Origin of the sequence: Abiotrophia defectiva ATCC 49176 (genome assembly GCF_037041345.1) — a bacterium.
GTDB lineage: Bacteria > Bacillota > Bacilli > Lactobacillales > Aerococcaceae > Abiotrophia.
In genome coordinates this window covers 1,533,261-1,648,603 of record NZ_CP146287.1, presented here as the reverse complement: position 1 = coordinate 1,648,603, position 115,343 = coordinate 1,533,261, and the positions used below count along the sequence as shown (strand labels likewise).

Below are 115,343 nucleotides of genomic sequence, written 5' to 3'. Positions count from 1 at the left end.
GTCCCCAAGTAGCGCCAGATGGCCAGTCGGCCCAGCTGGAATGGTCTTGGTCCCTTAATCAGCCAGGGGGGAGCTGGTCCTATCGCTTGGAAGATGCGGAGGGTCAGCTAGTCTTGGAGGAGACCAATCTACCACTGAATTCTAGCCAGCAGACCTTGACTTTGTCCCTTGAAGAGCCCCATCTCTGGTCGGCTGAAAAACCATACCTATACACGCTCTACTGGTCGGTGGCAGGCGAGACCTATAAACAAGCCATTGGTCTGCGAGAGTTATCTGTGGACAAAGACGGCCTCTACTGTAACCATCAGGCTATCCGACTCATAGGGGTCAACCACCACGATTCCTGGCCGGATACGGGAGCGACTGTGACCTTGGAACGCCAAGTTCAGGACTTGATGCTCATCAAGCACCATAACTTCAATGCCATTCGGACGGCTCATTATCCAAAGTCACCAGAATTCTATGAGCTATGCGATCGCTTGGGCTTTTATGTGGTCAGTGAGGCCGATATAGAGTGTCATGGCGTGGTGGATCTGTATGGCCGTGGCTATAGTCGCAACTTTAACCAGATAGCGGAGGATCCTGAGTGGCAAGAAGCTCTAGTAACCCGTATGGCAGCCAATGTCTTGCCACTGCGGAACTTTTCTTCCATTATCATGTGGTCGGCGGGCAATGAATCAGGTTTTGGCATCAATTTCGAAGTCCTGCTAGCTCAAGCCAAGTCTTGGGATCCGACGCGGATTCTGCATTATGAAGGGTATTATTTCCGCGACCCAGCTAAGGCGCACAATAAGCAGCATGTGGAAGTCTACAGCCGGATGTATCCCTCTATTGAAGAAATCGAGACTCTCTACTTTAGCGAGGGGGGCCAATATGCACCACTTGATCGGCCGCTCATGCTTTGCGAGTATGCCCATGCCATGGGCAATGGACCGGGCGGTCTGGAAGATTATTATGACTGCATGCAGCGTCATCCTCAATTGATTGGCCTCTTTGTCTGGGAATGGTGCGACCATGCCATCGCGGTCCCACTAGCGGGGCAGGCAGAACCTGTCTACCGTTACGGGGGCGACTTTGGCGACTATCCGCACTTCGGCAATTTCTGTATGGATGGCTTGGTCTATCCGGATCGGACCTTGCATACGGGTCTCTTAGAGCACAAACAGGTCTTCCGGCCAGTCCGCTTAATAGACTTTGATTTAAAAGCCCATCGAGCTTGTTTCCGTAATGACTATGCCTTTTTGAATTTGGCAGAGGCCCTCTACTTGCGAGTAGAAGCCTATAATCGGGAGGGCTTGCTCTTAACTAGTCAAGACTGTGCAACTTGGCAGGCTGAGCCAGGCCAAACTACTTGGGTCGACTTAGCTTGCTGTGGGGACCTAGCTAGTGTGGCCAGTGTCCGCTTTGTCTATTTGGGCCTGGAAAATGAAGGGGAATATGGCTTCGATCAGGTAAGCTTGGCAGCCTATGAAGTCCCTAGCCTGAGCCAAGCGCCACAAGTTGTTAGTGGCCAGGAAGACCTGGCCAGTTATCAGTTGACCTGGGGCGACCTAGTCTTGACCTTTGATAAGGGCAGTCTGGCGCCAAGTCAAATTAGTTATGCCGGTCAGGAACTGCTCAGGCAAGCTGCCTTCTGGCAAATTTGGCGGGCTCCGACAGATAATGATCGTCATGTTCGTAAGGAATGGGAAGCGGCCAATTATCATTACAGTCAGCTTTGGATTCGAGACAGTCACCTAGAAGTTCAAGCTGATGGTGTTAGCCTACATTTCTCAGGGGCTATGACGGCGCTGGCGCGGCAGAATCCATTGAGCCTGACAGGGGCTTGGAAACTGGCTAAGGATGGCCAGTTAAGTTTGGAAGTCCAAGCTAACTTAGATAGCCAAATGCCTTTCTTGCCACGATTTGGCCTTTGCCTGCCATTGGTAGATGCCCAGACGGTTCATTATCTGGGACAGGGACCTTTTGAAAATTATGCCGACAAGCAGGCTGCTAGCTACCGGGCCCAATTCAGTTTGGATGCCGGGGATTTCTATGAGCCTTACATTAAGCCGCAAGAAAATGGCAACCGTAGCCAGGTGTCATGGCTAGAAGTTGTCCAGGCGCCGGTTCTTTGGCAGGTTCAAGATCAGACGCCAGCTAGTTCGGGGCTTAACTTCAGTCTATCGCCTTATAGTGCGCAGACCTTGAGCCAGACTAGCAACCGCGATCAATTGCCGGAGCCATCAGGTTATTATCTCAACCTAGATTTAGCTCAAAGTGGTCTAGGAACCAATTCTTGTGGTCCTGCCTTACCAGATGTCTATCGCATCACAGGACCTAGCTTGTCCTGTCGCTGGACCATGGCCTGGCGGCCCCTAGACAACTAAGCCTCAAACAAGAAATCCAGGGCTATTAGCCCTGGATTTTATAAAAATAAGGCTAAGTTGAAAACTTAGCCTTTTATGTTTATTCAAAGTCTTTGACCATCGCCTTGTAGAAATCATGGTTGTAAATAAGGAAGAGATCGTACTGTGGTTTGTCAGGCTTTTTCTCATCCTGACCGATGCGGTGGCCACTTAGGATAAGGCCGAAATCCTTAGTCTCGACAAAGACCTTATCGACAGGCGAGGGTTCCCGATTAAGCAATCGCTCCATTTGGGCTTCAGGTTTGACCCCTAGGCCTGCCATGCGTTGTCGGATGCTATCGGCGTCTAGCTTAGCCATAGCGAAGGCTAGCACCTTGTTATCGGGAGTTGATAGGAGCACTGCCTCAGGACCGAAGCGGTGGATGGTGTACTTGAAGTCGGTATTAGCTAGTTGAGTTTCCTTACTATCCGTTACTTCCCATTTGAAGAGTTTAGCGAGATTGTCAAGAGTCTTCTTAGCATCCTTGAGGTCTAAGGCTTCCTTAAGTTTAGGAGTCAACTCGTTGCTAGCAGCTTCTAGGCTTTCGTAAGAAGTTTGACTTGAGTCAGACTGGCTAGACTCAGATGACGATTGGGCCAGTACGGGGCTAGTCGTTAAGACCAGACCGGCTGCTAATAGGCTAAGTTTCTTGAATAGAGACATATACTTCCTCCTTGACTTACTTGTCTGAGATGGCATCTTCAAAACGAAGACTTGGTTTGACTTGCATCAGATAGCGGAAGAGTTCAATGAGATTGTCGTATTTTTGCTGACTGACAGTCCCCATATCTAAAGAATGCATTTCCTGCTCACCTTCTCTCATGTAGAGGAAGAAGAGGTGGTTGGATGAGACATGTGGGCCGTCTTTCATGCGTTCAATCTTTACACCGATTAGGCTTAACTCTTCGATTTGGTAGTCAATGAAGCCGTTTTTGATATAGAAGAGGGTATCGCGGTAGACATAGAATTGGTTGAGTGGGTCCACAAAGCTAGCTTGCTCCGTCAGCAAGGAGAGGTTGTCACGCAATTCCGGGTAGCGTTGGTAGGTCGCTTCGTAGCGTGCCTTGGTTTCCCGTCTGATTTTGAAAGCCAGGAAAATGAAGCTGATGCCCATAGGGATAAAGAGTAGGCCAAAGATACTAGATATGATAATGCCGACCTGATCCTGTTTATTGATTGCACTCGGGATATTGAGAACAGCCCAAAGACCCATGAGGATGAAGAAAATCCCGAATGGTAAGGCTGTGAACATCGCATGATTATTATTCTGTTTCATTGAAAAACCTCCTAAGATAGTCTTTGCCTTATTATAGCATAAGGTTAGGTTTCTTGTCTTTGATTGCCAATCCAAAAAAGAGGCTGAGACACTTGTCTCAGCCTTTAGCCTTTGGCTCTGAAGCAGAGCTAGTAGAAGTCTTGTAGAAAGGCACAATTTGGTCCTGCCCCGGGTACTTAATCCAGACGGGGGCTTCGTATACGATGGCACCTGCAGGCACATCTTGCTTGATGACGACATTACAGCCGATTTTGGCTCCTTGGCCGATGGTGACATTACCCAGAATCTTGGTGCCCGCTCCAATCAGGACATGGTCTTCAACCGTGGGGTGGCGCTTGACAGGGTCTAACTTGGTTCCGCCGAGGGTCACGCCCTGATAGAGGGTGACATCCTTGCCAACTATGGCCGTCTCGCCAATGACAATGCCCATGCCGTGGTCCATAAAGAGGCCAGGACCAATTTGGGCACCGGGATGAATTTCAATGCCGGTCACGCGACGGGCGCGTTTAGCTAGGAGTCTAGCTAGGAGTGGATGGCCCTTGACATAGAGGGCGTGGGCAATGTAGTGGTAGTTAAGAGCCTTAATATGTGGATAGGTCCAGAAGACCATCCAAGGCGACTTGGCAGCAGGGTCAAGGGCCATGACGCGTTGAATATTATAGGAAAGTCGTTGCCAGAAAGACATTAAACTTGAACGTAGTTCCCACCTTCAAAGTCCAAGACGGAGAGATATTTCTCTACGCCATCAGGTAAGATGGTCACAATTTTTTTGTCAGGATATTGGGCAGCTAGTTTCTTAGCCCCGGCCAAGGCTGCACCAGACGAAATACCGACCCCAATACCAGTCGTCCGGATAAAGTCTTTGGCTTCAGCGAAGGCTTCGTCATTGCTGATAGTTAGGACTTGGTTGGCTAATTCAGGTTTGAAGTTACCTGGCAGGAAGCCAGTCCCAATCCCTTGAATCTTATGGGCACCGGCCCGGCCTTGGCTGATAACAGGTGAATCTTCTGGTTCTAAGGCCACTGCTAGGACACCTGGTTTGTGTTCATTTAAGTATTCTACAACCCCTGTGAAGGTACCACCAGTCCCAATCCCTGCGACAAAAATATCTAGGTCTGGCACTTGTTCTAGGATTTCCTTACCTGTAGTTTGGTGGTGGTAAGCTGGGTTAGCTGGGTTATCAAATTGGCTCAAAATAATAGCGTTTGGATAACGGCTCTTAATTTCTTCTGCCTTAGCGATGGCCGCCTTCATGCCGCCTTCTTTTGGAGTCAAGACGAGTTGCGCCCCGTAGGCTTTGATAAGTTGGCGACGCTCCACGCTAAAGCTTTCAGGCATGATGACAACTGCCTTGAGACCCAAGACAGAGGCCAGAAGGGCGACTGCAATCCCAGTGTTACCAGAACTTGGCTCAACAAAGATAGTTTCAGGCGTTACTGCACCTGCTGCTTGAGCTGCTTGAATCATACCCAGAACGGCACGATCTTTGACGCTGCCACCCAAGTTGTACTTCTCGAGTTTGACATAGATATTGCTATTGTCTAATTGATAGACAGGGGTATTACCGATAAATTCTAATGAGGTTTGGGACATATAGTTCAACTCCTTCATATTTGGCTATCATCAGCCGACTTATTGTTGATTAGTATAACACAGTTTGGTATGTCTGGCGCGGGTTTAAAGCTATTTTGGCTATCTTAATTTCATATAACCAGCTATAGTTTTTGACTTGAAAGGTGAGTTTAGTCTCAGGATTTGTTATAATAGGAGTTGAGATTTTGAAGATGGAGGTTGGGCATGTGACGGCGCTAGACACGTTGATTAAAGGCTTAAATTCAAAACAAAGAGAGGCGGTTCTGACCACGGAAGGGCCTGTCCTCATCGCAGCCGGAGCAGGGAGTGGTAAGACGCGGGTTTTAACTCATCGCATCGCCTACCTGATTCAGGAGCGGCAAGTCAATCCCTGGAATATCCTGGCCATTACCTTCACCAATAAAGCAGCAGCCGAGATGAGAGAACGGGTCCAAGGTCTAGTGGGGGAAGAGGCTTCTTCTATTTGGGTGGCTACCTTCCACGCCATGTGTGCTCGTATTCTGCGTCGGGAAATCGAGACGCTGGGCTATGCCAAGAACTTTACCATTATTGACCAGGGCGAGCAGCAGACCCTGATGAAGCAGGTCTTGCGGGACTTGAACTTGGACAGTGACCAGTATAACTACAAGGATCTACTCTGGGTCATTGATGCGGCTAAGAACCAAGGCTATTTGCCGGATGATTTTCTGGCTTCTGATAGTGGCTATATTCATGAAATTCATGCCAATATCTACCGCAATTATCAGAAGCGGCTCAAGGCAGCCAATGCCCTGGATTTTAACGACCTGATTTTGCTGACCGTGCGACTACTCGAGCAGAATCCGACCGTTCGCCAGTTCTATCAGCAGAAATTCCAATATATCCATGTAGATGAGTACCAAGATACCAACCATAGTCAATATCGCCTGGTTCAGCTCCTGGCGGGTTTGCTTAAGAATATTTGCGTGGTAGGGGATGCCGACCAATCTATCTATGGTTGGCGGGGAGCCAACATGGCTAATATCCTTAACTTCGAGCAGGACTACCCTCAAGCTAAGGTAATCTTGCTAGAACAGAATTACCGTTCCACTCAAACTATTCTTAAGGCCGCTAACAGTGTGATTGAAAATAACCTCCAGCGTAAGGATAAGCAGCTCTGGAGTGACGGCCAAGTAGGGGAAAAGATTCAAATCTACTCTGCCGATAGTGATTTGGAAGAAGCTGAATTTGTTACGCGAACCATCCGGCATTTGCGGGACCAAGAAGGAGCCAACTATAGCCAAGTAGCTGTGCTCTATCGGACTCAGGCCCAATCACGGGGGCTAGAAGAAGCTCTCTTGCGGTCCAATATGCCTTACAAGGTAGTGGGGGGGCTTAAGTTCTATGCTCGTAAGGAAATACAGGACACTCTGGCCTATCTGCGGCTCTTGGATAATCCACATGACAACCTCAGCCTTAACCGAATCATTAATGTGCCTAAGCGAGGAATTGGGGCAACAACGGTGACTAAGTTGGCTGAATTCGCGGATTCTCTCGGAGTCTCCTGGTTTGAGGCCATTGGGCGCCTGCATTTCTCCAATTTCTCAGCCAGTGTTCAGAAAAAGCTGCTGGACTTTGCTCACTTGATTGAGACCCTGCGCCAGCAAGTACCTTTCTTACCACTCCGGGACTTAACGGAAGAAGTTTGGGATAAGACGGGTTACCTTAAGTCGCTCAAGGAAGAAGGGACGGTCGAGGCGGCTAACCGTCTGGAGAACTTGGAAGAATTTGCCTCAGTCGTCACCCAGTTCGACCAAACGGAGCGGGAGGCGATTCTGGAACAAGATCCTGATTATTTGGCTCAGACTCAGGGCCAGGAAGAAGTGGCTTTGGCGCCACTGACCCAATTTTTAACTGATGTCTCCCTCATGACCGATGCAGACAATCAGGAAGAGGTCTTAGATCAGGTGACCCTCATGACCCTGCATGCAGCCAAGGGATTGGAATTTCCTTATGTCTTTATGGTGGGCATGGAAGAGGGGCTTTTCCCACTGCGTCGCGCTAGTGAGAATCCTGACGAGCTAGAAGAAGAGCGACGTCTGGCCTATGTAGGCATGACCCGGGCTGAACGCGCTCTCTATCTGACTGCTAGCAAGCGACGCCTGCAATATGGCCGAACCGTGACCAATCCACCTAGCCGATTCTTGGATGAAATCCAACCTGATTTGGTCGAGTGGCTAGGGTCAGGCCGTCAGTCAAGCGCCTATGGTCAAAGTAGCTGGCAGCAGACTTGGTCTGACAACTCTTCTTGGACGGGCTTGCATCATCAGCCAACCGCCAATGTCGCACCTAGTCGGACCATTCGCAAGCAAGAAACGGGTGACCGTTGCCTTAAGAATCAAGCAGCCCTTCGTCATAAGGGGCCAGTAGCTGGGGCTAGCACTTCCGCAAGTGGAGCAGGTCAGACTTGGCAGGTCGGGGATAAGGTCATCCACAAGACCTTCGGCCAGGGCACCATTGTTAAGGTGGCTAAGGCTGGCAAAGACCAACTACTGAGCGTGGCCTTCGCCTCGCAAGGCATCAAGGATTTGATGGCAGCCTATGCCCCATTGACTAAGGCAAGTGAATAGAATAAGCCAAGCTGAGACTTAAGTCTCAGCTTTTTTCATATGACTTAGGTGTTCGATAGTGGTCGCCATGGGAGGGCATATTGCACTTTTGTAAAAAGTTCGCATTTTCCGAGAAAAATTCGCTCAAATGCGCTATAATGTAGATTAGGGTAGTGGGCCCATGGCTCACTAGCTGACCTGGATATGAAGGAGAATGAAAATGCCAAGCCAAAACCTTCAGGCACGCCTTGAAGAAGTCAAGCACTTATTAAATGACTATGCCTACCATTACTATGTTCTAGACCAATCCCTGGTTAGTGACGCAAGCTATGATGCCCTCTATCGGGAACTGGAAGAAATTGAAGCGGCGCATCCAGAATGGATTACGCCAGATTCGCCTACCCAACGGGTCGGGGACCAGCTCCTAGAAGGCTTTAGTAAGGTTGCTCACGCAGAATCTATGTATAGTCTAGGCAATGCCTTCAGTCCAGAAGAAGTGACACAATTTATTGAGCGGGTGACCCAACAAGTCGAGGGCCCTGTCTCCTTCATGTGTGAATGTAAAATCGATGGCTTAGCCATTGCCCTTACCTACCAGGATGGCGTCTTTGTACGTGGCGCTACGCGGGGGGATGGGACAATTGGCGAAGACATCACCCAGAATCTTCGTACCATTCGCTCCTTGCCTCTACGTCTAAGACAAAATCTGTCAGTAGAAGTGCGCGGTGAATGTTACATGCCTAAGGCTGTCTTCCTTGCACTCAATGAGGAACGCGAAGCCCAAGGCCAAGAAATCTTTAAGAATCCCCGCAATGCGGCGGCTGGTGGCTTACGTCAGTTAGACCCGCGTGCGGTGGCTGACCGCCAACTCAACATCTTCCTCTACAGTGCAGTCTACACGGATCAATTTCATCCTGAGAGTCAGGCCGGTCTCTTTGCGGCTTTTGAGCAATTGGGGCTACGGACCAATCCGCTCAGACGTGAATGTCAGACGGCTGAAGAAGTGATTGACTATATCCAAATGATTGGCCAACAGCGCCATGACTTGCCTTATGAAATTGATGGCGTGGTCATCAAGGTTAACCGCATTGACCAGCAACAGGCCTTAGGCTTTACGGTCAAGGCACCACGCTGGGCCATTGCCTATAAATTCCCGGCTGAAGAAGCGATGACCACCCTACGTGAGGTGGAATGGACCGTGGGGCGGACGGGTGTCGTGACACCAACTGCCATTATGGATCCCGTGCCATTGGCAGGGACAACGGTTCAACGCGCTAGTCTCCACAATGTGGACTTGATTGAGAGCCTGGATGTGCGGATTGGAGACCAAGTCACGATTCATAAGGCGGGCGACATTATTCCTGAGATTACCTCAGTGCTTTTGGCTAAACGGCCCCAAGACAGTCAGCCCCTGACCATTCCGACCCATTGTCCGGAATGTCAGACACCCTTAGTACGTCAGGGTGAGGAAGTGGCTTTACGCTGTCCTAACCTAGTCTGTCCGGCCCAACGCCTAGCCCTCTTGAGCCATTTTGTCTCTCGGGGTGCTATGAACATTCAGGGCTTGGGACCACGTATTCTTAACCAGCTAGTCGCTAGTCAAGCAGTCACGGAATTGGATGACCTCTATCGTTTGACCTTAGAAGATCTCTTAGGTCTAGATAAAATCCAAGAAAAATCCGCCCAGAAATTACTGGCTGCCATTGAAGCTAGCAAGTCCAACTCCGCTGAGCGTTTGCTCTTTGGTTTGGGCATTCGACATGTGGGCGCCAAGGCAGCGCGCTTAGTCTTGCAAGTCTTTGGCGATTTGAATAGGTTAAGCCAGGCGACTGCCGAGGAAATTGGGGCCATTGAAGGAGTCGGGCCAATTATCAGCCAGTCTCTAGTGCAATATCTGGCCTTGGAATCTAGCCAAGCCATGCTTAAACGTCTAGCAGAGGCAGGCGTTAACCTGACCTATCAGGGCCCACAGCCTCTTGAAGTGGCGGAAGGTGCCTCAGCCAATGATTTCTGGTTAGGTAAAACCGTTGTCCTGACTGGGACCATGGAAAGCTATTCGCGTTCTGAAGCCAAGGAGCTCTTAGAAGCGCGGGGAGCTAAGGTGACCGGCAGTGTCTCCAAGAAGACCGATTATTTGGTGGCAGGTCAGGAAGCCGGCAGTAAATTAAGCAAGGCGGAATCCTTGGGTGTAACCATCCTTGACGAAGCCAGTTTCTTAGCAAATCTATAAAAAGTGGTGAAAATATGAAAAATAAATGGCAGAAGGGACTGACCCTCGCGGCAGTCAGTCTGACCCTGGCAGGGTGTCTTAACAACCTAGAAGCCGAAAATACCAAAAAGCCAGTGGTAGGACCTAACCAGGTGGTGGTGCAGACCACTCAGAACCAGCTGTCTAGTGAGAACTATCGGGCAGTTATCAGCAATGGTCGCTACCAATTAGGGGTAGCCAGCAGCTCTGACAGCAACCTTAGTTCCGCCGGTAATATCCGTGCCTTTGAAGAAGGTCTCCTGCGGATTGCCAAAGGCGTCTTTCCAACCAACCAATATTTCCTGCAAGAAGGAACCTTGATTAATCTGGAGACTATGACTCGTTGGACGGGCCGTGAATCAGATGATAATCCTGAAGGGCTTAACCCTCGTTTGCCGGACGATGCTGAGCAACAACGTAAGGCTGAAAGCACCATTTCGGCGCAAAGTAGTGAGTCAAGCCAGGAGGAATCGTCTAGTGCAGAATCTAGCTCCAATGACCAGGTGATTACGGACGCGGCTGCAACGCCAATTTACCTGGCCCAAATCATGGAAAAAGACATTATGGTCGAAACCAACGATGGCTACTCTCTATCTGGGATTGTCATCGGTTTGGCCATGAATAGTGAATACCAATATACCGACTCCAATAACGTGGTGCACCGTCAGGAAATCTCGATCGGGGAAATGCGGGAGCGGGGTAAAGCCTACGCCAACACCATCGTGGGTCGTTTGCGGGCAACCCCTGAATTGCGTTCTGTGCCAATTTCTGTGGCCATTTTCAGTCAAGCCCCTGCCAATAATGTGGTGGGTGGGACCTTCGTCTTAGATGGAATTTCCCGTGAGGGGAATGCCGTAACCGATTGGACCGAGCATAACGAAAGCCGGGCTCTCCTGCCATTTGTAGGGACCAACCAAGGTAGTAACGATCAATACCCAGGTTTTGAAGAATTCCGGACCAAGGTCAGCGACTTCTTCCCTAAACTTAATGGGATTACGGCTGAAGCCCTCAATATCAACGGCAGCCTAGCTTCTCTTAAGATTAATATCGTGACCCAGTTCTATGATTTAACGGAGATTACCGCTCTGACCCAGCATGTGACGGATGTCGCCCAGAATACCTTCCCTGAAGGACTGGATCTACAAGTGCGGATTGAGTCATCAGAAGGGACCGAAGCTGTTATTACCAAGCCGGCGGGTAGCAACCAGTATCAATCGCAAATTCTAAAATAAGGTCCGCTCGTGCCTCTATCAACCAGCAAATAAAGTCAGTATCAGAAAGGAAGAATCGCATGGTCCAACCAGCCGATATCAAACACGTCGCCAAATTGGCGAAACTCTCATTCGATGACAGCAAGATTGATGCCTTTACCGAGGAATTCAATGCTATTATCGACTTTGTTGAGCAACTCGAACAAGTGGATACCCAAGGGGTCGCACCGACGTACCATGGCAACCAACTCCTCAATGTCTTCCGTGAAGACAAGGCCCAAGCAGGCGTTGAGCGGGAGCAATTATTAGCTAATGTTAAAACTAGCAAGGATGGCTTCATTCAAGTACCAGCCATCATGGAAAGTGAGGAAGCCTAAGATGACCCAATATCCAACGACAATCTTAGCCATGAAAGCAGGCTTAGCAGCCGGTAAATTTACATCTCAAGACTTGGTGCGGGCGGCTTTCGAACGTATTGAAGCGACAGATGCACAAGTGGCAGCTTTCTTGGCCCTCAACAAAGACTTGGCCCTAGAAGCCGCAGCTCAAGCGGATGCACGTGGCTATGGGGCGGATGCGCCAATCCTTAACGGGATTCCGATCGGGGTTAAAGATAATATCGTAACCAAGGGCTTGGTAACCACTGCTGCCAGCCGCATGCTGGAAGACTTCGTGCCAACTTATGATGCGACGGTCGTAGAAAAACTCCACCAAGCCGGTGCCATCATTGTAGGAAAACTCAACATGGACGAGTTTGCCATGGGGGCTAGCTGTGAACGCTCGGCCTTCAAGACGACGCGTAACCCTTGGGACTTGAATCGCGTACCAGGTGGGTCATCTGGTGGTTCTGCGGCAGCCGTAGCAGCTCGCCAAGTGCCAGCCAGCTTAGGGACCGACACTGGGGGGAGTATCCGCCAACCGGCTGCCTTTACTGGTTTAGTGGGGATGAAGCCAACCTACGGTTCGGTTTCTCGTTATGGCCTTATCGCCTTTGGTTCTAGTTTAGACCAAATTGGGCCAATGACCTTAACGGTTGCTGATAACGCCTTGGTCTTAGAAGCCATTGCTGGCCACGATGCTAAGGATTCAACTTCCTTGCCTGAAATTGATACTAACTATAGTGCGAAGATTGGCCAACCGTTAGCTGGCCTGAAGATTGGTTTCCCAGTGGATTATCGCTCAGAAGCCATCAACCAAGAAATTCGCGAGCGCATGGACCAAGCCGCTGCCTACTTCGAAAGCCAAGGAGCAGAAATCGTGGAGATTTCCTTGCCACACTCTAAGTACGGGATCAATGTCTACTATATTATTGCCTCTTCAGAAGCCTCTTCTAACTTACAACGCTTTGACGGGATTCGCTATGGCTACCGTTCGCAAAGCGCGCAAACCCTGGAAGAAGTCTATGTGCAATCACGGACGGAAGGTTTCGGGCCAGAAGTACAACGCCGGATTATGTTAGGGACCTTCAGCTTGAGCTCAGGTTACTATGATGCCTACTTCAAGAAGGCAGCCCAAGTTCGGACCTTGATTATCCAAGACTTCGAGCAAGCCTTCCAAGCCTGTGATGTTATTATGGGGCCTGCGACCACCTCAACTGCCTTTGAAATCGGGGGCCGGATCCAAGACCCAATCGAAATGTATGTGGCTGACCTCTTAACCGTGCCAGCTAACTTGGCCGGGCTACCAGCCTTGTCAGTACCAGCAGGTTTAGACCAGGCCGGACTTCCTATCGGCTTGCAACTCATGGCTAAGCCATTGGATGAAGCGACCATCTATCAAGTGGCTGCAAATTTCGAAGCCGGACATGACTATGTCAACCAATCCCCACGGGCAGCCGTAGAATAGGAGACCGCTATGAATTTTGAAACGATTATCGGACTTGAAGTCCACGTGGAATTGAAGACTGATTCCAAGATGTTCAGCCCATCGCCTGCACATTTCGGGGCCGAACCTAACACCAACACCAACGAAATCGACTGGGGTTACCCTGGTGTCTTGCCAGTAGTTAACAAACGGGCCATTGAATTTGGTATGCGGGCAGCTTTAGCGCTCAACTGCCAAATCGCGCCTGAAATGAAGTTCGACCGTAAGAACTACTTCTACCCAGATAACCCTAAGGCCTACCAAATTTCTCAATTTGATACGCCAATCGGGTCAAATGGTTACATTGACATTGAAGTCGATGGCCAAACCAAGCGTATTCGCATCGAGCGTCTGCACTTGGAAGAAGATGCGGGTAAGAACACCCACGCTAGTGATGGCTATTCTTATGTCGACCTTAACCGTCAAGGGACTCCTCTGATTGAGATTGTCTCTGAAGCGGATATTCGCTCGCCGGAAGAAGCCTATGCATACCTGGAAGCTTTGCGTGAGAAAATCATGTATACGGAAGTTTCTGACGTTAAGATGGAAGAAGGGTCTATGCGTTGTGACGCCAACATTTCCCTCCGTCCTTATGGCCAGGAAGCCTTCGGGACCAAGACCGAGCTCAAGAACCTCAACTCCTTCAACTTCGTTAAGAAGGGCTTGGCTTACGAAGAGAAGCGTCAAGCTCAAGTGCTCTTAGCAGGTGGTAAGATTGGGCAAGAAACTCGTCGTTACGATGAAACGACTGGTAAGACCTTGCTCATGCGGGTTAAGGAAGGGTCTGCTGACTACCGCTACTTCCCTGAACCAGACCTACCATGGATTACCATTGCACCTGAATGGGTAGAAGCTGTAAAATCTACCATTCCTGAAATGCCAGATAGCCGTCGGGCACGCTATATCAAGGAATTCGGACTACCTGCCTATGACGCCATGGTCTTAACCTTGACCAAGGAAATGTCTGATTTCTTCCAGGCAACCGTAGCCGAAGGGGCAGATCCTAAACAAGCCTCTAACTGGCTCATGGGCGAAGTATCGGCTTACTTGAACAGTGCTAAGACCACCTTGTCTGGGACTCAATTGACGCCACACAACCTAGCGCAAATGATTCGCTTGATTGAATCAGGGACCATTTCTTCTAAGATTGCTAAGCAACTCTTCAAGATCCTGGTGACTGAGGGTGGCGAGGCGGATGTCATTGTGCAAGAGCGTGGCATGGCCCAAATTAGCGACCCAGCGCAAATTCAAGCTATCATTGACCAAGTCTTGGAGGCCAACCAAGCCTCTGTCGAAGACTATCGTAACGGGAAAGACCGTGCTGTTGGCTTCTTAGTTGGTCAAATTATGAAGGTATCTAAAGGGCAAGCCAACCCACAAGTCGTCAACCAATTGTTGATTAAGACTTTACAAACTTTCATCTAACCGTATAATAGAGAGTAACGATAATTTTAGATAGGGGATTTGCCAATGAAACGCTTTTTGAAATACAGCATGATTCTTCTGGGTTTATTAGCAGTAGCCTACATCGGGGGCTTGATCTTCTTCCTAGATCGCTTTACCTTCGGTAGCTACTTTGGAGATATTCCGCTCATGGGCTTAACTCAAGCCCAAGCCCAAGAGAAGATTGCTGAAGAACTTGGCAAGCGTCAAATTAACTTGCAAGAGAATGGGAAGACCACTGCCCAAGTAACTTTGGCTGAATTATCACCAAGTTATGACTTGGATAAGGCTGTGGGTCAACTCTTCAATCAGCAAGATCCAGTTATGTGGCCATTGAGTTTTGGTAGCCACCAAGATGTTAAGGTGGACTCCAACATGGTCCATGTAGATAAAACCAAAGCAGCTCAAGTCCTAGCAGCCAAAGGCATTGATAACAGCCAACGTCAGGCGGCGACAGATGCTAGCATCGAATATACAGAAGCAGATGGCTATCAAGTCAAGTCAGATGTGACAGGGACTCAGGTTGATACAGATAGCTTGGCCCAAGATATGTTGGTCGCTGCGACACAAGAAAAGACAAGTGTGGATGTCAGCCAAGCCTATGCTAAGGCAACTATCCAAGCAGATAGCGACACCATGAAGTCCGCGATTGGCTTAATCAAGCAGTATAGTGAGAACCCAATCGTTCTTCAGATTGCCGGCGATGATGTTCAAATTCCGACCAAGACCATTGAATCTTGGATGCACTTTGACGAGAATAACCAAGTCAGCTTCGATCGCGAGCTTATCAAGGCTTACGTTCAAGAATTGAATGAAAAATACTCTACTTATAATAAGACGCGTGAATTCAAGTCTACCTTGCGCGGGACAGTTGAAGTTCCACCAGGCATTATGGGTTGGGGTATTGAAGTGGACCAGGAAGTCGACAAGATTGAGCAAGAGCTGCTAGCACACCAACCAGTTAAGCGTGAACCTGTCGTTAACTCGACTGGTGGCGTGCCTAACGCCAAGGATGATATCGGCCCAACCTACGTGGAAGTCGATATCGCCAACCAAACCATGTTCCTCTATAAGGACCATAAGAAAATTTTAGAGGCACCTGTTGTCACAGGTCAACCAGCAGCTGAAACGGTTCCTGGGGCAGGGGCTATCATTGAAAAATTGGCTGGGACCCGACTCAAGGGTTACAACCAGTTCTATCGAGTAGACTACTCTGTACCGGTTAACTACTGGATGCGTTTCGACGATAAGGCCCAAGGGATTCATGACGCCCCATGGCAAAGCCAATTTGGTGGCGAAGTCTGGACCCATAGTGGTTCATTGGGCTGTGTTAACTCACCACTAGACGCAGCTGCAACCATCTACGAGAACGTAGAATACGGGACACCTGTTATCGTCTTTAATTAATAGCAAAAAACGAGACCGGTAGGTCTCGTTTTTTTAGGTCTTGAGGTAAAAACAAACTTCCCATTATATCATATATGATATAATGGGAAGTTTTCTTAGTTAGAAAAACCGGCTGAGAACTAGTCTCAGCCGGTATAAGTCTTAGTTAAAGATCCCAAAGATACTACGCATAAAGTTAGTAAATGGGTTGTTGCGGCGGTTAGGGAGATTCTCAACGTTTTCTTCCTTGCTGCCTGCTGCTTGAGCCTTGCTTGCAGCTTCTTCTGCAGCGGCTTTGGCTGCTTGAGCTTCCTTCTCTGCTTGAGTTGGCAGGAGGTTGGTAGCCAAGCCTTCTAATTGATAGAGTTCAGGGTGCTTGTTCAAGCCGTCCAAGAGAATCTTGGTTTCTTCATAAGAAGAGTAAGGTTCTTGAACCCCCATAACAACGGCAATCATCTTACGGCCATTTTCAGTCGTGGTAGTGACGAAGCATTTGCCAGCTTCATCCGTATAACCTGATTTCAGACCCGTCACGCCTGGACGGCCATATTGAGCCCCTTCAAGGAGCAAGTTGTTGTTGGCCATTTTAATTGGATGGTCGCTGTCTTTGGCCATGGTGTATTCACGGGCAGAAGACAGTTCTAGGATTTGTGGGTATTTTTCAGTGATGTATTGGGCCATCAGGGCAACATCAGCTGCAGACATTTTGTTCTGGCTGTCCTTGGTTGACCCTTCAATCCAGTAGCTTTCTGGTAGGTACTTGTTAGGCGCCCCAGAAGTGGTGTAGAACTCATAGTTCTCAATGCCCCATTCATCTAGTTGGCGACGAATGGCAGCAACAGCTTCTTGTTCAGAACCGTAGATGTGAGACATCAAAAGGGTAGTCGCATCGTTACCAGATGCTAACATAATCCCGTATAAGAGGTCTTGGACGGTGTATTCTGCATCGGTCACTAGGCCAGCATTAGATAATTCCGCATTGTCGGTGAAATCACGGACAATGGATTCAGGTGTCTTAATCTTATCATCTAGTTTAATTTTGCCTTCCTCGATGGCTTTGTAGGTCAAGTAAACTGACATAATTTTGGACATAGAAGCAATTGGATAAGGCTTATTCCCTTCACGTTCCATCAAGACCTTGTGGGTATCTTGGTCAATCACGACATAAGAACGGGTATCTTCGGTTAGGCTATTTAATTCTTCAGGGTAGCCACTCGGCATGGTGAAGCTAGATGCTTGGCTGGCTTGAGTTTGGCTAAAATCCTTAGTTAAGTCTGGGGTTTTCTTTAGCTCTTGGGCCATAATAGGGCTAGCTAAACCTAGTAGGGTAGTGCTCGCTAGAGTGACTAAAACGAGCTTAGTATGTAACTTGGTCATCGAGTCTAATCCTCCTGTTATTTGGACCTATAGTCATTGTATCAGAAAAAAGAAGCATATGCCAATAAATTTAGCCCATATTTCCTATTAGATAGGCAATTAGAAGAGTTCTTCCGGGGCTATACCGGCTTCCAAGGCAGTCAGATTGGCTGGATCCAGGTGAATGAGGGCCTGGATTTGGCCTTGCCCATCCAAACCTAGGACGGCTAAACCGTCTTGGCTCCCTTCAAAGTCAAGTTGGGCTTGCCAACCGGCCTGGCTCATGTAGGCCATAAGCGCTTGGGACCAGTATTGACGACGGGCCAAGTAGCGCTCGACTTCTTGTCGGGGAATCCAGTAATTGTCAATCAGCACAGTGGCTGCTAGGCGAAATCCCTTGATAAGATGAGGGTTAGGCATGGATATGGCTCCTTTTCGGGGTGTACCTTCATAGTATAGCTAATAATTGCGAATATTTTGTGAAGATAGCTAAAATACTAGTGGGGATTGTTATTTTTCGGCTCAGATGGTATAACAATAGAAGAAAAAGATAAGTGAAGGGAGGGGGCGCCATGTCCCTGCCATTACGAACTGCTAAATATACTCTGGCTGTCTTAGCGGCGGCGCTGACCGCTCAGGCGCTGGGGCTCTTGAATCCGATGACAGCGGGGGTCATTGCCCTTTTGAGCTTGTCGGATACGCGACGGACCACACTTAAGTTGGCTCAAGAGCGTCTAGTGTCCATGGTATTGGCCTTGGCTCTGGCTTGGTTGCTCTTTGCTGGTCTGGGCTTCAACATGCTTAGTCTAGCCCTCTTCCTGATCATCTATGTACCCCTCAGCTATCGGCTCCAGCTCATGTCGGGTCTAGTGGCTAGCACGGTCCTCGTCACCCAACTCTTAGCTTGGCAGTCGTTAGCTGCCTCTTATTGGCTCAATCAAGTGGGGCTCTTTGCCATTGGGGCAGGGCTGGCCCTAGCCTTTAATAGCTATATGCCTTCCAAAGAAGACCTGATTCTGGCCCACAGGGCGCGCATCGAAGAACAGTTACGCCAGTTGCTTTTGACTATTCATGATTCTTTGCGCCAGCCCCAAACCAGACGGGGCGCAGACTTAGCTGCCATAGAGACCCTTAATCAGGAACTAGAAGCAGCCCTGACCACGGTCTTGACTGAGCGAGATAACCGACTCTTCAGACAGACCAATTATGATGTCCACTATGTCGAAATGCGTCAGGCTCAGGCCCAACTTTTGGAGCAGATGATGACCACCTTACCTGACTGCTTCTTAGAGAGCGAAGAAAGCAAGGTCTTGGCCGGTATTTTTTATCTGACGGCTAGCCAGTTGGAAACGGCCAATCCAGGTACCTATCTTATGGCCGATATCCAGGCCTTGCTAGCTTATTATCGGGAGCGACCTTTGCCAGTCAGCCGGCAGGAATTCGAGAATCGGGCCCGACTCTTCCAACTCTTGAATGACCTGAGTCGCTTTATCGCTCTTAAGGTAGCCTTCTACCAGACCTATGCCCAAGATTGGCAGGCGGAACAGGATTAGGGCTTGAATTCTTCAAGCAAAAGTGGTATAACATATCTAGAATCTTAATCGAGAGTGAAGCCATGAGTGGCTAGTCGCGTTGACAAGAGAGGGATGGGTTGGTGCAACATCCTGGCGCTATAGTTGCTTACCTCTTCACTGATTCTTGGCCTAAGGGCACTAACTAGCCTGTTAAGTCAAGACGGTCGCTCCCGTTACCAGCACCAAGAGGCTTTTGCCAGTGGCAGAAGCAAATTTGGGTGGAACCACGTTATCAACGTCCCATTGACTCTGTGTCGCAATACCAGAGTCAATGGGATTTTTTATTTCCAATGATTAAGACTGTCGACCAAGCACTATTATCCAATGAGGAGGAACTATTATGTCTCAAATCGCCTTAACTTTCCCAGACGGCAGTGTCCGTCACTATGACAAGGGTGTCACTGTCGATCAAGTGGCCGCTAGCATCGGCTCTTCTTTAGCCAAAGCAACCTTAGCCGGTAAATTCCAAGGTCAATTAGTTGACCACGACCGGCCCTTGGAAGCTGACGGGACCATTGAAATCATCACCGACAAGAGCCCGGAAGCCTTAGAAATTATGCGCCACTCAACCGCACACTTGATGGCTCACGCCTTAACTCGCCTCTATCCTGGTATTCATTTTGGGGTGGGGCCTGCTATTGAATCAGGCTTCTACTACGATACTGACAAGGAAGTTCAATTAACTGAAGACGACCTACCTGCAGTTGAGAAGGAAATGAAGAAAATTATCAGCCAGAACTACCCGATTGTAAGACGGGAAGTATCTCGCGCTGAAGCCTTGGAACTCTTCAAGCACGACCCTTATAAGGTCGAATTGATCACAGACCTACCAGCAGATGAAGTCATCACTGTCTACCAACAAGAAGACTTTACTGACCTCTGCCGTGGGATTCATGTTCCATCAACAGGCAAGATTAAGGTCTTCAAGCTGCTAAGCTTGGCTGGGGCTTACTGGCGTGGGAACTCTGGCAACAAGATGATGCAACGGGTTTACGGGACGGCCTTCTTCAAGCAAGCTGACCTAGATGAATTCTTGCGTCTACGCCAAGAAGCGAAGGAACGTGACCACCGTAAATTAGGGAAAGAACTGGGTATCTTCATGGTGTCCAAGGAAGTAGGATCTGGTTTACCATTCTGGTTACCAAAAGGGGCAACCATCCGTCGTGTGATCGAACGTTATATCATGGACAAGGAAATCAGCTTGGGCTATGACCACGTTTATACCCCAATCATGGCTAAGGTAGACCTCTATCAAACATCTGGCCACTGGGCTCACTACAAGGACGACATGTTCCCACCAATGGACATGGGCGACGGCGAAATGCTAGTCTTGCGGCCAATGAACTGCCCACACCACATGATGATTTATAAGAATGACATCCATTCCTACCGCGAATTGCCAATCCGGATTGCGGAATTAGGCATGATGCACCGTTATGAGAAATCAGGGGCCCTATCTGGTCTGCAACGGGTTCGTGAAATGACCCTGAACGACGCTCATATCTTCGTGCGTCCTGACCAAATCAAGGAAGAATTTATTCGCGTGCTAGACTTGATTAAGGCGGTTTACCATGACTTTGGGATTACAGACTACCGCTTCCGTCTCAGCTACCGTGACCCAGAAAACAAAGAGAAATACTTTGACGACGATGCGATGTGGGAAAAGGCGCAAGCTATGCTTAAGGAAGCCATGGATGAGTTGGGCTTAGACTACTTCGAAGCCATCGGGGAAGCGGCCTTCTACGGTCCTAAATTGGACATCCAGTTCAAGACTGCCATTGGCTTGGAAGAAACCATGTCCACTATTCAGTTGGACTTCCTCTTGCCAGAACGCTTCGACCTGACTTATGTTGGGGAAGATGGTCAAGATAACCACCGTCCAGTGGTCATCCACCGTGGGGTTGTGTCGACCATGGAACGTTTTGTGGCTTACTTAATTGAAGAGTACAAGGGAGCCTTCCCAACTTGGTTGGCACCTGTTCAAGTGGCCCTCTTGCCAGTTAGCCTAGAGGCTCACAGTGACCGCGTTCAAGAAATCTATGAAGACTTGAAGGCCAAAGGTTTCCGTGTGGATATGGACTTGCGTAATGAGAAGTTGGGTTATAAGATTCGTTCCGCTCAAACAGCGAAGATTCCTTACCAAATTGTTATTGGGGACCAAGAAGTATCTGAAGGCACGGTTAACGTCCGCCACTACGGTTCTGCCAAGTCAGAAAGCTACATCTATGACGACTTTGTTCGCCTCTTAAGCGAGGACGTCGCTAACAAGAGCCGTCTTAACTAATAGGTATTGAATAAATAGAAAAGGGCTAGATCCTGCCTGTCGTCCTTGGGGGCGAGGCAGAATCTAGCCTTTTGGCTTTTATCACAGGAAAGCCAAACACAACTTGTGTCTGATAGAGCACGTAAATTTGCTGGCTCATACCCTATCTATCAATAGATAGATTGATAGATAGGGTGGCAGATGCAACTAGAAGAGACCATGCTAAAGACAGACTTTGCTTATGGCATGATTGGAAATTTCCGGCCAAATAGGGTAAAATAAGAAGGTAATAATTGACCCTGATCAACGAGGAGTAGCTTATATGGAAACTACTGAAAGCAAGCAGGCGACACGGCCAACGTTCCGCGATCTAATGTCGCAGCCTGCAGTCATTATGACTTATGTAAGTATCTTAATTCTTTTTCCTTTTTATATTAGTGTGCCAGCGGCGGTAATAGCCGTGGGCTTGATTTTCTGGAAGTACCGGCGACGTTTATGGAAGATTGCCCTAGGAACAGGCTGGTTCGGTGCGGGCGCGATTTTTAGCTTTATCATAGCCTTTGCCAACCGCAACCAGTACGGCATCTGGGCAGCCATTGGCTTTATCCTGGTTTGGACCTTCTTTCGGATTTATCGTAGTTTTGTAACACCAGACCTACTGATAAAAATGCTCAATATCATTGGCTTAGGTAGCATTGGAACTAGTCTCTATGCTATCTATCACTACCAAGTCTTTATTGCTAGTCATGGTCTTCCCCTGGACTATATTGTGCGGGATCCTAACCCCCAACACCGGGCCATGTCAACCCTCTTTAATGCCAACTATTATGGGCTCTTCTGTATTTTTGCCCTCTTGGTGGGGGCCTACCTCTTTGTCAAGGCAGGCACTAAGAAGGCCAAGGTCTGGTATGGTCTCAGCATGGTCTTGAATGTGGTCGGCATCTTACTGACCGCCTCTCGCATGGCCTTGCCGGCCCTAGTGGTGGGGTCTATCACCTTTGTCTTCTTCATTAACCGTCGCCTGGTCTTATGGCTAGGTGGGATTGGGTTAGCCGGAGCCTGCTTGGTCTTCTTCTTCCCAGAACTCCTGGCGCGCTTTACCTCGGCTTCCTTCTCTCATAGCTTAGAAGAGCGGGAAATGATTTGGCGGGCGGCCTGGGGCATCTTCACCGATTATCCTTTAACAGGGCGGGGACCTATGTCCTACTTCAGTTTCTTCTATCTCTATGGTGGTAAGGGACAACCTCACGCCCATCAGATTTTCCTAGAGTTCCTCTCTTCTTATGGTCTCTATGGGACGGCAATCTACTTGATTGGGACGGTTGGCTACTTCCGTGAACGGGTGGCCCTCTGGTTCAAACCAGAAGTTCAAGCTGAGATTGGGCTAGTGACCGCCATGATTGTCACCGTCTTGGTCCATGGCCTCAGTGACGTTGCGGTCATGTGGTTACAGACTGGCTATATCTTCCTCTTCATTGTGACTTGTCCAGTAGCAGTTTGGGAAGCCTTAGCTTCTTATCGGTCAGAAGACGGCTATCTAAAAATTAAATCATAAGTTTCAAAAAGCAAGTGCCTATCACTTGCTTTTTTGACTATTTTAGACTATTATAAAGGAGTGGTTAGCACTTGAGGTGTTTGAGTGCTAAGTTTCAGAATGAATGGAGGAAATCCCATGTTAAAACCATTAGGCAAACGACTGGTAATTGAAGTAGCCCCAGCAGAAGAAAAAAGCCTTGGAGGCTTGATCTTATCTAGCGCCGCCCAAGAAAAACAAGAGACCGGGACGGTCCTAGCAGTCAGCAAGGAAGTAGCAAGCGCTGGCGAAGTCGCAGTCGGCGACCGTGTTGTCTTTGAATCTTATGCAGGCGTGACCGTTAAGCAAGACGGCCAAGAATATTTAGTAATTGAATTAGACCATGTCTTGGCAGTTTTAGGCTAAGCACAAGGCAGAGAATAGAAAAGGAGTGACTCTTGATGGCAAAAGAATTGAAATTCTCAGAAGACGCTCGCGCAGCTCTCTTGCGCGGGGTAGATATTTTAGCAAACACAGTGAAAACAACCTTAGGGCCTAAGGGCCGTAATGTGGTCTTAGACAAGACCTTTGGCTCCCCTTTGATTACCAATGATGGGGTAACCATCGCACGTGAAATCGAATTAGAAGACCGCTTCGAAAACATGGGGGCGCAATTGGTGCTGGAAGTGGCTAGCAAGACCAATGATGTAGCGGGTGACGGAACCACGACGGCAACTGTCTTGACCCAAGCTATTGCCAACGAAGGCATGAAGAACGTGACGGCTGGGGCTAACCCAGTTGGCATCCGTCGCGGGATTGACAAGGCTACTAAGGCAGCAGTTGAAGCTTTGCAAGCCTTATCTCAACCAGTTTTATCCAAAGAAGCCATTGCCCAAGTAGCCGCTGTCTCTTCTGGCGACCCAGCCATTGGTGACTTGATTGCGGACGCGATGGAACGTGTTGGCAACGACGGTGTCATCACCATTGAAGAATCTAAGTCTATCGAGACGGAATTATCAGTAGTCGAAGGGATGCAATTTGATCGAGGTTATCTCTCTCAATACATGGTAACCGATAATGAGAAGATGGTTGCTGAATTGGAGAATCCTGTTATCTTCGTGACCGACCGCAAGATTACCAACATCCAAGATGTTTTACCACTCTTGGAAGGCATTATGCAATCTGGTCGTCCGCTCCTTATTATTGCGGAAGATGTAGACGGCGAAGCCTTGCCAACCTTAGTCCTTAACAAGTTGCGTGGGACCTTGAACGTGGTGGCCGTTAAGGCGCCTGGTTTTGGGGACCGTCGTAAGGCCATGTTGGAAGACATCGCAGTCTTGACCGGGGCAACCGTTGTCTCTGAAGAATTAGGCTTTGAACTGAAGGATGCGACCGTAGAACATCTAGGTCATGCCGGTAAAGTAACGGTAACTAAGGACTCTACCACTATCGTAGAAGGGGCTGGCAACAAGCAAGCCATCGCAGACCGTATTGCGGTCATTCGCGCCCAAGCAGAAGAAAGCACCTCAAGCTTCGACAAGGAAAAACTCCAAGAACGTTTAGCTAAATTGTCAGGTGGGGTAGCCGTTATTAAAGTAGGGGCAGCTACTGAAACTGAGCAAAAAGAACGCAAACTCCGCATCGAAGACGCCCTCAACGCGACTCGCGCGGCCGTAGAAGAAGGGATCGTGCCTGGTGGGGGTACTGCCTTGGTTAACGTTCAAGAAATCGTGGCAGCAGTTGAAGCTGAAGGCGACGAAGCAACTGGGGTTAAGATTGTAGCTCGTGCTTTGGAAGAACCAGTTCGTCAGATTGCAGCTAACGCTGGTAAGGAAGGCTCTGTCATTGTGGACACCCTCCGTCGCTCTGAAAAAGGTGTAGGTTATAACGCCGCAACTGATGTCTTTGAGAACATGATTGAAGCAGGGATTGTGGACCCAACCAAGGTAACCCGTTCTGCCCTTCAAAATGCAGCCTCTGTAGCAGCCTTGCTCTTAACGACAGAAGCCGTTGTAGCAGACATTCCAAAGGAAAGCCCTGATATGCCAGCCGGAATGGGCGGCATGCCAGGTATGATGTAATAAATTTGGCTGAGACCTTGGTCTCAGCCTTTTTGTTATATAAAAGGCTGAGGGTGTGCTAGACTGAGAGTAACAAGTGTGGAGGAGGGATTTTGATGACCCTAGTGCAGGCTTCATTTTTGGCAGGTCTTTTTGGGGCTCTGGCCTGGTTGGTGGGCGATATATTACTAGTAGGTTTTGCGCCGGTGACTGAAGAAGACTTGGTCCGCTACCAAGCAGGGGGTGTGACCAATTTACGCCTGGCTCTTTATATGAGATCAGGGACCGACCGTCGTTTACGCTGGGGTGTTTGGCTGGCCCAATTTTCTATTTGGCTACCGCTTCTAAGTCTCTATGGCCTCTGGCAAATGGCCCAACCAGTAAGGGGCTTGGCCTGGGCGGGACTGCTTTGTCTCCTGATCGGCTTCAGCCTGTCCCCTTTGGCTCATGGGGCTTTCTATGTGCTAGCCATTCTAGGCAAGGCTTATTGTCAGGATTACGCAGAAGCGGGAAAGGCCAATAAATTTTTGGTAGAGGCGCTTAATCAGGCCAATCACTTACTCAATGTGACCTGGCTGTCGGCCATTGTAATAACCTACTTGGGTTGGGCTCTGTATGGCCTGGCCATTGTGACTGGGCAGACCCAGTGGCCGACTTACTTTCTATTAGCCACCCCGCTGGTGACCACACCAATCTGGCTGGGCCTTAGCCATTATGTCATCCGCCGGTGGACGCCCCTCTTTAATGGTGCTGCCCTTAACTTAGCCTGGGTTAGTTTTTACGTCCTGGCTTTATGGCTAGTCACTTAAAATCATAGTATGCAAAAAGGACTGAGCTTAGGCTCAGTCCTTTTGTTTGCTTAGATAGGCAATAATCCGTTCAGCCAATTCAGCCCTTACACCAAGCTTGGCATAGTCCTCGATAGAGGCTTCTTTCATAGCCTTGAGGGACTTGAAGTGTTTGAGCAACTTGGTGCGGGTCACCTTACCTACACCCGGAATGGCGTCTAACTTAGAGGCGAATTGTTGCTTGCTCCGTACTTGACGGTGGTAGGAAATAGCGTAGCGGTGAACTTCTTCTTGGATTCTTTGGATATAGTGGAAGACAGGCGACTGGCGGTCTAGCTCTACCAACTCCTCGCTATAGCCATTCAGGAGGGAAGCGGTCCGGTGTTTGTCGTCTTTGACCATGCCAGCGACAGGAATAGAGAGGCCTAGTTCCTCTTCAATCACCTGGCGGGCTGCCCGGACCTGGACCTTGCCCCCATCCATCAAAATCAGATTAGGCAGGGGCTGTTCCTCACGCAGTAAGCGCGAATAACGACGGCGAATGACCTCTTGGGTGTGGGCAAATTCATTGGTTTGGTTAGATTCCTTGATTTTAAACTTACGGTAGCTCTTGCGGTCAGGCTTGCCTTCTTTGTAAACTACCATACCCGACACCAGGCCAGTCCCTGAAATGTTGGAGTGGTCGAAGGCTTCGATATGATAGGCCAGAGGGATACCCAAGGCTGCCGCCAGGTCTTCGCTGACACCACGAGTTTGTTGGGCTTGGATGTCCAAGAGGTTGAGGCGTTCATTGAGAGCCAGCTGGCTGTTCTTAGCGCAAAGGTCCAACATGGATTTTTTCTTACCTCGCTGTGGCGTGCTGATAGGGACTGAAATCACTTGCGATAACAAGTCCTTGTCAACATCCTCAGGGACCAAGATAGCCTTAGGAAGTAAGTGGTTTTCTTCCTGATAGAAGCGGGCGATAAAGGTCGTCAACTCCTCGTCGGGGTCCGTGTAAGCAGGGTAGATGGCAGCCTCACGTTTGAGGATGCTACCTTGTCTGAGCATGAAGACCTGGATGGAAATCCAGCCCCGTTGGAAGTCATAGGCGAAGACATCTGTGTTGTCGTAGTCCTGGCTCATGATAATCTGACGCTCGATAGTGGTCTCAATGTATTGGAGTTGGTCCCGGTAATCGGCGGCCTGTTCGAAGTCCAGACGCTCGGCGGCTGCCTGCATTTTGTCCTTGAGCTGAGTCATAATGGGTTGGATATCGCCGTTGAAAAATTGCTTAATCTTCTGAATCTGTTGCTGGTACATGTCCTTGGTGACTTCATGATCGCAAGGACCAATGCACTGACCTAGATGATAATAGAAGCAAGCCCGTTTCTCATTTTTACCACAACGACGAAGGGGATAGACCCGATGTAAGAGTTGCTGGGTTTGGGTGGCTGCCCCCACATTAGGGAAGGGGCCAAAGTAGAGACCGCCGTCCTTGGTCACATTGGATGTGATGATGAGTTGGGGATGGCGTTCCTTGGTGATTTTAAGGTAGGGATACATGGTCCCTTCCTTGAGCCGAATATTATAAGGCGGCTTATATTGCTGAATTAGATTGATTTCCAGCAAGAGTGCTTCCTTATTACTGTTGGTGATGATGGTCTCGAAGTGGTCGATTTCTGACACTAGTTTGGTAGTTTTGGTATCGTGAGCGCCACGGAAATAGGAGCGCACCCGGTTCTTAAGGTTCTTGGCCTTGCCGACATAGAGAATCTGATCGGCCGCATCTTTCATGAGATAGCAACCGGGTAAATCTGGCAAGAGCTTGAGCTTGGCTTCAATTCGTTCTTGAACCTTGGCCCGTTCTTGGGCGGTCTGGGACTGGGCATCCGTCATGGGGGTCCTCCTTCCTTTAATCTAGGGGCAGGGAGCCCCGTCTACTCTACACATTATACGCGTTTTTAGGACTTGGGACAAATGTCCTGTTCAAATCTTAAGAAAGGGTAAATCTCAGTCATCAAGATTGAAATCTCTGTCAGAATTGCCTAAGATGGTAGAAGAAGGAGACTGACCATGAAAAAAAGATCTACGACCCCTTTGAAGATAGCAGCGATTATTGTCGTCCTCTGCCTGGCCCTCTTTGCCAGACGGGATATGATTCAGGCTGTCTGGCAGGATAATAGCCTCAGCCGCCCGCAAGCCATGCTGACTATCGCCCAAAAATTATTGAATATTCCACAAAATAAGCCTCAGGATAATCAGTCCCATGTCATTCAATCTGGGGCCAACCAAGAACCCCATCAAGTAGCAGCCAATGTGGCGGCTAGTCCTATATATCAGAAGGCCGCCCGCACAGCCCAAGCCTTCAATCAGGGTTTGGATTTGAATGGCCTGAATCAGGCCTTTGTCAATCAAGTTAACCAACACCGGAGCCAACTCGGTTGGCCAGAGATTCAGGTCGGCCACCAACTTGCTACAGGGAGTCAAACTCGGGTTCGTCAATTATCTGATTACTATTACTTGAGTAGCCGGACCATAGATGGGCAAGATTTTCGGACGGCGCATCCAGCAATTGAGGATGCCAATTCCAGATTAGGGGAATCCACCTTTGAGCTCTACATTGCGGCGGATGACGTCCACCTAGATACTTGGCGCCAGCACCCTGACATTCTGGCCGACTATCTCTATAAGGCCTTTGCCAAAATGGAAGGCCAGGAGACAAGTGCCTATATTGCTAGTCAATATGTGACCCTCTACGCCCAGCCTAGTGACCAATTAATCGGCGATGTGGCCTACGTGCGTTTGGTGGCAGTTGTCACCTCCGATACACTTACTAGTCCTTAATTCAACTTGAAGGAGCCCCACCATGACCTCACCTTTTGCTTATCTATTGCCCAGTCTAGTTGGCCTGGGGCTAGCGACTTGGACCTATGGCCAGGTCTACCAGCGTCGACATGGCCTCAAGCCAAGTAATGATCGCGAGCAAGTCTTCGACGTCACCCGCTGGCAGGCTCAGGCTAGCACTCAGCATGCCTGGCTATCGCAAGCCCAGTTCGATCAAGAAATGACAGACTGGGTTCAGCCTTATCTGGCCCAACATGGTCAGTCAGATATGATTACCTTAGAAGACGGCCAGACTTTAGACTTTGATTTCTATCCTCATGCTGAGGCTCAGGCTACTCTCCTAATCATCCATGGTCTCAATGAGTTCAAGGAAAAATTTCGGGAGTTAACCTACTACTGGCACCAAGAAGGCTGTCAGGTCATTGCAGTGGACCTAAGAGGGCATGGCGCCAGTGGTCCTTATGGTCCCAAATCCAGCGTTCATAGCCAAAGTTTTGATCAATATGCTGAGGACCTAGCTAGCCTTTTGGACTATTTAGGCAAGCAAGGAAAAATCCAAGGCCCCTTAGTCCTATTCGGCCACTCCATGGGTGGAGCGGTCGCGACTCGTCTTTGCCAACTCTATCCCGGCTTAGCTCAAGGGCTCATCCTTTCCTCGCCTATGCTGGCAATCGATACGGGCAAGATTCCTTTTGCCTATGCCCATCTACTGAGTCGAGCCGTCACTTGTTTAGGTGGTGGCAAAGCTTATGCTCCGCGTCAGGGGGCCTTTGATCCTGAACGTCATAGCCAGTATCCCCGCCAGAATCGCTGGACCACTCAATATGAACGTGGCCAGTATTTCCATCATTGGCACCTAGCCAACCATCCGCTTCCTAGCTGGGGCGCTACTTGGTCTTGGTTAGCAACTAGTCTAGCTAGCTCGCGCAAAATTTTGTCTCGTCAAGGCCTTGGCCAGCTCACTTTGCCAGTCCTAGTCTGGCGGGCGGAGCTTGACGACCATGTTTTAGCTAGTGGCATTCATGGCTTGACGTCGAGTCTAGCTCAAGCCCAAGCCTACTGTGTGCCGGGGCGTAAGCATGAATTGTATTTGGAGGATGATGCTTTCATTCAAGCTTATGTCACCTGTATTCGTCATTTTGTTGCCAGTCTTGCGCCAGCAAGCGACCATTGATTTAATCCTTCGTTGAACTTTGAACTAAAGGGAGTTACTTATGACACGCGTATATATTACAGAAGTTAAGCGCTCGGCCATTGGTCGCTATCTTGGCGCCTTATCCAATCTCAGTCCGCTAGACTTGGGCAGCCAAGTTCTCCGGGCAGTGCTAGAATCAGACCAAGTGCCAGTGGAAGCCATTGAAGAAGTGATCGTTGGGAATGTCTTATCGGCTGGCCATGGTCAAAACTTGGCCCGTCAAATCGCGCTAGAGGCAGGACTAGCGATGACGACCCCAGCCTACACCGTCAATATGGTCTGTGGGAGTGGCTTGAAGGCAGTCTATGAAGGCTATACCAAGATTAAAGCCGGTGAGAACCAAGCCCTGATCGTTGGGGGCGTGGAAAGTATGAGCCAGGCCGCCTTCGTCTTAGATGGCAAATCTCGCAAGGGCATGGCTTATGGTGGCAGTCCTCTAGTAGATAGCCTCTATCGGGATGGCTTGTCTGATGCCTTTGGGGGCTATGCTATGGGTGTGACGGCTGAGAATTTAGCTCAGCAATATGACATTAGTCGCCAAGCTCAAGATGCTTATGCTTATCAGTCTCAAGTCAAGGCTCAATCGGCTCAACAAGCAGGCCTCTTTGACCAGGAAATTGTGGCTGTGGCAGAAGTCGACCGCAAGGGCAATCGTCAAGTGATAGATCGAGATGAGTATATTAACTATAAAACCAGCCCTGAGAAATTAGCTGGTTTGCGTCCTGCCTTCCAGAAAGAGGGGACGGTAACAGCCGGTAATGCGTCAGGTATTAACGATGGCGCAGCCTTTCTCTGCTTGGTGAGTCAAGAAATCGTAGACCGCTACCGCTTGACGCCACTGGCTGAAGTTCTAGGTTTTGGTCAGGCAGGGGTTGACCCTAGCCTTATGGGGATTGGTCCTGTAGGGGCTATTGAGCAGGTTTTAGAGCGTACTAGCGTGCCTTTTGAAGCAGTTGACCGCTTCGAACTCAATGAGGCTTTTGCGGTTCAAGCACTGGCTGTTTCACATGATTTAGTCGCCCATCACGGGGTGTCAGCTGGTTGGCTAGCCGAGCGCACCAATGTTCATGGTGGCGCCATTGCCTTAGGTCATCCTATTGGGGCTTCAGGAGTCCGAGTCTTAGCGACGCTCTGCCATGAGTTAGTTCGTTCTGAGAGTCAATATGGCCTTGCCTCCCTTTGTATTGGTGGGGGCATGGGGATTGCTGCCCTAGTTAAACGATATCAGGCATAGTTGCTTATAGAGAGGCTGGAAAGTGCTAGCCCCTAAAGATCCTAAAAATAAAAAGAGAGTCCCACGCGTGATTTTGTTTGCAAGTTGCCGTGGGCTTTTATATACTTAGGGAGAAGACAGAGGGAGGAATTACCTATGAAATGGAAGTTAGTAGCCGATTCAGGCGCAACTATCTCGCCGGGCCTGTTTGCAGGGACGGATGTCGCTTTTGAATTAGTACCTTTAATGATTAATATTGGCACTCAGGTATATGTGGATGATGCCAACTTAGATATGGCAACTTTTGTAAGGGATATGCAAGACAGCAAGGAGGCCTCTTCGACTGCTTGTCCGTCTCCTCAAGCTTATGCCAATGCCTTCGAAGGAGCCGAAAATGTCATCTGCTTTACCATCTCAAGTGGCTTATCAGGTTCTTATAATAGCGCCCAGCTTGGTCGCAATATGGCTTTGGAAGAAAACCCATTGGCTAATATCTATATCTTTGACTGCTTGTCTGCTGGGACAGAGAACGATCTCTTGATTGCTAAGGGTTTGGAGTTAGTAAAATCTGGTTTGGATTTTGACCAAGTGGTAGCTAGCCTGAAGGATTATCACCAGAAGACGGATGTGGTCTTCATCTTAGAATCAGTAGATAACTTGGTCAAAGCCGGCCGTGTCAACCGTCTAGTCGGTGGTATGATTGGCCTCTTGGGCATCCGTTTGATTGGGGTTCGTACAGCTGAAGGTAAGATTGAGATTGGGGCCAAGTCTAAGGGGAGCAAACGGGCTGTGAAAGCAACCGTAGAAGAAATGCTCAAGCACGGTTACCAAGGTGGTAAAGTGGCGATTTCTCATAGCGACAATCCAGAAGTGGTTGAAGCGGTGAGTGCTTTGCTGCGTGAACACTATCCTCAGGCTCAAATTGAGGTAGTGGATTTTAATGGGCTCTGCACATTCTATGCCCAGTACCACGGGCTCATTATTGGCTTCGAGAAAGCCTAAGAAGTGTAAAAATTTAAAAGAAAGCAGGGTGTCGGTATGTTTATTGGGAAGTTGCACCGCTCCAATGTGGTGTTATTAGCAGGTTTGTTTTTTGCAGCGACAGGGATCGGGTTCGCCTTTCATCGTGAACTACAGTACGCCCTTGTTTCCTTGATTATTGCCTCCATCATCGACTTGTTCGTCGGAGGCTTCATGAATCAATTCCAGTCTTCGGTGGCGGAGGCTGCCTTCGCCAAGGAGCTCAAGACCTTGAGTAGTTTCCTCATTTATGGCGTCCTCCCGGGCGTCTATCTGATGGCGGTAACCAATGCGGGCGCCTTTAGTCTCATTGTCTTCGCACTTTACATCTTGGCAGTCGGAATTCGCCTGGCCTACTTCAACCAAGCGGCCGAATTCCAAGATCCAGTGGACAAGCGCCACAGCGTCGGCTTGCCACTAGAACTAGGCGTCTTCGCGATTCAGGTCGTGTCCTTAGTAGGCTTCCTGCTCCCGCTGACTGTCTTCCAAATCTTCCTGATGTTGGTCTACGCGCTCCTAGCGGTAGCCTTCGTCTACAAGCTGAAGATTCCGCGCCTACCAAGCCAATGGTTATTCTACATGGTGGGCGTCCAAGTGGTCCTCTGCATCCTGTGGGTATTCCTGGGAAATTTCATTAAAGGCTAAACAACGAGAGGCTAGGGCGTGCGTCCTAGCTTTTTTCGGGGCGCAGATTGTATAATTAAGTGCAACACCGAAAAAGGAAGATCGCAAGAATAAGTGCGGCAACCCAAATCATTGCTTAAAATGACTCATGGGAGAAAGATATGAAATCAAAATGGAAGTTATTTATAATTGTATGTATAGTTACCGTTGTAGGACTTTTTGCATGGACGAAAGTGTCAGACAACTTATCAACTTATAGCGTATACTATGCAAGGTACATCGAAGGAAGATACTCGCCTTTGCAAGAAGCAATGCGAAACTTTAATCAAATCGAGCATCCTGAACTTGATAATTATAAGTACAAGAGAGATAATTTAAGCGGGGATTGGGAATTTACCACGGTGTATAATGGAGCCAAAATTCGTTATATCGTAATTGCGGACAGTAGACAACTCTATTATAATGATGAGGCCATCCACTACTCGCTAACTCCTTTGGGTCAAGTTGAGTATATACCTGTAGATACTCCCTTATTAACTAGTCTGAGACATGACATTTCAGATGAGGAGCAAATATTCGTAGATGAAGCACTTGCTACAATTTTTGAACCTATCATTCAAGCACAGCCTGCTCCAGATTGGAATCTTCAATGGCTCTATAATTTGCTGAATCAGAAAAGTAGCTGGAGCAATACATAGAAAGGTAAACTCTGTAGTAAGCAGCTACAATAAGCTGTTGGTTGCGCTATATATTAAGCGTCCTATTGGCAAGGTAACAAATTATATTAAACGATGGTTAATAAGGTAGGGATAAGGGTGAAGAGAAAAAGAATGTTGATTATCATCTTCTCGGTCTTACTGATGCTGGCACTCTTATTTGTTAAGGGGAGACTGGAATTGAATCTTAAGAAATATGCACCCTATTACGCACAAAACGTTGAAGGGCGGTTCTCACCAGAGTGGGAGGCTTTGAGGTTTATGTTATATAGGGACTCCCGTCAGATACCAGGGTATCACTTTAAGCAAGATACATTGACTAGTAACATAAGGTTTAGAGTTAATAGTCGTGGGAGTGATATTACATTTGCAATTTATGGTGACGAAGGCACAGAGATTAATCTTACTTATCATAATGTTATGTATGCCTTAAGTGCTGAGGGGAGAATAGAGTATATATTTAGCAAGCGTTGTGATTGCAGAGTAAGCCCTTCTGAAGAAGACCAAACACTCATCAATGAGATTATCGAAGAAATTGGGGCTCCTCTAGTAGACGCACAACCTGCTCCAGACTGGAATCTTCAATGGCTCTATAATCTGCTGAATCAGAAGGGGTGAGAATACCTTGAAAATAAAATAAGTCTTACTCCCCTTCAATGCTTTCTTTTTGGTGTTTTCAATTGGAAATTTCCTAATCTTAAGAGACACTATCGAGGCGCTAGAAATAGCCCTGAGCATCCCGTCGCCCATTATGTTAGCAAGTTTGGGTAGCCATTGGCCGCTTCGTATTTATCTTGGCAGTATGCTGATTTTGACGGTCCTAGGAATTATACTATCCCTATGGAGTCTTCGTGGCCAGAAGACCACACTGGAGAAGTGGGTGGTGGGAGGTACCTTGTTTGGATATATTGCCCTATTAGGACTCCCTTTGTCATGGAGCTACCTTCCAATCGTGGCGATGTTAATCGTGACAGTAGTCAGCCTCATGTGCAACCGTGCGACACCATGTTTTTGGGGCTAAGTTGCCTGACTAGATACCCAAAAACAGCCGTCCTCACCTACGTGTGGGAACGGCTGTTTTTGCCATATATGTTAGAAGCAGAAGGCCAAGCCATACAGGATGCTAATCAGCAAGTAACTAGTGCTGAGATAGTTGAGTTTATTTTGGTTTTGGTTATGTTGTCGAGTTTGGACCAAGAGAGGGGCTAAGGCCAAGACGCTCCCGGCGATAAAGAGGAGTTGGAGCATGAAATAAGATTTGGATGGGAAACTTAAGTAGGTCCCAGCAGCCACAGCTACTAGGCTCAAGATAAGCACTAGACTTGTTTTTAAGCCATGTGGCATGACGGAAGGGTGTCCCGTTAGTTGACTAACTAGACTATTGCCTTCAGCTTGAAAGGCCAGTTGTAAGGCTGCCAGAGGTAGGAGGCTGATGAGGAAGCCAGTCGTGATGGTCCCAGTTTGGCTGAAGTAGGCTAGGTTATTGACAATGAAGGCCTGGAAGAAGACATTCAGAACTAACTGGTAAAGGCTGTTGGTCAGATTATAAGGATAATGCTGAATATGGGTATAGGCGATATAGAGGAGGAGCAAGAGGTTAGCCCCCCAATGATGCTGCCACATAAAGCCCACGGTTGCTGCCCAGAGTAGAATCTCCATAGCGTACAGGATCACGGGCGAGCTGGCATTAGCCTTACGGGTATTGAAGCGAACGAAGAAGTAGTGGTCAATCAACTGACTGCTGACTAAAATCAAGTAGAGATAGCCCAGGGCTAACCAGTTGATTTCGGTAGTGTGGTACATCCCTACGATTAAACCATATATCCCAAAGCCTAGTGGCGCCAGGAAGATTCGAATGAGGGGATGTCTTAGAAAGTGTGCAAAGTGTTTCATAGCTAATCCTCTTTTTTCGACATTTTTTACTATCTATATCTACTATACTAATGTATAATAGAGTCAGTTACAACAATAAATTCCCGATGGGATTCATTTTCTTAATGAAGTTGCCTTGTAACCAATCAACATAATGGGGGAAATTACTATGGAAAGAAAGTTGTTTACATCTGAATCGGTGACGGAAGGACACCCAGATAAAGTTGCCGATCAAATTAGTGATGCCATCTTAGATGCCATCCTGACACAAGACCCACTAGCCCGGGTGGCCTGCGAGACCGCGGTCAATACCGGCTTGGTATTGGTCTTCGGGGAAGTCAGCACGACTGCCTATGTCGATATCCAACAAATTGTACGCGAAACTATTAAGGGCATTGGCTATAATTCAAGTGATTATGGCTTTGATGGCGATAATGTGGCGGTCTTAGTCGCGCTTGACGAGCAATCGCCTGATATCGCTCAGGGGGTAGATGCTGCCATTGAAACCCGGGACGAAGCAACCGATCAATTGATTGGGGCAGGTGACCAGGGGCTCATGTTTGGTTATGCCTGCGATGAGACGGAAGAATTCATGCCATTACCAATCGCACTTAGCCACCGCCTAGCTAAACGTCTGAGTGAGGTGCGCAAATCTGGTCAATTGGCTTACTTGAGACCAGATGGTAAGTCTCAAGTAACCGTTGAGTACGGGGAAGACGGTCAAGCCCTACGGGTGGATACAGTCGTCATTTCGACTCAACATGCGCCTGAAGCAACCTTAGAAACTGTGCGTCAAGACGTGATTGAACAAGTAGTGAAGCCTGTGATTCCGGCCCATTTATTAGATGATCAAACCCGCTTCTTAATCAATCCAACCGGTCGTTTTGTCATCGGTGGGCCTAAAGGAGACTCCGGTTTGACAGGTCGTAAGATTATTGTCGACACCTATGGGGGCTATGCCCGCCACGGTGGTGGTGCCTTCTCTGGTAAGGATGCGACTAAAGTGGACCGGTCAGCTAGTTACATGGCTCGCTACATTGCCAAGAATATCGTGGCAGCTGGCTTAGCTAAGCGTTGTGAGGTGCAATTGGCTTATGCGATTGGGGTCGCGCAACCCGTTTCTATTCGGATTGAAACTTTTGGAACAGGTGTCGTCTCTGAAAGTCGTCTCGTTCAGGCAGTACGTCAACTCTTTGACTTAACGCCAGATGGGATTATCCGCACCCTGGCTCTACGTCGCCCAATCTATAAGCAGACAGCAGCCTATGGTCACTTTGGTCGTCAAGACGTGGTCTTACCATGGGAGCAAGTCAATAAAGTGGATGAACTTAAAGCCGTGATTGCTGAATAAGACAAAATGAAAAGCTGAGACCTAAGTCTCAGCTTTTTTACTTACTTGATACGTTCGATGATGAGGAGTTGTGGTGGATTATTCCGTTGGTTGATGAAGCCATAGTGAAGGACTTGGAATTCTTCTTGGGGCCAGCTGGCTAAGGCTTGGAAGAGGGCATCCTTTTCCTTGGCACCTTCAGGGTGGCCACTGTAGATAACCAAAATAATTTGACCGCCAACACGAAGTTTGGTTCGCACCTGGTATAGAGAGGCCAGGGTTGAAGTCTCTTGAGTTGTGATTTGGTGGTCGCCACCGGGTAGATAGCCTAGGTTATAAATGGCACCACTGAATTGGGTGACCTCAGCTAAAAGCGTATGGATTTGGTCGTGAGAGGCTAGGAAAAGCTGGGCAGACTCCTTGTTGGGCAGCTTAGCTAGGCGTTCCTGGGTCCAAGCCAAGGCTTGATCTTGGATATCAAAGCCCATGACCTGGCCACAAAAGCCTGGTTGGCTTAGGATAAAGGCTGTGTCATGTCCTTTGCCTAGAGTTCCGTCGATATAGACTCCATCTGGAAAACGTTGGATTAAGGCGGCTAAGAGGGTGTGACTGTAGTGAAGAGCGCGTTGCATAGACAAACTCCTTTGTATTACGTGAAAGTTACACAATAGTTAAAAGTAAACGAAAAGGGGGCTAGGCCCCTTTTTTTAGCGAGAGGCTTTCTATATAATGGTATTGTATCATAAAATGGCAGAATGGGGGAATATACGTGAAATTAACGCGTCAAGCGGTGATTAATCGTCGTAAACAAGCACAGCGCCACGAATCAAATAAGAAAATTGCCAAAGTGGTTAATGCAGGCTTAGTCTTATTCGCTTCTGCATCTACTTTAAGCACGCTCACTGCACCAAAGGTGACCGTACAAGCTCAAACAGCTACCCAACAGAACTTCTTATCAACTATTGGAGGGTATGCACGCGATATCGCTAAGAATAATGACTTGTATGCCTCTGTAATGATTGCGCAAGCAATTTTAGAATCAGGTTGGGGCCAAAGTGGATTAGCATCAGCACCTAACTATAACTTATTCGGGATCAAGGGTGACTACAACGGTAATTCCGTTCGTATGGACACCTTAGAAGACGACGGTAGTGGTAACTACTATGCTGCTAAGGAACCTTTCCGTAAGTATAGCAACTATGGTGAATCCCTGAATGACTATGCTTCGCTTTTAACTGGGGACAACAATCCTAACAGTTGGCGCTATAAATTCTATTATGGGGCGCGCGTGAGTGCGACCAACTCTTATCAAGACGCAACACGACATTTAACAGGTCGCTATGCGACAGATACTCGTTATGCGTCTAAGCTTAACCAATTAATCCAAACCTATGGTTTGACTCAATATGATGCAGGTGGTTCTAGCACAGCTAGCCCAGCACGCCCGCAAGCCCCAGCAACTGGTGGCGGTTCTTATACAGTTCAAGCAGGCGATAGCTACTGGCGTATTGCTAACAAGTACGGCATTTCGATTGAAGAATTGCAACGCTTGAATGGTACGTCTAGCTACTTCCTCTATCCAGGTCAAAGTTTGGTAGTACCAGGTTCTGCTTCAACTACAAGTGGCTCTGCTTCTTCAACTTCAAGCTCAACTACAAGTACGCGCTCTGCAGCACCAGCAGCGGGCGGTTCATACACAGTCCAAGCAGGCGATAGCTACTGGCGTATCGCTAATAAGTACGGGATTTCTATCCAAGAACTCCAACGCTTGAATGGTACATCTGATTACACCCTCCACCCAGGCCAAAGCATTAAAGTGCCAGGTTCAGGAACCAATGCATCAGCTTCATCAAATAGCTCTTCTGCTTCAACTAGCACAACAAGTGCAGCCCCAGCAGCAGGCGGTTCATACACCGTCCAAGCCGGTGACAGCTACTGGCGTATTGCCAACAAGTACGGGATTTCTATCTCAGAACTCCAACGTTTGAACGGCACATCCGACTACAACCTTTACCCAGGTCAAAGCCTCAAGGTGCCAGGTTCAGGGTCATCTTCAAATGCCACTGCTTCATCAAACAGTTCTTCTACTTCAACAAGTACAACGACTGCAGCCCCAGCAGCAGGCGGTTCTTATACTGTCCAAGCAGGCGACAGTTACTGGCGTATTGCTAACAAGTACGGGATTTCGATTTCAGAACTCCAACGCTTGAATGGGACTTCAAACTACTTCTTGTATCCAGGCCAAAGCATCAAAGTGCCAGGCTCAGGTTCAGCAAATGCGACTCCTGCTCCTGCAGCAACCACTGCAAGCACAACATCAGCACCTGCTGAAACACCAGCACCAGCGCCAAGCACAGGCGGTGGCAACTATACTGTTCAAGCCGGTGACAGCTACTGGCGCATTGCTAACAAGTATGGAATTTCAATTTCAGAACTCCAACGCTTGAACGGGACTTCAAACTACTTCTTGTACCCAGGTCAAAGTATCAAGGTACCAGGTGGTGGCGCCGCTGCTGAAGCACCAGCCCCAACTCCTGCACCAGTTAGCCAAACACCAGCTCCTGCAGAGAGTCCAGCGCCAGCCGCTGCTGAAACACCAGCTCCAGCTGCAAACAACGCTAGCCAAGCAAGTGGCGGTTCATATACTGTCCAAGCCGGTGACACCTTGTACTCAATCGCTCGTCGTAATGGGGTAGATGTTTACAAATTGATCGCTAACAATGGGGGTTCCCATTTCATCCAAGTAGGTCAAGTCATCTCATTGAACTAGTCGCTAGTATTTGATATACTAGACTTAATAGTAATTCAATATTGGAATTAGTAGGCGGTACAACTGTTATAGAGAGCTTATGGGTGGTGGAAATAAGCCGGGAGTGCTACTGAACTCATCCAATTGAAGCTAGTCTGAATCTTTAGTAAGACTAGACGTCCGCCGCGTTAAGGCTAGAGATAAGCTATTCTAGCTTAAATTAGGTGGTACCGCGAAAATTTCGCCCTATGTGAACTGTGTTTAACACGGTTTACGTAGGGCTTTTTTTATCAGAAATGCAAGGAGGTTATGTGATGACCTATAATCACAAAGCAATCGAAGAAAAATGGCAAAACTATTGGCGCCAAAACCAAACCTTCAAAACTCAGGAGCGTCCTGGGCATCCTAAGTTCTATGCACTAGACATGTTCCCTTACCCATCTGGTCAGGGCTTGCACGTAGGGCACCCAGAAGGCTATACAGCAACAGATGCCGTGGCTCGTATGAAACGGGCACAAGGCTATGATGTCTTGCACCCAATGGGTTGGGATGCCTTTGGTTTGCCTGCTGAACAATACGCTTTGGATACGGGGAATGACCCAGCTGATTTTACTGCTGCCAATATCGAAACTTTCCGCCGTCAAATCAATTCACTTGGTTTCAGCTATGACTGGGAGCGGGAAGTCAATACAACCGATCCTAACTATTATAAATGGACCCAATGGATTTTCTCCAAAATGTATGAAAAAGGCTTGGCCTATGAAGCAGAAGTAGCCGTTAACTGGTGCCCAGCCCTGGGAACCGTCTTGGCTAATGAAGAAGTCATTGATGGTAAATCCGAGCGCGGAGGGCATCCCGTTTACCGTAAGCCAATGAAACAATGGATGCTCAAGATTACAGCCTATGCAGAGCGTCTTCTAGAAGACTTAGATCTTCTAGACTGGCCTGAAAGCCTTAAGGAAATGCAACGCAACTGGATTGGTAAATCCGAAGGGGCCTTGATTAACTTTGATATTGTGGGGCACCCTGATCAAGTGCAAGTCTTTACCTCACGCGCAGATACACTTTTCGGGTCTTCTTATGTGGTCTTAGCACCTGAACATGAATTAGTAGCGAAAGTCACCAGCCCTGAACAAGAAGCCGCGGTAAAAGCCTATGTTGACGCAGTCGCAACGAAGAGTGATATGGACCGGACTTCCCTTAATAAGGATAAATCCGGGGTCTTTACGGGAGGTTACGTTAAGCATCCTGTAACGGGCGAATCCTTACCAATTTGGATTGCGGACTATGTCTTGGCTTCTTATGGGACCGGGGCAGTCATGGGGGTACCAGCCCACGACGAGCGGGACTTCGAATTTGCTAGCAAGTATGATTTGCCAATTGTGTCCGTAATTGAACATAATGAGTCTGGCTGCTATGAAGGCGACGGGCCACACATTCATTCTGACTTCTTAAACGGTCTTCATAATGCGGAGGCTATTACTACCATGATTGATTGGTTAGAAGCCAAGGGCAAAGGCCAACGTCAGGTCAACTACCGTCTACGTGACTGGCTCTTCTCTCGTCAACGTTATTGGGGTGAGCCTATCCCAGTGATTCATTGGGAAGATGGCAGTATGAGTCTAGTGCCTGAAGAGCAATTGCCACTTCGTTTGCCTGTGACCGATAAGATTCAACCAAGTGGTACGGGTGAATCACCATTGGCTGCTATTGAAGAGTGGGTCAAGGTGGTAGATCCAGAGACAGGCCGTAAAGGCCGTCGTGAGACTAACACCATGCCACAATGGGCGGGTAGTTCTTGGTACTATCTCCGTTATATCGACCCACAGAATTCAGAGCGCCTAGCAGATCCAGACAAGTTAGCCAAATGGCTGCCAGTCGACCTTTACATTGGGGGCGCGGAACACGCCGTCTTGCACTTGCTTTACGCGCGTTTCTGGCATAAATTCCTCTACGACTTAGGTGTAGTACCAACTAAGGAACCATTCATGAAGCTCTTCAACCAAGGCATGATCTTGGGGACAGACGGCAATAAGATGTCTAAGTCCAAGGGGAATGTTGTCAATCCAGACCATGTGGTAGAACAATACGGGGCAGATACCCTACGTGTCTATGAAATGTTCATGGGCCCATTGGATGCTTCGATTGCCTGGAGTGAGAACGGCTTGGAATCTACTCGTCGCTTCCTTGATCGGATTTGGCGCCTCTATGTGGCAGAGGATGGTAGCCTCAGCGAGCGAATTCAAGATGCTGAGAACCCTGCCCTAGAACGTGTCTACCATCAAACTGTCAAGAAGGTAACGGAAGACTATGAAATTCTTCACTTCAATACCGCAATTTCGCAAATGATGATTTTCCTCAATGCCACAAAAGACCAGGCCATCATTCCAAAAGCATATGCCCAAGGCTTGATTCAATTGTTGGCGCCATTGGCTCCACATATTAGTGAGGAAATCTGGCAAAAGCTAGGTCACCAAGACAGCATTTCGCATGTCGCGTGGCCAAGCTATGAGGAAGCATTGACCATTGAAGATCAAGTGGAAGTCGTAGTTCAAATCAATGGTAAGATTAAGGCTAAGGTCATGGTAGAGGCCAATATGGCAGCTGATGCCTTAGGTGATTTGGCTCTTAACTTGCCAGAAATTCAAGCACAACTTGAAGGCAAGACCCTACGCAAAGTGGTAGCAATTCCTAACCGATTAGTCAATATCGTAGCAAATTAAGGAGACGATGCAGATGACAGAAAGAGACAAGCGCGATTTAGAGCGCGGCACACCAAGCCCTGATTTACAGGCTTTGTTGGCCGAAGAACAAAACTTGCATGAGACCGTCATCTTTTCCAAAGAAGACATGAAGAAACTACGTCGGCCTAATGTGCAACCAGAAGATGGCGATTACTTTAACCTCAATCTGCCGGCAGACTTGGACCTAGAATTAGACGATGATCAATTTGATGTAGACCCCATCTTCCAAGCAGATGCCGAGCCAGCACCTAGTGAGCCAGCAAAGGATAAGGCAGACTGGTTAGTCAATGACTTGCCAGCCTGGGAAGAAGAGACTGAGCCAACTAAGCAAGATGAAGATGAGGAAGAACAAGACCAGTTAGATGCTGATCTTCCAGAGTTAGAGCTAGAGAGTGCTGAAAGCAGCTCCACGAGTAATCTTGATTTAGAAGGACAAGATGATCCAAACTATAATCCTTTTATCTATCGTCCAAAACATCCAAAACCTCAGCCGACAGAAGCCAAAGCATCAAAATCACTTAAGCTACCTCGCTTAGATTTAGACGCTGTCTATGAAGCCCACTATAGCTTAGATCACTTAGACGATTTGGATGCTTATGACCAATTTGGGGCACCAGAATTGACCCCAACCAAGATTGAGCGACTGATGCAAAACTGGTGGCAAGGTATCGCGCAAAGAGTCAATAGCCTCAAACCTAAGGAAGAGGCAGCTGTGCCAGAAGACAAATTAGCTGAAGAGCCTGTAGAGGTGGAAGTTAATGACGAGCTTACCCCGATTGAAAATCAAGCAGAACCAGAACTTGAACTAACTGATGTAAAAGTGGAATTAGCTGAGGCAGAAGTTGAAACTACTGAGCAAGTTGAAGCAAACCTGGATAGTGTTGAGACTTCCCAAGGAACTGAAAGTTCTGAGCCAAGTCAGGAAGACCCAGGAAATCAAGGTCAAGCCCAAGAAGAGGCAGAAGAAGAAAGTGTAGAACTTAATCTGCTAGCTCCTGTTGAGTTGGAAGAAGAAGCCGAGTCAGCTTCACAAGAGGACAAGAGTGACGATGACAACCAATGGGCTCCAGTATCTGTCTTAGATATGGAGAAGCAAGGAGATAACTCAGAATCCTCAGATGATGAAAGCTTAGACTCAGATCAAGTGACTGAGCAAGAGCCTCAAGAAGAGGAAGCAGCTGAGCCAAAACTTAACCTTTGGCAACGTCTAGTGCGTTGGATTCAAGAAGGCGAACCTAAGGAAGAAGAGGAGTCCGAGCCAGAAGCAACGACTCAAGAGTATTCTCAAACAAGTCACCCTTCTGATGAGTCAGACTCTGACCATGATGAAGATGATAGTCAAGGTGGTGCCAGTCAAACAGCTTCGGAGCAAGAAGTAGAGCCAGAGGCTGAACATGACGCCTCAGAACTTGAAACCGACTCTGATAGCTCCCCTAGTTCAGATTTTGATTTGGAACTAGAAGAAGAGGCGGTGGCCGGCCACCCGGAGCCTCAAGCGGCGCGTCCGACGGAAAGACCTCAGACCGCCAGTCCTGAAAGCCCATCTTTAGGCCAACAACTAGCCTTTGACTTAACGGACACCCAGGCGATTACGCCAGAAGCCATTCAGGCCTATAGTGACCATGTTAGCCAGGCTACTCAGGTCTTTACTGAGCCTATTTTGACGGACCAAGTCCTAGAGGAATACCTGAATGAAGATGACATCACTATTGAAGCTGAAATTAACGAAAAGCAATCCATCGTCAAAGGGGCGACTTGGCTGACTTTCGGGAATATCTTCTCCCGGATTTTAGGCGCTATCTATGTCATTCCATGGGCGGCTTGGCTAGGGGCTGACTATCTCAATGCCAATACCCTATATAGTGCGGGTTACCAGCCTTATGCGCTTTTCCTAGCTATTGGGACAGCGGGTTTCCCAAGTGCCATTGCCAAACAGATGGCCTACTATCACTCCAAAAAGCAATACCGTTTTGCAGACCAACTTTTTAAGGCAAGTATGATTGTCATGAGTTTGATGGGCTTGGTTACGGCTACGGCGCTCTTCTTCGTAGCGCCAGCCTTAGCGGCAGCTACCCCAACCATTGATCATGCAGCAGCCACTTTGGTTATTCGTTCCTTAGTACCACCACTAGTTATCTTGCCGGTGATGAGCCTTTTACGGGGCTATTTCCAAGGCTACAACAACATGGTGCCAACGGCAGTCTCCCAAATTCTGGAACAAATTGCCCGCGTCTTTTATATGTTGGCAGCAACTTATGCTGTCATGAAGCTCTTCAATGGGGCAGCGACAACGGCAGTTATCCATTCGACCTTTGCGGCCTTTATCGGGGCGGCAGTGTCTCTGGTCTACTTGATTTTCGTCTATCTTCGTCGCCTGCCAATGATTAAGGCTTTGATTGAGACTGATCAATCCCGTGATGAATTCGATTTAATGAAGACCCTGCGGATTATGCTTATAGACTCTGTTCCTTTCATCCTGGTAGGATCAGGTATTATTATCGCACAAAACATCGATACCTATACCTTCGGTCAGATTATGGGCTACACTTCTAGTCTCTTGCGTAGCGAAATCGCGGAACTCTATGGGGTGCTAAGTCTAGACGTCAACAAGCTGATTATGATTATCATTTCCTTGGCTATTGGGATTTCCCTGTCTTCTCTGCCAGCAATCACCAAACGCTTTGCTGAACAGGATAAGGAAGGAACGGGCGATTTAATTCAGCACGTTATCTTACTCTTCAGCTTTGTGATGTTGCCAGCCGCAGTTGGTATGGCAAGTATTCCAACCGAAGTTTATCAACTTTTCTATGCTAATGGGAGTCAATCGGGGCCTGGCCTTCTAGTGACGGCCTCCTACATGTCGATTATCTTGGGGCTCTACACCATTCTATCGACCATTCTCCAAGCCATGAACTTCCGACGTCTCTCCATCTGGCATCTCTTGATTGGTTTAGTCGTCAAAGTTGTCCTGCAATTCCCACTTGTGGCCCTCTTCCAAGCGCAAGGGACCTTCCTTTCCACAGGTCTTGCCTTCTTGGTGTCTTCCTTGCTCATGTGGCGGACCATTCACAAGTCGGTACCTTTACGCTATAGCGAGATGACACCAAAACTTGTTAAGATGCTAGTCGGGACAGCGCTGATGGGCGTTAGCACCAGCATCTGGGCCCAAGTCTTGAACGGCCTCATGGGGCCAGTTGGACGAGGCATGACTTTCGTCAAGGTAATCTTGGTTGTCTTGGTAGGTGTCTTCGTCTACATGACAGTGATGGCCTTATTTGGTCTCTTACCAATCCTCTTCGGTTCGCGTAAGAAAGACCTGCAAGATAAGATGAGGTTCTTCTCATGAGAATTGAGAAATATTTGGCAGATACGGGATGGGGCAGTCGGAAAGACATCAAGCAATTGCTAGCCCAAAAAATCGTCACCATAAATGATCAGGTTTGCAGCAAGGGCGGCACGCAAGTGACGCCCGGCAGCGACCGCGTTGCTGTAGGGGGCCAAGCGGTCCCCTATCAGCGATATCACTATTATTTACTTAACAAACCGGCGGGTATTTTGTCTGCCACGGAAGATGCGCGCCATCAGACCGTGATTGACTGGCTAGGGGAGGGCTACCAGCATTTGGACCTCTTCCCTGTGGGACGTTTGGATATTGATACAACGGGGCTTTTGCTACTCACCAATAATGGGCAGCTTGCCCACCAGCTTTTGTCGCCTAAGAAGAAAGTGGATAAAACCTATACTGCCACCATTCGAGGTTTGGTGGACCAGGCGGATATCGCGGCCTTTGAGGCGGGGCTGGACTTAGGTGATTTTACTAGCTTGCCTGCAGACTTGACCGTTTTAAGTCAAGATGTGGATCAAGGCACCAGTCAAATTCAGGTCATTATCCAGGAAGGTAAATTCCATCAAGTGAAGCGTATGTTCCAAGCCGTCGGCAAGGAGGTTCTGACCCTCCATCGCTTGGCCATGGGACCCTTGCGCTTAGATTCAGATTTAGCCATTGGCCAGTGGCGCTCTTTGACTGAGCAAGAGGCGCAAGCTCTAGAGCCTTATGGTTATGTGGCAGAATAAGTATTTAGGAGGTAGACTATGACAAAGATTAATTGGTTACAAGAAGTCGAAGCGCGTAAAGAGGCGCTCTTCGCAGATTTATTCCGTTTATTGAAGGTGCCATCTGTTCGTGAAGACGATAAGGCAACGCCAGAGGCGCCAGTAGGGCCTGGACCTAAGGCGGCCTTAGAAGAATTTCTCAACATGGCACAAGAAGATGGCTTTGAGACTAAGCAGTTTGGCCCTTGGGCTGGACGTGTAGAAGTTGGATCAGGTGATCAGCTAGTTGGTATTCTGGGTCACGTCGATGTGGTGCCAGTAGGAACTGGCTGGGATACCGATCCTTTTGAACCAGTAGTAAAAGATGGCCGTATCTATGCGCGTGGCTCTAGCGATGACAAGGGGCCAACAGTGGCAGCTTACTTCGCGCTTAAACTCTTACGTGAATTAGGTTTAGAACTTAACCAACGCCTTCACTTAATCGTCGGGACGGACGAAGAGAGTGGCTGGCAATGTATGGATTATTACTTCAAACACGCTGAAATGCCAGACTATGGCTTCTCACCAGATGCCATTTTCCCAATCATTAACGGGGAGAAAGGTAACGTGTCAGCGACTTTTAACTTCCAAGCTGGGGCTAAGGCGGCTGGAGCTAACCACTTAGTTAGCTTTGAAGCAGGCTTGCGTGAAAACATGGTACCTCAAGATGCGACGGCTGTAGTTGAAAGTGCTAATTTAGCCGAGCTAGTGGTGGACTTTGAGTCCTTCCTTTTAGAACATCAATTAGGTGGCCAAGTGCAATTACAAGGCAATCAAGCGACCTTCTCCTTGATAGGGAAGGCAGCCCACGGTTCGACACCAAGCAAAGGGGTCAATGCGGCAACCTTCTTGGCTAAGTACCTACACCGTTTTGAATTTGATCAAGCAGGTGCAGAGAGCTTCCTTCATCTTTTAGCGGACCATCTGCACCAAGACTTTGAAGGGGTTAACTTAGGCGTGGCTCACCGTGATCCCGTCATGCAAGAATTGACCATGAACGTGGGCTTGGTTAACTACCGAGATGACAAAGGTGGTAACATTGTAGCCAACTTCCGTTATCCAAAAGGCACTGACCCAGAAAAAATGGCTGCTCAAACTGCTCAACGTTTGGCTGGCCATGATTTAAGTGTTGAGTGGGGTGAGTTCAAGGAGCCACACTATGTGTCAGTTGATGACCCAATGGTTAAGGAATTGCTAGCAGTCTATGAAGAACAAACGGGCCTTGAAGGGCATGAAATGACCATCGGTGGCGGTACCTATGGCCGCCTGATGCCACGTGGGGTAGCCTACGGTGCTTTGTTCCCAGATTCGATTGACACGATGCACCAAGCCAACGAATTTATCGCGATTGATGACTTACTTAAGGCAACAGCTATTTATGCTGAAGCTATCTACCGTATTACACGCTAGGTCTTGCCATGGAAGTTATTCAGTCCAAGCAAAATCCTAAGATTAAGGCCTGGAAGAAACTAGCCACCTCCAAAGGGCGCCAGAAGGCGGGACAGTACCTGATTGAGGGGACTCATCTGGTAGAAGAGGCCCTTAAGTCAGGGCAAAATGTCCGTCATTTGGTGGCTACACCGGATTATGATTTAAGTCAGTTGCCTGATCAGGCCCTTAGTCTGCCACTTCTTCTGGTTAGTCCTGAGCTCTTGAAGGACCTGAGCGAGACGCCTACACCCCAAGGAATTATGGCGGTTATAGACTTACCGTCATCGCCCCTTGATTGGCAGCCTTCTGGCCAACGTTACCTGATTTTGGATGCGGTGCAAGACCCAGGTAACCTGGGAACCCTGATTCGCACAGCAGATGCAGCAGCTTATGACGGGGTCATTCTAGGCAAAGGCACGGTGGACGTCTACAATGACAAAGTCCTTAGAGCGAGCCAAGGTTCACTTTGGCACCTGGAGGTCGTCAGTTTGGATCTCTTACAGGAGGCCCGTCCAGCCTTTGAAGCCGCTGGTATTCCTTGGTTTGTGACGGCCCTTCACCAAGAGGCGAAAGCCTATACAGATGTGTCGACTGATCAGGCACTAGCCTTAGTGCTGGGCAATGAGGGTCAAGGGGTCTCGGAAGAGGTTATTCAAGTAGCTGACCAGACCATCTACATTCCAATGCCAGGACAGGCTGAGTCACTCAATGTGGCAGTTGCTGGTGGCATTCTAATGTTTTATTTTCAAGCGTAAAAAGCAGGCCTAGGCCTGCTTTTTTTGAGTAAAAACTAGGGTGAAACTTATCGGTTTTGTTTTTTTAAATGATACCTATTGCAGATGAAGCGGAGAGTGCTAGAATGATGTTTGTGGATGATTATACTATTTAATAGTAAGAATTGTTCTGTGTTGCGTGAAAAAATGAGAGGGAAGTGTGTGCAATGAAAAAGTCAGTCTATATTAGCGCATCGTTTCTATTGTTATGCGCCGGTAGCGCTCTAAGTGCAGATGTATCCGCTAAGGTTAGTCAAGATAGTTTGGGATATAAAGTTTTGGCTCAGCAAACGGGAGACAGAAAAGTCACCAAAGTAAAGTCTATTGAGGTCTTAGAAGGTGACTTAATCAGGGTTACTCTCCCTGATGATTCAAGTTATGAAGCGCATTTAGCAATGGTTAATGCGCCCGAAATGAAAGGGAACAAGCCTTTTGCTAAAGAAGCAAAAGAACGTTTAGAAAGTTTGCTTGGGGAGGCTGACACACTAAATGTAGAAGATTCGGGAGGAGCAGAACAGAAAATTGACGGTAAATCCACACTTTTTCTGTGGGCGGATGATATCTTGCTTCAGGAAGCTTTAGTTACGGAAGGATTAGCGCGGGTGGACTATATTCAGTCAGCGGATGAACCGTATCTTAAAGTCATGCGGGAATCTGAAGACTATACTAAGCAATCCAGTAGCAAAATTTGGTCTCAGAGCGGGGTATTTTCCGATGATCCAGTTCGCAAGGACTTGAGTGCTAGTCAGGCTCAAGCGCCGGCTTCTGCTCCTACTCAGCCTTCAGTTTTCTATAAGAACTGTAAGGAAGTCAAGGCTGCTGGTGCTGCACCTATCCGGCCAGGTGATCCAGGATGGGATCCAAAGTTTGATCGTGATGGAGACGGTATCGGTTGTGAACGATGAGACGGACACTGTTTATACTTCTATTAGTATTAGTGACTATCTGTTTAGGTGGCCGACCAGTAGGAGTGATAGCCCAAGCTTCACCTAACCTACAGGCTAAGCCAATAAATCCCAAATTACTTGAAGAAGTAAAGGCATACCAGGTAGTCGACGGAGATACTGCCTATTTTGACCTAGGCTCCGGTAAGTCGATTAAAGCTCGCTTGTTACTGATAGATACTCCCGAACTACATCATCCTCGATTGGGGCAACAGCCATATGGACTTGAGGCCAAACAGAGATTTCAGCACTTGCTTCAACAGGCTCACAAAATTGAAGTTGAATATGATATTGGAACGCACAAAGATAAGTATCAACGCGATTTAATTTATGTTTGGATTGATGGGCAACTTGTCCAAGAAATCTTAGTGAGTGAGGGTCTAGCTCAAGTTGCTTATGTTTACCCACCTAATACGCGTTATTTGAATTATTTAGAGGCATCGCAAAAAGAAGCCAAAGAAGCTAAAGTTGGTCTATGGTCATTGTATGGGTCTGAAAGGTGATGGGCGTAGTGCGTGTGAGTTTAAGTTAAAAACTAATTGGTAATTAATTTATAGGAAAAGACTGGAGCTTGTTTCCAGTCTTTTCGTCTTGCATAGGAATTTGGGCAAGTTAACGAAAATTCAAAGACAAATTGAATGATACTTGAAAACGCTACATTTCATGGTAAGATTAAGAAGTAAGAGGTGATACTATGAAAGATGCTAATCAATTCTCAGCCAAAGCGACCATGAAAGATGTGGCGGAGCGGGCTGGCGTTGGTCTAGGGACGGTTTCTCGTGTGGTCAATGGCTTTCGAGTTAAGGATTCAACCTATGAGAAGGTCCAGACGGCAATACGCGAATTAAACTATCAGCCCGATGAATATGCCCGTGGGCTCAAAACCAATCGCAGCAATATTGTGGCACTGATTGTGCCAACCATTTGGCATCCATTTTTCTCGCAGTTCGCCTATCATGTAGAGAAGGAGTTGCAGCAGCATCACTATAAGCTCCTGATTTGTAATGCAGATGGTGATGCGAGTAATGAGATCGAGTACATTGAAATGCTAAAGAAGAACAAGGTGGATGGCATTATTGGCATTACTTACTCTGACATCGATAAGTATATTTTGTCTTCTCTTCCTTTTGTTAGCATCGACCGGCACTTCTCCGAGAATGTCTATTATGTCACCGCAGAAAACTATGAGGGTGGGCAACTGGCGGCCAAGGAGCTTCTAGAACGAGGCGCTAAGCAGCTTGCTTATATTGGCGGTACCAATATCCATGAGAATGAGACAGTATTGCGCAAGGCGGGTTTCTATGATTACGCTGCTAAGCGAGGTTACTGCGTTGCTAAGCTAGATATGCCAGAACCTATTGAAGATGTGGAAAGCCTTATCCGGGCTTTTGTCGAAGAAAATACCGAATTAGATGGTTTCTTTACCGTTAATGATTTTATGGCCCTTCATGTGATGAAGGTCATGCAGGCATTTGGTAAGTCTTGTCCAGAGGATTATCAGCTGATTGGTTTTGATGGACTGAAGACGGCAGAAGGTCAAGACTATCTCCTCTCAACCATTGCCCAGCCTATTGATCAGATGGCCATTGCTGCGGTGGAACTCTTGATGACCCTGATTAAAGGTCAAGTTCAACCTAGTAGTCATCGCGTTATCTTGCCAGTACATTTTCGTGAAGGAGGCACCACGCGAAAAAAATTGGATTGAATTTCTAAAAATCTCTTGACAAGCCGTGAAAGCGGTATTATTATTAAGGTATAAATTGAAACGTTTCAAATCCCGAGCCCCAGCTAGACCCATTATCCTGCCGTGGGCTTGACTTTTAAAAAAGAATTGAAACGTTTCAAAAAGGAGGAAACAACATGAAAAAAGGATTCATCTTATCTGCTCTGACCACTTTATCGATGAGCTTCTTAGCAGGAGCAATGGCGCCAACCCCCGTAGCCCATGCTGCCGGCCAAGACATCAAGGTTTGGGTACAGTTTTCAGATGAGACCGCAGAAGGGAAGGCTTGGGCAAAAGTCGTAGAAAACTTCAACAAGAAGTACGATGGAAAGTACCAAGTAACAACAGAATACATTCCTCGTAGTGGTTCTGGTGGTGGTTATGAAGACAAGGTCAACGCGGGTATTACCACTAACACCTTGCCAGACGTTATTACTTTAGATGGACCAAACACAGCAGCCTATGCTAAGTCTAAGGTGATTGCGCCATTGGATGACTACTTAGCTGACGCTAATATGGATGATGTACTTGATTCCATTAAACAACAAGGGACCTATGATGGTAAATTCTATGCCTTTGGTTTCTCTGAATCCAACGTAGGGATTTATTACAACAAGAAAATGTTCAAGGAAGCTGGGATTGAAGATTCAGAACTTCCTACTCTGCAAAAACCATGGACTTGGGACGAATTTAAGGCAATCAGCAAGAAGTTGACAGACCACTTCAAACAACCAGCAATTGACTTCCGCCTCAATTCTATGGACGAAATGCTGCCATATGCCTATATGCCATTACTCTGGTCAAATGGTGGGACTGTTGTGAATGAAGACGGGACTAAGGCACAAGGTTACTTCAACAGTAAGGAAAGTGTTGAGGCCGTTCAATTCATTCAAGATTTAGTCAAAGAAGGTTACACCACGATTAGCCCAGTTGAAAAAGGCTTTGAAACAGGCGTTTACCCAATGCTCTTAAGCGGATCTTGGACCATTAATGACTTAAATGAAAACTATAAAGACATTGAATATGGTATCCTGCCTTACCCAGTATCTAATACTACTAAGAAATTAGTTTCCCCATCTGGTAGCTGGCAATTAGCTGTGACGGAAAAGTCAGAACAAAAAGAAGGGGCAGCTGAATTCATTAAGTTTGCAACCAACACCGAGTCTAGTGAAATCATTAGCCTAGGCAACAGCGTTCTGCCAATCCGTAAGACCACCATTGCGAATATCAAAGACAAGGTATCTGAGCCAATGCGCTTCTTGATGGAACAAAATGCTGCGACCGCCCACGCTCGTCCAGTAGTGGTCGCTTACCCACAAGTATCTCGTGCTTTCCAACAAGCCATGCAAGATATTAGTTACTATGAAGAAAATCCAGACGTGCAACAAGTCTTGGATCAACGTGCAGAAGAAATGCAAATTGCGATTGACGAAGCGCTCAATCAATAAGACCTTGGGCAGGTAGTTCCGCTAGGGGCTATCTGCCTTCTTTGAAGAAAGAGGAGTCTGACATGAACAAGAAAAAGAAATTCAAAGAAAATCTCTTAGGCTATGGTTTTCTGTCACCAGCCTTGATATTACTATTTATTTTCCTAATCATTCCGGTGGGTATGGTCATCTACTATGCTTTCACAGATTACTATATGCTAGCACCAGACGAACGTAAATTTATCGGATTGGATAATTTCTTCCGTCTAGCTAAGGACAAAACTTTTATTAAGAGTTTTTGGAACACTGTGCAATTCGTCGTCTGGATTATCCCAGTTCAACTGGGTGCAGCCCTAGGGATGGCTCTTATTGTCAATAAGAAGCGGAAGGGGAATATCTTTTTTAAGGTGGCTTTTTTTGCACCGGTTGTCATGTCCCTGGTCGTTATTTCCATTCTATGGCTATACCTCTTGAATCCTAATAATGGGCTTTTGAATGCTCTCTTGGAAAAAGTAGGCATTGCCAAGCAACCCTTCCTGACCAGCCCTAAACAAGCCATGTATGCCATCGTCTTTGTATCTGCCTGGCAAGGGGCCGGTTACCAGATGTTGCTCTTCTTAGGTGGCTTACAGAATATCCCGCAAGATGTTTATGAAGCAGCAGAAATCGACGGCATTAGCAAGTGGAATCAATTCCGCTATATTACCATGCCGCTGCTCAAGCCAACGGCCTTGTTCGTCCTTTTGACGACCTTAATTTCGGCCTTTAAGCTATTGGTCCAACCAATGGTTATGACACAGGGTGGCCCGGCCAACTCTACCATTACCATGGTTTACTACATTTACCGCAAAGGTTTCACGGACCGTTTGGTAGGGTACTCTAGTTCCATTGCCCTAGTCTTTACAACCTTAATTGGGGTTATTTCCCTGGTGCAACGCCGGGTCTTGAAGGAGGATGAATAGGATGAAACGCTTGAAACCAAGAAGCTTGCTTGAATATATTCTCCTGATTTTGCTGGCTGGCCTCTTCCTCTTCCCTATGATTTGGATGGTAGTCTCGTCTATGAAGCCAGAGGCTGATGTCTATAAGAACTTAAAAGGCTGGGAAGCCTTTTTACCAAGTCTCAATCCAGCCAACTGGTTTAAGACTTATGAAGAAGTCCTTCAACGCTTCAGTATTGTGACCTACATGGCTAACAGTGTTTTCTACGCTGTAACCTTTGCAGTAGGCTCTATCTTAATCAATTCCTTGGCCGGCTTTGCCTTTGCCCGTATTAATTTCACAGGTAAGAAGTGGCTCTTCGGATTTCTTCTGGCCTTACTCATTATTCCTGGCGAAATGATGTTGATCCCGCAGTTCACCATTATTAATGCCCTAGGACTCGTGAATAGCCGTTTGGCGGTCATCATTCCAGGTCTAGCGAGCGTCTTCAATATCTATCTCTTCCGCAACTTTTTCATCGCCATTCCGGAGGAAATTATTGAGTCTGCGCGGATAGACGGGGCAGGGATTGTTCGGATTTTCTTCCGCATCATGTTGCCAATGTCTAAGCCAGCGATTGCAACAGTCGGCGTGCTGTCCTTTATCTCTAGCTGGAACGACTATATCTGGCCACTGATGGTCTTAACAGATTCTTCCAAATTTTCAATGCAGGTGGCGATTACGACCATTAATACCACGCAACCTGTTTATATTAACCAAGTGATGGCCGTACTGACCATCTCAACGATTCCTCTGATTCTCGTCTATATTGTAGCTCAAAAATATATTCTTCAAGGCCTGGGTGGTTCCGGGACCGGGATTAAATAGTAAGTAGGTGACCAAATGCAAGAACAACTCTCACGGGCTAATGCCTACATTGCCCAACACTCAGCACAAGTAAATCCACGTTTTCGTCAGAGCTATCATCTCATGCCTCCTGTTGGCTGGATGAATGATCCCAATGGTTTTATCTACTATGAAGGATATTATCATCTTTTCTATCAATTCTATCCCTATGATAGCGTCTGGGGACCTATGCATTGGGGTCACGCACGTAGCAAAGATTTAACGCACTGGGAAGATCTTCCAGTTGCCTTAGCACCTAGAGAAGCCTATGATCAATCAGGATGCTTCTCAGGTAGTGCTTTGGTTATTGATGGTCAATTGGTCTTAATGTATACCGGCCATGTCGACCAGCAGGGGCAGGTGACTCAGACGCAATGTTTGGCGGTTTCTGATGATGGAATTAACTTCCGTAAATACGAGGGTAATCCTGTCATTGCACATAAGCATATTGAAGGTGTGGCTGACATTGCTGATTTCCGCGACCCTAAAATTTTGCAACACAATGGTCGCTATTACTCAGTAATTGCTTCCAAGACCGTTGATCATCGCGGTCAGATTCTGCTCTTCGAATCCGCAAATGGTTTTGATTGGGACTTTAAGTCTGTTTTGCTTGAAGGGCAGGCCGGACATGGCGTCATGTGGGAATGTCCGGATCTTTTCCCGCTAGACGACAAATGGGTACTAATTATGTCACCGATTGAGCGTGAGCGAGCTGGCAATGCCTATTGGAATCTGAATTCCACTGTCGCCTATATCGGTCAAATGGACTGGGAATCCGGGCAGTTCCAAGTAGAAAATCAACATGAGATTGATGGCGGCTTAGACTTCTATGCCCCTCAAACTTGTGTGAACTCTGATCAAGAGCGTATCATGGTAGCTTGGATGCAGATGTGGCGACGTAACATTCCATCCCATGAACTTGGTGATGGTTGGGCTGGAGCGATGAGCTTGCCAAGACAGGTGCGAGTTATGGATAATCGATTGTGTCAGTCAATTCCAAGCTTAGTACTAGCGCAATTTAGCGAGGACAAGACCTGGCAAGGACAACTAGAGCCTGGCCAAGAGTTCTACCTATCCGATTGGGTTAAGTCCCAACAAGTCTTAAAATTGAATTTAGAAGCCGTTCCTGGTGCTGTCTTCCAACTGCATTATGGTGGTAAACCCGATTATCCGGAAGGCCTCAGCTTAACTTGGCAAGCAGATCAAGCTCTCTTGACTGTCAAACGAGATGGGGTAGGCCATCAAATTATCGGTAAAGAAGAGCCTTATCTAGATAGTCGTCTGCTTGATATTTGGAGCGATACCCCTTATCGCCTGGAACTGGAAATTGTTCGCGACACTTCGTCCATTGAGGTTTTTGTTAACAAAAAACAAGTCATGTCTTTCACTTTTTATGCTGAGGGGCTTGGAACAGGCATAGGCTTAGTGTCAAGTCAGCTAGTAAAAGTTGAGAATTTGTCCAACTATAGTCTCATATAAAACTATAAGAAAAGGCTGGAAATGTGTAAGTTCCAGCCTTTTGCATGTCTTAAGGGGAGGTCCCCCCCAAAAAAACAGGGAAATCTTCATAGGTAGAGTGAATCAAATTCAGTCTGTTTTTTACGACGCTAGCAGGCAATTTAGGTCCCCCTTATTCTTGTAATCAAAATGTAACCAGACATAAGAGTAGGTGTGATATAATAATTCCATAGCAAAATTATAGGGGGTTATTTTTATGTCATTAAATGCATTAAAAGTCTTAAAAGGCATTTCTAAAGTACCGAGTGTTTTTCTAAGTGGCGTCGCTTTTGGGACGCTTGGACTCAAATTGTTGACAAGCAAAGAAGCTAAAAAAGGTTATGCGACTGTCTTAGCCAAAACCTACAAGGCTAAAGACGGTATCGACAACATGGTTTCTGCCGTCAAGCAACATGCGGACGACATAGTAGCTGACGCTAAGGATCTCTATCAAGCAGAGAAAACAGCAGATCAACTCGCATCATTAGAGGGTGAATAACGTGCAATTTCAAGTGTTGCATCAGTCAAGTGGCCGGGTTCGACTTCGCGCCACTTTTCCTTTTACTGAAGATGTAAAATACTATCTTGAGGGCTTAACTTCGGACTTCCCCGACATTCTAAGACTGGACTTTTATGAAGATCCTTATGTGGTAGCTATCCATGTGATGCCTGGTCGTCAGGCCGTTGTAGCTCAATTATGGCACTTAATTCAGAAGGATAAATTAGAAGAACTTTATCGTCATCCCCAGCATCACGCAGCTTCAAGCCCTTATGCCTTGGTATCCTCAGCTGTGGGGCGTCACTACCTCTTCAAGTGGTTCATGCCAGTGCCTGTACGTTTGGCTAGAACCCTGTGGAAAGCTCTAGGCTACTTCCGTGATGCTTGGCGTGTTCTGCGACAGGGTAAGTTAACCATGGAAATTTTGGACTGTTCCGCCATTCTAGTGTCACTCGCGATGAAACAGACCGATACGGCTAGCGCCATCATGTTTATCCTAGAATTAGGGGAGACACTCAACTATTGGACCCAAAAACGCTCCCTAGAAGATCTTGAAGCCAGCATCGCTGGTCAAGGCCGCCAAGTATGGTTACTCAAGGGAGACCACTTGCTACAAATCGATAGCCAAGAAGTCCAAGTAGGTGATGTGCTTGTCTTCTATGAAGGCAGTGAGTTGCTCTTTGATGGGATTGTCTTGAATGGTCGAGCTAGTGTCAATGAGAGCTCCTTGACTGGTGAATCCTTCCCAGTAATCAAGGCTGTGGGGGATGAAGTCTACTCTAACACGGTCTTAACCAGTGGAGAACTACACGTTCGTGTAGAAAATCCAACCGCTAACTACCGTATACAAGAGCTAGTTAAGCTCATGCAAGAAGCGGCACAGCAGGAAGGAACCTACCAGTATAAGTACACCTCCATTGCTGATCGCATCGTCAAGTATAATTTCTTGGGAGCAGCGTTGACCTATATCCTAACAGGATCCTTTACCAAGGCAATTTCCTTCCTGTTAGTCGATTACTCCTGTGCGCTTAAATTATCGACTCCTATGGTGTACCTCTCCGCCATCAAGCAATTGATGCATCAGCAAGTTGTTGTGAAGAATTCGACAGTTCTGGACCAATTTGATGAAGTTGATACCTTAGTCTTTGATAAGACGGGGACCATTACCACTTCTCGTCCAGTTATTGAAGAAGTCATTCCTTTTCATGGCTATAGTGCAGAAGATGTCATCATGATTGGCGCCTGTTTAGAAGAGCATATTTACCATCCAATCGCTCATGCCTTGGTGGATAAGGCGGCTCGAGAAGGCATCATTCATGAAGAAATGCATACCGAGCTCAACCACATAGCTTCCAAGGGCATTCGTTCTGAAATCGATGGTAACGTCGTAGTGATTGGGAGCTTAGGTTTAATGGAAGAATCAGGGATTGAGATTGAAGCCGATCAGAGTCAATTGATTCGTCAGAAAGAAACACACTATAATTTACTCTACCTAGGTTATCGCCAGAAACTGATTGCCATGTTCTGCGTGGCGATTCCAGTTCGCCATGAGGCGCATAGTGTTCTACACGCTCTAAAAGGCTTGGGCAAGTATTTAGTCCTCTTAACAGGCGATACAGCGGCCAGAACCAATCGCTTAGTAGCAGACTTGCCTTTTGATGAAGTTCATACCAGTATGACGCCAGTGACTAAATTTGATTATGTCCAAAGGATGCAAGCGCAAGGCCACCGCGTCCTGATGATAGGGGATGGCCTCAATGATTCGGCTGCCCTATCTGCCAGTGATGTGGGCGTGGTTATGGGCGAAGGGGCGGAGGTTTCTAAGCAAATTAGTGACATTATGCTGCCATCCAATAATTTAGCTTCGCTCTTAACCTTGCATCAAGTCTCTGTCGATCTCAAGCAAGAAATTCAGGGGAATGTGCGGGATACTATTGCCATTAATTCAGGTCTTATTGGCTTGGGGGTACTGAATTGGCTTAAACCAAGTAGTTTGGCAATCTTGCATAACATGACGACCTTTGGGATTCTTTGCCGTAGCTATCTGAAGGGCAATGTAAGGCTAGAGAGTGAGGCAGAGGAGAAGTAATGACTTTGTTTAAAATACTTATCGAATGTGGAGTCATACGGTGGAAACAACCACGATCAACATAGTAAAAGCAAAAGGCCCCCATGACTTAGAATGTTAAGTCATGGGGGTCTCTTCTACATTTTCTAAGGGGTGTGGAAGCTAATTCGGATTGGAGCCATCTATTTTTGTTTGGGACAGCGCAATTAACCCTAGTAAGGTGAAGAGTATGGAGAGGACCTGAGAGCTAACACTTGATAGATCACCAGTCTCAGGGAGTTTAGCTGAAATCTGCTTACTTCCTTCTGCTCCACCAATTAGCTGTTGGTTTTCAGAGGAGCTAAACAATTCGTTCGAGCTGGTGTCTGCTGCCAAAGTGCTGGGTTCATTCTGGCTTGTTTCTAGTTCTGGACGGTTAAATTGTTGATTTGCCGCCATCAAATCGCCTAATTGGAGCAGGTAACGGTCATTTCCTATGGCAGCATTAAACTGAATGCCTAAAGGAAGGCCAGATTTGATGACTAAAGCAGGGAGACTTAGGGCAGGCTCACCTGTCAAATTGGCGAATTGTGTGTAAGGCGTAAGGGCCAGAGATGGGAGCCAGTGATCATAAATCAGTTGCATCTTGGCGTCATGGCTCAAATTTTCCGAATTCTTAATCAGTTCAAGGTCTTGGTCAGACACTAGAGCTTGATCAATGCGCGGAGCGGTGTAGGCCGTTGTAGGTGTTAAGAAAAGAGGATAGCGTTGGTGGAAATCAGCCATGGTTTGACGGACTTGCTGGATGCGAGCCCAGGCCTGATTTACTTCTTCCTTGGTCATGGTCTTGCTTGCCTGGTAGAGTAGCCAGCTAGTAGGGTCTACATCATCATAGCGTAGCTCTCGTTTGAGCTTGGTCTTGGCTAGATAACCTACTGCACCCATTTGGCTAGCATTGATTGTATAGTAATCCTTCATTAATTGGACACCATCAAAAGGCCAGTTTACTTCTTCCAAACGGAAACCTTTACCTCGCAAAAAGGCTACGGTTCGCTCAACTGCCAGTTGAGCCTCGGGGCTGACTTGCGTTCCAACGGGAGATAAGCTAGTATAGCCAATTGCTAGTCGCTTTAACTCTGCTTCGGTTAAGGCTTGGGCCAAGGAAGCATCCGGTTTCTTCATCGCTTCAAACAAGCTCTTGGTATCTTCCATGGTTTTGGTCATCATAAAATGAGCCACTGTATTTTTGTCGATGGAGGCATTGCCTACTATGACGCCACGACTAGGCTTAAGACCAATAAGGCCATTCCAGGAAGCCGGAATACGAATGGAGCCACCCGCATCACTACCGGTTGCAGTTGGGGTCATGCCAGCGGCTGTAGCCGCACCAGAGCCACCGCTGGAACCTCCTGCCTGATAGTCAGGATTCCAGGGGCTACCAGTAGGGCCATAGAGCTTAGAATCTGTAATGTTCTTTAGTCCCATTTCAGGATAATTGGTCTGACCAATGAGGATAAAGCCTAAGTCTTGCAAGGACTTAACGAAGGGACTTGTAGAGCCAGCTTTTTGGTCGGCTAAGAAGGTCAAGCCATTGGAGTTGGGCATGCCCTTAATGGTGTGACCTAATCCTTTTACCAATAAGGGAACGCCTAAGAAGGGTTGGCCTTGATCTTTGATTTGTTTGGCTTCAGCCAAGGCTTCTTCAGCTCTTAGGCTAATAACTGCATGCAGGGCAGGGTCTTTTTCCTTAATAGTGGTTAGAGCAAAATTTACCAATTCTTCACTTGTGACTTTACCAGAGCGGACCCATTCAGCTTGTTGACTAGCATCAGCCGCTTGATAGGCAGCAAGGTCTATCTTAGATTCTGCTTGATCGTTAGCTTGACTGGCTGATTCATCGTCTCCTGATGATACTTGACTGCTTTCGATGTCTGAACTAGAAACGTCTTGTGCCCAGGCAATCGGATGGCCAGCGCTTGTTAGCAACCATAGGGATAATAGGGCCAGTAAGCGCGTCTTAATTTTCTGTTTTAACATTTTCTACACATCCTTTCATAACTTGCCAGTTTATTATACGCCTTCTCTTAAGCGCTTCCTATACCCTTAGTCATTTAAGCCACTAAAAAAACATCATCATTCGCCATTTGACTCCATGAGGGGAGAGCAAAGGAAAGAAAAGTGAACATTTGCGAATAATATGACTTGAAGCCCCACCTAACTATCGATCCTCTGTTGACTATGCATTTGCTTTAAGCTATACTATTAGCTATCACAGATGAAGCATAAAGCAATGAGGAAATCCGTTAAGTTCGCACAAGTCAGGGAGGCACTTCACCGACTGCAAGGGTGCCAAAGGTAAGCCGAACTTAGCCTTCAATTTCTTAGCTTGACCGTTAAGTTTTTAATCAATAGAAATGAACAGGTCACCGCCCGCCACGGTTAACGGCAACAAGTGCTCGAAGAACTAGCTTTTTCGAGAACGAGGGTGGTACCACGGTAGCTCGTCCCTTATAGGGGCGGGCTATTTTTTATTACTTTGTTTCATCTGAAATAATGATAAAGGAGTCATGCACCATGTCAGATATCAATACGCATATTGAGGCCTTAGAAGCCTTGCGTCAACAAGCGATTCCGCAATTAGAAGCTACTGAATCCATCAAGGATTTAGAGAAAGTTCGTCTAGATTACCTGGGTAAGAAAGGTCGTTTTGCGGCTGTTGCGCAAGCCATGCGCGACCTATCAGCAGAAGACCGGCCTAAATTAGGTCAGGTAATGAACCAAGTGAAATCAGCCTTCGAAGAAATGCTGGAAAGTCGTCGCCACAAGCTAGAAGAAATGGCCTTGGAAGCTAAATTAGCTTTGGAGACAGTGGATGTGACCTTGCCAGGCCGCAAGCCAGCTGGGGGTGCCCGCCACATCATTACCCAAACCATGGAAGAGATTGAAGACCTCTTTATCGGCATGGGCTATCAGGTCGTGGAAGGTCCAGAAGTGGAGTTAGACCACTACAACTTCGAAATGATGAACCTGCCTAAGACCCACCCAGCACGCGATATGCAGGATACATTCTATATTGATAGCGAAGTCTTGTTGCGGACCCACACTTCACCAGTTCAAGCCCGGACCATGGAAAAACACGATTTCAGTCAAGGACCATTGAAGATGATTTCGCCAGGTAAGGTCTTCCGTCGCGATAGCGATGATGCGACCCACTCCCACCAATTCCACCAAATTGAAGGGTTAGTGGTAGACAAACATGTGACCATGGCCGACCTCAAGGGGACGCTTCAAGCCTTTGCCCGTACACTCTTTGGGGCGGAACGTGAAATTCGCCTTCGTCCATCCTACTTCCCATTCACCGAGCCATCAGTTGAAGTAGACGTAAGCTGCTTCAAGTGTGGCGGGGATGGCTGTAATGTCTGCAAACATACTGGCTGGATTGAAATCCTAGGGGCTGGTATGGTCCATCCAAATGTCTTGGAAATGGCCGGCATTGATTCAACCGTTTATTCCGGCTTTGCCTTCGGTTTAGGCCCTGACCGGGTAGCGATGTTGAAGTATAACATTGACGATATTCGTCACTTCTATCAAAATGACTTGCGCTTCTTAAGCCAGTTCAAAGGAGGTCAGAACTAATGTATTTATCATTCGAATGGCTCAATGATTATTTAGACTTAACAGGCTTGACAGGAGAAGCCCTAGCTGATCGTATGTCCCGGACCGGGATTGAAATCGAAGCAGTTGAAAACTATGGGGCTCAATTATCTGGTTTAGTGGTCGGGCAAGTTTTGTCGGTTGAAGACCATGCTGATAGTGACCATCTCCATGTCTGCCAAGTGACGGTAGGCGATCAGGAGCCCCTGCAAATTGTCTGTGGGGCACCCAATGTGGTGGCTGACGCTAAAGTTATTGTGGCCACTATTGGGGCTCGTTTAGCCGGTGGTTTGAAGATTAAGAAGGGCAAATTACGTGGGGTCGAATCTCATGGGATGTTGTGTGCCCTCCAGGAACTAGGCTTCTCTGATAGCGTGGTGCCAAAAGCCTATGCAGAGGGTCTCTTCCTCTTGCCAGCAGATGCGCCAGTCGGGGCAGATGTGGTGGAATACCTCAAGTTAGATGATCCAATCTTAGAACTCTCGATTACGCCTAACCGGGCAGATGCGCTCTCTATGCGTGGGGCAGCCTATGAAGTAGGAGCTATTATCGATCAGGTACCTAACTTCGATAATATTCATCGCCAAGCGACTCAGGCTGCTGATGCATCCCTCTTGTCTGATGTGACGGTAAAAATTTCAGATAGCGATTTGTCTGCTTGCTACCAAGCTCGTGTGATTGACCAAGTGGAGATTAAGGAAAGCCCACTTTGGTTGCAAATGCGTCTGATGAAAGCAGGAGTTCGTCCACATAACAATATCGTGGACATCACCAACTACTTCCTCATGCTCTATGGCCAACCACTTCATGCTTTTGACTATGATACCTTAGGGCGCAAGGCCTTAGGTGTCCGCCCAGCTCGTGAGGGCGAGGTGCTTGTGACCCTAGACGGCAGCGAGCGCCACTTGTCAGAAAGTGACATTGTCATCACCGACCAAGACCGGGCAGTTGCGCTAGCCGGGGTAATGGGGGGCTTAGATACAGAAGTGACCGACAAGACCCGTCGTGTCCTCTTAGAATCAGCCGTCTTTAATCCGATTGCTATTCGTCAAACTTCTAAGAAATTCAACCTTCGTTCTGAATCTAGCATGCGTTTTGAAAAAGGTATTAACCAAGCGACTATCAGCGAAGCGGGCCAGGAAGCCGCTAACTGGATGGCCTACTATAGTGGGGGTCAAGTGGTGCCTGGCTTAGTCGAAGAGAATCATTTAGACCTGAGCCCAATTGAGGTCACTGTACCTTATCGTGCTATTCAAGATAAGATTGGGATTGACTTGAGCCATGAAGAGCTGAGTCATATCTTCCGTCGTCTTGGCTTTGACTTAGCTTTAGGGGAAGATAGCTTCACCGTGACCGTCCCTAAACGTCGTTGGGATATCAGCATTGAAGCCGATATTTTAGAAGAAGTAGCTCGGATTTATGGCTATGATAACCTGCCAACGACCTTGCCGGTAGTACCAAGTACGCCAGGTCGTCTCAATGCTAAACAAAAACTGGTGCGTCAGACTCGCAATATCTTGGAAGGCCTGGGCCTCAACCAAGTCATCAGCTATGTACTGACTTCACCTAAGCAAGCCGACTTGATGAAGTCGTCAGATTACCCAGTGGTCGCTTTGGACTTCCCGATGAGTGAAGATCGTTCTGTCTTGCGTCAGAGCCTCTTCCCAGCTCTCTTAGAAATCGCCAAGTACAATGCTGCGCGTCAGAATCCAAGTTTAGCCTTTTATGAGACAGGTAAAGTCTTCTATGGTCAAGGAAGCAATGTTCAACCACTCGAACAAGAGCGTCTAGCCATTCTCTTATCAGGGGTTAAGGAAAGTAAATCCTGGTATGGGCCAGTTCAATCCTATGATTTCTTTGATCTCAAAGGTGCTCTTGAAGGCTACTTGGCAGCCATTCGCTTGGATAAGCAAGTCAGCTTCCAGGCTGTCTCTACCTATCCTGAGCTCCATCCTGGTCGGACTGCTCAAGTCCTCTTAGGTGACCAAGTGATTGGTGTTATGGGGCAAATCCATCCAGTCTTAGCTAAGTCTTACGACTTGGATGAAGCCAGCTTCTTCGCTGAATTAGACTTCGATGCTATTTTAGCGGTTCAACGTCCAGCCTTAGTTCAACGTCCAATTCCTAAGTATCCTTCTACCTCACGAGACTTAGCCCTCTTAGTAGATTTAGAGCAAGACCAAGCAGGCCTAGCTCAGCTCATGAAGGAACATGGTGGGGACAACTTAGTCTCGGTTGAGCTCTTCGACTTGTTTATTAACCTTGACCTCTTCCGAGGTAAGAAGTCGCTAGCCTACCGTTTGATTTTCCAAAATCCAGACAAGACCTTAACAGATGAGGATGTTCAATCCGCTATGGATCGGATTAGAGCTGCACTCGAAACAGTGTCAGGTTTAGAAATTCGCTAAGGCCATGAGAGACTAGAAGCTGCTTCTAGTCTCTTTATTTTGGCCTAGGCTTTTCATTTAGCAAGTGAGAAGGTATACTGTAGCTATGAACAAATGAGAAGTAGGAGGCCGTGTGGCATGAGACGAGAGCGGGTATTAAGAGCGTTTGGGGTAGGTTTGTTGCCACTGGTAGGACTAGCCGTCTTACTGGAAAAGCCCCTTTGGTGGGGCAGTGTGGCCTTATTTGTCGCGCTTCTAGCCTTGGCCGTCTTTCTCTTCCGTCAAACGGACCAGGTGGCAACTTCAAGTCAAGAAATTATCGCGGCTTCCATCAGCAACTGGTTTCTGATTTTAGCGGCCTTCTATCTGAGCCCAGACAGTTGGCTACTAGCTGGTTATAGTATTAGTCGTATTTGGGGTTTGGTTCTCGTGGCCCTAGTCCATCTGGGCGTCTTGATCCTACACGTGACCAGTCGCCAAGTTAGTCGTCAAACCGCTGGTCAAGTCATGGTGATTAGCTTAGGCTATATGATAATTATGGGCTTGCTTGTGGTGGGACTCCTGGCTATGGGGATGGCGCCTGTCATAGGTGTCTGCCTCTTGTTAGCTTCCATGATTTACTTCCTACTCACTTTAGCTTACTTAAGCAAGAAAGCCGAGGGCAAATAAAGCAGAAACCGCTCGTGAGTACGAGCGGTTTTCATTTTTCTTTCCCTATTTATCTATTACATAGATAAATAGGGTATGAGTTAGCCAAATTACGTTCTTAAAAGTGAACAAATTGATATTTTCCGGGGGGTACGATCAACCTAGTAACAAAATGAGAAAAAAATGAGAGAGTCCATTGATTTTTAATAACTGCTAGTTATATAATAATAGCCATAAAAGAAAATTAGGGTGAATCAAAATGACAAGATAGAAAATTAAAGGAAGAATCATTTTATAAATAAGTATGACTTATTCTGTCATGTAGTTGTTTTTAGACGTAGGGTCATGATGGTGAAAAATCTGTCAAGTTTCCCTATAAACTTTTATTAAAGAGAGGAAGGAAGAATGAAGAAATATCTCTATAAAAATAAGTGGCGACTCATACTAGCCTTAGTAGTTGGGGCGCTAGGAGCCATATCCGTGGTGGCGATGGCATATATTATACAGTTACTTGTAACAGCCATTATTTCGGGTGATGCAAAACAAATGGTGAATGTAGGGATCATCTCTGCAGTTTATGTTTTAATCGACTCATATATGGATTATGCTGTTGAAATTGTCAATGAACGTTTAACACAGGCCGTCATACTTGATATTAGACAGGATGTATTAAAAGGGATTAGTCATTTGACAGTTAAGGGTTTCTATCAGGAACCTGATGAGTATTATATGAACTTGCTAACCAATGATATGGATGTTGTTGACGAAGAATATTTGAAAGAGTTGCTTAGCATGTACAATGATATTTGGACTTTTGTATTAGGTCTGGCATCTTCCTTGATTCTGAGTCCTTTCTTCAGTTTAATCATGATTTTGATGAGCCTTGCCCCTATTGTACTACCTAAACTAATGGGGGAAAAACTTCAAGCAGCAAGAAAAGAAGTGTCCAAAGCGCAAGAAGGCTACCTAGGTCGATTGAAAGAGGGTCTGCAGGGCTTCTTAACTTTGAAAATATACCAAGGTTTTGCAGGCTATTTAAGCATCTTAAATCAGAAGGGTCAGCAGATTGCAGATGCAAAAGTAGAGAATACACGCCGTCAAAGGGGTGTATATGCTATTTCCTATGGTTTACGAGAATTTGTTAACATCTTTTCTTGGGTTGTTGGGGGATTTTTCGTCATTGCTGGTCAATTAGAGTTTGCTACCTTCTTTGCTGTAAAGCAGTTAGTGGCCTATGTCGCTTATCCTATTCAGGGCTTTAGTGCTAGTTACACTGGACTAGTTGCTGCTCGATTTAATTGCGACAAGATTATGGCTTTTATTGAAGCCACTAATAAAGAAGATTTAAGCCAAGAGTCAGTGCAGAAGGTCCAAAGTCTCATTCTATCAGATGTGAGTCTAGAAAAAAATGGAACTTTGATCCTGGACAATATCAACCTCAAATTTGAGATGGGGAAAAAATACCTGATTGTTGGCGAAAGTGGCAGTGGGAAAACAAGCCTATTAAGGACCATACTCGGTATGTACACTCCGAGTGCAGGGCAAATTGTGTGGGAAGGCCTTACTCCTGCCGCTAATGGGGAGTGGACAATTCAGAATTTACTTGGCTTTGTTCAGCAGGACACGGTAATCTTCAACAATAACTTGGCTGATAATGTGACCTTATTTAAGCAATCCAAGGAGGATTTATCGCCACTCTTAGAAAAGGTAGGATTAAATAAATGGAGAGAACTCAACCAATTGGAATCAGGCGAGCAGATGCTTCATCAGCAGTCAATATCTGGTGGCGAAAAGAGACGATTGGATATAGCAAGGGCGCTCTATCATAGCCGTGATATTTTGATTTTTGATGAACCGGTAGCTGGCTTAGATGAAGCAAATCGCCAAACAATTGAAGAAACGATTCTATCCTTGAAGGACAAGATGGTTATTTACATTACTCATCAAATCAGCGAAGAGAAGATAGCTGATTTTGATTGTGTGATTGAACTTCATGAGGGGAGAGTTTCAGGTTTGGAAAGCGAAAAAGTTATATCCAAATCAGAATAGCTATTTTTAATGCAAGTCAGACAGTTGGAAGTCAATTCCAACTGTTTTTTCTTTGGCTTTTGGGCTGACTCGAGGGGCTTCTTATGGTATGATAGAGGGTGGAAAAAACGAAGCAAAGGGGTTGGTCGATGTGAGTCCCGACTTAAGGAGTGACAATATAAACTAAGACTCAAAGGAGGAAATCCCCTATGCTCGTAGAAGAAATTCAAACAGCCCTATTAAACGAACATTCTGAAGCCATTTACCGTATGATTCGGGAACATCACCCGGCTGATATTGCCTTGGCCCTAGAGGAACTTGAAGATGAAGAAGTTTTCAAGTTTGTCAGCTTTATTTCGGACAAGGCCCTGGCCTTGATTTTGGAGACACAGATTTCTGAAGAACTCCAGGTTAAGATTGTAGAAGCCGTGCCCTTTGCCCGTATGCTCAATGTCTTCACTTATATGTCCCAGGACGATATCGTTGATATCTTGGGCAATCTATCCATTTGGCAACGTAAGCAATTCCTGAACATGATGAAGAATCGTGATTCGGATGACCTGGAGAAACTCTTGGCCTACGATCCGGATACTGCCGGTGGTCTCATGACGACTGAGTTCATCGCCTTGAATGAGAACTTGACGGTTTATGAAGCCTTCGAGACCATTCGTAAGATTGCGCCAGAGAAGGAAGTTATCGAGACCCTCTTCGTGGTCGATGCTAAGACCTTACTCAAAGGGACAGTCGATATCCGCGATATTTTCACCAAATCCGACCAACAAAAACTCAGTGAAATTCTCAATCCTAATGTCATTTCGGTGACGCCAACGACGGACCAGGAAGAAGTTTCCCTGATTGTTACCAAGTATAACCTGTCAGTTGTACCGGTCGTTAATAACAAGAACCGGATTCTGGGGATTATCACCAACGACGACATCATCCACGTCATCAATGAAGAGTACACCGAAGATATGTACTTGATGGGTGGGGTAGACTCGGAAGAAACGCTAGACAGCCCAGTCTTCGAGTCCGTCAAACGCCGTCTGCCTTGGTTGGTTATCAACCTCTTCACAGCCTTTCTGGCCTCATCCGTTATCAACCTTTTCTCCGATACCATCAGCCAAATGGTGGCCCTAGCGGCTGCTATGCCGATTGTAGCTGGGATGGGGGGGAATGCCGGTACCCAGACCGTGACCATTGTGGTTCGGGCTCTAGCCTTGGGCGAAGTAGACTGGGGTGATTGGCGCGGAATGCTTAAGGAAATCGGGGCTGGTTTCGCCAATGGTCTCATTACTGGTGGCGTGGCTGCTATTGCCCTTATACTCATGTATGGCAATGTCTACCTGGGTGTAGTCATCATCCTAGCTATGATTGTAGATATGGTCATTGCTGGAATTTTTGGCTACTTCATCCCCTTGGCGGTTAAGAAATTCCGCGGGGATCCTGCCTTAGTATCAACCGTCTTCCTGACTACGGCTACTGATGTGGGTGGTTTCTTCAGCTTCTTAGGCTTGGCCACTCTCTTCATGCCTTTACTTATATAATGATTACCTTGCCTACTCCCTTGGTGGTAGGCTTTTTGCTTGTTTAAACGCCTTAAAAAGGCCAATCCCGTAGGCTAATGATAAGGTAAGCTGAGTGTCACTTTTGGCTTTTTAGGCCTTCGGACAAAATGGCATTACAGCGCCCTTAAATTATGGTAGAATAAGAAGGAAAAGTCTGTGACCCTAGGGTCCGAAAGGTGTGGTATTCATGCAACGTTTAGATGGGAAAATTCTCTCACAATCAATTTTCGCCCGGCTATCCCAGGCAACAGCGGCCTTCCGTTCCCAAACCGGGACCCAGCCCAAATTGACCGTTATCTCAGTAGGGGAAGATCCTGCCAGCAAGGTCTATGTTGGCCAGAAGCAAAAACGTGCCTTGGAAATTGGCTATGCCTTCGAATGGGTACTCTTGCCAGCAGATATTAGCCAAGAAGAATTGGAGCGGACCATTAAGGTTCACAACCAGGATCCTCAAACCCATGGGCTCTTATTACAATTGCCTCTGCCTGAGCATTTAGATCCATTGTCAGCTATGCACCTAATTGATCCAGAGAAAGATGTAGATGGTTTCCACCCCCTGACCATGGGACGGGTCGTTGAAGACAATACAGACCTCTATCCTTGTACGCCAAAAGGCATTGTGCGGCTCTTAGAGAATGCCCAGATTCCTTTGCAAGGTCAGAATGTGGTCGTCGTAGGCCGTAGCCAAATTGTGGGCTTGCCTATTTCTATCATGCTGATTAACCGCGGGGCCACTGTGACAGTCTGTAATTCCAAGACCCAGGACTTAGGACACTATACGCGTTATGCGGATATCTTGATTGTCGCGACTGGTCAGGCGCATTTAATTGGGCCAGACCATCTCAAGGAAGGTGCAGTAGTAGTCGACGTTGGGATTAACCGGCTCATGTCTGGTAAGCTAGTAGGGGATGTGGATTTTGAAGCTGTAGCTCATAAGGTTAGCTACATCACACCAGTTCCTGGTGGAGTTGGCCCTATGACGGTAGCTATGTTGATGGAACAGACCTTTACTTGTGCCTGCCAACAACAAAACTTAGATCCCTTGACCTTCTTGAGCCAGGAGGAGGCCTAGTCAGTGACCGATACACAAAAGGACTATCTCAGTGTCAAGGCCCTGACCCGCTATCTCAAGCGCAAGTTCGACGTGGACCCCTACCTGCAGAAAGTCTATGTAGTAGGAGAGGTTTCTAACTTCCGCTTGCGGACAGGCCATCAGTACTTCAGCCTCAAGGAAGACAATGTTAAAATCAACGTCACCATGTTCAAACAGGCCTTTAGTAAGCTGCCTTTCAAGTTAGAAGAAGGCATGAAAGTATTAGCGGTAGGGCGGGTTTCTATCTATGAACCCAGTGGTTCCTACCAATTAACCCTTGAGTCGCTTCAACCAGACGGCGTGGGCTCCCTCTATCTGGCCCTAGAACAACTTAAGGCCAAGCTTAAGCAAGCGGGTCTCTTGGATTTGCCTAAGAAGCAACCGCGCCGTTTTCCACGGCGGATTGCAGTCATTACTAGTCCAAGTGGGGCCGTCATCCGAGATATTGTGACCACCCTCAAACGACGCTATCCTATTGCCCAAGTGGTAGTTTTCCCTACCCGCGTTCAGGGTAAGGAAGCCAGCGGCGAAATTGTCGCGGCCTTTGAACGGCTCAAGGCCAAGCAAGCGGCTTTTGATACCGTGATTCTAGCGCGTGGGGGCGGGGCCATTGAAGACCTCTGGCCCTTCAACGAGGAAATCGTGGCTCAGGCGATTCTAGCCTGCCCTTTGCCGGTCATCACAGCCATCGGCCACGAGACAGATACCACCATTGCTGACTTAGTGGGGGACCTACGTGCTCCGACACCAACCGCAGCAGCTGAAATGGCAGCTGAGGAATTAAGTCAAGTCTATCTCAAGTTGGAAGAAAGTCGAACCCGTTTGGCTCAAGCCATGCTAAGCCGGATTCAACATAAGCAAACCCAACTCCGTCGTTATCAGGAAGTCTATATTTTCCGGGAACCCGAGCGGCTTTACCAAGCCTATATGCAGCAAGTGGACCTCATCAAGGAGCGTTTGTTACGTGCTCAGTCGTCTTATCTGCAGGGGCAGGCTCAAGGCCTGGCTCTCCTATCCACTCGTCTTAAAGCCCAGGGGCCAAGCGGTCGTTTGCATCTGGAAGGAGAGAGGCTAGCCCGCCTACGTCATCAGTTGCAACGGGCTATGGCTCAGACCAGTCAACATTATCAAGGAGAGTTGGCTCGTTATAGCCAGCTCCTAGAGGCCTATAGCCCGCTCAAGATTCTGGCGCGAGGTTATGCCATTATCGAAGACAAGCAAGAAGCGGTGAAATCAGTCCAGCAACTTCAAGTTGGTCAGGTCATCGATGTAACCTTACAAGATGGTCAAGCCACCGCTCAAGTTCAAACCATTAGCGCTCAGAAAGGAAAAAAACATGGCAACAAAAAAGAAAAAGCCTGAGAGTTTCGAAGCAGCTCTAGCTGAATTAGATACCATTGTACAACAACTTGAACGAGGCGAATTGCCTCTAACCCAAGCTCTGGATGCCTTTAAGCAGGGGGTAGAATTAACCCAATACTGCCAAAAGACCCTCCATGATGCTCAAGAAACAGTCGCCAACATGATGGCAGAAGAGGGCGATTTTGTCCTAGATGAGGATGTCCAATGAACTTCTTAGAACTTGATACCCTGCGTCAGCTTTTCGAACGGAGCCTGGACCAACAGACACGTTATCACTTAACACCTCCTCGTCTGATTGAAGCCATGCGCTACTCCCTCAAAAATGGGGGCAAGCGCCTGCGTCCAGTCATGCTCTTGGCGGTTTTGGCTATTCAATCAGAAGACCTAGTCAAATGTGGCCTTAAGACAGCCATCGCCCTGGAGTATATTCACACCTATTCTCTGATTCACGACGATTTACCGGCCATGGATAACGATGACCTACGTCGAGGGCAAGCCACCAACCATAAGCGCTTTGGCGAGGGTCTGGCTATTTTGGCTGGGGATGCCCTCTTAACAGACGCCTTCCAAGTTCTGGTTTCAGATGACCTCTTGGATGACCGGACCAAGCTAGCCCTGATTGACCAACTCAGTCAAGCAGCGGGTTCTTGGGGCATGGTGGCTGGCCAAGTAGGGGATATTGAAGCAGAACAGACGCCGGTTGACTACCAGGGCTTGAAGCAGATTCATGATCAGAAGACAGGTGCCCTATTCCGTTTTGCTTTAGAGGCAGGGGCTATTATCGGTGGGGCGGATGCGAGCACTTGCCAAGCCCTGCGTCAGTTTGGTCGTCATTTTGGTTTAGCCTATCAGATTCACAATGACTTAATGGATGTTTTAGGAAGTCAAGAAGTGACAGGTAAAGTCACTCAGTCGGATCAAGCCCTAACCAAATCTACCTATCCAAGTCTTTTGGGTCTCCAAGGAGCCAAGGATGCCTTGGCAGTAGAGGTTAGCGCAGCTAGCCAAATTTTAGAGGATTTAGCTAAAGAGAGCGGCCGCCCTTATCAGATTCTGGGAGGAATCTTGGATTATTTAACCCTACACTCTGCTAAGTAAAAGGAGCAGCTATGAAAAAGGAACGCATTGATAAACTGGTTGTTCAGAGTGGTCTGACCGAATCGCGCGAACAAGCACGTCGCTTGATTATGGCAGGGCAAATCTATGACAGCCAGAACCAACGTTATGACAAGCCCGGTGAGAAAGTGGATGCCTCCAAAGTATTCCACATTAAGGGCAAGACGCTACCTTATGTCAGTCGAGGCGGCCTTAAGTTAGAAAAAGCCATCAAGGTCTTTGACATTGATATGACTGACCAGATTCTCCTAGATATTGGGGCCTCGACAGGGGGCTTCACGGATGCAGCACTCCAATTTGGTGCAGCCAAGTCCTATGCTTTAGATGTCGGCTACAACCAACTAGCCTACTCCTTGCGCCAGGATCCACGAGTCATTGTCATGGAGCGGGAGAACTTCCGCTATGCTCAACCTGACCAATTCCAAGAAGGACAACCAAGTGTGGCTTCTATCGACGTCTCCTTTATCTCCCTACGTTTAATTCTGCCACCTCTGGTGCCTATTCTAGCGCCAAGAGGCACTGTCCTCATGCTAATTAAGCCGCAATTTGAGGCCGGTAAGGAGCGCGTGGGTAAGAAGGGAATCGTGAAGGATCCAGCGGTACACTTAGATGTCCTCAAGGAAATCCTGTCTTATGCCTGTGGCTTAGGCTATCGTCTACGTGATTTGACCTTCTCGCCTATTACCGGTGGCGAAGGCAATATCGAATTTTTGGCCTATCTGACTAACGACCAAGACCTAGCCAATGACTCTTGGCAGCAGGTGGATTTAGCCGGTGTGGTGGAAGCCGCACATACAACCTTTGAATAAAAGAGTTTAGACAAGAAAGGAGGCCCGATTATGTTACGGAGTCTCAACATTGAAAATTTTGCCATTATCGACCATGTGACCCTGGATTTAGAGATGGGAATGACCGTTCTAGCAGGGGAGACTGGGGCTGGGAAATCAATTATAATTGATGCCCTTAGCTTGCTTATGGGCAGTCGTGGGACCAACGATTTAATCCGGCAAGGTGCCGATAAACTGGTAGTGGAGGGTCTCTTTTCTATGTCGCCAGCTCCTGAACCACTGTTAGCACAATTAGCAGTTTTTGGTTTGGAGCTTGAGGACCAAGAAGACCTGATTATACGTCGTGAGCTTAACCGCCAAGGCAAGAATACCGTTCGGGTTAATGGTCAGTTGGCTAACGTGTCTTTACTGAAGCAAATTGGCTATTACCTTGTCGATATTCATGGCCAAAATGAGCATCAGGCCTTGCTTAATAAGCAATTCCATCTCAGTCAGTTGGACCAATTTGCGGGCGAGCGCCTATATCAGCTAAAACAAGCTTATCAAGCTGCCTTCGAGCGCTATGACCAGCTACGTAAGGACTGGCTGGCCAGTCAGCAAGAAGGAAGTGACAAACGCCAACGCTTAAGCTTCTTAGAATTTCAGTTGCAAGAATTAGAAGCCGCTAACTTAGTCGCTGGGGAAATGGCCCAGTTAGAACAGGAAAGTCGGCGTCTACAAAACAGTCAGAAGATTGGCCAAGCATTGGCGACGGTTAATCATTTGCTATCGGAAGCTGACACCAGCGCCTTGACGCAACTGAGCCAAGCCCAAGCAGCCTTAGAGGAAGTAGCCAGCTACGACTCTAGCTATCCGGCCTTGGCGGCCCAACTGCAAGATCTCTACTACCAACTAGAAGAAGTGGCCCACCAACTAGCGGTCAGCAACCAGGAAGTAGACAATGATCAAGCCATTGATGAGCTTGAAGCGCGTCTCAGCCAATTGGGCCAATTGACCCGTAAATATGGCATGGATGAAGCTCAGCTATTGGCCTATTATGATGCCATTAGCGAGGAAATTTACCAGCTCACACACCAGGAACAGTATACAGAGCGTCTAGTTAAGGACTTGACGGTCGCTTATCATGACTGTCTAGCGGCTGGTCAGGCCCTAGATCAAGGTCGACGCCGGGAAGCTCAGGACTTAGTGGCAGCGATTGAAGCAGAATTGGCCGACTTGTATATGGCTAATGCGCGATTCCAGGTTGACTTTACGAGCCTGGGGAGTGATGCCAGCCTAGCTAGTCTGCTCCCAGATGCACAGCGCTTAAGTGCCGAAGGTTTAAGCCAGGTAGAATTTTATGCGACTACCAACCTTGGTGAAGCCATGAAGCCCCTGGTTAAGATTGCTTCAGGTGGGGAATTATCGCGCTTTATGTTGGCCCTCAAACGGGTCTTCAGCCAAGGTATGACGGATATGACCTTAGTCTTTGACGAGATTGATACAGGGGTATCAGGCCGCGTTGCTCAAGCTATCGCTGAGAAAATGCAAGGTATTGCCCAGCATCACCAGCTGCTCTGTATTACCCATTTGGCTCAAGTAGCTGCAAGTGCCGACCAACATCTTTACATTGAAAAAGTTGTTGAGAATGAGCGTACACGTACCCGCGTGCAGGCATTGAATGAGGAAGGACGTATAGAAGCCATCGCCAGCATGATGTCTGGTAAGGTCTTAACGCCAGCTTCCCTGCAAATGGCCCAAGATTTACGTCGTCAGTTGCAGACCCATCGTGCCAAACTAGGCGAGGAGGACTAAGCAATGTTGAAGATTTATGCCCATCGTGGCAATCAAGCTCAGGCTGTCGAAAACAGCTTAACCGCCTTCCAAGATGCCGTGACAGCGGGTGCAGATGGTATTGAATGCGACTTACACTTGACGGCAGACGGTGCCCTCGTTGTAATCCATGATGAGCAATTAGACCGAACGACAGATAGCCAAGGTGAGGTTAGCGATTTAAGCCTGGCCCAGATTCAAGTCGCACGTCTGCGCTTTTCCGATGGTCGTCTGACTCCAGATCGAGTGCCCAGTCTACCAGAATTATTGAACTTATTGCGAGACTTAGATTTTAAGGGGACGCTGAATCTAGAACTTAAAACTGACCAAAAGGATTATCCTGGCATCGAAGCAGCTGTTTTAGCCACCGTGGAGGAACTAGCTCCAGATTTTGACATTGTTTATTCTAGTTTTAATTGGTACACGCTCCAACGCCTTAAGGCGCTAGCCCCTGGGGCCAAGATTGCTGCCTTGGTAGAAGAAGCCCTCTTGCCTTATCTGTCGCATTTGCCGGGCCTAGAGCCGACAGCCATACATTTGGATCGACAACTCTACCAAGATGAGGTCTTACGAGAACATTTCAAGCAGTGGCCTATCCGTCTCTGGACAGTTAATGATCCGGCTGATTGGGCGCACTATGCAAGCTTGGCCCAGGATGGACACTTAGAAGCCATTATGACCGACACGCCAGCTGCTGCGCTTGTAATGCGAGACCAAGGGGAGACTAGCCATGACTAGATTAGCAGGTCCCTTAATCGTCATTGGAGGGCCCACCGCGGTGGGCAAAACCCAACTCAGTATTGACCTAGCCAAGCGCTTTGGGGGCGAAATCATTAATGGTGATCGCCTACAATTTTATCGCGGTTTGGATATTGGGACGGGTAAGGTCACGCCAGAAGAGATGCAGGGTGTGCCCCATCATGCCTTGGACTTTCTGGATGTTGACCAGGATTATGATGCCAGCCAGTTCCAAGCTTTAGCCCAGAGCCTGATTAGTGATTGTCATGCACGTGGTATCCTGCCAATTTTAGTTGGTGGCTCTGGTCTTTATCTAGAAGGTCTACTTTATGATTTAGAGTTCGGTGGGAAGGCTAGCCATGACCCGCTCATCCGTAAAGCCCTCGAGCAACGGCTAGAGACGGAAGGAGCTCATGTCCTCTATGCTGAGTTGTTAGCACAAGACCCACTCGCAGCGTCTAAGATTCCAATTCAAAATCATCGTCGCCTCTTGCGAGCCCTAGAAGTTATGCAGGTGACGGGGCAAAAATTCTCTGACCAGAGCCAGCATGAGAACGCCCAAGCACGTTATGAGACCTGTATTCTTGCCTTAGACCGGCCCCGTGACCAACTCTATGAGCGAATTAACGCTCGAGTCCAAGCCATGGTGGCGCATGGATTGGAAGCAGAAGTTCGTCATCTCTACCAAGTAGCGAAGGGCCAGTTGTTGCCAAGCGTACAAGGTATTGGTTACAAGGAATGGTGGCCATATTTGGCAGGGGACATGACCGACCGTGAGGCAGTTATTGCCGCTATTCAGCAAAATTCTAGGCGCTATGCCAAGCGTCAACTAACCTGGTTCCGCAATCGTATCCAGGGCACTCACTGGCTGGATGCTAGTGATTATGAGGCGGCTTTGGCCCAGGCGACTAGCCTAGTTCAAGATTTACTAGATAAGCAAGCAGAGAAAGGAGGGACCCTATGATAGACTTACAAGATGGCCCTGAACACGTCCTAGTCATGGCCGTTCAGACAGATCAATATAGCCCGGAACAATTTCAAGTAATCTTAGATGAAATGACCTCGTTAACGGAGACAGCAGGTGGTCAGGTCATTGAAGTAGTCACCCAGAAGTTGCCTAAGTTAGATGGCCGAACGGCTGTCGGGAGCGGGAAACTAGAAGAGATTGCCGCCCTAGTAGAAGCCCGTGAGATAGATTTAGTCATTAGTCTTAATGCCCTGACACCTAGCATGAACCGCCAACTGGAAGCCAGCCTCAAGGTTCAGGTCATCGATCGAGTTCAGCTGATTTTAGATATCTTTGCTATGCGGGCACGAAGTCGCGAGGGGAAACTCCAGGTGGCTCTGGCCCAGTATAACTATCTCCTGCCACGACTCTACGGCCAAGGTAAGCATTTGTCTCGCCAAGGTGGGGGGATTGGGACCCGCGGTCCTGGTGAAACCAAGTTGGAAAGTGATCGCCGCCATATTCGTAGCGTTATTCACCATGTTAAGGAGGAGTTAGCTGATATTGCCGCCCATCGTGATCGAACTCGTTCGCGGCGAGCTCAGGGTGGTCACTGGCAAGTCGGGTTGGTGGGCTATACCAACGCCGGCAAGTCTACCTTGCTAACTCAGTTAACCCAGTCAGAGACCTACGTCCAAGACCAACTTTTTGCGACCTTGGACCCATTGACTCGGCGTATGCCCCTTAAGGGGGAGGACCGCTTTACCTTGACGGATACGGTTGGCTTCATTGAAGAGTTGCCGACAGAACTCATTCATGCTTTTAAGTCAACCTTGGAAGAAATTGGGGGCATGGACTTGCTACTGCACGTAGTAGATTCCTCAGATCCCGCTCAGACCTTGCATGAACAGACTGTTTTACGGATTATTAAGGAGTTGGGATATGGGCACTTGCCAGTCCTAACAGTCTACAATAAGATTGATTGTTTGGCTCCAGGTCAGTCAGTTCAAGCGACGGCCTTTCCAAGTATCGCCATCTCTGCCTATGAACCTAGTCATATTGATCGTTTGAAGCGGGAAATCTGGAAGCTGTTGATGGCAGATGCTGACTGGGTTGACCAACGCATTCCTGCCCATGAAGCCTATAAGGTGGCGGGCATGCGTCAAGAACTCCTAGTGACTAAATTCGACTATGATGAAAATACTGGCGACTATCACCTGCAGGGTTATCGTCGTCGCCAGCAAGACCGAGAGGAGGAGACGCATTGATTACAATGCAAGATATTATTGAAGAAGGACATCCTACCCTCCGCCAAGCTGCGGAAGCTGTAGAATTTCCTTTGACTGACGAGCTCAAGGAGACTGCCTTGGCTATGCATGAATTTTTGGTTAATAGCCAAAATCCTGAGATTGCCGAGAAATATGGCCTTCGTGCTGGTGTGGGCTTAGCCGCTCCGCAGATTAACCTAGCTAAGCAAATTTTTGCAGTTCATATTATGAGCTATGATGAAGAAGGCAATGAGGCGGAACCGCTCTTGAGTGAGATTCTCTTCAACCCTAAGATTATCAGCCATTCTGTTCAGGAAGTTGCCCTGCGTGATGGGGAAGGTTGCCTATCTGTTAATCGTGAAGTGCCAGGTCTGGTGCCACGGCCTCGTCGTATTCGCCTGCGCTACCAAGATATGGAGGGCAAGGAACATGAGCTCCGTTTACGTGACTATGAAGCCATTGTGGTCCAACACGAACTAGACCATCTCAAAGGTATTATGTTCTATGACCATATTAACCAACAACAGCCTTGGTATGAAAAACCAGGTTTAGAACTATTGTAAGATCGAGTGACTGGGTAATAATCTCAGTCCTCTTTTTTTATGGGGTGAGGAATCTATTTTTGCCTATCTGGTTTAGATTGCTTGGCTCTATCTTGTCATGGAAGAGAAATGCGGTTAAAATAAGAAAGAAAGAGTTTGCAAATGCAGGGTGTATCCCGGCTAAAAGGAGATATTTATGCCAGCAACACAAAAGTCCATTATTCCTCATGGACCAGTTCCAAGTCCCGCTCAATGGGCCTATCATCAAGACGAATTAGCAGCCTTTATTCACTTCGGTCCCAATACTTTCAATGACCGGGAGTGGGGGACCGGGACAGAGTCACCAGAAGACTTTAATCCTAGTGACTTTGATGCTGACCAATGGGTTCGCGTGCTCAAGGAAACAGGCTTCAAACGTCTTATTCTGGTGCTCAAGCATCACGATGGTTTTGTTCTCTATCCTTCTGCCTATACGGACCACAGTGTCAAAGCTAGTCCCTGGCGACAAGGACAGGGGGATGTCTTGGCTGAGGTGTCTGCCGCTGCTAACCGTTATGGGTTGCCTATTGGCTTCTATCTATCGCCTTGGGATGCCCACCATCCTGATTATCATGTTGACCGCCAAGAGGCCTATAACGACTATTACTTTAAGCAATTACAAGAGTTGTTCGAGAATCCAGCTTACGGCTATCAAGGGCGCTTTGTTGAAGTCTGGTTAGATGGTGCGCGTGGCGAAGGGGCCCAGGCCGTGACTTATGATTTCAAGCGTTGGTTCGACTATATTGAATCGCAAGGTTATCCTGTCGCAATCTTTTCAACAGAACCGACTGCTCTGCGCTGGGTAGGTAATGAACGAGGCTATGGTGGTGACCCACTCTGGCAGAAGGTTAAGGCTGACTGTCTACGGCAGGGGGATGTTGATTACCTCAATCATGGGGATCCTGAAGGTGATCTCTACTCCTTGGCTGAGGTGGATGTTTCCATCCGCCCAGGCTGGTTCTATCATGATAATCAGCAGCCAAAGTCAGTGGCCGAACTGATGGATATTTACCTTCATTCAGTTGGCAAAGGGAGCCCACTGCTACTTAATATTCCACCTGATCGGCGAGGTCAGTTTGCAGAGGTAGATATTAAGGTTCTACGAGATTTCCAGATTGCGCGGCAGGCCCTTTATGAGACTAATTACTTAGCAGGTGGCCAAGTCCTAGATAGCAATGGACAGTCGCAGAATCAATTACTAGATCAATCGGGTCTTTGGCAGGCTTCTGTTTGCCATGATAACGTGCTAGAGTTAGTCCTACCTCAAGTTGCTAGCTTGGACCTAGTCCAAATTCAAGAAGCCATTCAGTATGGGCAACGGGTGTCAGCCTTTCACATCGACTACTTAGATCAAACAGGCCAGTGGCAACCATTTGCCCAAGGTCAGACCCTGGGCTATCGTCGACTAGTTAAAGGGCCGCTAGTTCAGACTCAGCGTCTACGACTGGTACTTGATCAGGCGCAAGCCGCACCTATCCTGAGTGGCCTGGCTATCTATCGTTGGCCAGATCAAGCCAAGGCTCAGCAAGAATCAAATGAAGTGATTTTTGGGCAAGCTTGCTATGAGGGAGTTAAAGGTCAGCCTTTGACCGTGACCTTGCTTCGACAGGGGGATTTGAGTCAGGCACTTAAGGTTAAACTCGCCACTGAACCTGGGACTGGCGTGCATGGACGCGTTTATGAGGACGCCCAATACCAGGTAAGCTTTGAAGCAGGGCAGGAAGTGGCTCAAATCCAAGTGCCTAGCCTCTATTATGCTCAAGATCAAGCACATGATTTCTATCTGAAAATCTTACCGGATGGGCCTAAAACCAGACTGCTAGTCCAGTGACAAGGGATTAGGGTTTTATTCTAGCCCAAAATTCTTTATAATAAGAGTAGACATTAGCAAAGTAGGTGAAACATCGAATGAATATTGGCTTTTTTACGGATACCTATTTTCCGCAAGTGAGTGGGGTATCGACTTCAGTTAAGCTCCTAAGGGATGAGTTGGTTCGCCAAGGACATGAAGTCATTATCTTCACTACAACGGATCCCAATGCGAGGCCAGAACCAGGCGTTGTGCGTCTGCCTAGCGTGCCTTTTGTAAGTTTTGAGGATCGGCGGGTGGCCTATTCAGGTTTTGAGCGCTGCCTTAAGATTGCCCGTAATTATCAATTGGACTTGGTACATACCCATACGGAATTTAGTCTGGGTTTAGCGGGCCGTTATGTGGCAAGCCGTCTCAAAATTCCGACTATCCATACCTACCACACCATGTATGAAAACTATACCCACTACATTCTCAACGGCAAGTTGATCCGCCCTGGCACAGTTAAGGTCTTATCCAAGGTCTTCTGTGACCAAGGAAATGGGGTGATTGCCCCTAGCCTCATGACCAAGGACACCTTGACGTCTTATGGCATTAAGGCGCCTATCCGAGTTATTCCAACAGGGGTTGAGATTCCAGATTACAATCCGGAAGGCCGTGATAGCTTGCGCCAGAAGCTAGGTTTGAGCCAAGATGATATCGTGCTTCTCTCTCTCTCTCGTTTGTCCAAGGAAAAAAATATCGCGGCAGTCTTGGAAGTCTACCCAAGAGTCCTAGATAAGTTGCCGCAAGCAAAATTAGTCATTGTTGGTGAGGGACCAGAACGCCCGGTCTTGGAGCAACAGGCAAAGGATTTAGGTATTAAGCCTATCTTTGTTGGTGAGGTAGAACACAGCCAAGTCTCTGCTTATTACCAAATGGCGGACCTCTATATCAATGCCAGCATGTCAGAGTCACAAGGTTTGACCTATTTAGAGGCTTTTGCCAACCGTCTACCGATTATAGCCAAGCGCAATGATTACTTGGCTGGCATTATGACCAATGATAATTTTGGTGCCTTGTTCGATGATTTTGAAGATTTTGATCGAGCTATCCTAGATTATTTGGCTAAGATGGAGGCCGGTTTCCGGCCAAATATTGACCGCCAATTGCTTTACCCGCTGTCGCTCGAGCATTTTGAACAGCAAGTGGCAGACTTCTATGAGGAAGTGATTAAGCAAAACAAACGTCGTAAGCGGAGTAGTGGCCTAAACAAAGTTGTGGCCGGCGTTAAGTATCGCTACAGGCAGCTGATGGGAGGTTAAGCAGATGGCACGCGTTGGATTTATTGGCTTAGGTGTTATGGGGGCTGCGATGGCGCGTCACTTGATGGGCGCAGGTTATCAGCTAGTCCTGTATACGCGGACAAAAGCTAAGGCGGAGGCCTTGTTGCAGGCGGGTGCCCGGTGGGCGGATACGCCCAAAGAGCTAGCCCAGGCTTGTGACCTAGTTTTTACGATTGTAGGCTATCCCCAGGATGTTGAGAGCACCTATTTTGGTCCAGAGGGCCTCTTTGCCGGTGCCCATCCGGGTAGTTGTTTCGTGGATATGACGACCTCTACCCCTCAATTAGCAGTAAAAATTGCTGAGAAAGCCCAAGAACTGGGTATTGAAGCCTTAGATGCGCCAGTATCAGGTGGCGATTTGGGAGCTAGAGAGGCGCGCTTGACCATTATGGTAGGCGGAGCCAAGGCGAGCTATGAGCGTGTTTTACCTTACTTGGAAGTAATGGGTAAGACCATTAAGCGCCAGGGTGGTCCAGGTGCCGGTCAACATACTAAGATGGCCAATCAAATCATGATTGCTGGGACCATGACGGGGCTGACTGAGATGTTGGTCTATGCTAAGGAGGCGGGCTTAAGCCTTGATTCTGTCTTAGAGACTGTTGGGGCAGGCAGTGCATCCAACTGGTCCATGGCCAACTACGCTCCGCGTATTTTACAACAAGACTATTCGCCAGGCTTCTTTGCTAAGCATTTCAAGAAAGATTTAGGAATATCCTTAGCTGAAGCAGAAGCTATGGGCTTGGATTTACCAGCTACCAGTCTGGCTTGGCAACTCTATGATAAACTCTGTGCAGCGGGTCATGAAGATGATGGGACTCAGGCACTCATCAAATTATGGTGGCAATCTGAGTGAGAAACTTGCGTCTAGCTTGAAAGTAAGATATGATAACATTGTAGTTTGAGGAATGTTGTCCAGACTTTGCCTCATGGCGAGAAATCGTAGCGCAATGGGCAGCAGAGTTAAGAATGGAGTGAAACTATGAAAAGTTCAGTATTAAATGGGATTATCCAACGTTTAGAAGCTATGACCCATACCGAAAGTGATGTAGAAGTACGCCGCTTCGAGATTGAAGGCGTGGAAAAATGCCAAGTTGCTTATGTAAAAGAAAGCGACACCTTTGAACTGACTGACCACCAATCTGGGTCTGTCTTCCAATACGATGACATCGACCTAGTAGCAATCGAAATTTTCGAGATGTTAGGTTAATAAATGAGACAAAGAGGTTAGGGCCATGGCTCCTAGCCTCTTTTAATTTGCTGCTAGCCTCAAGCAGAAGCTTAAGGTTTGATTAAAGCCGACGAAATCAAGGACGAGCGGGTTTTCTTATGCTATAATGGAAGTGATAGACTTTAAAGGAGTAATGTGTGAATGAAACGCTACATAACGCCAAGTTGGACCATTAACTCGGTCTATGATATCCAGCCCCAAGACCTGCTCAAGCGGGGCTATGAGGCGGCTATTATTGACCTAGATAATACCGTCATTGCTTGGAATAACATGAACTATACAGAAGAAATGGCAGACTGGATTAGCCGCATGACGCAAGCCGGTGTTAAGATTTATATCTTATCCAACAATAAGGTGGAGCGAGTTGCTAAAGTCGCTGAGCCACTAGGCATTCCCTACAAGGCCGGCGCACTCAAACCTCGCCGTAAGAATTTTCAGCTGGCTTTGGATGCCTTGGGTACTAGTCAGGCTAATACTATTATGATTGGCGACCAAATCATGACCGATATTATTGGGGCTAACCGAGCTAAAATGGCTAGCATCTTGGTCAAGCCAATCGCTCGCAACGACAACTTCTATACTTGGGCCAACCGGGCTATTGAACGACTTGCGCTTAAGTTAGTTGGCATTAAACGCAAAGGGGACTGGGGGGATCAACTTGACTGAGGAACACTACCAATGTATCGGCTGTGGGGCGACCATTCAGAGTCAGGATTCTGAACAGGCTGGTTATTTACCAGCGTCTGCCTTAGCTAAGGGCTTAGAAAAAGGGCAATTTTACTGCCAACGTTGCTTTAAGTTGCGCCACTACAATGAATTACAAGACCTGCAAATTCCTGACCAAGTCTTCCTAGACAAGCTCAGCGAAATTGCCCATGATGATGCCTTGATTATCAATGTCTTAGATATCTTCGATATCGAAGGCAGTCTAATCCATGGCTTGGCTCGTTTTATTGGCAACCAACCTTTTGTGGTTTTCGGGAATAAATTCGACTTACTACCTAAGGTGACCCGTCAGAATCGAGTCAAGCATTGGCTCAAAGGTATTCTGGCTGACAACGGCCTCTTTCCACAAGATATTATCCTTGGGAGCGCCCATAAGGGCCATACCCTAACCGAACTGCTCGAATTGATTGAAGCCAATATCCATGACCGTAATATTTATATCGTGGGTGTTACCAATGTGGGTAAGTCTACGCTGATTAATCAGCTTCTAGCCCATTATGGTGGAGAGGGGCAGATTATAACGACCTCCAATCATCCAGGTACGACTTTGGATATGATTCATATTCCCTTGACGCCTAATCACGCTATTATTGATACGCCAGGGATTATCCACCGAACCCAACTAGCCCATTATCTGTCTCGGGAGGCCATGCGTAAGCTTTTGCCAAGCAAGCCTTTCAAACCTATGACTTTCCAGCTTAATGCGGGTCAGACCATTTTCTTAGCGGGTGTTGGACGAGTTGATTTTGAAAAAGGGGAACGAACTTCCTTTACCTATTATGTCTCCAAGGATTGCTACCTACACCGCACCAAGTTGGACAAGGCGGATGCCTTCTATGCCCAACACAAAGGTGGCTTACTAAGCCCACCTAGCGAAGAAGAAGCTGCTGATTTCCCTGACCTAGTGGCTAAGGAATTAACCCTCAGTCAAGACCAAGATGTGGCCATCTCAGGTCTAGGTTGGTTCAGCGTGAATCGGCCTGTCCGTGTGACGGTTTGGGTACCCAAAGGGGTAGCAGTGACCGTTCGAGACGCTATTATTTAAGAAAGACAAGAGGAACAAGCAAGTGACATCACTTAACAAGAAACAAGTTAACCATCTTAAAAAGATTGCTCATCACGAAAAACCAATTTTTCAGATGGGCAAAGAAGGTCTAGGCCAAACTTTCCTTGATCAGGTGGATCAGGCCTTGACAAAGCGGGAACTAATTAAGTTTAAGGTCCTGCAGAATAGCGAAGAAGAAATTCGGGAAGTGACGGCAGAGATTGCCTATGCCCTCGATGCCCATGCGGTTCAGGTTATCGGCCACACAGGCGTGCTCTACCGACCTTCTCATATTGCTAAGTATCAGAAATTATCTGCTGATCTTAAGAAAATCAAGTAAGACCATGCCCATACTTGGGCTGACTTAAGCCAATCATTCAAAGAGGTGATCGCATGATGACACAAACGGAAACCCTAGGCAAGACCTTGACTAGCCTGGCTCAAGAAGTGCAGGTTCAGGGGCCTAAACGCATTGGCATACTGGGTGGGGCCTTTAACCCACCACATTTGGGCCATTTGCTACTAGCTGAGCAGGTGGGGAAGGAATTGGAATTAGACGAAGTCTGGTTCATGCCGGTAGCCAAGCGTCACTACGAGCAAGAGGGGACAGATGTGCCCGTCATTCATCGGCTCAAGATGGTACAACTGGCCATTCAGGATAATCCCTTCTTCAAAATTCAGCCTTATGAACTTTTGCACGGGGATAAGTTATTTACAGTCGATACCATGCGTTATTTCCGTCGCCTCTTCCCAGACGCTCAGTTCTATTACCTGATGGGAGCAGACCGAGCCCAGAAATTACATAAATGGCATCAGATTGAGCAATTGGCTGAGCTAGTCCAATTTGTGGCGCAAAAGCCAGTCGGGACGCCTATGCCCGAGACCGAGTGGCCGGTTGATTGGGTAGAAGCCCCAACCTTGCCTGTCAGTTCAACCGATATTCGTTTGCGGGTCTTCTGTGATCAAAGCATTCGCTATCAGGTGCCTGAGGCGGTGGCTGCTTACATTGATGCGCAAGGGCTCTACAAAACGGCCTTTGGTCGAGCATAGGGGGAGGCAGACATGACTTATTGGAATACCAATCGTCAGGCCTTCTTGGATGATTTGGCTCAACGTATCAAGCCCAAACGTTATCAGCACGTTCTGAGGGTGGAGCAGACGGCTATTGAATTGGCTGAACGCTATGGAGCGGATGTCGAAGCAGTCAGCATTGCAGCTTTAGCTCATGACTATGCCAAAGACTTGGACGTGGAGCAGGCGCGTGTTCTGGCTCAGACTTTTTGGCCGCAAGTGGATTTAAGTCAAGAGGGCAGCAACATTCTACATGGTCCTGCCGCAGCTCAAATACTTATGGACTGCTATGGTGTGACTGACCGTCGCATCCTAGAAGCGGTGGCTGGCCACACTGTGGGCTGGTATCAATTTGATTTAATCGGCAAGATTCTTTATCTAGCTGACTACATGGAACCAGGCCGCGATTTTCCAGGAGTTGAAGTAGCTCGGGAACTTGCTGCAACTGATTTGAACGTGGCATGCTGGTACAAAATGAAACGCACATTAACTTATTTAATTGAAAAGGAAAAAACTCTCTTTGATGGAGCGGTAGAAATCTACAACCGCTGGTGCCAAGAGGGAATTTAGGAGGAACCTATGACAAAAACAGCTTTAGAAATTTTAGAACTAGCCGTCCGGGCAGCCGATGACCGTTTAGCCCAAGACATTGTGGCCTTAGATGTGCGCAATGTGACCCCTATCGCTGACTACTTTGTAGTCACACATGCCCGTAACGATAAACAATTGGATGCCATTGTAGACTCCGTCGTAGAGGCAGCCCACAAGGAAGGTCTTGAAGTCAAGAACGTCGAAGGTAAAGACGGTGGTAAGTGGGTTCTGATTGACTTAGTAGAAGTTATTATCCATGTCTTCCATTACACTGAACGCGACCACTACAATTTAGAAAAATTATGGCGTGACGCGCCATTAGTGGATGTCAGCGCATGGGTTAGTGCTCAATGAGCGCCGGTAACTTCAGTCAAATAGCTCATGTCTACGACCACTTCAATGATTTAGAAATCTATGAGCGCTGGTTAGACTTTACATTGACCAGCCGGGATCAAGCGCCAGGCAAGGTTTTAGATGCTGCCTGTGGGACGGGCTGGTTCACTCAGCTTTTGGCCCCTTTCTGTGGCCAAATCTTAGGATTTGACTACGACCCGGCCATGATTAAGGTAGCCCAGGAAGAGCCAGGTAACAGTGAGAATTCTGCCTATCTGGTAGCAGATCTTTTGGACTTGAGTGCCTTAGACCAAGATTATGATCTCATCACATGTTATGCGGACTCTCTTTGTTTCTTGGCCGGTCCTGACCAGGTGGCTAAAGCCTTGAAAGAGTTATTTGGGCGATTGGCTCCAGGAGGGCAACTTTTGTTTGACGTTTGGACACCGCAACAAATTGAGAATTTTGATGGTTTTTCTTACTTTGATAGTGACGACCGCTATGCCTTATTGTGGGATAGTGAGTCGGACTTGGATCAATTAAGTGTCCAACACTATCTGACAGTCTTTGAACAAGTCGGGAGCCATTATCAAAGGACAGACGTCAACTTAGAAGAAAGAACCTATCCCTTAGCTTGGTACCAGTCAGCGCTGAGAGAAGCTGGCTTTAGCCAGGTAGAAGTACTAGTGGACTTCGGCCAGGCCTATTATCAGGAAGGGCAGACGGCTGACCGTTGGTTCTTCCGTGCTAGTAAGTAAAGAGTCAGGAAAGGAGGCTATACCATGGCCCTGATAGGAATTTTGGCGGAGTATAATCCCCTACATCGGGGTCATGCCTACCAACTGGACTGGGTCAAGCAACACTTTCCTCAGGACCAGATTCTGGTTTTGATGAGCGGTAATGTGGTCCAACGCGGTGAGTTTGCCATCATAGACAAATGGCATCGGGCTCAGGCTGCAGTAGCCGCGGGGGCTGATTTAGTGATTGAATTACCGACCCTGGCAAGTTTGCAGTCAGCGGATTACTTTGGTCGACATGGGATGGCTATCTTAGCCAAGTTAGGTGTGGAGCGGATTGTCTTTGGAACAGAAAGTGCCCAGATTGCTCAGCTTAAGGACTTCTTAGCTTGGGAAGCTCAGCATCAGGCTCATATCGACAAGGGCATTCAAGATGCGCTCAAGACTGGGTTAGCCTACCCGGCAGCCTATCAAGTGGCTATTCAGTCTCTGGCTGATTGGTCGGATCTAGCGCCTTGGCAGGCCAATCACCAGCTGGGGCTTCAGTATCTTAAGACACTCGCTCAGCTAGCCCCTGATTGTCAGGTCTTAGGCTTACCTCGCTTGCAGGAAACTGAAGATGGCCAGCCTATACTGAGTGGGTCTGCTATTCGCCAAGCCTTTCGCCAGGGCCAGGAAATAACGGCAGATTTAGCACCTGACCTCCAGGGCCAGCTTAGTCCTGAACTGGATGCACCTTGGTCAGCCTACTGGCCTTACCTGCGCTATCAGTTACTGACCCAACCGCCGGCTTCTCTAGAGCAAATAGCCGGTGTCAAAGAAGGTTTAGCCAATCGCCTTAAGTCTCAAGCTGAGATTAAGGAGAAATGGGAGGACTGGCGTCAAGCTATGATTTCCAAACGTTGGACTCAAGCTGCCATTCAGCGAGTTGCCATGGCCATTCTCTTGCAAATTCCTCAGACGGCAGTGACTGCCTTTAACCGGGAAACGACACCCCAAGCCTTCAGATTGTTAGATGCCTCTCAAGCGGGGCGACCTTGGCTGGGGGCTTGGCGTAAGCGAGAGGATTTAAGTGTCTTTAGCCAATATAAACCTGCTTATGAGAAGGATTATGGCTGGAATTTAGTTGCGGACGCAATCTACCAGTTACGCCCGGGAGGACAGATTCAGTCACAAGTCCAACCTAAACAAGTTCTCAGCTTTCTTTGACAAAAAAATTAGAAAGCTAGGCTGAAAAGGGGCCAGAAACGATTGACAGGACCCTAAAATTTAAGTATAATACAAGAGTCGTTTTAGAGGTGATATTAGATGAAATGGACCTTACGTAAAATTCGCGACCACAAGGAAGAGCTACTCCACTTCGATGTCGAATTGGATGTGGCGGCCAAGGTGCAAGCGATGGAACCGTCAATTCTCCATTTAACTCCCGTTCAAGTAACAGGTTATTTCGTTGCTCATGGACAGGAAATATTCTTGCATTGTACCGCAAGTACAGTGATGACATTGCCATCAACTCGCAGCTTAGAACCTGTGCCGGTTCATTTACAAGTTCCGATTGACGAACGCTATGTGATGCCGGAATATGATGCGAATGCCGATGAGTACGAGGAGACGACAATTGTGCTCGAACACGATTATATCGACCTCGAGTTAGCAGTCATCGATGCCTTACTATTGAATCTCCCAATGCGTGTCGTTGGTGAAGAGGAAGAGACGGCTGCATTACCAAGTGGCAAGGATTGGGCTGTGTTGACGGAGACGGATTATCTAGCAAGTCTAGAACGTCAGTCATCGGAAGCAGGGGACCCACGCTTTGCTAATCTAAGAGCTCTATTAAACGAAGCCAATGCGGATGAGTAATCTTATTCATTCCACAAATTTTTCAGGAGGTGTAAACCATGGCAGTACCAAAGAGAAGAACTTCAAAAGCACGTAAAAACAGACGTCGTACCCATTTCAAATTAGTTGTTCCAGGAATGAACCCTTGTCCTGAGTGTGGTGAATTACGTTTAAGTCACCGTGTATGCTCAAACTGTGGTTACTACGACGGCAAACAAGTCGTAGCCAAGGAAGCTTAATTATAGTAATGTTGAGGAAGTCATCCAATCGGATGGCTTTTTTCTTTTGCCCTTGTCGCTTGCCTAGCAGAGCTGATGTAGGAGCATCCTGCTTGACCTTTATTGACCAAAAGGGTATACTGAGACAGTAGTAATCGGCTCAGAGCCGAATCCGAAGGAGGAAAGGGAATGAACTTAATTCCTACAGTCATTGAACAATCGTCACGTGGCGAACGCGCCTACGATATTTATTCACGACTCTTAAAAGACCGTATTGTCATGTTATCCGGTCCTATTGATGATGCGGTGGCTAACAGTGTAATTGCCCAACTCTTATTCTTGGATGCCCAAGATCCTGACAAGGACATTTATCTCTATATTAATTCACCAGGTGGGAGTGTCTCTGCCGGTTTAGCTATCTTCGATACTATGAACTTCATCAATGCCGATGTACAAACTATCGTAATCGGGATGGCGGCTTCTATGGGGGCTTTCCTTCTAGCGGCAGGGGAAAAGGGCAAACGCTATGCCTTACCTAACGCAGAAGTGATGATTCACCAACCTTTGGGTGGAGCCCAAGGTCAAGCGACCGAAATTGAAATTGCCGCAAAGCATATTTTGAAGACTCGCGATACGCTTAACAAGATTTTGGCCGAACGTACTGGTCAAACCCTTAAGGTTATTGCCCGCGATACAGATCGCGACAACTACATGTCAGCTGAAGAGGCGGTTAAATATGGCCTGGTTGATGCCATCATGACCAATTCTAAGAATCTCAAAAAATAATTTCAAGCAGCGCTTGCCCATTAGGGCAGGCGCTATTTTGTATCTAGGTAGCTGCGTATAGGTTAGGGAAAAGCTAGAGAATTTTTTCGTATTTTCTTGACTTTAGGACTTGAAATTTGCTGAAAACAGGTGTAAGATAATGAAGTAAGCTATTTAAGCTTTACGGGGGTATAGCTCAGTTGGTAGAGCAAATGACTCTTAATCATTGGGTCTAGGGTTCGAGTCCCTATACCCCCATTTTACTCGCCTTTTGCTAGGCGAGTTTTTTTCTTTTTTCAGGCTGAGTTTAGTCTCAGTTTTTTACATTGTAATTCCCTACCATAACTGCTATAATCAAACTCAGTGAGGGGTCCCCTCATGGCAAAAAAACTGCCCAAAAGGAGTCAATAATTGTCGAAAAAATAACCCCTATGGGGGCAACAGGAGCAATGTAATGAATAAAACGCAATACAGCGTGGTTCTCAAAGGCGTTACTAAGTCTTATGATGACCAGCAAGTCTTAAAGTCGATTGATATGGAGCTTGAAAAAGGCAAGTTCTATACCTTATTAGGTCCCTCTGGCTGCGGTAAGACAACTATCTTACGAATTATCGCAGGCTTTTCTTCGGCCACTAGTGGTCAGGTTTATTTGGATGGTGAGCCGGTCACAGACGTGCCTGCCAATCAACGGAAGGTCAATACAGTCTTTCAAGACTATGCCCTCTTCCCTCATATGAATGTTTACGACAATATTGCCTTCGGTCTATCTGTTAAAAAGGTAGATAAGGCAACAATTAAGGAAAAGGTAACGGAAGCCCTCAAGATGGTCCGACTCTCAGGTTATGAGAATCGTGCAATCTCTGAAATGTCTGGGGGTCAGCGCCAACGTGTGGCTATCGCCCGTGCCTTGGTAAATGAGCCAGAAGTGCTCTTGCTAGATGAGCCTCTATCAGCTCTGGACTTGAAGTTACGTACCGATATGCAGTACGAATTGCGTGAACTGCAACGTCGACTAGGCATTACCTTCGTCTTCGTCACTCATGACCAGGAAGAAGCGCTTGCCATGTCCGACTGGATTTTTGTCATGAATAACGGGGAAATTATCCAATCAGGGACCCCAGTAGACATTTACGATGAACCAATTAACCACTATGTTGCCGACTTTATCGGTGAATCTAACATTGTGGATGCCCGCATGATTGAAGATTACCGCGTAGAATTTGTTGGTAAGGTCTTTGACTGTGAGGATGCTGGTATTCCAGCTGGTGAAATGGTTGAGATTGTTATCCGTCCCGAAGATATCGACGTAACCACGCCTGAAAAGGGCAAGCTGATTGCGACCGTCGATACCATGCTTTTCCGTGGCGTCTTCAACGAAGTCATCGCCTATGACGAAGATGGCAACGAGTGGATGATTCATACCACTAAGAAGGTGACCGCTGGGGCCAAAGTAGGTCTCTTCTTTGAACCAGATGCCATCCACGTAATGCGCTTCAATGAGTCGGAAGAAGATTTCGATGCCCGCCTAGAACAGTACGAAGACTAGGAGGGGGCCTATGAACCGCAAGTATAACCATCTCTATGCTATTCCTTATTATCTCTGGCTAGGTCTCTTCGTTATTTTACCCTTGGTCTTAGTTTTGGGTTCTTCCTTCTTTGATATTCATGGGAACTTTACCTTGGCCAACTATGCTGAGTATTTTTCTTCTATTAACTATATCAAGATGACTATGAACTCCTTTATCTATGCTGGGCTCTTGACCATAATTACGCTAGCTCTTAGCTATCCTATGGCCTATCTGCTTAGCAAAACAAAGCACCGTCAGCTCTGGATGCTTTTGGTCTTGCTGCCAACCTGGATTAACCTCTTGCTTAAGGCTTATGCCTTCATCGGCCTCTTGAGTCAGACTGGCTCAGTCAACCAATTCCTGACCTTTATGGGGATTGGACCTAAGCAGTTACTCTTTACCGATGCGGCCTTTCTCTTGGTAGCTGGTTATATCGAATTGCCATTTATGATTATGCCAATTTATAACTCTATTACGGAGATTCCACATTCCTTGATGGAAGCATCTTCAGACTTAGGGGCCTCAAAATGGGCGACCCTTCGTCGCGTTGTCTTCCCACTGTCTATGCCCGGCGTGCGTTCAGGGATTCAGGCGGTCTTTATTCCGTCCTTGTCCCTCTTCATGTTGACTCGTCTCATTGGTGGGAACCGGGTCATTACCTTGGGGACAGCCGTTGAACAACACTTCATGGTCACTCAGAACCGAGGCATGGGTTCCACCATTGGGGTCGTCCTCATGGTGCTCATGGTGCTAGTCATGTACTTAACCCGCGACCGTAAGGATAAGGGGGCTATGACTCATGAATAAGATTTTTAAGTTTTCTAACCTATATCTCTGGTTTATGTTCGCCGTTCTCTACTTGCCAATTTTCTATTTGATTTTCTACTCCTTTAATGCAGGAGGGGATATGAATAGTTTTACTGGCTTTACTTTAGACCACTATACCAAGGTCTTTGGCGATACCCGTCTTATGATTTTCATTCTCAACACCTTCATTTTAGCCCTCTTATCAGCCTTGTTGGCAACAGCCATTGGGACCTTAGGGGCAATTATGATTTATTATTTGAGACAGAAATCTAAGCGCCAGTTAGTACTGAACCTTAACAATATTCTGATGGTAACGCCTGACGTTATGATTGGGGCAAGTTTCCTCATTCTCTTCAGCCTCTTGGCCATTCAATTAGGTTTCTTTAGTGTTCTCTTGGCTCACATTGCCTTCAACGTCCCAATTGTAGTCCTAATGGTACTACCGCGTCTCTATGAAATGAATGATACCATGGTGACGGCTGCTCAGGACTTGGGGGCTAACTACTTCCAAGTCTTGACTCGAGTAGTCTTGCCAAGCATCGCGTCAGGGATTATGGCCGGTTTCTTCATGGCCTTTACCTATTCTCTGGATGACTTTGCAGTCACCTTCTTCTTGGCAGGGAATGGTTTCTCAACCTTATCAGTTGAAATCTACTCGCGTGCACGTCGCGGTATTAGCCTTGAAATCAACGCTATCTCTACTTTGATGTTTATCATGAGTTTGATTTTGGTAATCGCTTATTACTTCATCCAAACAGGGGAACAACGCCGACTCAATCGTATGGCTAAGGCACAGAAGGGAGGCCGTCGCCGTGCGTAAGATTGTTCAAGGGATTCTAGCGATTCTGGCTATTAGTGCTGTCCTCTTCGGTGTTCGGTATCAGTTGGAACATGCAGAGGGCTATACCGGTGACAAGGTCATTAACTTCTATAACTGGGGCGATTATATCGACCCAGAACTACTCAAGGAATTTGAGGCCGAGACAGGCTACAAGGTCATCTATGAGACCTTCGATTCTAACGAGGCCATGATGGCTAAAATCCGTCAAGGTGGGACTCCTTATGATATCACGGTTCCTAGTGAGTACATGATTCAGGAAATGATGAAGGACGGCATGGTCTTGCCTTTGGATCACAGTAAGCTAAGCAACCTACAGCACTTGGATCAACGTTTCTTGAACCTAGACTTCGACCCGGATAACAAGTATTCTGTTCCTTACTTCTGGGGCACCCTTGGAATTGTGTATGACACCAGCAAATACAGCGAAGAAGACTTCCAGTCATGGAATGATCTCTGGCGACCAGAATTGCGTAATGACATTCTGATTTATGATGGCGCACGTGAGGTAATGGGAATTGGCCTCCAATCCTTGGGCTACTCCCTCAATGAAACGGATGACCTAGCGCTTGAGTTGGCGACAGTTAAGCTCAAGCAATTAATGCCAAACATCCGGGCTATGGTGTCGGATGAGATTAAGATGTACCTATCTCAAGGTGAAGCGGGCGTCGGTATTACCTTTTCGGGGGAAGCCAAGACTGCCTTGGAACGTAATCCTAAGTTAGCTTATACAGTACCTAAGGAAGGTTCCAACATCTGGTTTGATAATATTGTTATTCCTAAAACAGCGCGCAATGTAGAAGGTGCCTATGCCTTGATTAACTTCCTCTTGCGCCCCGATGTGGCAGCACGTAATGCCGAGTATATTGGTTACGCAACTCCCAACAAGACTGCGATGGAGCAGTTACCTGAAGATGTAACGCAAGACACGGCTTTCTACCCTGACGATGAGCTCATTGCTCGCTTAGAAGTATATAAGGGCTTGGGGCAAGCCAAACTTGTTGAATACAATGACCATTTCTTAGAGGTCAAGATTGAGGCTAAATAGTGAAAACCAGATTATCGACTCAAATTTTGAGCTTTTTGGTGGTCGGTGGCCTCTCGACACTCATTGATTTTGCTATCGTCTATGGTCTCAATGGTATCCTGGGCTGGCATTATCAGTTAGCAGTCCTCATCGCCTTTGTCCTAGCTACCATCTTCAATTACTGGGCAAGCATGCGTTTCACCTTCGAAAGCAAGTTTAGCCCGGAACAAAAACATCAAGAGTTTTTGCTCTTTCTAATCTTAAGCTTACTGGGTTTAGCTCTTACAGCTGGACTCATGTGGGTGGCAGTCGATGCCATGCATTGGCCGGTCATGCCAGCTAAGGTGGCGGTGACAGCTATTGTCATGGTCTTCAACTTCCTGACTCGCAAACTCTTGCTAGAAAAATAAAGTATCAAGCTGACATCTCAGGATGTCAGCTTTTTTTGTGGGGGAAAGGCTAGGGATTAAGCATACTAAGTTAGTATTTGCGCTAGATGATAATAAAAGTCCTTTTTGTAGATCTATATATAATGAAATACCAATCTAAATTATCACAGTAATTAGCTTCAAATCCCTATAATATAGGATATCTAGCGTATAAGCACGGTAAGGAATATGAGTTCTATATTGTTTTGATTATAGAGTTGATGGTATACTATAGAAATAATAAGTCAGACCCTCCTCTTATCTTGTAAGAAAATAGGCGAGCCAAGACTGAGACAGATCAGACTAGCTCGCTAGCTCTTCCAAGAGGGACGAGGTCTAAGTAGCGATTGCGGAGGCTGGGGGGACCTAGCTTCTTTTTGTATATCGCTCCTTATCTTCTCTTCAAGGAGACGGACGACTAGCTGCTTTTCATGCGGCCAGTTTGGTTCTTATATTAGTTCAAAGGAATGACGCAGCATGTCCATGATTCTCTCTCTTTATCTGACTCTTATGCCAGTCATATTGGCAGGTATTGCTAATATGATATTTTGTAAATCTTCCCTATTAGACTCAGTCAACCAACCCATTGATGCTGGGCGCCTACTAGGGGATGGTCGTCGTCTTTTTGGGGCTAATAAGACCTGGAAGGGCTTCTGGGGGATGGTAGTCTGGGGCTTACTTGCTCAATTAATTTGGTCTTTTTTTCTGGCGCGTCAGCCGGATTTAGAGAAACTCCATTTGATTTATGCTCATTATCCGAATAAGCTGGCAACTAACTTTCCACTGGGTATCCTCTTGGGCTTGGCCTATGTGGTGTTTGAATTACCTAATTCTTATCTCAAGCGTCGCCTAGATATTTCACCGGGTAAGACCGCTAAGGATGCTTGGAAGTATCCTTTTATTTTGCTGGATCAGATTGATTCCTTAATCGGAATTCTCTTGGTCTTACACCTTTATATTTCGTTAGATTGGGCACAAGTCATTGGCCTATTGCTTGTAGGGACATTGACCCACTTAGGAGTTAATCGTCTACTATATCTAGCGAGATTGAGACAAAATCGATTATAGGAGTGATGAAATGGATACACTCTACCAAGCCAAACAGACCCCAAGCTATGGGGGGAAAATTAATCATCTTTTGGATCTGAGGCAGCTCAATCTCCCAGTGCCAAATGGACTTATTCTATCAGCCGAGCAAGTTATGACCTGGCTAGCTGATTGCTGGCCAGAATTAGCAAGCCCAAGACTAGATTGGGACAAGTGGCTCAAGTTAGATCAAAAAGTGGTGCAAGAAAGGTTAGAAAGTCAGAATCTGCCTGCTAAATGGGAGGCAGCTCTGGAGAATTTTATAGAGGACGGTAAGACCTATATTGTTCGCAGTAGTGCTCTCTTGGAGGACCAGGCGACGACTTCTTTTGCCGGTCAATATGACTCGATATCAAATTGCCAGACTATGTCATCAATTACAGCTGGGATTAAAGCTTGCATCTTGTCATTACTTAAACCTCAAGCCCTTGCTTACTGGCATCGCCAAGGGCGATCCTGGCAGGACTTTGGCTTAGCCATTTTGATTCAGGAGCAATGTCAGCCTGATTATAGTGGGGTCTACTTTACCTTGAACCCTGAATCTAATCAAGACCAAGAGATGCTGATCGAATATGTAGCTGGAGCGGGAGAGCAGTTAGTCAGTGGACGCGTGAATCCAAAGCGATTAAGCTTAGCTTGGTATGAACCGGATTTGAAGCTAGCTGCAGCCAGTGGTCTATCCCAAGCCCTACTGGCCAGACTTCATGAACAAGCCATGCTTATTAGCGCCCACTTTGGTCGCCCAATGGATGTCGAGTGGTGTGCCTGCGGTGACCAAGTCTATCTAGTTCAGGCTCGCCCTATGACGACGCTGCCTACTCGAGTCAGCCAAGGACGTTGGACGACAGCTAATTTTCGCGATGGCGGTGTGGCAGCTCAATCCTGCCCTAATCTCATGTGGAGTCTCTACTTTGATGCTTGGCAAGAGTCCTTGTCGAGCTTCTTGGAGGCCATTGACTTAGCCCCTAGTGGTCCTATGCCGGACTTGATGCGCCGGCATCATGCTCGTCCCTACTGGAATTTAGGGGTAGTCAAAGCAGCCATGCAGCAAATTCCTGGTTACATTGAACGGGATTTCGATGATGAGCTAGGGGTTAATAAGGATTACGAGGGTAGAGGATACCGAAGTCAGTTAAGTTTGGGTCTTCTGACACGCTTCATCAAGGTGGCTTGGAAGACACAAAGCCTTACCAAAAAGTTCATGAAAGCAGCCCCTGAAAACTTATCTAACTTACAGGACAACTTTAAGCAGCTAGAGTCCGAGATTGCAAACCTAAGTTACGAGACGCCCTTGGAACAAGTTGAGGCCCTCTGGCGTCAAGTTATTTTAGACTGCTACAGAAAAACGGAGCAGACTTATTTCTGGCAAGCCTACATCAATACGGTCCAGCTCTCCATGCAAAAGACAAGGTTACTCAAATGGTTAAGCCAAGACCAGTTCTTTCAATTGATTGCAGACCTAGGTAATATTTCCCATACCCAGCCTTTAGAAGAAATGCTAGCCTTAGCTAGTATTATTCGAAGTCGGCCGCTGATAAAAAACGATTGGACGCAGCAAACAGTGCCAGGCTTATTAAAACTTGCTCATCAAGAAGGGCAGCGGGATGATTTTAAGGCCTTGGCTGATTTTATGGTTAAGTTTGGTCACCATTCAAGGCGGGAACTGGACTTGAGGGTACCAAGTTACATGGAAGAACCTGAACAAATTTTAGCGCTAATCCAACGCCTAGTGCTTGACGATGCTTATTATGATAAGGCGCAAAAGTCTCTGGTCAGACAGCACAAGCATCAAGGGCTACCTAGTGGCTTGACAGGACGTCAAAGCCGCAAAATTAAGAAGATTGCGAACTCCTTACGTCACTTATTGTGGTGGCGAGAGGAGTTTAAGGATTGCTCAACTCATGCTTACCACCTGATTCGACAAGTCAGCCTGGCTTTGGGTCGAGCCTATCTTAAACAAGGCTACTTAGAGCAAGTGGAAGATATCTTCTATCTAACCAAATGGGATCTCTTAGCCTTCATGAATGACAAAGATAGAAGTATTGACCTACAGCAACTAGTCAACCAGGATCGTCATTATTGCCAGTCCTATGATAAATGTCAGGCTCTAGGAGACTTAACAGAAGGTAATTTCCAACCGCTCCCACAAGGCAGTCAGGAAGCTTACTTGAGTGGCATGCCTGCTAGCAGTGGTCAGGTCACGGGGCGAGTGCGCGTGATTTTAGACTTGGCAGATATAGCTAGCATTCAACCGGGTGAGATTTTAGTGACAGCATATACCGATACGGGTTGGAGCTATGTCTTTGGCATCTTGGGAGGCCTGATTACGGAGACGGGCGGAGTACTCTGTCATGCCTCCATTGTGGCCCGTGAATGTGGTATTCCGGCTCTGGTTTGTGTCCAAGAAGCAAGCAAGAGGCTCAAAACGGGCATGCTAGTCACGCTAGATGCAGAGAAAGGAAAGATTCATCTACATGAAGATTAAAAACTATTTGATTGGAGAGTATGATAAGTCGGTCATACTTACTTACTTGGGAGCAACCTTTGCTTTAGTAGCTATCTATTGGACCTTACAAGGGCAGGTCCGACTAGCCATGATGGCCTTTATCCTTAGTGGAATTTGTGATCTCTTCGACGGTGTAGTGGCTAGACGCTTACCACGGACACCAGAACAGGAACGTTTTGGCATTGAAATTGATTCACTCTGCGACATGATTAGCTTTGCTGCCTTGCCAGCTTTTCTTCTCATGTCTCAGCTAGCCCTTGGACCTGCCAATCTCTTGCCAGCTATTATCTATGTGCTAGCAGCCGTGACGCGCTTGGGCCACTTTAATCGCTTGGCCAAGCATGATGAGGGCAGTGGGCAATATTTCATCGGGGTTCCCGTTACTTATGGCGCCTTGTGCTTTCCCTTAAGCTATCTATTAGGTCAATGGCTGGCGCCTGGACTCTATACTTGGCTTTGGTTGGGATTAGCCTTTCTCTTAAGCGGCCTATTCGTCTGGAATCAGCCCATTCCTAAGCCTAACAAGAAGGCTTATCTGGCTTTTGCCTTATTAGCGATTCTTAGTCTAATCGGGCTTTGGGTATTGCCTTATGGTTAAGGTCTACCAGCGTCAAAGTGGTCGGGTCATAGAGCCTGTGGTCTATCAAGAAGGCTTGGTTAATCGCCTCTACCAGACTAGATGGGGGCGATGGCTCCTCCCTCTGTTGACACGGCCTAGCATCTCCTATCTGCTGACCCTAAGTGATTACTTGCCTTGGTCAAAAGCTAAGGTAAGAAAGTTCCTAGAGACCTATGACCTGTCTCTGGCTGACTACCAAGAGGGGACCTATCCCCACTTTGCAGCCTTTTTCCAGCGAAAAATTCAGCCAGACTTACGCCCTGTCTGTCCAGAAGGGGAAGTATTGGCCGTAGCCGACGCCAAATTACAAGGTTTTGATATTCATGAAGACTTAAGTTTGGTCTTAAAGGGCCAAAGCTATGATTTGGCAGAATTATTGGAAGATGACCAACTAGCGCAGTCCTTCCAAGGTGGGCTAGCCTTAGTATTCCGTCTAGGGGTCGAAGACTTGCATCGCTATTTAGCCATTGAATCTGGGGTAATTACCCATCAGAAAAGCATCAAGGGCAAGTTGCATAGTGTAAGGGAAGTAGCCCAAGCCCAGCGTTTGATTTATCGTGAGAATAGCCGGCATTACTGTCTGATTGAGACAGAAGAGGGGCCAGTTCTCCAGATGGAAATTGGTGCACTGCTAGTCGGTCGAATTTATAACCATCATCAAACTTACCTAGTCAGAGGCCAGGAGAAGGGCTACTTTGGCTTAGGTGGGTCCACTATCGTCGTACTATATCCAGCAAATCGTATTGAGCTGGACCAAGATATTAGATATTACTCAGACTTAGGTATCGAAAGCCAGGTCAGAATGGGTGAAAGGATAGGTGTTAAACATGTTTAAGCGTTTAGCGATTTATTATAAGGAAATGTTTCCGCTGGGGTCGCGTTTTATCGTGGCAGCCATTATGTTTTTCGAGATTTATTTTGTCCTCTTGTTAAATGACGGGGTGACCAGCTTTAATTTCAACCATCAAGAATTGATTGGGATTTTCACCATTTTTGTATTCTTGATGATTTTACGCATTGCAGATGACTTCAAGGACTATGAGACCGACCAACGACTCTTCCCCCATCGGGCTTTGCCGTCAGGGCGGGTCAAGAAAAAGGACTTGGCTATCGCCTTAGCCTTTATCGTCACGGTCTCTGTTATGTTGAATATCTTCTTCATGAATAATATCTTTTGGTTCCTCTTCCTCTATATCTACGGAACCTTGATGTCTTTCTGGTTCTTTAAGCGAGATAAAATTCAGAATTCATTGCCTTTAGCCTTGGTGACCCATAATCCGGTCATGATGATTCTGAATCTTTATACTATTTCCTTCGTATGTTATAAGTACAATCTGCCCCTATTGTCAGTTCCGACCGTCCTCTTGGCCTTCACCATGTACTTCCCAAGCTTGATTTGGGAAGTCTGTCGTAAGATTCGAGCACCAAAAGATGAGACAGAATATGTGACTTACTCCAAGCTCTTCGGTTATAAGAAGGCTACCCGTTTCATCGAAATAGTCACTATTCTGGATATTATGACCAACTTCCTTCTGCTCTGGAATATTTCTCATGTAGGGGTCGTGGTCTTGGTGCTTAATGTTATCTGGATGACGGTTCAGTTCGAACAGTTCATTAAGGACCCAACCCTCTTCAATATCCGGGAAAGAGTTGAGCGTTATACCTATATTACTGAGACCACCATGGTCGTCTCAGTAGCTGTCTACCTCTTGATGGGAGTCTTCTAATGAAACAAGTCTATGATCCCCAGAAAGTGGGAGGGAAAGCCTACCACCTCATGGAAATGACCAAAGCTGGGCTACCAGTTCCTAGTTTTGCTGTCTTTGCCTTTGACTGTTTTGATCAAGCGGACAGCATGGATTTCCTGGCTAGTCAGGAAGCAGCCTATCAGGCGGGTAATCTAAGTTTGGATCAGCTGAGTCAAGAACTACTGGCTTGGGCTAAAGAGAGTTTTGCTAAGGAAGATTTAAGTCCTGTGCTGAGCTGGGCCAAGCAAACTTTCCCATCTGGTCAGGTGCGTTTGGCAGTTCGTTCATCTGCTAGCATTGAAGACGGTGCCGTCTCATCTTTTGCCGGGCAATTTGAAAGCCAGCTAGATGTCCCAATCGACCACTTACCCCAGTCTCTAGAGCATACTTTCTTGTCCCTCTATCAGGTATCCGCTCTAGCTTATCTCTTTAAGCAAGGGATTAGCCTGCCGGAAGCTCAGATGAACTGTTTGGTTCAAGTCATGATTAAGGGAGATTTATCTGGTGTTTATTTTACAGCCAACCCTAAGGGAATTCTCAACGAGCACATTGTGGTTGTGGGACAGGGATTAGGTGATCAAATTGTAGAAGATAAGGTGCCTACTAGCATGGTGACTTATCATCCGGCAGATCAGCTATCCTATACGGAACAAGAGCCAGGCGCCCCAAGTTTAACAACTAGTCAATTAGGGGACCTAGAATCCTTAGCCCAGCAAGCCATGGCGCTTTTTGGCCCCTATCTGGATTTGGAGTTTACCTTCCAAGGAGACCGGCTCTACATCTTACAGGCTCGTCCCATTACTACTTTGCCACAAGGCAAGCAAATCATTCTGGATAATAGTAATATTGTGGAGAGCTATCCAGGTCTCTCTACACCCTTAACTATCAGTTTTATTCAAGAAGCCTATGCGAGTATATTCCGTGGCTTGGCTCAAAGGTTGGTGGGCAAGGAGGCAGCTGAATTGGCTGCCTATGAGCCGACCTTCCAGAATATGCTCTGTCCAGTCAATAGTCGAGTCTACTATCAAATTCAAAGTTGGTACCAGCTTCTGCAATTGTTGCCTTTCTCTAAAAAGATTATTCCTATCTGGCAAGATATGCTGGGTGTGAGGGAGACGGAAGTACCGGCCATGCCGGTCCATCTCTCGCCTTGGAAACGACTTAAGATTATGGGCCGAATCGTGCGTGAGTTTTTCACTGCGCCTAAGCAAATGGCCCAGCTAGAACAGGAATTCATCCGGATTCAAGCAGTCTTTCAAGAGCGCTTCTCGCCAGATGCGGATTTAGAGCAGTTGATAGCTCTAGTTGTACAGCTTAAGGATGAGATTCTAGCACATTGGGATATTACCTTGATTAATGATCTTTATGCCTTTGTCTATACGGGTTTATTGAAAAAGTCGCGTCATGGACAAGATGTTCAGGCAGAAATCGCCGGTATTGAACAGATTGAAAGTATGCGGCCGGCGCTAGCCCTTCAGGACTTAGTTGAGGAGCTCAAGCATCCCAAGAACCAAGCTCTTCGTCAGACACTAGAAAATGAAGATGCAGCAGACTTTTTAAATCGACAAGATCCCTTAGTAGCCAAGATCCTAGATTTTATCCAAGAATTTGGTGACCGGGCACCCGAAGAACTGAAACTAGAAACACCGACCTTCCGTACCCATCCACAAGGCCTCTTATCCTTGTTGGTTCAAATGTGCCAGCAAGACGCTCCTGACCTAAAAGCCTCAAGTGCCGCAAGCAATCGACCAAGGAGTTGGTGGACGAGCTTTTTACGCCGTCGCGCTATGACTGGCGTTAAGTACCGAGAAAGCTCAAGACTAAATCGGACACGGATTTATGGGATGATGCGGATGATTTTTCGAGCCATTGGGGCGCAACTTGCCAAGCAAGGCTATTTAGAGACAGAAGAAGACATCTTCTATCTGACCAAGGAAGAAATCTTTGAATTGGCCAGACAGCCACACTCAGTATCGGACCTGATTTCAGAAAGACGTGCCAAGCTAGCGGGTGACAGGACCTTACCAAACTTCAGCCGCTATGTTTTCTTGGGTCAAGTATTTGAGAAGTTTGTGCGATTTTCAGGGCAGGCACGTAGCCAATTGAGTCGGGCAGAACACCTTCAAGGGATTGGTTGCTCGCCTGGTCGAGTTAAGGGCCAAGTGCTAGTAGTGGACGATGTTCAAGCCATTGAATCTGCTCAAGGTAAGATTATGGTAACCAGAATGACAGATCCAGGGTGGGTCTATCTCTTAACTCAAGCCCAAGGGGTCATCGCTGAGCAAGGATCCCTCCTGTCTCATACAGCCATTATTTCGCGTGAGCTAGGCATTCCATCAGTTGTGAATGTGCGGGGTGCTACGCAATTGCTGAAAAGTGGGGATTGGATTGAGATGGATGGCTTAAGCGGCCAAGTAACCATTTTGGAGGAGGCGGACCATGCTGACCATTAAAGCTGTGCAGCCTCATTCGCCGGAGCTAGTCGACTTTCTAGCCTTGCCGCAGAAACTTTACGGAAAGGGGCACTTAATGCAGTCACCTGAAGAGGAAGAAAGTCTGATTAGTGGGACCCATCCACTTAGCCCGGAAATAGAAGTGAGAGCCTTTGTCGGTTACCAAGACCAGCAAGTTCAGATTCGAGGCTTGCTGACTTATTATCCAGTCGATGGCACTTGCTTCTTAGGCTATTTTGAGTCCTTAGATGATGTGGACATGACCAAGCAGTTTATAGCTTACATAGCTGAACAGGCCCGCAACTTAGGGGCTGAAAAACTCATTGGCCCTGTTCAGGCTAGTTTTTGGTTAGGCTATCGCATGCAGCTATCTGGCCATGAGGACTTACCTTTTACTGGCGAGCCCCATCAGCCGGCTTATTACCCCAAGCTCTGGGAGGCAGCGGGATTCAAACTGACCGAAAGCTATCTGTCTAATTTCTATCCTAAGGTAAGTCCCACTACCCAGGAAGCCAAACTAGCTAAGCGTTATGAGGCTGCCTTAGCAGCAGGGATTAAGATTCGATCCCCCCACAAGTCGGATTGGACTGAGGTGTCCTTACAAGTGTTTGAACTCTTGAATCGACTTTACCGAGATTTTCCTATTTACCGTTCCTTGCAGGGGAGGCAATTTAGTGCTATCTTCGAGAAGTATCGTTATATTCTGGATTTTTCTATGGTTAAGGTGGCCTATCAGGAGGAAAAGCTAGTGGGTTTTCTGATTACCATGCCAGACTATGGAGCCTTGGTTTATCAAAAGTTAAATTTATTTACTTTAGCCAAATTGCTTTGGATTAAGCATCGAGCCAAACGCTACATCATACTCTACCTAGGAGTAGATCCACAGTATTTGGGTTTGGGGTCAGCATTGAGCTATCCAATTTTTAAGCAAGCTCAAGCCAGAGGGGCTTCTGCCGTTGGCGCCTTAATACATCAGCATACACTGACACGTCACTATGCTGCTGACTTACAGGGAACTAGCCATACTTATGGACTCTATCAACTCTTACTATAAAAAAGCTCGCACTTGGGATAAGTGCGAGCTTTTTACATGGTTTTAAATAGAGGGACTAGGATTTCTGAGATTTAAGGCTTTTCGTCACTAACCGCATCAATTGATGGGCAAAAGCCAGGTTCACCACCATGAAAATTAGCCCTAGCAAGGTCCAGATTAGGAGGCTTAGGAGGCTATAGTTCGTTTGATCGATTACTTGCTTGATAATCAAGATGCTGGGGGGAAGCAGCACTAGGCTGCTAGCTAGGGCAGGAATATATTTTCTAATCAGGATGCTTTGGATCAGGTGGATGAGGAGATGCAGGCTGAAGGCTATAAAGGCTCCCAACCAGACCAGATAGTTAGCAAAATACAGGCTAGCGCCGGTGATGATAATCACCACTAGATACTCCTCTAAGACTGCCACTGCAAAGCCTGAAGGGGAAAAGTGCTCATAGGCAGCTGCAATTCTAGGGTACTTGTCTAAAATCGCTTGATTTTTGTCCAGCCATGGACCAAAGCCAATGATTTCTTCCATCTCATGTAGCATAAAAATGACGGGAAATAACCACAAAAGATTTTCCATAATTTGCTTCCTCCCTCAGCTTTTACATTTGCATTATAGCGCTTCAAGACCAGTATTTCAATCATACTGCATGTATAAAATAGACAGCTAGATTAGACTTTGGGTCGTAAGATGAGAATCGCATAAGATTAGTTGTTTTCTCATCAGATATGAGCTAAAATGTAAGGCTAAAGACTTGTTTCTGAGCACCGTTTGCGGTACACTATGCGTGAGAATACGTATACATAGAAAGAGAGAGGAATATTGTGACAGATTTAAATCCAAATCAGGCGGTGGGATTGGCTACCAAAGCAGTCAGAACGGTTGATTTTGATCAAGAATTTGCCTATGACGGACCTTTAGGTGCCTTCTACACACCACAATCAACACGTTTTATCGTTTGGGCACCAACGGCTAAGAGTGTGACCGTTGAAATTTATGAATCCAACCAGCCAGATAGCAACTTAGCTAGTGCTCACGTCATGCGACGTGGTGAACGCGGTACTTGGGTGATCGAGATTTTAGGGGACTTGCACTTAACTGCCTACACTTACCTATTAGACCATGGTTCATTAGGCCTTAAACGCAGCCAAGACCCTTATGCCATTGCGGCAGTGGTTAATGGTGACCGCAGTGTGGTGGTCAACCCAGCAGCCACTCAAGTGGAGGGCTTTGACCGTATGCCGTCTTTTGGCAAGGCGACCGATGCTATTATCTACGAACTCAATGTCCGCGACTTCTCAGTAGCGGAAGATTCGGGCATTTCAGCTAAAGGTAAGTTCTTAGGGCTTGCCGAAGCAGGCACTCATACCTCTAATGGCCAAATTACTGGCTTAGACTATCTTAAGTCGCTGGGCTTTACCCATTTGCAATTATTACCAATTTATGATTACGCGACAGTAGATGAGACAGAAGCCAAACCAACAGCCTACAACTGGGGCTATGATCCTAAGAACTACAATGTGCCAGAAGGCTCCTATGCGACGGATCCTTATAATCCGCTTAGCCGGATTTTAGAACTCAAGCAAACCATTAAGACCCTTCACGACAATGGTATGCGCGTCATTATGGACGTGGTCTATAATCACGTTTATCAGTTTGACTTGCAAGCCTTCCAGAAGATTGTACCAGGTTATTTCTTCCGTTATGACCAGGCAGGTAACTTGTCTAATGGGACGGGGGTCGGCAACGATACCGCTTCTGAACGCTATATGATGCGCCGCTATATCTTGGATTCCATCCTTTACTGGACACGAGAATTCAAATTAGATGGCTTCCGCTTCGACTTAATGGGGATTCATGACGTTGAAACCATGTTGGCCGTACGTCAAGCCCTGAATGAAATTGATCCTTCCATTATCGTTTTAGGCGAGGGTTGGAATCTGGGAACCATGTTGCCTTATGAAGATAAGGCTGCCCAACACAATGCCTACCGTATGCCTGGAGTGGCTCACTTTAACGATTCCATTCGTAATGCCCTCAAAGGCGGTAACTTCAACAAGCAAGAAGGCGGCTATGTCAATGGACGTCCTGATTTAGAAAAGTTAGTGGCTCAGAACCTCTTAGTAGGGATTCCTAACTCGGCTTATGCTAGTCCGGACCAAGTCGTCCACTATGTTGAGGCCCACGATGACTTAACCCTTTATGACAAGTTGTGTTACACTCATCCGCATGATTCTGAAGAAGTTCGTGTTCGTCGAGCCTTAATGGCGACCAGTTTGGTCCTCTTGGCGCAAGGGATTCCCTTCATTCATGCTGGTCAAGAATTCTTAAGAACCAAGAGACTGATAGACAATACCTACAATGCACCGGATGAAATCAACCAATTTGACTGGAACCGAGTAGCGGATCATCAAGAGACGGTGGATTATGTCCGCGGCTTAATCAAGTTACGTAAGAGCTCACCACTCTTCCGCCAAAACTCTTATGATGAAATTCTCAACTCCTTGGCTGTCTATCAGTTACATGATGGCGTCATTGCCTACCAATTGGAAGATGAGAATTCTGCTTATTTCGTTATGATTAATGCTAATGATTGGCGCATGCCGATCACCTATCTGCCACATGGTCTCTACCGCAAGGTAATCGTCGACTATACGGCACCATTGGAAGAAGGCCAAGTCTTCGACCTTAATGGTCACTACGAAATGCCAGGCCTGTCTGTGACCGTCTTGGAACGCGTTGAGAAGGCATAATAAGTACACAAATCAATCCGACCACTTAAGTGGTCGGATTTTTGTTTGTCAGCATGCAAAAAAGAGCCGCCAGAGCGACTCCAAAGATTCTTTAAGTTAGCCTTCTACAGGGAAGAGATCTAGAATTTGACCGGTGTAAATATCGCAGACGAATTGATAGTGAACCAATTGTTCCCCTTCATAGCGGCTAATGCCCCCAATATAAACTTGAGGTTGGCTTTCTAATTCAGGGTATTCAACCGGAACATAGTGAATCCAAGAACCTTCAATCGGTCCTTGTTTAGCAAATTCAGCCTTAACTTCGGCTAGGACCCGGCTCGGGCGTTTAGGTTGGGATTCCAAGTAAAAGAGGGTCCCAGCCACGCCGACAATGGCGCCGGTTAAGAGTAGGAGGCCACCGATGAGGCCTTTACGTGGAGTAGATGACATAGTATTTTTCCTTCTTTCATAGGCATGGTGCGCGCTCCATCAGGGAGCGGTAGGTGGGGGCGCACAGGCTTGTGCTCCGTACTCTTAGTGTAACACAAATTCGAGTACAATTCATTGATTTTACTAAGCGCTCGTGAGATAATAAAAAGAGTAAAATCTACCTATTTATAATGGCGAAGGAGGTAGCGGTGCGACCGCGACAGGCATGACATTACAAGGCTTTGACTTAATCAAACATCTGACCGAATTACAAGGGATTTCGGGCAATGAAGGGCAGGTTCGTCGCTTCTTGCAGGAAGAGTTGACACCCTTAGTTGATAAGATCGAAGTGTCTGGGATTGGCAACCTCTATGGGATTAAGTATGCCAAGGATCCAGAAGCACCACGTCTCATGCTGGCAGCTCATATGGATGAAGTGGGCTTTATGGTCCGTCAGATTACCTCGAATGGTCTCTTAACGGTGACACCTATTGGGGGCTGGAACCCTTATAGTATCTCAGCTCAACGCTATACCCTTCAAACCCGTAAGGGGGACTATGTCTGCATTTCATCATCTGTGGCCCCTCACTTATTACGGGGCAAGGATGGGTCGGCTAAGTCAGTGGCGCCTGAAGATATCCTATTTGATGCGGGCTTTACTTCCCGCGAAGAAGCCTTGGAATATGGCGTACGTCCTGGTGATTCTATTGTACCTAAGACAGAAACTGTCTGGACAGCCAACAAGCAAGCCCTAATCGGCAAGGCTTGGGATAACCGCTATGGCTGCGCTGTGATGTTAGAAGCCATGCGGGCAGTCAAGGACAAAGAGCTAGCGGCCACCATTATTGCGGGGGCTAACGCTCAAGAAGAAGTCGGTTTGCGTGGCGCCAAAGGGGCCGTTCATCGCTATCAACCAGATGCCTTTATTGCCGTAGACTGTTCGCCAGCCGATGATACGGATGGTAACAAGGACAAGTTTGGACAGTTAGGGGGTGGCTTCCTCTTGCGGGTGCAAGATCCAGGCCACATCACCCACCGTGGTATGCGTGAGTTCTTGCTGGATACAGCGGAAACCCACAAGATTCCATACCAATACTTCTTCTCCAAAGGTGGAACCGACGCGGGTGCCGCTCATGTCAGCAATGATGGGGTGCCTTCAGCTGTCATTGGGGTCTGCGCCCGTTACATTCACGGTCACCAAACCCTTTTCCGTATGGATGATTATGAGGCAGCCAAGGAAATGGTCATCAAAGTCCTAGAGACTTTCGACAAGACAACCTTAGCGACCATTCGCGCCAATGTCTAAGGACAGCTTAAATAGAATTGATATATCAGATAAGTAGACGAAAGGAAGAAAAGAAATCATATGTGGTTAGCATTCTATAATCCTGGAGGCGTCGGTGACGTGCTCCTTCTCACTAGTGGCCCAGTTTCTTCAAACGAGATTGACCCAGATAGCAAAGGTCAGGTAACCGCCCTGCGCCATCATCAATCTCAAGCCATTGTGGGCTATAACCTCTTCGAAGTGGCAGACTTGAACTTGGCTGGAGAGGGTCCAGTGACCTTGACTTCTGAGCAAGTGGCTCAAGTCAATGCCCGTATTCAAGCTGCAGGCTTCGATCAAGCGGTTAGCTTTGATGCTTCACCACGCTTGGTCGTTGGTTATGTGGAAGAGTGTGTTGACCATCCAGATAGTGACCACTTACATATTACGCAAACACGTGTAGCGGCTGACACCGTCCTACAAATCGTCTGTGGGGCAGCCAATATTGAAGCCGGCCAAAAGGTCCTAGTGGCTCAACCAGGTGCCGTTATGCCAGATGGCTTGATTATTTGGCCAGGCCAATTACGTGGCGTTGACAGCAATGGTATGATTTGTTCTACACGCGAACTAGGTTTGGATGCCATTGAAAATAAACCAGGAATCTGGGTATTGAAAGATGACTTAGCAGTCGGCACACCACTTGAGCAAGTCATCGCCCACTACCAAGGCTAGTTAGCCATTTAGGTGATCAAACTAGCAGCATCAAGCAAGACCAGAAGATGAAAGGACGGTGGCTTATGAAGGACTACCAAGGACCTGCTTATCAGAAGCGGAATGTAAATTACGATAACCGACGTTTTAACCGGGAATCCCAATCGCCTTCAAGCAAGGGCGCCCCTTACAAATTCAAGTCTGCGCTAGAAGAGAAGCAAGAAACTAGTCGGGGCCATCGCCCTGTCTATCATCACGAGCAACCTTGGCGGGATCAACCGCAAAAGATGATTGATGCCAGTCAGACACCACCGCCAGCTACGACAGAGGAGCCATTGGAAGAGGCTGACTATCGGGTAGCCTACCGTGAGCGCCGCAATAGTAGCCCAAATCAGCGCTTTAATTCGGATTTGGTGCGGGAACGCATGATGTCAGAGCCAATCGAAGAGGAAAGTCCCGCGCCTAGCTATCGACCGGGTGAGGAGCTAAGACTGCCACAAACCCATTCTGACCGTTTGGATCGTGCCTATGTAGCACCTGCCGAGCGGCGACCTCAAAATGACTGGCCCAAGCCAGGCCAAACTAGCCGTCGACAGCAAGACCGCCAGGTTCTGGATGAATTTTTAGAAGCGCCGACTTCTCAGCGCTCACGCCAAGCTTGGCAAGCTAGCGCCCAAAGAGAGCGAGATCACCATGAGGCCAGCAGCCAACGGCAGGTTTCAGATGCCCAGGCTAAGTTCCAGTCTATTTTAGAGAACGGGCGAGATAGCCAGGAAGTGGCAAGACAGGCGCGGGCAGAACGTTTCCAACCTAAGGAACTACCTAAACCTTATCAGCCACCGCAATCGCAAGCTGTGACGGAAGTCGGGGTCTCTCGTGAGATTTTGGCCCGTATGCGTAAGGACAAGGACAGCTATTTATTATTTGAAGACTAGAAATTAATTGAGTGAAAGGACGTGTGTAGGTTGATTATGGACAAAGCAACAACCTATCATTTTGTGGGAATCAAAGGTTCAGGCATGAGTGCTCTCGCGCTTATCCTGGTAGGAGAAGGCTATAAGGTACAGGGGAGTGACGTAGGGAAGTACTTCTTCACCCAGCAAGGCTTAGAAGCTGCGGGTGTGCCTATGATGGAATTCTCGGCTGACAATATTCAACCTGGCCTGACCATCATCGCAGGCAATGCCTTCGGGGATGACCATGAAGAATTGGTGCGGGCACGCGAATTGGGCTTGCCAATCTACCGCTACCATCATTTCTTAGGTAAATTGATTAAGGGTTATACCAGTATTGCCGTTTCAGGCTGTCACGGTAAGACCTCTACCACAGGTCTTTTGGCGCATACCCTCAAGCACTTAGCCCCACTGTCTTACTTGATTGGGGATGGAACCGGTTGTGGGCAGGAGTCTGCCAAGTACTTTGGTCTAGAAGCCTGCGAGTATCGTCGTCACTTCCTGTCCTATGAACCTGATTATGCCATTATTACCAACGTGGATTTTGACCACCCTGATTACTTCACTTCGATTGAGGATGTCTTTTCAGCCTTCACTAGTTTTGCAGGCCAAACCACCAAAGCCGTGATTGCCTGCGGGGAGGATGCTTATCTACGCCAATTAGAAGCACCAGTTCCTGTTTACTACTATGGTTTTGACAGCAACTCTACTGTTTATGCAACCAATATTGAACGGACACAAGATGGATCTGACTTTGATGTGACCTTTGAAGGTAAGTTCTTAGGACGTTTCCATGTGCCGACCTATGGTAAGCACAATATCTTAAACGCTTTGGCGGTTATTACAGTCTTGACCCTAGAAGGTTTCCCGGCAGATGCCATTGCCCAAAACCTAGCGACCTTCACGGGTGTCAAACGTCGTTTCAGCGTTAAGACAGTGGGTGATTTAACTATCATTGACGACTATGCCCACCATCCAAGCGAAATCAAGGCGACCATTGATGCGACCAAGCAACGCTATCCAGACAAACGCTGTATTGCAGTCTTCCAACCTCATACCTTTAGCCGGACAGTAGCCCTGCTTAACGAGTTTGCTGAGTCACTTAACCTAGCAGACCAAGTCTATCTCTGCGACATCTTCAACTCTGCCCGTGAGCAAAGTGGGGAAGTTACTATTCAAGACTTGGCGGCCTTAATTGACCAAGAGGTGGAGATTATTTCGAGCGAGCACTTGTCTCCACTTATGCAATATAAGGACGATGTCATTGTCTTTATGGGCGCGGGTGATGTGGATAAGATTGCCCAACGCTTTGAAAAAGAATATGCCCGCCTACATCCAAATGTCCTCTAGGACTCACTTGGCGGCTAAGACCTAACACTCAATACAAGTCATCATAATCAGCCATTCTTAGCGGCTTGTCCTAAGGGATGCTGCTAGACTGGCTGATTTACTTTGCTACAGGCTATTAGAGCCTAGGAGCTTACCATAAATACTTAAGGAGGCGCCCCATGACCCAGCGCAAAATTTTACTGATTGATGGAAGCAGTTTGGCCTATCGGGCCTTCTTCTCCATTTTGGATATTGAACGATTCAAGAATAAGGCAGGTTTACATACCAATGCCTTGTTTAGCTTTAACCGCATGCTGGACGGGGTTTTAGACCAATTTAAGCCTAGCCATGTCTTGGTGGCTTTCGATAAATCTGGTCATACCTTCCGGACGGAACAGTACCCAGAATATAAGGCAGGACGCCAAAAAACACCGGGCGAGTTCCGCGAGCAGCTACCCTATTTCCGGGTGCTCTTGGATGCCTATGGCATCAAGTACTACGAATTGCTTCACTACGAAGCGGACGATATCTTAGGCACCTTGGCTAAGGCGGCAGACCCAGACGACCAGGTCATGATTGTGTCGGGGGACAAGGACTTAACCCAATTAGCCAGCGACCAAGTGACAGTCTATATTACTAAAAAGGGCGTAAGTGAGCTAGAGCCTTACACGCCTTCCAGCATTTGGGACAAGTACCAGCTGACGCCCCAACAGATTATCGACCTCAAGGGACTGATGGGCGATAGCTCGGACAACTATCCGGGTATTGAACGGGTAGGGGAGAAGACCGCCCTTAAGTTGCTCCATCAATTTGGGACGGTCGAAGGCCTCTATCAAGGTCTGGATCAACTCAAGCCTTCCAAGATGAAGGAAAACATTATCCGGGACGAAGCTAATGCGCGACTCAGCAAGTCCCTAGCCCGCATTGTCCAAGATGCGCCACTGGAAATCACCCTCGATGATTGCCAACTGGGACAGCGTGACCTAGCTCAATTAAGTGAATTTTATGTCCAAATGGATTTCCGTAGCTTCCTAGCCCAGCTGCATCAAGGAGCAGAAGTCGTCGCTAGTCAAGAAACGGCTCGCTATCCCGTTACCTGGTTGGAGTCAATTGAAGATGACCATGTCAAGGCAGCTGGTGCCTTCTATCTGGAGACTCTCAGCGAGAATTATCACTTTGCACCAGTCCTGGCGGTAGCATGGACCCAAGGCGAAAAGACTTATGCCACAAGTGGCCAAGTCGCATTTGCTAGCTCAGCCTTCAGAAAATGGCTAGAAGATGGGTCTCTTCCTAAAATCAGCGCAGACCTCAAGCGAGACAGCATCTTGCTGGACCATCAAGGCCTGACACTGGCGGGTGTGACCTTCGACGTGGGCTTGGCGGCCTATCTGGTTGATGTCGAGAAGATTAAGGATCTAACGAGCCTAGCCACCTATCTAGACTTGGGGATTCAAGTCCAGCTGGATGAAGTAGTCTATGGCAAGGGCGCCAAGCAGGCTCTGCCAGAAAATGAACGTTTGGCCCAACACTTGGCCGACAAGGTTTCGCTCTTAGATCAAGCAGTAGCTCCTTTGACTCAACAGCTAGATAATTTAGGCATGACGCAACTCTATCAAGACATGGAATTCCCGCTGGCTCAAGTCTTAACGGACATGGAGAAAAGAGGGGTAGCGGTTGATGTGGCCACTCTGGATCAGATGAATGACTTGCTTTTAGCACGCTTAGAAGAATTAGAGGCCGAAATTCAAACTTTAGCAGGACAAGCCTTCAATCCTAATTCGCCTAAACAGTTGGGTGAAATCCTCTTCGAACGCTTAGGCTTGCCGGTCATTAAGAAGACCAAGACCGGCTACTCGACAGCAGCCGATGTCCTAGAAAAACTCAAGGACGCCCATCCCATTGTGGCAGCTCTACTGACCTATCGCCAGCTAGCTAAGCTTCAGGGAACCTATTTGGCTGGTTTGCCTAAGTTTATTCAAGCCGATGGCAAGATTCACACCCGCTTCGTCCAAACCCTGACCCAGACCGGTCGCTTATCCAGTGCGGATCCTAACTTGCAGAATATCCCCATTCGGATGGAAGAAGGTCGCAAGATTCGTCAGGCCTTTGTGCCGTCTGAACCAGGCTGGCAACTTTTTGGCGCCGACTATTCGCAAATCGAGTTGCGGGTGCTGGCCCATATTTCAGGTGATCCGCACATGAAGCAAGCCTTCTTGGAGGGGCAAGACATCCATGCGGCGACTTCACGACGAGTCTTTGGCCTTTCGGATGATGCGGTGGTGGACAGTGACATGCGGCGCCAAGCCAAGGCGGTTAACTTTGGGATTGTCTATGGTATTAGTGACTACGGCCTGTCCCAGAACTTGGACATGTCGCGTAAGGAAGCCAAAGCCTTTATCGACCGCTACTTGGCCGAATATCCAGGTATCTCGACCTTTATGCAGGAGATTGTGGCTCAAGCCAAGAAAGATGGCTATGTCAGCACCTTGTGGGGCCGGCGACGTGCCTTACCAGATATCTATTCCAGCAACTTTAACCTGCGTTCCTTTGCAGAGCGGACGGCCATGAATACGCCAATTCAAGGAACAGCCGCCGATATTATTAAGGTAGCCATGGTGGCCTTAGACCAGGCCATTCGTCAAAGCGGCCTCCAAGCTCGTTTGCTCTTACAGGTGCACGATGAGTTGATTTTAGAAGCACCTCAAGACGAAATCGCCATTTTAGAAGAGTTGGTACCGGAAGTTATGGAGGGCGCTGTTAGCCTATCAGTACCACTCAAGGTAGAGGCAGCCAGTGGTAGCAACTGGTATCAACTAAAATAAGGCCTAGGCTCCTTAGAGAGCCCGGCCTAGAAAGGAAGTGACTTATGCCGGAATTACCCGAAGTAGAAACGGTACGGCGTGGCCTGACCAGTCTGATTGAGAGCAAGACCATTGCGGAGGTTCAAGTTTTCTGGCCTAAGCTAATTGACTTAAGGCCTCAAGAGACACTGGCTCAGTGGCAAGACTACTTGCGTGGCCAGACCATCCAAGCGGTGGGGCGGCGGGGCAAGTACTTATGGCTGGATTTTGGTTCTCACGTGCTAGTTTTTCATTTGCGAATGGAAGGTAAGTGCCATGTCTACCCACCAGGTCAGGAGCCTAAGACCAAGCCCAAGCATGTGCATCTCATCATGACTTTTAAGGACGGCAGCCACTTCCATTATGAAGATGTCCGCAAGTTTGGACGTTTCTCTTATATGGCCAAGGACCAATTAGAAAGCTATTTTGCCAGCAAGAAGTTAGGACCTGAGCCTACCCAAGAAGCCTTTGACTTGGCTCATTTTCGGGCTCAGTTAGCGTCTTCTAAACGGGCACTTAAGCCCCTCTTGCTGGACCAGACCCTGGTGGCTGGTTTAGGCAATATTTATGTGGATGAAGTCTGCTTTAAGGCGCGGATTCATCCGCAAAGACCGGCCTGCGACCTTACCGTCCATGAGGTCAAACGCCTGCATGCCGCTATTATTGAGATTTTGGCGGCGGCGGTGCAGGCGGGTGGTTCTACCATTCGGACCTATCGCAATTCCTTGGGAGCAGCGGGAACCTATCAGGAGTCCTTAGCTGTCTATGGCCGAGTAGATGAGCCCTGTGAACGTTGTGGCCGCCTAATCCATAAGGTCCAATTGGGCGGAAGAGGGACCCATTTCTGTCCGAATTGCCAATCAGCCCGCCTCAAGCATCCGCAAGGAGGAAAAGGCCATGCTTAGAATTGGTTTAACAGGGGGGATTGCCACGGGTAAATCCACCGTATCTAACTATTTAAAGGAACTTGCCTATCCCTTGATTGATGCGGATGTAATTGCCCGTCAGCTAGTGGCACCTGGCCAAGAGGGCCTGGAGCGCTTGGTGGTGCGATTTGGTAGGGAAATTCTGGATGAGTCAGGTGCCCTTAACCGCCAGGCCTTAGGCCAACGACTCTTCGGGGATGCCCAACTGCGCCAGGAGGTGGATCAACTCTTGCATCCACTCATTTATGAGGCCTTGGAGGCGGAGAGTCAGCGTCTGGCCCAGGCGG

The 115,343-nt window shown here is 47.4% G+C and carries 99 protein-coding genes, 1 tRNA gene, 1 riboswitch and 1 other annotated feature (2 of these 102 cut by a window edge); of the genes, 88 read left to right on the top strand and 12 right to left on the bottom strand.

The features are described 5' to 3' along the window. Positions 1–2,369, top strand: partial view of a glycoside hydrolase family 2 TIM barrel-domain containing protein gene (locus tag V7R82_RS07635; RefSeq protein WP_338542267.1) — the 3' portion only. It extends 670 nt beyond the left edge of the window; 2,369 of the gene's 3,039 nt are visible here — the last part of the coding sequence; its start codon lies beyond the left edge, outside the window; its stop codon occupies positions 2,367–2,369. Between the two features lie 79 nt (positions 2,370–2,448). Here the strand turns inward: V7R82_RS07635 and V7R82_RS07630 are convergent, their stop codons facing one another. The 4 genes from V7R82_RS07630 to V7R82_RS07615 all read right to left on the bottom strand — a co-directional run bounded on the left by V7R82_RS07630 (position 2,449) and on the right by V7R82_RS07615 (position 5,257). Next, the gene (locus tag V7R82_RS07630; RefSeq protein WP_338542264.1) at positions 2,449–3,051 is read right to left on the bottom strand and encodes a hypothetical protein; all 603 of its coding nucleotides are present in this window, start codon (positions 3,049–3,051) and stop codon (positions 2,449–2,451) included. Positions 3,052–3,067: 16 nt separating this feature from the next. Next, positions 3,068–3,664: a hypothetical protein gene (locus tag V7R82_RS07625; protein ID WP_291430144.1), complete on the bottom strand. Its 597-nt coding sequence runs from the start codon at positions 3,662–3,664 to the stop codon at positions 3,068–3,070. A gap of 97 nt (positions 3,665–3,761) precedes the next feature. Beyond that, a complete protein-coding gene (epsC, locus tag V7R82_RS07620) occupies positions 3,762–4,349 on the bottom strand; it encodes a serine O-acetyltransferase EpsC (protein WP_306486064.1) in 588 nt (195 codons plus the stop codon). After that, positions 4,349–5,257 (bottom strand): PLP-dependent cysteine synthase family protein, encoded by a 909-nt coding sequence (locus tag V7R82_RS07615; RefSeq protein ID WP_035363955.1) that lies wholly within the window; start codon positions 5,255–5,257, stop codon positions 4,349–4,351. Before V7R82_RS07615 ends, epsC begins: the two co-directional genes overlap by 1 nt. Positions 5,258–5,448: 191 nt before the next feature. On the opposite strand from V7R82_RS07615, the gene pcrA reads away from it, so the two are divergent. The 7 genes from pcrA to V7R82_RS07580 all read left to right on the top strand — a co-directional run bounded on the left by pcrA (position 5,449) and on the right by V7R82_RS07580 (position 15,996). Beyond that, positions 5,449–7,845, top strand: coding sequence for a DNA helicase PcrA (pcrA, locus tag V7R82_RS07610; protein ID WP_338543760.1), 2,397 nt, complete (start codon positions 5,449–5,451; stop codon positions 7,843–7,845). 199 nt (positions 7,846–8,044) lie between these two features. Beyond that, complete coding sequence (ligA, locus tag V7R82_RS07605) at positions 8,045–10,054, top strand: NAD-dependent DNA ligase LigA (RefSeq protein ID WP_338542260.1); 2,010 nt, start codon at positions 8,045–8,047, stop codon at positions 10,052–10,054. A 14-nt stretch (positions 10,055–10,068) separates the two neighbouring features. Next, positions 10,069–11,304: a CamS family sex pheromone protein gene (locus V7R82_RS07600; RefSeq protein WP_070756493.1), complete on the top strand. Its 1,236-nt coding sequence runs from the start codon at positions 10,069–10,071 to the stop codon at positions 11,302–11,304. A gap of 59 nt (positions 11,305–11,363) precedes the next feature. After that, the gene (gatC, locus tag V7R82_RS07595; RefSeq protein WP_070756494.1) at positions 11,364–11,660 is read left to right on the top strand and encodes an Asp-tRNA(Asn)/Glu-tRNA(Gln) amidotransferase subunit GatC; all 297 of its coding nucleotides are present in this window, start codon (positions 11,364–11,366) and stop codon (positions 11,658–11,660) included. Position 11,661: 1 nt separating this feature from the next. Further along, positions 11,662–13,128 carry an Asp-tRNA(Asn)/Glu-tRNA(Gln) amidotransferase subunit GatA gene (gene gatA / locus V7R82_RS07590; protein ID WP_314389139.1) on the top strand — a complete coding sequence of 489 codons (1,467 nt, stop codon included), beginning with the start codon at positions 11,662–11,664 and terminating at the stop codon, positions 13,126–13,128. Positions 13,129–13,137: 9 nt separating this feature from the next. Continuing rightward, complete coding sequence (gene gatB, locus V7R82_RS07585; RefSeq protein WP_338542254.1) at positions 13,138–14,571, top strand: Asp-tRNA(Asn)/Glu-tRNA(Gln) amidotransferase subunit GatB; 1,434 nt, start codon at positions 13,138–13,140, stop codon at positions 14,569–14,571. A 45-nt stretch (positions 14,572–14,616) separates the two neighbouring features. Beyond that, positions 14,617–15,996, top strand: coding sequence for a L,D-transpeptidase family protein (locus V7R82_RS07580; RefSeq protein WP_338542252.1), 1,380 nt, complete (start codon positions 14,617–14,619; stop codon positions 15,994–15,996). Between the two features lie 141 nt (positions 15,997–16,137). On the opposite strand, the gene V7R82_RS07575 is transcribed toward V7R82_RS07580, so the two are convergent. Both V7R82_RS07575 and V7R82_RS07570 read right to left on the bottom strand, forming a co-directional pair. Beyond that, entirely contained in the window at positions 16,138–17,352 is a 1,215-nt protein-coding gene (locus tag V7R82_RS07575; RefSeq protein ID WP_314393870.1) for a D-alanyl-D-alanine carboxypeptidase family protein, read from the bottom strand. A gap of 99 nt (positions 17,353–17,451) precedes the next feature. Next, positions 17,452–17,751 carry a hypothetical protein gene (locus tag V7R82_RS07570; RefSeq protein ID WP_306486068.1) on the bottom strand — a complete coding sequence of 100 codons (300 nt, stop codon included), beginning with the start codon at positions 17,749–17,751 and terminating at the stop codon, positions 17,452–17,454. 152 nt (positions 17,752–17,903) lie between these two features. Here V7R82_RS07570 and V7R82_RS07565 point away from each other — a divergent pair, with 152 nt between their 5' ends. The 6 genes from V7R82_RS07565 to V7R82_RS07540 all read left to right on the top strand — a co-directional run bounded on the left by V7R82_RS07565 (position 17,904) and on the right by V7R82_RS07540 (position 25,550). Then, positions 17,904–18,884 (top strand): aromatic acid exporter family protein, encoded by a 981-nt coding sequence (locus V7R82_RS07565; RefSeq protein ID WP_338542248.1) that lies wholly within the window; start codon positions 17,904–17,906, stop codon positions 18,882–18,884. A gap of 361 nt (positions 18,885–19,245) precedes the next feature. Further along, complete coding sequence (thrS, locus tag V7R82_RS07560; RefSeq protein ID WP_338542246.1) at positions 19,246–21,189, top strand: threonine--tRNA ligase; 1,944 nt, start codon at positions 19,246–19,248, stop codon at positions 21,187–21,189. A 301-nt stretch (positions 21,190–21,490) separates the two neighbouring features. Next, entirely contained in the window at positions 21,491–22,723 is a 1,233-nt protein-coding gene (locus tag V7R82_RS07555) for an O-antigen ligase family protein (protein ID WP_338542244.1), read from the top strand. Between the two features lie 117 nt (positions 22,724–22,840). Next, positions 22,841–23,107: a co-chaperone GroES gene (locus tag V7R82_RS07550; RefSeq protein ID WP_070756503.1), complete on the top strand. Its 267-nt coding sequence runs from the start codon at positions 22,841–22,843 to the stop codon at positions 23,105–23,107. Between the two features lie 35 nt (positions 23,108–23,142). Next, positions 23,143–24,762 carry a chaperonin GroEL gene (gene groL / locus V7R82_RS07545; RefSeq protein ID WP_070756504.1) on the top strand — a complete coding sequence of 540 codons (1,620 nt, stop codon included), beginning with the start codon at positions 23,143–23,145 and terminating at the stop codon, positions 24,760–24,762. A 95-nt stretch (positions 24,763–24,857) separates the two neighbouring features. Further along, on the top strand, positions 24,858–25,550 hold the full coding sequence (locus V7R82_RS07540) for a DUF6796 family protein (protein ID WP_070756505.1): 693 nt from the start codon (positions 24,858–24,860) through the stop codon (positions 25,548–25,550). Positions 25,551–25,583: 33 nt separating this feature from the next. Here V7R82_RS07540 and uvrC read toward each other — a convergent pair whose 3' ends face one another. Continuing rightward, positions 25,584–27,407 (bottom strand): excinuclease ABC subunit UvrC, encoded by a 1,824-nt coding sequence (gene uvrC / locus V7R82_RS07535; RefSeq protein ID WP_070756506.1) that lies wholly within the window; start codon positions 27,405–27,407, stop codon positions 25,584–25,586. 177 nt (positions 27,408–27,584) lie between these two features. Between uvrC and V7R82_RS07530 the strand changes: the two genes are divergently transcribed. From V7R82_RS07530 to V7R82_RS07500, 7 genes are all read left to right on the top strand, one after another. Then, positions 27,585–28,355 (top strand): hypothetical protein, encoded by a 771-nt coding sequence (locus V7R82_RS07530; RefSeq protein ID WP_338542239.1) that lies wholly within the window; start codon positions 27,585–27,587, stop codon positions 28,353–28,355. A 22-nt stretch (positions 28,356–28,377) separates the two neighbouring features. Further along, a complete protein-coding gene (locus tag V7R82_RS07525) occupies positions 28,378–29,529 on the top strand; it encodes an alpha/beta fold hydrolase (protein ID WP_338542237.1) in 1,152 nt (383 codons plus the stop codon). Positions 29,530–29,569: 40 nt separating this feature from the next. After that, positions 29,570–30,784, top strand: coding sequence for an acetyl-CoA C-acyltransferase (locus V7R82_RS07520; RefSeq protein WP_338542235.1), 1,215 nt, complete (start codon positions 29,570–29,572; stop codon positions 30,782–30,784). Between the two features lie 135 nt (positions 30,785–30,919). Next, entirely contained in the window at positions 30,920–31,765 is an 846-nt protein-coding gene (locus V7R82_RS07515; RefSeq protein ID WP_338542234.1) for a DegV family protein, read from the top strand. A gap of 36 nt (positions 31,766–31,801) precedes the next feature. Next, a complete protein-coding gene (locus tag V7R82_RS07510) occupies positions 31,802–32,428 on the top strand; it encodes a hypothetical protein (RefSeq protein ID WP_314393886.1) in 627 nt (208 codons plus the stop codon). Positions 32,429–32,568: 140 nt separating this feature from the next. Then, positions 32,569–33,105: a hypothetical protein gene (locus V7R82_RS07505; protein ID WP_338542232.1), complete on the top strand. Its 537-nt coding sequence runs from the start codon at positions 32,569–32,571 to the stop codon at positions 33,103–33,105. Between the two features lie 132 nt (positions 33,106–33,237). Beyond that, entirely contained in the window at positions 33,238–33,741 is a 504-nt protein-coding gene (locus V7R82_RS07500; protein ID WP_338542231.1) for a hypothetical protein, read from the top strand. Between the two features lie 474 nt (positions 33,742–34,215). Here V7R82_RS07500 and V7R82_RS07495 read toward each other — a convergent pair whose 3' ends face one another. Next, entirely contained in the window at positions 34,216–35,016 is an 801-nt protein-coding gene (locus tag V7R82_RS07495) for a hypothetical protein (protein ID WP_338542229.1), read from the bottom strand. Positions 35,017–35,078: 62 nt separating this feature from the next. Then, positions 35,079–35,167: riboswitch (SMK box riboswitch) on the top strand. Here V7R82_RS07495 and metK point away from each other — a divergent pair. Then, entirely contained in the window at positions 35,165–36,346 is a 1,182-nt protein-coding gene (gene metK, locus V7R82_RS07490) for a methionine adenosyltransferase (RefSeq protein WP_314062986.1), read from the top strand. (Overlaps the previous riboswitch by 3 nt.) A 41-nt stretch (positions 36,347–36,387) precedes the next feature. Here the strand turns inward: metK and V7R82_RS07485 are convergent, their stop codons facing one another. Beyond that, a complete protein-coding gene (locus V7R82_RS07485) occupies positions 36,388–36,957 on the bottom strand; it encodes a class I SAM-dependent methyltransferase (RefSeq protein ID WP_338542226.1) in 570 nt (189 codons plus the stop codon). Positions 36,958–37,094: 137 nt separating this feature from the next. On the opposite strand from V7R82_RS07485, the gene V7R82_RS07480 reads away from it, so the two are divergent. The 15 genes from V7R82_RS07480 (at position 37,095) to V7R82_RS07410 (ending at position 58,120) form a co-directional block, all read left to right on the top strand. Further along, positions 37,095–39,095 carry a LysM peptidoglycan-binding domain-containing protein gene (locus tag V7R82_RS07480; protein ID WP_338542224.1) on the top strand — a complete coding sequence of 667 codons (2,001 nt, stop codon included), beginning with the start codon at positions 37,095–37,097 and terminating at the stop codon, positions 39,093–39,095. A gap of 29 nt (positions 39,096–39,124) precedes the next feature. Beyond that, positions 39,125–39,326, top strand: a binding site (T-box leader). Between the two features lie 62 nt (positions 39,327–39,388). Then, positions 39,389–41,797: a leucine--tRNA ligase gene (gene leuS, locus V7R82_RS07475; protein ID WP_338542221.1), complete on the top strand. Its 2,409-nt coding sequence runs from the start codon at positions 39,389–39,391 to the stop codon at positions 41,795–41,797. Between the two features lie 13 nt (positions 41,798–41,810). Beyond that, positions 41,811–45,164 (top strand): polysaccharide biosynthesis protein, encoded by a 3,354-nt coding sequence (locus V7R82_RS07470; protein ID WP_338542219.1) that lies wholly within the window; start codon positions 41,811–41,813, stop codon positions 45,162–45,164. After that, the gene (locus tag V7R82_RS07465; protein ID WP_291428741.1) at positions 45,161–45,892 is read left to right on the top strand and encodes a pseudouridine synthase; all 732 of its coding nucleotides are present in this window, start codon (positions 45,161–45,163) and stop codon (positions 45,890–45,892) included. Before V7R82_RS07470 ends, V7R82_RS07465 begins: the two co-directional genes overlap by 4 nt. Before the next feature lie 18 nt (positions 45,893–45,910). Then, on the top strand, positions 45,911–47,320 hold the full coding sequence (pepV, locus tag V7R82_RS07460; protein ID WP_338542218.1) for a dipeptidase PepV: 1,410 nt from the start codon (positions 45,911–45,913) through the stop codon (positions 47,318–47,320). 8 nt (positions 47,321–47,328) lie between these two features. Beyond that, complete coding sequence (locus V7R82_RS07455) at positions 47,329–48,096, top strand: RNA methyltransferase (RefSeq protein ID WP_338542216.1); 768 nt, start codon at positions 47,329–47,331, stop codon at positions 48,094–48,096. 185 nt (positions 48,097–48,281) lie between these two features. After that, entirely contained in the window at positions 48,282–49,019 is a 738-nt protein-coding gene (locus V7R82_RS07450; protein WP_338542214.1) for a thermonuclease family protein, read from the top strand. Between the two features lie 65 nt (positions 49,020–49,084). Beyond that, on the top strand, positions 49,085–49,561 hold the full coding sequence (locus tag V7R82_RS07445; protein WP_311467762.1) for a thermonuclease family protein: 477 nt from the start codon (positions 49,085–49,087) through the stop codon (positions 49,559–49,561). Between the two features lie 191 nt (positions 49,562–49,752). Next, entirely contained in the window at positions 49,753–50,763 is a 1,011-nt protein-coding gene (locus V7R82_RS07440; RefSeq protein WP_291428748.1) for a LacI family DNA-binding transcriptional regulator, read from the top strand. A gap of 155 nt (positions 50,764–50,918) precedes the next feature. Beyond that, the gene (locus V7R82_RS07435; RefSeq protein ID WP_291428750.1) at positions 50,919–52,229 is read left to right on the top strand and encodes an ABC transporter substrate-binding protein; all 1,311 of its coding nucleotides are present in this window, start codon (positions 50,919–50,921) and stop codon (positions 52,227–52,229) included. A 62-nt stretch (positions 52,230–52,291) separates the two neighbouring features. Then, positions 52,292–53,170 (top strand): carbohydrate ABC transporter permease, encoded by an 879-nt coding sequence (locus V7R82_RS07430; protein WP_070756527.1) that lies wholly within the window; start codon positions 52,292–52,294, stop codon positions 53,168–53,170. A gap of 1 nt (position 53,171) precedes the next feature. Then, positions 53,172–54,017: a carbohydrate ABC transporter permease gene (locus V7R82_RS07425; protein ID WP_268442065.1), complete on the top strand. Its 846-nt coding sequence runs from the start codon at positions 53,172–53,174 to the stop codon at positions 54,015–54,017. A 15-nt stretch (positions 54,018–54,032) separates the two neighbouring features. Continuing rightward, complete coding sequence (locus V7R82_RS07420) at positions 54,033–55,514, top strand: glycoside hydrolase family 32 protein (RefSeq protein WP_338542209.1); 1,482 nt, start codon at positions 54,033–54,035, stop codon at positions 55,512–55,514. Positions 55,515–55,749: 235 nt separating this feature from the next. Beyond that, entirely contained in the window at positions 55,750–56,031 is a 282-nt protein-coding gene (locus tag V7R82_RS07415; RefSeq protein ID WP_291428757.1) for a DUF6110 family protein, read from the top strand. Between the two features lies 1 nt (position 56,032). Continuing rightward, positions 56,033–58,120 carry a heavy metal translocating P-type ATPase gene (locus V7R82_RS07410; RefSeq protein ID WP_291428759.1) on the top strand — a complete coding sequence of 696 codons (2,088 nt, stop codon included), beginning with the start codon at positions 56,033–56,035 and terminating at the stop codon, positions 58,118–58,120. 141 nt (positions 58,121–58,261) lie between these two features. Here V7R82_RS07410 and V7R82_RS07405 read toward each other — a convergent pair whose 3' ends face one another. Further along, on the bottom strand, positions 58,262–60,115 hold the full coding sequence (locus V7R82_RS07405) for an amidase family protein (protein ID WP_338542205.1): 1,854 nt from the start codon (positions 60,113–60,115) through the stop codon (positions 58,262–58,264). A gap of 537 nt (positions 60,116–60,652) precedes the next feature. On the opposite strand from V7R82_RS07405, the gene pheS reads away from it, so the two are divergent. The 43 genes from pheS (at position 60,653) to V7R82_RS07190 (ending at position 103,886) form a co-directional block, all read left to right on the top strand. Next, the gene (gene pheS / locus V7R82_RS07400) at positions 60,653–61,714 is read left to right on the top strand and encodes a phenylalanine--tRNA ligase subunit alpha (RefSeq protein ID WP_314180452.1); all 1,062 of its coding nucleotides are present in this window, start codon (positions 60,653–60,655) and stop codon (positions 61,712–61,714) included. Continuing rightward, positions 61,714–64,140, top strand: a complete 2,427-nt coding sequence (pheT, locus tag V7R82_RS07395) for a phenylalanine--tRNA ligase subunit beta (RefSeq protein WP_291428763.1) — start codon at positions 61,714–61,716, stop codon at positions 64,138–64,140. Before pheS ends, pheT begins: the two co-directional genes overlap by 1 nt. Before the next feature lie 117 nt (positions 64,141–64,257). Beyond that, positions 64,258–64,788, top strand: coding sequence for a hypothetical protein (locus V7R82_RS07390; protein WP_338542202.1), 531 nt, complete (start codon positions 64,258–64,260; stop codon positions 64,786–64,788). Positions 64,789–65,172: 384 nt separating this feature from the next. Further along, entirely contained in the window at positions 65,173–66,816 is a 1,644-nt protein-coding gene (locus tag V7R82_RS07385; protein WP_338542200.1) for an ABC transporter ATP-binding protein, read from the top strand. A gap of 188 nt (positions 66,817–67,004) precedes the next feature. Further along, complete coding sequence (mgtE, locus tag V7R82_RS07380) at positions 67,005–68,339, top strand: magnesium transporter (RefSeq protein ID WP_268442050.1); 1,335 nt, start codon at positions 67,005–67,007, stop codon at positions 68,337–68,339. Positions 68,340–68,547: 208 nt separating this feature from the next. Beyond that, positions 68,548–69,432, top strand: coding sequence for a bifunctional methylenetetrahydrofolate dehydrogenase/methenyltetrahydrofolate cyclohydrolase FolD (gene folD, locus V7R82_RS07375; protein ID WP_070756536.1), 885 nt, complete (start codon positions 68,548–68,550; stop codon positions 69,430–69,432). A gap of 3 nt (positions 69,433–69,435) precedes the next feature. Further along, positions 69,436–70,815, top strand: a complete 1,380-nt coding sequence (gene xseA / locus V7R82_RS07370; RefSeq protein WP_303824484.1) for an exodeoxyribonuclease VII large subunit — start codon at positions 69,436–69,438, stop codon at positions 70,813–70,815. Then, positions 70,790–71,023 (top strand): exodeoxyribonuclease VII small subunit, encoded by a 234-nt coding sequence (gene xseB, locus V7R82_RS07365; protein WP_070756538.1) that lies wholly within the window; start codon positions 70,790–70,792, stop codon positions 71,021–71,023. The genes xseA and xseB overlap by 26 nt, the downstream gene beginning before the upstream one ends. Further along, entirely contained in the window at positions 71,020–71,913 is an 894-nt protein-coding gene (locus V7R82_RS07360) for a polyprenyl synthetase family protein (protein WP_338542199.1), read from the top strand. The genes xseB and V7R82_RS07360 overlap by 4 nt, the downstream gene beginning before the upstream one ends. Positions 71,914–71,924: 11 nt before the next feature. After that, on the top strand, positions 71,925–72,740 hold the full coding sequence (locus V7R82_RS07355) for a TlyA family RNA methyltransferase (protein ID WP_338542197.1): 816 nt from the start codon (positions 71,925–71,927) through the stop codon (positions 72,738–72,740). Between the two features lie 30 nt (positions 72,741–72,770). Beyond that, positions 72,771–74,513: a DNA repair protein RecN gene (gene recN / locus V7R82_RS07350; RefSeq protein WP_338542196.1), complete on the top strand. Its 1,743-nt coding sequence runs from the start codon at positions 72,771–72,773 to the stop codon at positions 74,511–74,513. 3 nt (positions 74,514–74,516) lie between these two features. Continuing rightward, the gene (locus V7R82_RS07345) at positions 74,517–75,269 is read left to right on the top strand and encodes a glycerophosphodiester phosphodiesterase (RefSeq protein ID WP_303824475.1); all 753 of its coding nucleotides are present in this window, start codon (positions 74,517–74,519) and stop codon (positions 75,267–75,269) included. Then, on the top strand, positions 75,262–76,233 hold the full coding sequence (miaA, locus tag V7R82_RS07340; protein WP_338542194.1) for a tRNA (adenosine(37)-N6)-dimethylallyltransferase MiaA: 972 nt from the start codon (positions 75,262–75,264) through the stop codon (positions 76,231–76,233). The genes V7R82_RS07345 and miaA overlap by 8 nt, the downstream gene beginning before the upstream one ends. Beyond that, positions 76,230–77,483, top strand: a complete 1,254-nt coding sequence (gene hflX / locus V7R82_RS07335) for a GTPase HflX (RefSeq protein WP_338542193.1) — start codon at positions 76,230–76,232, stop codon at positions 77,481–77,483. The genes miaA and hflX overlap by 4 nt, the downstream gene beginning before the upstream one ends. Continuing rightward, on the top strand, positions 77,480–78,046 hold the full coding sequence (def, locus tag V7R82_RS07330; protein ID WP_291429202.1) for a peptide deformylase: 567 nt from the start codon (positions 77,480–77,482) through the stop codon (positions 78,044–78,046). The genes hflX and def overlap by 4 nt, the downstream gene beginning before the upstream one ends. Positions 78,047–78,221: 175 nt before the next feature. Continuing rightward, entirely contained in the window at positions 78,222–79,895 is a 1,674-nt protein-coding gene (locus V7R82_RS07325; RefSeq protein ID WP_338542191.1) for an alpha-L-fucosidase, read from the top strand. 77 nt (positions 79,896–79,972) lie between these two features. Further along, positions 79,973–81,178: a glycosyltransferase family 4 protein gene (locus V7R82_RS07320; protein WP_311464835.1), complete on the top strand. Its 1,206-nt coding sequence runs from the start codon at positions 79,973–79,975 to the stop codon at positions 81,176–81,178. Between the two features lie 4 nt (positions 81,179–81,182). Beyond that, positions 81,183–82,052, top strand: coding sequence for an NAD(P)-dependent oxidoreductase (locus V7R82_RS07315; RefSeq protein WP_311464837.1), 870 nt, complete (start codon positions 81,183–81,185; stop codon positions 82,050–82,052). Positions 82,053–82,178: 126 nt separating this feature from the next. Continuing rightward, a complete protein-coding gene (locus tag V7R82_RS07310) occupies positions 82,179–82,406 on the top strand; it encodes a YkuJ family protein (protein WP_023391144.1) in 228 nt (75 codons plus the stop codon). A 162-nt stretch (positions 82,407–82,568) separates the two neighbouring features. Beyond that, entirely contained in the window at positions 82,569–83,093 is a 525-nt protein-coding gene (locus V7R82_RS07305; RefSeq protein ID WP_291429209.1) for a YqeG family HAD IIIA-type phosphatase, read from the top strand. After that, entirely contained in the window at positions 83,086–84,198 is a 1,113-nt protein-coding gene (gene yqeH / locus V7R82_RS07300; RefSeq protein ID WP_311464841.1) for a ribosome biogenesis GTPase YqeH, read from the top strand. Before V7R82_RS07305 ends, yqeH begins: the two co-directional genes overlap by 8 nt. Positions 84,199–84,220: 22 nt before the next feature. Next, entirely contained in the window at positions 84,221–84,538 is a 318-nt protein-coding gene (gene yhbY, locus V7R82_RS07295; RefSeq protein WP_306486100.1) for a ribosome assembly RNA-binding protein YhbY, read from the top strand. A gap of 53 nt (positions 84,539–84,591) precedes the next feature. Further along, a complete protein-coding gene (gene nadD / locus V7R82_RS07290) occupies positions 84,592–85,248 on the top strand; it encodes a nicotinate-nucleotide adenylyltransferase (protein WP_291453852.1) in 657 nt (218 codons plus the stop codon). Positions 85,249–85,260: 12 nt separating this feature from the next. Beyond that, entirely contained in the window at positions 85,261–85,839 is a 579-nt protein-coding gene (gene yqeK / locus V7R82_RS07285) for a bis(5'-nucleosyl)-tetraphosphatase (symmetrical) YqeK (RefSeq protein ID WP_070756551.1), read from the top strand. A gap of 9 nt (positions 85,840–85,848) precedes the next feature. Further along, positions 85,849–86,214 carry a ribosome silencing factor gene (gene rsfS, locus V7R82_RS07280; RefSeq protein ID WP_070756552.1) on the top strand — a complete coding sequence of 122 codons (366 nt, stop codon included), beginning with the start codon at positions 85,849–85,851 and terminating at the stop codon, positions 86,212–86,214. Then, positions 86,211–86,951 (top strand): class I SAM-dependent methyltransferase, encoded by a 741-nt coding sequence (locus V7R82_RS07275; protein WP_338542188.1) that lies wholly within the window; start codon positions 86,211–86,213, stop codon positions 86,949–86,951. Before rsfS ends, V7R82_RS07275 begins: the two co-directional genes overlap by 4 nt. 24 nt (positions 86,952–86,975) lie before the next feature. Further along, positions 86,976–88,139, top strand: a complete 1,164-nt coding sequence (locus tag V7R82_RS07270; protein WP_338542186.1) for a nucleotidyltransferase family protein — start codon at positions 86,976–86,978, stop codon at positions 88,137–88,139. Between the two features lie 99 nt (positions 88,140–88,238). Then, on the top strand, positions 88,239–88,790 hold the full coding sequence (locus V7R82_RS07265) for a YceD family protein (RefSeq protein ID WP_070756555.1): 552 nt from the start codon (positions 88,239–88,241) through the stop codon (positions 88,788–88,790). A gap of 38 nt (positions 88,791–88,828) precedes the next feature. Then, entirely contained in the window at positions 88,829–89,008 is a 180-nt protein-coding gene (rpmF, locus tag V7R82_RS07260; RefSeq protein ID WP_083316332.1) for a 50S ribosomal protein L32, read from the top strand. Between the two features lie 168 nt (positions 89,009–89,176). Then, entirely contained in the window at positions 89,177–89,773 is a 597-nt protein-coding gene (gene clpP / locus V7R82_RS07255) for an ATP-dependent Clp endopeptidase proteolytic subunit ClpP (RefSeq protein ID WP_023391133.1), read from the top strand. A 164-nt stretch (positions 89,774–89,937) separates the two neighbouring features. Next, positions 89,938–90,010: transfer RNA gene (locus V7R82_RS07250), tRNA-Lys, on the top strand. Between the two features lie 196 nt (positions 90,011–90,206). Continuing rightward, positions 90,207–91,298, top strand: a complete 1,092-nt coding sequence (locus V7R82_RS07245) for an ABC transporter ATP-binding protein (RefSeq protein WP_070756556.1) — start codon at positions 90,207–90,209, stop codon at positions 91,296–91,298. Positions 91,299–91,308: 10 nt separating this feature from the next. Continuing rightward, the gene (locus V7R82_RS07240; RefSeq protein ID WP_023391131.1) at positions 91,309–92,127 is read left to right on the top strand and encodes an ABC transporter permease; all 819 of its coding nucleotides are present in this window, start codon (positions 91,309–91,311) and stop codon (positions 92,125–92,127) included. Continuing rightward, positions 92,120–92,947 carry an ABC transporter permease gene (locus tag V7R82_RS07235; RefSeq protein WP_338542185.1) on the top strand — a complete coding sequence of 276 codons (828 nt, stop codon included), beginning with the start codon at positions 92,120–92,122 and terminating at the stop codon, positions 92,945–92,947. Before V7R82_RS07240 ends, V7R82_RS07235 begins: the two co-directional genes overlap by 8 nt. Further along, positions 92,940–94,013 (top strand): ABC transporter substrate-binding protein, encoded by a 1,074-nt coding sequence (locus tag V7R82_RS07230; protein WP_070756558.1) that lies wholly within the window; start codon positions 92,940–92,942, stop codon positions 94,011–94,013. The genes V7R82_RS07235 and V7R82_RS07230 overlap by 8 nt, the downstream gene beginning before the upstream one ends. Further along, positions 94,013–94,402 (top strand): GtrA family protein, encoded by a 390-nt coding sequence (locus tag V7R82_RS07225; protein WP_180363300.1) that lies wholly within the window; start codon positions 94,013–94,015, stop codon positions 94,400–94,402. Before V7R82_RS07230 ends, V7R82_RS07225 begins: the two co-directional genes overlap by 1 nt. 495 nt (positions 94,403–94,897) lie before the next feature. After that, the gene (locus tag V7R82_RS07220; protein WP_338542184.1) at positions 94,898–95,488 is read left to right on the top strand and encodes a CDP-archaeol synthase; all 591 of its coding nucleotides are present in this window, start codon (positions 94,898–94,900) and stop codon (positions 95,486–95,488) included. A 10-nt stretch (positions 95,489–95,498) separates the two neighbouring features. Further along, entirely contained in the window at positions 95,499–97,991 is a 2,493-nt protein-coding gene (locus V7R82_RS07215; protein WP_291427865.1) for a PEP/pyruvate-binding domain-containing protein, read from the top strand. Next, positions 97,981–98,610, top strand: coding sequence for a CDP-alcohol phosphatidyltransferase family protein (locus V7R82_RS07210; protein WP_291427863.1), 630 nt, complete (start codon positions 97,981–97,983; stop codon positions 98,608–98,610). Before V7R82_RS07215 ends, V7R82_RS07210 begins: the two co-directional genes overlap by 11 nt. After that, on the top strand, positions 98,603–99,466 hold the full coding sequence (locus tag V7R82_RS07205) for a phosphatidylserine decarboxylase (RefSeq protein ID WP_338542183.1): 864 nt from the start codon (positions 98,603–98,605) through the stop codon (positions 99,464–99,466). The genes V7R82_RS07210 and V7R82_RS07205 overlap by 8 nt, the downstream gene beginning before the upstream one ends. Beyond that, positions 99,459–100,358: a UbiA family prenyltransferase gene (locus tag V7R82_RS07200; RefSeq protein ID WP_291427859.1), complete on the top strand. Its 900-nt coding sequence runs from the start codon at positions 99,459–99,461 to the stop codon at positions 100,356–100,358. The genes V7R82_RS07205 and V7R82_RS07200 overlap by 8 nt, the downstream gene beginning before the upstream one ends. Continuing rightward, positions 100,358–102,832 (top strand): phosphoenolpyruvate synthase, encoded by a 2,475-nt coding sequence (locus V7R82_RS07195; RefSeq protein WP_338542182.1) that lies wholly within the window; start codon positions 100,358–100,360, stop codon positions 102,830–102,832. The genes V7R82_RS07200 and V7R82_RS07195 overlap by 1 nt, the downstream gene beginning before the upstream one ends. Next, the gene (locus V7R82_RS07190) at positions 102,819–103,886 is read left to right on the top strand and encodes a hypothetical protein (protein WP_291427855.1); all 1,068 of its coding nucleotides are present in this window, start codon (positions 102,819–102,821) and stop codon (positions 103,884–103,886) included. The genes V7R82_RS07195 and V7R82_RS07190 overlap by 14 nt, the downstream gene beginning before the upstream one ends. 55 nt (positions 103,887–103,941) lie before the next feature. Here the strand turns inward: V7R82_RS07190 and V7R82_RS07185 are convergent, their stop codons facing one another. Beyond that, the gene (locus tag V7R82_RS07185; protein ID WP_291427853.1) at positions 103,942–104,451 is read right to left on the bottom strand and encodes an HXXEE domain-containing protein; all 510 of its coding nucleotides are present in this window, start codon (positions 104,449–104,451) and stop codon (positions 103,942–103,944) included. 245 nt (positions 104,452–104,696) lie between these two features. Between V7R82_RS07185 and pulA the strand changes: the two genes are divergently transcribed. Beyond that, on the top strand, positions 104,697–106,625 hold the full coding sequence (gene pulA, locus V7R82_RS07180) for a type I pullulanase (protein ID WP_291427851.1): 1,929 nt from the start codon (positions 104,697–104,699) through the stop codon (positions 106,623–106,625). Positions 106,626–106,721: 96 nt separating this feature from the next. Here the strand turns inward: pulA and V7R82_RS07175 are convergent, their stop codons facing one another. Beyond that, the gene (locus V7R82_RS07175; RefSeq protein ID WP_268444765.1) at positions 106,722–107,054 is read right to left on the bottom strand and encodes a hypothetical protein; all 333 of its coding nucleotides are present in this window, start codon (positions 107,052–107,054) and stop codon (positions 106,722–106,724) included. 205 nt (positions 107,055–107,259) lie between these two features. Here V7R82_RS07175 and pepA point away from each other — a divergent pair, with 205 nt between their 5' ends. The 7 genes from pepA to coaE all read left to right on the top strand — a co-directional run. Next, positions 107,260–108,339 (top strand): glutamyl aminopeptidase, encoded by a 1,080-nt coding sequence (gene pepA, locus V7R82_RS07170; protein ID WP_291427848.1) that lies wholly within the window; start codon positions 107,260–107,262, stop codon positions 108,337–108,339. 60 nt (positions 108,340–108,399) lie between these two features. Continuing rightward, positions 108,400–109,029: a YtpR family tRNA-binding protein gene (gene ytpR / locus V7R82_RS07165; protein ID WP_338542181.1), complete on the top strand. Its 630-nt coding sequence runs from the start codon at positions 108,400–108,402 to the stop codon at positions 109,027–109,029. A 65-nt stretch (positions 109,030–109,094) separates the two neighbouring features. Then, on the top strand, positions 109,095–109,943 hold the full coding sequence (locus tag V7R82_RS07160) for a hypothetical protein (RefSeq protein ID WP_070756572.1): 849 nt from the start codon (positions 109,095–109,097) through the stop codon (positions 109,941–109,943). Between the two features lie 36 nt (positions 109,944–109,979). Continuing rightward, positions 109,980–111,311 carry a UDP-N-acetylmuramate--L-alanine ligase gene (gene murC / locus V7R82_RS07155; RefSeq protein WP_070756597.1) on the top strand — a complete coding sequence of 444 codons (1,332 nt, stop codon included), beginning with the start codon at positions 109,980–109,982 and terminating at the stop codon, positions 111,309–111,311. 158 nt (positions 111,312–111,469) lie between these two features. After that, entirely contained in the window at positions 111,470–114,112 is a 2,643-nt protein-coding gene (gene polA / locus V7R82_RS07150) for a DNA polymerase I (protein ID WP_338542180.1), read from the top strand. A gap of 44 nt (positions 114,113–114,156) precedes the next feature. Then, positions 114,157–115,035: a DNA-formamidopyrimidine glycosylase gene (gene mutM, locus V7R82_RS07145; RefSeq protein ID WP_338542178.1), complete on the top strand. Its 879-nt coding sequence runs from the start codon at positions 114,157–114,159 to the stop codon at positions 115,033–115,035. Continuing rightward, positions 115,028–115,343 carry the 5' portion of a dephospho-CoA kinase gene (gene coaE / locus V7R82_RS07140; protein WP_338542176.1) on the top strand. The gene runs 272 nt beyond the window's last position, so only the first 316 of its 588 coding nucleotides appear in the window; it begins with the start codon at positions 115,028–115,030; its stop codon lies beyond the right edge, outside the window. The genes mutM and coaE overlap by 8 nt, the downstream gene beginning before the upstream one ends.

Excerpts from the sequence above, each read along its gene's own strand:
- V7R82_RS07555 (WP_338542244.1), top strand. The coding sequence starts at position 21,491 with ATGGAAACTACTGAAAGCAAGCAGGCGACACGGCCAACGTTCCGCGAT.
- murC (WP_070756597.1), top strand. The coding sequence starts at position 109,980 with ATGGACAAAGCAACAACCTATCATTTTGTGGGAATCAAAGGTTCAGGC.
- V7R82_RS07310 (WP_023391144.1), top strand. The coding sequence starts at position 82,179 with ATGAAAAGTTCAGTATTAAATGGGATTATCCAACGTTTAGAAGCTATG.
- V7R82_RS07485 (WP_338542226.1), bottom strand. The coding sequence starts at position 36,957 with ATGCAACGCGCTCTTCACTACAGTCACACCCTCTTAGCCGCCTTAATC.
- thrS (WP_338542246.1), top strand. The coding sequence starts at position 19,246 with ATGTCTCAAATCGCCTTAACTTTCCCAGACGGCAGTGTCCGTCACTAT.
- V7R82_RS07515 (WP_338542234.1), top strand. The coding sequence starts at position 30,920 with ATGAAATGGAAGTTAGTAGCCGATTCAGGCGCAACTATCTCGCCGGGC.
- ytpR (WP_338542181.1), top strand. The coding sequence starts at position 108,400 with ATGTGGTTAGCATTCTATAATCCTGGAGGCGTCGGTGACGTGCTCCTT.
- groL (WP_070756504.1), top strand. The coding sequence starts at position 23,143 with ATGGCAAAAGAATTGAAATTCTCAGAAGACGCTCGCGCAGCTCTCTTG.
- epsC (WP_306486064.1), bottom strand. The coding sequence starts at position 4,349 with ATGTCTTTCTGGCAACGACTTTCCTATAATATTCAACGCGTCATGGCC.
- rsfS (WP_070756552.1), top strand. The coding sequence starts at position 85,849 with ATGACAAAAACAGCTTTAGAAATTTTAGAACTAGCCGTCCGGGCAGCC.
- V7R82_RS07435 (WP_291428750.1), top strand. The coding sequence starts at position 50,919 with ATGAAAAAAGGATTCATCTTATCTGCTCTGACCACTTTATCGATGAGC.
- V7R82_RS07390 (WP_338542202.1), top strand. The coding sequence starts at position 64,258 with ATGAGACGAGAGCGGGTATTAAGAGCGTTTGGGGTAGGTTTGTTGCCA.
- V7R82_RS07500 (WP_338542231.1), top strand. The coding sequence starts at position 33,238 with ATGTTGATTATCATCTTCTCGGTCTTACTGATGCTGGCACTCTTATTT.
- hflX (WP_338542193.1), top strand. The coding sequence starts at position 76,230 with ATGATAGACTTACAAGATGGCCCTGAACACGTCCTAGTCATGGCCGTT.
- V7R82_RS07160 (WP_070756572.1), top strand. The coding sequence starts at position 109,095 with ATGAAGGACTACCAAGGACCTGCTTATCAGAAGCGGAATGTAAATTAC.
- V7R82_RS07245 (WP_070756556.1), top strand. The coding sequence starts at position 90,207 with ATGAATAAAACGCAATACAGCGTGGTTCTCAAAGGCGTTACTAAGTCT.
- V7R82_RS07425 (WP_268442065.1), top strand. The coding sequence starts at position 53,172 with ATGAAACGCTTGAAACCAAGAAGCTTGCTTGAATATATTCTCCTGATT.
- V7R82_RS07450 (WP_338542214.1), top strand. The coding sequence starts at position 48,282 with ATGAAAAAGTCAGTCTATATTAGCGCATCGTTTCTATTGTTATGCGCC.
- V7R82_RS07470 (WP_338542219.1), top strand. The coding sequence starts at position 41,811 with ATGACAGAAAGAGACAAGCGCGATTTAGAGCGCGGCACACCAAGCCCT.
- V7R82_RS07240 (WP_023391131.1), top strand. The coding sequence starts at position 91,309 with ATGAACCGCAAGTATAACCATCTCTATGCTATTCCTTATTATCTCTGG.
- nadD (WP_291453852.1), top strand. The coding sequence starts at position 84,592 with ATGATGACACAAACGGAAACCCTAGGCAAGACCTTGACTAGCCTGGCT.
- V7R82_RS07530 (WP_338542239.1), top strand. The coding sequence starts at position 27,585 with ATGAAAAAAAGATCTACGACCCCTTTGAAGATAGCAGCGATTATTGTC.
- V7R82_RS07615 (WP_035363955.1), bottom strand. The coding sequence starts at position 5,257 with ATGTCCCAAACCTCATTAGAATTTATCGGTAATACCCCTGTCTATCAA.
- V7R82_RS07205 (WP_338542183.1), top strand. The coding sequence starts at position 98,603 with ATGGTTAAGGTCTACCAGCGTCAAAGTGGTCGGGTCATAGAGCCTGTG.
- V7R82_RS07550 (WP_070756503.1), top strand. The coding sequence starts at position 22,841 with ATGTTAAAACCATTAGGCAAACGACTGGTAATTGAAGTAGCCCCAGCA.
- leuS (WP_338542221.1), top strand. The coding sequence starts at position 39,389 with ATGACCTATAATCACAAAGCAATCGAAGAAAAATGGCAAAACTATTGG.
- yqeK (WP_070756551.1), top strand. The coding sequence starts at position 85,261 with ATGACTTATTGGAATACCAATCGTCAGGCCTTCTTGGATGATTTGGCT.
- gatB (WP_338542254.1), top strand. The coding sequence starts at position 13,138 with ATGAATTTTGAAACGATTATCGGACTTGAAGTCCACGTGGAATTGAAG.
- mgtE (WP_268442050.1), top strand. The coding sequence starts at position 67,005 with ATGCTCGTAGAAGAAATTCAAACAGCCCTATTAAACGAACATTCTGAA.
- V7R82_RS07345 (WP_303824475.1), top strand. The coding sequence starts at position 74,517 with ATGTTGAAGATTTATGCCCATCGTGGCAATCAAGCTCAGGCTGTCGAA.
- V7R82_RS07565 (WP_338542248.1), top strand. The coding sequence starts at position 17,904 with ATGTCCCTGCCATTACGAACTGCTAAATATACTCTGGCTGTCTTAGCG.
- V7R82_RS07580 (WP_338542252.1), top strand. The coding sequence starts at position 14,617 with ATGAAACGCTTTTTGAAATACAGCATGATTCTTCTGGGTTTATTAGCA.
- V7R82_RS07630 (WP_338542264.1), bottom strand. The coding sequence starts at position 3,051 with ATGTCTCTATTCAAGAAACTTAGCCTATTAGCAGCCGGTCTGGTCTTA.
- V7R82_RS07195 (WP_338542182.1), top strand. The coding sequence starts at position 100,358 with ATGAAACAAGTCTATGATCCCCAGAAAGTGGGAGGGAAAGCCTACCAC.
- pheS (WP_314180452.1), top strand. The coding sequence starts at position 60,653 with ATGTCAGATATCAATACGCATATTGAGGCCTTAGAAGCCTTGCGTCAA.
- V7R82_RS07275 (WP_338542188.1), top strand. The coding sequence starts at position 86,211 with ATGAGCGCCGGTAACTTCAGTCAAATAGCTCATGTCTACGACCACTTC.
- V7R82_RS07325 (WP_338542191.1), top strand. The coding sequence starts at position 78,222 with ATGCCAGCAACACAAAAGTCCATTATTCCTCATGGACCAGTTCCAAGT.
- V7R82_RS07185 (WP_291427853.1), bottom strand. The coding sequence starts at position 104,451 with ATGGAAAATCTTTTGTGGTTATTTCCCGTCATTTTTATGCTACATGAG.
- V7R82_RS07270 (WP_338542186.1), top strand. The coding sequence starts at position 86,976 with ATGGCCCTGATAGGAATTTTGGCGGAGTATAATCCCCTACATCGGGGT.
- clpP (WP_023391133.1), top strand. The coding sequence starts at position 89,177 with ATGAACTTAATTCCTACAGTCATTGAACAATCGTCACGTGGCGAACGC.
- rpmF (WP_083316332.1), top strand. The coding sequence starts at position 88,829 with ATGGCAGTACCAAAGAGAAGAACTTCAAAAGCACGTAAAAACAGACGT.
- V7R82_RS07510 (WP_314393886.1), top strand. The coding sequence starts at position 31,802 with ATGTTTATTGGGAAGTTGCACCGCTCCAATGTGGTGTTATTAGCAGGT.
- V7R82_RS07495 (WP_338542229.1), bottom strand. The coding sequence starts at position 35,016 with ATGAAACACTTTGCACACTTTCTAAGACATCCCCTCATTCGAATCTTC.
- xseB (WP_070756538.1), top strand. The coding sequence starts at position 70,790 with ATGGCAACAAAAAAGAAAAAGCCTGAGAGTTTCGAAGCAGCTCTAGCT.
- V7R82_RS07540 (WP_070756505.1), top strand. The coding sequence starts at position 24,858 with ATGACCCTAGTGCAGGCTTCATTTTTGGCAGGTCTTTTTGGGGCTCTG.
- V7R82_RS07360 (WP_338542199.1), top strand. The coding sequence starts at position 71,020 with ATGAACTTCTTAGAACTTGATACCCTGCGTCAGCTTTTCGAACGGAGC.
- mutM (WP_338542178.1), top strand. The coding sequence starts at position 114,157 with ATGCCGGAATTACCCGAAGTAGAAACGGTACGGCGTGGCCTGACCAGT.
- pcrA (WP_338543760.1), top strand. The coding sequence starts at position 5,449 with ATGGAGGTTGGGCATGTGACGGCGCTAGACACGTTGATTAAAGGCTTA.
- V7R82_RS07415 (WP_291428757.1), top strand. The coding sequence starts at position 55,750 with ATGTCATTAAATGCATTAAAAGTCTTAAAAGGCATTTCTAAAGTACCG.
- V7R82_RS07405 (WP_338542205.1), bottom strand. The coding sequence starts at position 60,115 with ATGTTAAAACAGAAAATTAAGACGCGCTTACTGGCCCTATTATCCCTA.
- V7R82_RS07320 (WP_311464835.1), top strand. The coding sequence starts at position 79,973 with ATGAATATTGGCTTTTTTACGGATACCTATTTTCCGCAAGTGAGTGGG.
- V7R82_RS07520 (WP_338542235.1), top strand. The coding sequence starts at position 29,570 with ATGACACGCGTATATATTACAGAAGTTAAGCGCTCGGCCATTGGTCGC.
- V7R82_RS07430 (WP_070756527.1), top strand. The coding sequence starts at position 52,292 with ATGAACAAGAAAAAGAAATTCAAAGAAAATCTCTTAGGCTATGGTTTT.
- uvrC (WP_070756506.1), bottom strand. The coding sequence starts at position 27,407 with ATGACGGATGCCCAGTCCCAGACCGCCCAAGAACGGGCCAAGGTTCAA.
- V7R82_RS07220 (WP_338542184.1), top strand. The coding sequence starts at position 94,898 with ATGTCCATGATTCTCTCTCTTTATCTGACTCTTATGCCAGTCATATTG.
- pepV (WP_338542218.1), top strand. The coding sequence starts at position 45,911 with ATGACAAAGATTAATTGGTTACAAGAAGTCGAAGCGCGTAAAGAGGCG.
- polA (WP_338542180.1), top strand. The coding sequence starts at position 111,470 with ATGACCCAGCGCAAAATTTTACTGATTGATGGAAGCAGTTTGGCCTAT.
- V7R82_RS07355 (WP_338542197.1), top strand. The coding sequence starts at position 71,925 with ATGAAAAAGGAACGCATTGATAAACTGGTTGTTCAGAGTGGTCTGACC.
- V7R82_RS07175 (WP_268444765.1), bottom strand. The coding sequence starts at position 107,054 with ATGTCATCTACTCCACGTAAAGGCCTCATCGGTGGCCTCCTACTCTTA.
- V7R82_RS07525 (WP_338542237.1), top strand. The coding sequence starts at position 28,378 with ATGACCTCACCTTTTGCTTATCTATTGCCCAGTCTAGTTGGCCTGGGG.
- V7R82_RS07570 (WP_306486068.1), bottom strand. The coding sequence starts at position 17,751 with ATGCCTAACCCTCATCTTATCAAGGGATTTCGCCTAGCAGCCACTGTG.
- V7R82_RS07215 (WP_291427865.1), top strand. The coding sequence starts at position 95,499 with ATGGATACACTCTACCAAGCCAAACAGACCCCAAGCTATGGGGGGAAA.
- gatA (WP_314389139.1), top strand. The coding sequence starts at position 11,662 with ATGACCCAATATCCAACGACAATCTTAGCCATGAAAGCAGGCTTAGCA.
- ligA (WP_338542260.1), top strand. The coding sequence starts at position 8,045 with ATGCCAAGCCAAAACCTTCAGGCACGCCTTGAAGAAGTCAAGCACTTA.
- recN (WP_338542196.1), top strand. The coding sequence starts at position 72,771 with ATGTTACGGAGTCTCAACATTGAAAATTTTGCCATTATCGACCATGTG.
- V7R82_RS07505 (WP_338542232.1), top strand. The coding sequence starts at position 32,569 with ATGAAATCAAAATGGAAGTTATTTATAATTGTATGTATAGTTACCGTT.
- metK (WP_314062986.1), top strand. The coding sequence starts at position 35,165 with ATGGAAAGAAAGTTGTTTACATCTGAATCGGTGACGGAAGGACACCCA.
- pepA (WP_291427848.1), top strand. The coding sequence starts at position 107,260 with ATGACATTACAAGGCTTTGACTTAATCAAACATCTGACCGAATTACAA.
- folD (WP_070756536.1), top strand. The coding sequence starts at position 68,548 with ATGCAACGTTTAGATGGGAAAATTCTCTCACAATCAATTTTCGCCCGG.
- pheT (WP_291428763.1), top strand. The coding sequence starts at position 61,714 with ATGTATTTATCATTCGAATGGCTCAATGATTATTTAGACTTAACAGGC.
- V7R82_RS07625 (WP_291430144.1), bottom strand. The coding sequence starts at position 3,664 with ATGAAACAGAATAATAATCATGCGATGTTCACAGCCTTACCATTCGGG.
- V7R82_RS07440 (WP_291428748.1), top strand. The coding sequence starts at position 49,753 with ATGAAAGATGCTAATCAATTCTCAGCCAAAGCGACCATGAAAGATGTG.
- V7R82_RS07455 (WP_338542216.1), top strand. The coding sequence starts at position 47,329 with ATGGAAGTTATTCAGTCCAAGCAAAATCCTAAGATTAAGGCCTGGAAG.
- V7R82_RS07265 (WP_070756555.1), top strand. The coding sequence starts at position 88,239 with ATGAAATGGACCTTACGTAAAATTCGCGACCACAAGGAAGAGCTACTC.
- V7R82_RS07315 (WP_311464837.1), top strand. The coding sequence starts at position 81,183 with ATGGCACGCGTTGGATTTATTGGCTTAGGTGTTATGGGGGCTGCGATG.
- V7R82_RS07305 (WP_291429209.1), top strand. The coding sequence starts at position 82,569 with ATGAAACGCTACATAACGCCAAGTTGGACCATTAACTCGGTCTATGAT.
- V7R82_RS07210 (WP_291427863.1), top strand. The coding sequence starts at position 97,981 with ATGAAGATTAAAAACTATTTGATTGGAGAGTATGATAAGTCGGTCATA.
- gatC (WP_070756494.1), top strand. The coding sequence starts at position 11,364 with ATGGTCCAACCAGCCGATATCAAACACGTCGCCAAATTGGCGAAACTC.
- V7R82_RS07420 (WP_338542209.1), top strand. The coding sequence starts at position 54,033 with ATGCAAGAACAACTCTCACGGGCTAATGCCTACATTGCCCAACACTCA.
- V7R82_RS07200 (WP_291427859.1), top strand. The coding sequence starts at position 99,459 with ATGTTTAAGCGTTTAGCGATTTATTATAAGGAAATGTTTCCGCTGGGG.
- V7R82_RS07190 (WP_291427855.1), top strand. The coding sequence starts at position 102,819 with ATGCTGACCATTAAAGCTGTGCAGCCTCATTCGCCGGAGCTAGTCGAC.
- V7R82_RS07575 (WP_314393870.1), bottom strand. The coding sequence starts at position 17,352 with ATGACCAAGTTACATACTAAGCTCGTTTTAGTCACTCTAGCGAGCACT.
- V7R82_RS07235 (WP_338542185.1), top strand. The coding sequence starts at position 92,120 with ATGAATAAGATTTTTAAGTTTTCTAACCTATATCTCTGGTTTATGTTC.
- V7R82_RS07465 (WP_291428741.1), top strand. The coding sequence starts at position 45,161 with ATGAGAATTGAGAAATATTTGGCAGATACGGGATGGGGCAGTCGGAAA.
- V7R82_RS07600 (WP_070756493.1), top strand. The coding sequence starts at position 10,069 with ATGAAAAATAAATGGCAGAAGGGACTGACCCTCGCGGCAGTCAGTCTG.
- V7R82_RS07385 (WP_338542200.1), top strand. The coding sequence starts at position 65,173 with ATGAAGAAATATCTCTATAAAAATAAGTGGCGACTCATACTAGCCTTA.
- miaA (WP_338542194.1), top strand. The coding sequence starts at position 75,262 with ATGACTAGATTAGCAGGTCCCTTAATCGTCATTGGAGGGCCCACCGCG.